Source organism: Plantibacter sp. VKM Ac-2876 (genome assembly GCF_015350715.1).
GTDB lineage: Bacteria > Actinomycetota > Actinomycetes > Actinomycetales > Microbacteriaceae > Plantibacter > Plantibacter auratus.
Window position 1 is genome coordinate 739,188 of sequence record NZ_JADKSI010000003.1, and the last position, 110,416, is coordinate 849,603.

Sequence of the window (110,416 nt, forward strand, 5' to 3'; positions counted from 1 at the left end):
ATCCGCCGGGCTTCTCTGTTTTCCCCGGGCTGGCGGTCCGCTGGGCTGGCGGGTTGCACATCCCGCTACCCCGACAGCAAAGCCCGGTCAGACGAGAAATCGTCTGACCGGGCTTCTCTGTTTCCCCGGGGAGGGTGTCCCGGTCCCTGAGCCTGTCGAAGGGCAGCCGGGCCCGGTCAGACCACCGTCCGACGGGGGAGGAGCGTCACGAGCGACGCTTCCGGCCGGCAGGCGAAGCGCACGGGCGCGTAGATGGACGTGCCGACGCCCGCGGACACGTTCAGGTACGCCGAGCGGAGCGCGTGGCGCCAGACGCTGAGCCCCTTCACCTGCTTACGAGGGATGTCGCAGTTCGTCACGAGCGCACCGTAGCCCGGCACGCAGACCTGACCACCGTGGGTGTGCCCTGCGAAGATGAACTGCGCCCCCTGCGTCACGAAGGCGTCGAGGACTCGCCGATACGGAGCGTGCATCACGCCCACCGTCACGGTGTGCGCCAGGGACGGGTCGTCGGTCTCCAACGTCTCGGCGTCCAGTCGCTCGTCGATGAGTGCGGTCAACGTGTCCAGACGGTCGAAGTGCTTGTGCGGGTCGTCGACGCCGAACAGGTCGAGGCGGGTCCCGCGGACCGAGATCTCACCGACCGCGTTGTTGAGGTCGATCCAGCCGAGTTCGTCCATGAAGAACCGCTCGAGCGCGCCCGTGTCGAGTGTCGTCGGGGAGACGTGCTTCGAGGAGGTCTGTGTGAAGTACTTGAAGGGGTTCTTCGCGGTCGGACCGTAGTAGTCGTTCGAGCCGTGCACGAACGCCCCCGGAACCCCGGCGAACACCGAGAGCGCAGCCCGGATCCCGTCGATGCCCTGCTCATGTCCCAGGTTGTCGCCCGTGTTGATCACGACGTCCGGCCGGAGATCGGCCAGCGACCGCAGCCAGGCCTGCTTCCGGCGCTGCCAGGGCGCCATGTGGAGGTCGGAGAGGTGCAGCATGGTGATCGGCTCGGCGTCGGGCGGCAGGACCGGAGCGGTCACCCTCCGGAGGGTGAACGCGTTGCGTTCGATGACCGCCGCGTACCCGAAGGTGAGGGCCCCGAGGCCTGCCACGACGGCCGCTGCCGTTCCGAGTCTGCCGCCGGTACTCATGGGTGCCGCCATCGATCGTCTCCTCCTCGGTCGTCGAGTGGTGCCGACCGTCCCACGAGCGTACCCGCTGACCCCTCCGAAGACGCCCGGAGCGCATCCGCGGCTACGACGAGGGGCCCGGTCGACATCCGACCGGGCCCCTCGTCATCGCGTCAGAGCGTCAACACTTGTTCTTCGTGATCGTCACGGTGATCTTCGCGTCCTTCTTCGCCTGGGAACCCGCTGGCGGATCCACGCCGGTCACCTTCGTGGCCGTAGCCGCGGGATCCGCGACGCACTTCTGACCCACGTTCGAGAATCCGGCACCCTGGATGGCCGCCTTCGCATCGTCGAAGCTGGCTGCAGCGCTCACATCAGGGATCACGCCGACCAGGCCGTTGCTCGTGTACACGGTGATGATCGAGCCCTTCGGGACGGTGCCGGCAGGGTTCGTGCTGGCAGCCTGACCCACGGGGAGGGCGGAGTCGGCGGCGCCACCGTTCTCGAAGCCGAAGCCGGCATCCTCGAGGATCTGCTGCGCCTCCTCGATGGACTTCCCGGCGACGTCCGGTACCTGGACGGATTGGCCGTTGATGAGGGATGGATCCGGGTCGCCGAAGGCTGTGCCGCCGTACTTGCCGTTGGCGACCTCCATGATGCGGGGCCAGATGGAGTGACGGAGGACCGCGACCTGCCCGGCGTCGAAGTAGGTACGTCGGAGGTTGACGTGACCGGTGGCATTGAAGACGCCGACGATGGTCGCCGCGGAGGTGCTCGCACCGCTCATCCAGGTGGCCTCGTTGTTGTCGGTCGTGCCGGTCTTACCGATGAGCGGGATACCGTCACCGATGCGGGATGCGCTCGTCGTACCACCGTTGAAGGTCGCCTGGAGGGCGACGTTCGCGGTCGCCGCGACGTTGGGCTCAAGACCCTGGCGGCAGTTCGCCGCCGGAACGGGGATCTCCGTGCCGTCGGGCTTGACGACGCGATCGATCGCGATCGGGTCGCAGGTCACGCCGCCGGATGCGAAGGTCGCGAAGGCCGTCGCCATGCTCAGCGGGGCGACCTCGTTCGTGCCGAGCACGGTGGCAGGGGACTGCAGGAGCGGCCCGCCGTCGGCCCGGTGCACGCCCATCGACTCGGCCGTCTTGCGGATACCACAGAGGTCGAGCTGCTTCGACATGGCGATGAAGCCGGTGTTGATCGAGGCCTTCGTGGACTGCAGCGCCGTGTAGTACCCGCCGTTGCCGCCCTCGTCGTTGCCGGGGTTCCAGTCGGAACCGGCGTAGACCGTGCCGCCGTCGGCGCAGGAGTCCTTGAACGTACCCCATGGCGATCGCTTGCGACCGTCGACGCCCTCGTTCAGGCCGTGGCCCTCCTTCAGCCACTCGGCGAGGGTGAAGGTCTTGTACGTCGAGCCGGGCTGGAAACCGCTGGACCCGCCGTAGTCGTAGTCGGTGTTGTAGTTGACGCCGCTGAAGTTCGCTCCGGTCGCAGCGATCTCCGGATCGTTCGTGTAGTCCTTGTTCTGCGCCATTGCGAGGATCCGGCCGGTCTTCGGCTGGACCGTGACGGCGACCGCTCCGATGTCGAGCTGGTCGCTCGCGTGCGGGATGTACGCGTCGAGCGCAGTCTGTGCGGCCCACTGCAGGTCGAGGTCGAGTGTGGTGAACACGCTGTAGCCGCCGCGGTTGAACGCCGCCCACCGCTCGTCCTCGGTCTCACCGAAGATCGGGTTGTTCTGGAACACCCGCGTGACGTAGTCGCAGAAGAACCCGGAGCCGGGGCTGATGTTCACGGCCGTCTGGCAACCGGTGCTCGCCGGCGTGATCGTGGGCGTGATCACGGTGGCGATGGCCACGTCGAACTGCTCCTGCGTGATCTTGCCCTCCTTGATCATCTGCTTGAGGACGTAATCGCGGCGGTCCTTCGTCAGCGCGTAGCCGTTGGCCGCGCCGTTGGTCTCGCTCTCGGGGCGGTCGAGACGCAGCGTCTCGGGGTTGTTCACGATCGCCATCAACGTCGCGGCCTGCTCCAGGTTGAGGTTCGCCGCGTTCGTCGCGAAGTAGTAGTTGGCAGCGGCTTCGATGCCGTAGGTGCGGCCGCCGAAGCCGGCGATGTTCAGGTAGCCCCGGAGGATGTCCTGTTTGCCGTAGCGCTTCTCGAGGCCGATGGCCATGCGCATCTCCTTGAGCTTGCGCTCCGGAGTGGTCTTGGTGGCCTCGTCGTAGGCGGCCTCCATCTTCTCCTTGTCGGTGATCGCCTCGGCCTTCTGCACGAGCACGTTCTTCACGTACTGCTGCGTGATCGACGAACCACCCTGGAGGTCGTTGCCGGACAGGCTGATCGCGGCAGCACGGATCGTGCCCGTGAGGTCGACACCGCCGTGCTCGTAGAAGCGCGGATCCTCGGCCGAGACCGCCGCATCCTTCACGAACTGGTTGATCTGGTCCCAGCCGACCTCGATGCGGTTCTGCGTGTAGAACGACGCGAGGAGTTGCGGCGTACCGGCACTGTCGGTCGCGTAGATGTTGGACTTCTGCGCCAGCTCGTCGAGGGCCAGGTAGTCGGGCAGACCATCGAACACGTTGATCGTGCTGTTGGTCGCGATCCCCGTGACGGCGAGCGCCGGGGTGACCGTGGCGGTGACGAGGACGCCCGCGGCGACACTCAGGCCGAGGAAGCCGAGGAAGCCGCCGAGCACACCGGTGGCCGTGCGATGTTGTTGAGGCATGGATCGATGCTAAGCGACAATCCTGAAAAAGGCCCGCTCAGGGCTGCGTTGAAACCCGATCGTTGCCGCCGGGCGCACCGATGCGGCTGCCGGTCGGCGTGCGACCGGCAGCCGCACCCGATCATCCGGGCGAGCCGTTCCCGTTCCCGTTCCCGGCCCCGCCGCCGTTACCTGGGACGTTCCCCGGGGCTGCGGGCCCGCCGTCCTCGCCGGTCCCATCGGTGTCCCCGCCGTCGTCCGGGGCCGGTGTCGGCGCTTCGCTCGGGGCCTGCGTCGGGTCGGCGGTGGGTGTCGGCGCGGGCGTCGAGTCCTCCTCGCTGCTGCCGGAACCGTCGCCCTGCAGCGTGGCGCGATCCGCCTCGGGGAAGTCGCCACCTGGATATTTGGCGAGCGCGGCGGACATGACCGCCGGCCAGATGTAGTGCCGCATGGACGCGACCTGGGTTCCGCCGATGTAGGTGTCGCGGAGGTTGACGTGTCCGCTGACGTTGAAGGTGCCGACGACCGTCGCGACCGTCGTGCTCGCACCGCTCATCCAGGTCGCTTCGGCGTTGTCGGTGGTGCCGGTCTTGCCGATCAACTCACCCACGCCGTCGGTGCGGGCGCCCGACGCGGACGCGGTGCCGCTCGACACGACGCCCTGGAGGACGTCGTCGGCCGCGGCCGCCACCTTCGCATCGACGGATTGACGACAGTTCGCCGAGGGGACCTCGGCGGTGGAACCGTCGGGCTTCGTGATCGAGTCGATCGCGATCGGGTCGCACGTCTTGCCGCCGGCGGCGAGCGTCGCGAAGGCGGTCGCCATGCTCAGCGGAGCGACCTCATTCGTGCCGAGCACGGTGGCGGGGGAATTGTTCAGTGGCGCGCCGTCGGCACGGTGCACACCCATCGACTCAGCGGTCTTGCTGATGTCGCAGAGGTCGAGCTCCTGCGCCATCGCGATGAACGCGGTGTTGATCGACTGCTGCGTGGCGCGTCTCACGGTGTAGGACCCCGATTCGCCCTCGTCGTTCCGCGGACTCCACCCGGCCTCGGCCTGCTCCGTCCCACCCGGGACGCAACTGTTGGTGAAGGTTCCCCAGTCGGATCTGCGGTTCGCGTTGATCGACTCGTTGACGCCCTTGCCTGACTTCAGCCAGTCCGTCAGGGTGAAGATCTTGTACGTCGACCCGGGCTGGAAGCCCGCCGAGCCGCCGTAGGCCTGGTCAGTGTTGTAGTTGATCGCGCTGTAGTTGGAGCCCGTCGCGAGGACATCGGGATCCTGCGAGTAGTCCTTGTTCTGGGCCATGGCGAGGATCCGCCCGCTCCCTGGCTGCACGCTCACCGAGACGGCGCCGAGGTCGAGTTCCGTGGTCGTCTTCGGGACGTACTCGTCGATGGCCGCCTGCGATGCGTTCTGCAGGTCCAGGTCGAGGGTCGTGAAGACGCTGTACCCGCCGCGCTTGAAGTTCGTCCACCGTTCGTCCTGTGTGGAACCGAAGATCTCGTTGTTCTGCAGCACGTTCGTCACGTAGTCACAGAAGTAGGCGGACGACCCGGCCGCGGAACAGCCGGTGACGGGCGGCACGATCGTCGGGGTGATCGGGATCGCCACGGCGGTGTCGTGCTGCTCCTTGGAGATCTTCTGCTCCTTGAGCATCTGGTCGAGGACGTAGTCCCGTCGCGTCTTCGTCAGGGCGTAGCCGTTCGCCGCGCCGTTGTCGGCGCTGTCGGGCTTGTCGATCCTGAGGTTCTCGGGGTTGTTGACGATCGCGAGCAGGGTCGCCGCCTGCTCCAGCGTGAGGTTCGCCGCCGTGGTGTTGAAGTAGTAGTTGGACGCAGCCTCGATCCCGTAGACGCGTCCGCCGAAACCGGAGATGTTGAGGTACCCGCGGAGGATGTCCTCCTTGCCGTACGTCTTCTCGAGGCCGATCGCGAGTCGCATCTCCTTGAGCTTGCGCTCCGGGGTCGTCGCGGTCGCCTCCTCGTAGGCCGCGTCGCTCTCCTTCTTGTCGGGGATGGCCTCGGCCTTCTGCACCAGGACGTTCTTCACGTACTGCTGCGTGATGGAGGAGCCACCCTGCGTCGAGCCGCCGGCGGCGTTGTTGACGACCGCTCGGACGGTGCCCGCGAGGTCGATGCCACCGTGTTCGAAGAAGCGGGGGTCCTCGGCCGAGACGGCGGCGTCCTTCGCGAACTGGGAGATCTGGTCCCAGCTGTCCTCGATCCGGTTCTGGTCGTAGAAGGAGGCGAGGAGCACCGGGTTGCCGGCGGAGTCCTTGGCGTAGATGCTCGACTTCTGGGCGAGCGAGTCGAGCTGGAGGTAGTCGGGGAGGCCGTCGAAGACGGAGATGCCCGTGGAGGTGGCGAGACCGGTCATCGCGATGGCAGGGGTGACCGCGGCGGTGGCGAGCACACCGGCGGCGACGCTCAAGCCGACGAAGCCGAGGACGCTCTGCGCGACCGTCTTCGCGGGGGTACGTGGTTCAGGCATAGGATCGAAGGTAAGCGGGGAAACTGTGAGCGAGCTTCACTTGGGGCTCGCCATGAGCATCCCCTGCGCCTCCGCCTCGTCGCGCGGAGCGCCCGATCGAGGAGAGACATGACCCGCTGGGAGTACCTCACCACGCCGTTGATGATCCACAACACGGCAGCCATCCTGAACAACTGGGGCGGGGAGGGTTGGGAGCTCGTCCAGGTCGTCACCGGTCCGGAGGGTGGGCTCGTCGCCTACCTCAAGCGCCCCATCGCCGACTGACCCGACGTCCCGGAGGAACCCCCATGTCCCAGATCGCCGACCGACTCGCCGAGCTCGGTATCACCCTGCCCACCGTCGTCCCGCCCGTCGCCGCCTACATCCCCGCGGTGGTCTCCGGCGAGCACGTCTTCACCTCGGGCCAGCTGCCCATGACCGACGGCAAGCTCCCCGCCACCGGCAAGGTCGGTGAGGGCGACGGACTCGTCTCGCCCGCCGACGCCAAGTCCTACGCCCGGACGTGCGCGCTCAACGCGCTCGCCGCGGTGGAGAGCCAGATCGGTTCGCTCGACCGCGTCACCCGCATCGTCAAGGTCGTCGGCTTCGTCGCCTCCGACCCGGCGTTCACCGGCCAGCCCGGCGTCATCAACGGTGCGTCAGAGGTCCTCGGCGAGATCTTCGGCGACCTCGGCGTGCACGCCCGCTCCGCCGTCGGCGTCGCCGTGCTCCCGCTCGACTCGCCCGTCGAGGTGGAGCTCATCGTCGAGTTCGCCTAGCGCGCGGCGTCACAACAGGAGATCCGCTCCGCAGCAGGAGAACGTAGTCATGTTCATCCTGTTGCGGAGCAGATCTCCTGCGTTCACCACTGATGCCTGCCTTGCGAGATCGCGTCTGAGATCTCGCGCTCGACGAGTGTCCACTCGTGCATGACCTGCTGGTAACTGAACCGCAGGACGGTGTGGCCGGACAGCGCGAGACGGCGATCCTGCGCGAGGTCGCGGCTCCGTTGTGACGCATCCTGATGCGGAGCGTGTCCATCGAACTGCAGGACGAGGCGTTCGCCGATGAGTCCGTCGACCCGGTGACCGTCGACCACGACCTGCTGGCGCATATGGACGCCGATCCGCGCGAGACGGATGCGCGGTATCGACTCGATGCCCGAGTCGGAGAGGTGGCTGACGCGGTCGATCACCCTTCTGAATCGGCGGGAACGGATCGGCAACAGTCTGAGACGGTCGAGGTCGACATGGCCGACGCGGACAGCCGATTCGAAGACCGCGAGCGCGCGTTCGAACGGTTGGCACTCGGCGATGTGGACGAGCGCATTCACCGGTGGCTGCACCAGCGTGCGGGTGGACACCGGCGCCGGAGTCGCGCTCCAATGGAGCCGCAGCCCTGATTCAGTCGTCGCGGCAGACGTCGAGGGGACGGAGAGATGGACGAACCCGTCAGCGAGGTTCCACCAGCCGCGACGACCGGCGATCGTCAGACACGTCAATCGTCCGCCGCGCGTCGCCGCGAAGAGGAGCTGAGGATCACACGCCTCGGTCACCAGCCAGTTACGCCTCACGACTCGGACCGAGCCTGCTTGCTTTGCTCGTTCGATGCCGTGCTTGGTCGCTCCTGCATCGAGCGCGTCGAGACGATGCACGATCCCATCGCGCCGGTCGATCCACGGGGTGAGGTCCATCACCTCAGCTTCGCTGGCCGGGCGCGGCCACATGCCCCACCCAGGCGCGCTGGGGATGGGGCGCCCGCGAGTCTGCCCTGTGGAGCACAGGAGATCCGCCCCGCAGCAGGACGAACGTGGCTACGTTCTCCTGCTGCGGAGCGGATCTCCTGCTGCGACGCTGTGAGGACCTACGTGCTCTTCACCATCTTGTCGGTGATGATCTGCATGACCGTGGTGTCGGCGAGCGTCGTGGTGTCGCCCACCTCGCGGCCCTCGGCCACGTCGCGCAGGAGACGACGCATGATCTTGCCCGAGCGCGTCTTCGGCAGCTCGTTCACGAGGTAGACCTCGCGTGGGCGGGCGATCGGACCGATCTGTTCGCCGACCCAGCTGCGGAGCGCCCCGGTGATGTCCGCGAGTCCGGACGCCTGCTCGAGGTGGGACTCCTTGATGATGACGAAGGCGACGACCGCCTGCCCGGTGGTCTCATCGGCCGCACCGACCACGGCGGACTCGGCCACCATCTCGTTGGCGACGAGCGCCGACTCGATCTCAGCGGTCGAGAGTCGGTGTCCGGAGACGTTCATGACGTCGTCGACGCGGCCGAGCAGCCAGACGTCGCGGTCCGAGTCGAGTCGGGCACCGTCGCCGGCGAAGTAGAACGGGCCGCCCTCGACGTCCCAGAACTTCTCCCAGTAGGTCTCCTTGAACCGCTCGGGGTCGCCCCAGATGCCGCGGAGCATCGACGGCCAGGGCTCGGTCACGACGAGGAGTCCGCCACCGCCGGCACCGACCGCGTCACCCGCGTCGTCGACGACGTCGATGGCGATGCCCGGGATCGGGACCTGCGCGCTGCCGGGCTTCGTCGACGTGACACCGGGGAGGGCCGACACCATGATCGCCCCGGTCTCCGTCTGCCACCAGGTGTCGACGATCGGCGCGACCTTGTTGCCGATGATCTTGCGGTACCACATCCACGCCTCGGGGTTGATGGGCTCGCCCACCGAGCCGAGCAGGCGGAGTGACGAGAGGTCGAACTGCTTCGGGATCTTGCGACCGAGCTTCATGAAGGAGCGGATCGCCGTCGGAGCCGTGTAGAAGATGCTCACGCCGTACTTCTCGATGATCTCCCACCAGCGTCCCGGGTGCGGGGCGTCCGGCGTGCCCTCGTAGAGCACCTGCGTCGCGCCGTTCGCGAGGGGGCCGTAGGTGACGTAGCTGTGACCGGTGATCCAGCCGATGTCGGCCGTGCACCAGTACACGTCGGTCTCGGGGTGCAGGTCGAAGACGTTCTTGTGGGTGAAGGCCGTCTGCGTCAGGTAGCCACCCGAGGTGTGCAGGATGCCCTTCGGCTTCCCGGTGGTGCCGGAGGTGTAGAGGATGAAGAGCGGCTGCTCGGCGGGGAACGGTTGCGCGTCGTGCTCGGGTTCGGCGTCGGCGATGGCCTCGTGCCACCAGAGGTCGCGTCCGGCCGTCCAGTCGACCTCGTTCTCGCCGCGACGGACGACGAGCACGTGGTCCACGGTCGCCTGCTCGGGCAGCTCGCCGCGGCTCGCGAGCGCCGCGTCGACGGCGGGCTTGAGTGCGGAGACCTTGCCCTTGCGGTAGCCGCCGTCGGCGGTGATGACGAGCTTGGCCTCCGCGTCGTCGATGCGGGAGCGCAGGCTGTCGGCGCTGAACCCGCCGAAGACGACCGAGTGCACCGCGCCGATGCGCGCGACGGCGAGCATGGAGACGATCGCCTCCGGGATCATCGGCAGGTAGATGGCGACCCGGTCGCCGGCTTCGACGCCGAGGCTGGTGAACAGGTTGGCCGCGCGCTTGACGTCTGCCGTGAGTTCGGCGTAGGTGATCGTGCGGGTGTCGCCGGGCTCGCCCTCCCAGTGGAGGGCGACGCGGTCGCCGTTGCCGGCCTCGACGTGCCGGTCGAGGCAGTTGTAGGCGACGTTCAGCTCGCCGTCGTCGAACCAGGTCGCGAAGGGAGGGTTCGACCAGTCGAGGGTCTTCGTGAACGGCTTGCTCCACGTGAGCAGCTCGCGGGACTGCTCGGCCCAGAAGCCGAGCCGGTCACTCGACGCCCGCTCGTAGAGCTCGGCGCTGGCGATCGCCTGCGCGGCGAACTCCTCCGACGGTGGGAATCGTCGGTCTTCGTGCAGCAGGCTGTCGATCTGAGTGCTCATCGTGTGTGTCTCGCTCCCTTGCGAATCCGCGTTCCTGACCCGACCTGCCGAGGCGGGTCGAGTCCGTGCCATGCACGAGCGTAGCGCGTTCTCGGTTGCGGATTTGTCACCCATCCGAACAAACTCGTGGGCCCAGTCTGTGAATGATCTGGGCATGGTAGGGAAACCACTCGATCTGGGGTCGTCTGAGTGCTTGTGTTCCCCGTTCACTGGCGTACACTTGGACCCGGCCGAATACACATTCGTGCATGCAGTGCCAGCGATTCCCCCCAATCCGGCACTGTAGAGGCGGCACCCATTCCCCCCAATGGGTGCCGCCTTCTTCTGTCTCCGGCGCCGGCTGCGGGTGGCCACCGGGGAGTATTCGAATATTGCTTATAGTTCTGCAAGTATCAGCTCTATGCTTCTGAGATGACCGATCTCCTCCTGGCCGTCGTCGTCGACATCGTGGGTTCCCGCCGTCTCGACGATCGCACCCGGGCTCAACGCGCGATCCAGGACGTCTTCCTCCAGGTGGAGGCCACCTGGCCCGCCGAGCAGCCGCTGCGTCCCACGGTCGGCGACGAGTTCCAGGTCGTGTACGCGGACGTCGCGACCGCACTGCGTGCCACCACCCTCGCACGGCTCCTGTTCCCCGCGGAGGTCGACTGCCGGTTCGGTCTCGGCTGGGGCGAGGTCACGGACATCGACGCCGGCCAGGATGCTCTCATCCAGGACGGCTCCGCCTGGTGGCGGGCCCGAGCCGCCATCGATGAGGCGCATCGACGGGAGGACAAACGTCAGCCGTACCTGCGATCGTGGTTCGAGGGCGAAGCACCCCAGGACGGAGACGCCATCGTGAACGCACTCCTCACCCTGCGCGATCACACGATCGATCAGATGCGGAACCCCCGACAGCGGCAGCTCGCCGCGGGTGCGCTCCTCGGCCGATCACAGGAGTCGATGGCGGCCGACGTCGGCATCTCGCAGTCCGCGGTGTCGCAGAACCTGCAACGATCGGGCGGCGCCGCGCTCGTCTCGGCCCTCGACCTGCTCGCCGGGGCGCCGATTCGATGATCACGGCCGTCCTGCTGCTCATGATCGGGGTCGCCGACATCTGTCGTGGACTGATCCGGGGCCCGCGCTGGTCGCCGGCCATCGGGCTGGTGGTGGTCTGGTTGTTCGCCGTGTTGAGCCTCGGGCTCGACTGGTGGTGGCCGACGCTGACCGGCCTCGTCGCCCTCGGGTGGATCGTGACCATGCCATCCTCGGACACCTCGAGACCGCGCGGACTCTGGCCCGTGCTGCTGCTCGGTCTCCTCGTCGTCGCCTCCACGCTCGTGTTCGGGGCGGGCGGGACGGCCGACAGTGCCGCAGCGCAGGTCTACGAGGACTTCGACCTCGGCGTGCTGCAGGAGGTTCCCCTGGCCCTCGCCGTCGCAGCCGGATCCACGCTCGTCTTCCTCACCCGGAGCAGCAACCTCATCGTGAGGGCCTCGCTGCGCCGCGCGCGTGAGGACGATGAGCCGCAACCGACCGCCACACCCGCCTCCACCTGGACGGTCAAGGTCCGCGGTCGCGAGTGGGGGAGCGTCGAGCAGGACGGCACACCGCTGCGTCCGACGACGCAGCTGCTCGGCGGCCGACTGATCGGGCCGCTCGAACGCGTCTTCATCGTCGTCCTCGCGCTGAGTGGCACCGGCATGGTGATCGCCGCCCTCGTCGCGGCGAAGGGCATCGTGCGCTTCCCGGAGATCTCCAAGGATCGCGGGGTCGGCGGCAAGGCGGAGGAGTTCCTCGTCGGCAGCTTCACGAGCTGGGCGATCGCCGCTGCTGCGGTGCTCTACCTCTGGGTGATCGCCGCCGGGTGAACCGACACGAGGTCCCGCGTCGGTCGACGCGGGACCTCGTGTCTCATCGCTGCTCGAGGAACGCTGCGAGCTGCTCCTGGTCGGGGTAGGACGCCTGGGCGCCGGCCCCGGTCGCCGCGTAGCTACCGACGGTCGAGGCGAATCGAGCCGCGTCGACGAGCTCGTCTCCGGCAGCGAGTCGCAGCGCGAGGGCACCCATGAACGCGTCGCCGCAGCCGGTGGTGTCGACGGCGTCCACCGTCGGCGACGGAACCGACGTCGGGTCGGCCTCGCCGTCGATCACGACACTGCCCGCGGCCCCGGTCGTGACGACGGCTCGTCGGATGCCGTGGCTGCGCAGCGCCGTGGCGACCGCCTCCCACCCGGCCTCCTCCGGGTCGACCCCGGCGAGGTCGGCCGCCTCGTGCTCGTTCACGAGGAGGACGCCGGTCGCCTGGAGCAGCTCCTCCGGCACCGGACCGTAGGGGGAGAGGTTGAGGAGCACGAGCGCGCCGGCCGCAGCGCCCCGCCGGGCCGTCTCGAGTACGGTGTCGATCGGCACCTCGAGGCACAGGCAGACGACGCCGGCGCCGTCGAGCGCCGACCACGCCTCGCCGATCCGATCCGGCGTGAGGGTGCTGTTCGCCCCGGGCGACACGATGATCGTGTTCTCCCCGGCGTCGTCGACGGTGATGACCGCGGTGCCTGTCGCGACGTCGTCACGTTGGGCGATCCGGGAGACGTCCACTCCGGAGCTCGAGAGCGACTCGAGCAGGAGGGATCCGTGCGCGTCGTCGCCGACCGCGCCGACCATGGTGACGTCGCCGCCGAGTCTGCCCGCGGCGACCGCCTGGTTGGCGCCCTTGCCGCCGGGGATGACGGCGAGTTCGGATCCCGTGAGCGTCTCCCCGGGCTGTGGGAAGCGTGCCGTGCGGACGACGAGGTCCGCGTTCAAGGACCCGACGACGACGATGCGTGGACTCTGCATGGTGACCCTCCTAGGCTGCCGAGGCGGTCTCGGCCGGACGGACCTCGGCGCTCGCGGGCTTCGGGATGAGGAACGACACCAGCAGGGCGACCGCGGTGATGCCCGCGCCGACCAGCATGGCACTCGTGTACCCGGCCGTCGACGTCCCTCCGGCGGGTGCGACGGCGATCTGCACGGCGGGGAGGACGACGAAGCTGAGGCCGGCACCCAGGTTGAAGGCGCCCGCGTTCAGCCCGGGCAGGAAGCCCGGGTTCTCCTTCGGCGACAGGACGATGCCGAGCCCGTTGAGCATGATGTTGCCGATGCCCGCGTATGTCGCACCGATGAGGACGGTCGTCGCGATGAGGACGGGAAGCGAGTGCACGCCGACGAGCGCCATGATGACGATCGAGACGATGCTGCCGATGAGGCCGATGCGGAGCACGTTCAGGTAGCCGAGCGTGGGCGCGAGACGACCGGCGAACGGGCCGACGAGCCAGCCGACGAGGGCGTACGGCGTCAGGAACGCGAGGGAGGCGAGGTCGGCCTCCATGCTGAACCCCGCGTCGGCGTTCTGGGCGATCGAGGTGACGAGGCCGTTGGCGACGGCGAAGACACCGGTCATGGTGAGCAGCGTCGTGAGCAGGAGCGCCCAGGTGCCGCGCTGGCGGAGGTACTTCGTGGCGACCAGTGGTTCGGCGACGCGGTTCTCCACGGTCCAAAAGATCGCGAACGCGACGAGGGCGACGACGATGAACCCGCCGACGAGCAACCAGTTCGCCGCCGCGAGCTTGCCGGCCTCGTTGAACGCGGTGAGCAATGCGGCGATCGACACGACGAGTGGGAGCACGCCCCACCAGTCCATCCTCGTGCCCTTCGAGGGCTGCGAGTTCGCGGCCCACAGGACGACGAAGACGATCGCGACGGCTGCGACGACGGCCATGGTCCAGAAGACGGACCGGAAGCCGTGGTTCGTGACGAGCCAGCCGCCGGCGAGGGCGTCGATCCCGGCGATGCCGCCGTTGACCGCGGTGATGAGGCCCATCATGGCGCCGTACCGCTTCGGGTCGGTGACCTCGGCGCGCAGCATGAGCAGGGTGATGGGCACGACCGGCCCGGACACGCCCTGGATGATGCGGCCGACGAACAGCATCTCGACGTTCACGGCGAGTGCCGCGACGACGGTGCCGACGAGCATGATGACGAGCATCGCGGTCAGGACGCGCTTCCGGCCGACGATGTCGCTGAGGCGGGGGAGGAAGACCGAGAACAGCGCCGCGGTGGTGAAGAACATGGTCTGCGAGAGGCCGATGGTAGCGTCGTCGGTCCGCAGTTCGCGGGCCATGCTGACGAGCGCGGGGCTCAGCATGCTGGCGTTCAACTGGAACGCGACGCACGCGGCGAGCAGCGCCGTCATGAGGGCGCCGATGCGGACGGCGGGCTTCGTCGAGTTCAGGAGGTCGCTCACAGTTCGATCTCCCCGATGTTCTCGAGGGCGTCGGTGACGAGGCCCCAGAAGCGTGCGTGGTCGAGTTCGGTCGCGGCCCAGGTGCTGCAGTCGTCCGGAGCCGGGCTGCGGAAGTCGGCGACCGTCATGCCGAGGGTGAGCGTGCCCGTGAGTTCGATGTCGATCGGCACCTTGACGGTCCGCACGATCGTCGGGTCGATCACGTAGGCGACCGCGCACGGGTCGTGCACGGGCGGGCTGTCGAAGCCCTGTGCGTCCTTGTAGGTGGTGCCGAAGAACTCGAGCAGCTCCTCGACGAAGCGCGCCGGTCCGGTGCCGATCGCGGCGATCCGCTCGACGACCTCCGGGGTGGCGAGGGCCTGGTGCGTGAGGTCGAGGCCGACCATGACGACGGGCCAGCTCTCGTTGAAGACGATGTGCGCGGCCTCGGGGTCGATCTTGATGTTGAACTCGGCCACCGCCGACCAGTTGCCGACGTGGTAGCCGCCGCCCATGAGGACGACCTCCTTGACGCGCTCCACGATGCGCGGCTCCTTGCGGGCCGCGAGGGCGATGTTCGTCAGACCGCCGGTCGGGACCAGGGTGATCTCGCCCGGTTCGTGCGACATGACGAGGTCGATGATGAGGTCGATGGCGTGCCGGTCGTCGAGGGCGATCGCCGGTTCGGGCAGGACGGGTCCGTCCATGCCCGATTCGCCGTGGATGTCCGGTGCGTTCTCGAGCGGGCGCACGAGCGGGCGGTCGGCACCGGCGGCGAACGGCACGTCGGTGATCCCGGCGATGCGGGCGACGGCGAGGGCGTTCCGGGTGACCTTCGGGAGCGTCTGGTTGCCGACGACGGTCGTGACGGCGAGCAACTCGATCTCGGGGTTGCCGTGTGCCAGGAGGATCGCGATCGCGTCGTCGTGGCCTGGGTCGCAGTCGAGGATGATCTTGCGGGGCATGGTTCTCCACATCGTTGGGGTGCTGGGGAAGCGGGCGACAGGGCACGTAAAGCGCTTCAGGTCCGCCGGGAGCAGCCTACGTCAAGCGCTTTAGGTTCGCCAAACCGGGTCGTTCGGCCCAGGGTTCCGCAGCCCCGATACGATCGACGGGTGCCCCTCGAACCGAACGATCCCCAGCCACGCGCAGCCCGTCGCGTGACGGCGGTGATGGTGGCGGAGCGGGCCGGGACGTCGGTCGCGACCGTGTCGCTCGTCGCCAACGGCAAGGATGCCGGTCACGTGTCGGCGCAGAACGCCGAACGGGTGCGCCAGGCGATCGCCGAGCTCGGCTACGTGGCCGACCACGCCGCACGGGCACTCGCGAGCGGGTCGAGCAACCTGGTCGTCTTCGTGACACCGGATGCGTCGAACCCCTACTTCGGTGCGGTGATCCGCGGGCTCAGGGCCGGCCTCGGTGATGCGTACCAGCTGCTCGTGTCGGTGACCGGGGAAGGCGACGTGCCCACGGCGGCGGCGCTCGGCCGACTGGCTGCCCTCCGACCGGCCGGGGTAGTGGTCGACGCGCCGAGCGAGGCCTTCCTGGAGGAGCTCCGGCTCGACACGGCGCTCGTGTTGCTCGACGCGCCCCGCCTCCCGACGACCACGGCGGAGGCGGCGTCCGGCGGCGTCGCCGTCGACCGACGCGCCGTCTCCGTCGACTTCGACCTCCTCGGCGGTGTCCGGGCGCTCCTCGACCACCTCCACGTCCTGGGTCACCGGCAGCTCGGGTACCTCGGTGGGCGGACGGCGACCGACACGTTCCTCCTGCGTCGACTGCTGCTCGAGCGTGAGGCCGCCGTGCGCGGGATGCGGGTGCACGCGGACGATCGCGCGGAGAGCATCATCGACCTCGAAGCGGCGGCCGCGGCGTTCGTCGACAGCTGGCCGCGGTGGCGCGACGCCGGGGTGACCGCGCTGGTCTGCGCGACCGACACGCATGCGTACGGGGTGCTGCAGTCGGCGCGGGCGATGGGCATGCCCGTGCCGGGGGAGCTCGCGGTGGTCGGGTTCGACGACCTGGCGTCGTCGGTCGTGAGCGACCCGCCGTTGACGAGTGTGCGGTTGCCCGGCGAGGCGCTCGGTCGCGCAGGCGCCGAACAACTCCTCGCCCGGATCGAGGGCCGGACGGTGGCACCTGCCCCGGTGATCGCTGCGGACCTCGTCATCCGCGCCTCGACGATCGGTCGCTGAGCCGCACTGAGGTTCGCCGACGACGCTCCACAAGCGAGGCCGGTCGCGTCAGCTTGCGAGGTCCGCGCCTCCGCGCCTCGGGGTTCGAGCCTGGGCTTCTACGCTCGCCGCATGTCCGATCGATTCGTCGTCTCCGTCCCGCCCGAGGCCACCCTTCCTGATCCGCCGGAAGCGTCGGCCGACGCCGAAGCCACGCGTGCGGGCGAGTCGCGCGGGGTCACGGCGCTCGCCGACTTCGGGGCTCTCGCTCCCTACCTCGCCGATCCGGGGGTCACCGATCTCTTCGTCAATGGTTCTTCGGGCCTCTGGCTCGACCACGGTGCCGGGCTCGTCCGCGAGGCGGGGTGGCGCTCCGATGAGGCGACCATCCGCGCGCTCGCGGTGCGCCTGGTGGCGAGAGGCGGGCGGCACGTCGACGAGGCGACGCCGTGCGTCGACGTGCGTCTGCAGGACGGGGTGCGGGTCCACGTGGTGCTCCCGCCGGTGTCGACGCGAGGGACGCTCCTGTCCATCCGGGTGCCGCGCGACGAGGCGCTGGGATTTGAGGCGTTGCAGGCCGCCGGGATGTTCCCTGCGGCGGTCGCCGAGCTGCTGCGTGAAGCCGTCGCGGCCCGGACGAACATCCTCATCACCGGTGCGGGTGGCTCCGGCAAGACCACGCTCCTCGGCGCGCTTCTCGGGCTCGCCTCGCCCGCCGAGCGGCTCGTCGTGATCGAGGACGTCGCGGAGCTGCGGATCCTCCATCCCCATGTCGTCGCGCTGCAGTCGCGCCAGGCCAACCTGGAGGGGGCCGGCGGTATCGACCTCGAACGCCTGCTGCGCGAGGCCCTCCGCATGCGTCCCGACCGGCTCGTCCTCGGCGAGTGCCGGGGGCCCGAAGTGCGCGAGCTGCTGTCGGCGCTCAACACCGGGCACGACGGCGGTGCAGGCACCCTCCACGCGAACTCCGTGACCGACGTGCCCGCCCGTTTGGAAGCGCTCGGTGCGCTCGCCGGCATGAGTCAGGAGGCCGTCGCCCGTCAGGCGACGAGCGCGATCGGACTCGTCGTGCACCTGGCACGGCTCCCGGTCGGTCGGCAGGTGGTGGCGGTCGGCCGCCTCCTGATCGACGAACACGACCGCCTCTCCGTCGAGGAGTTGCCGTGAGCGGGCTGAGGGTCCTGCAGCGGGTGCTCGCCGCGCTTCCCGGTGCGGCCCCGCCCGATGACGACGGCCCGGCACGCGTGGCGCGCACGACTCGTCGCCTGGCCGTGCTCCTGGGTGCCGGTGTCGCCCCCGGGAGCGCCTGGAGGCATCTGGCCCTGGAAGCGGACGCCGACGCACAGACCCGATCCGCCGCGGTGTCCGTCGGCCTCGCGACGGATGAACCGGACGACGAAGCCGGCCCGACGAGCGATCATCGAGCCGACGCGGCGGTGCTGTCAGCGGTGGCCGATGCTGCGGCCCACGGTGGCGACCTCCCGGCGGCGATCGCCGCCATCGCTGATCAGGAGACGGGTGCGGGCGCGCGCACGGCTTGGGCGGGCCTGGCCGCCGCCTGGCAGGTCGCTGCGATCAGCGGCGCGCCACTCGGTGTCTGTCTGCGCGACCTCGCCGGGTCGCTGCGCGAGCTGGACCGCATCGGTCGCGACGTCGGCACGGCGCTCGCCGGACCGTCCGCGACGGCGAGGCTGGTGCTCTGGTTGCCACTCGTCGCCGTCCTCCTCGGGATGGCCCTCGGCTTCGACACGCTGCGGACGCTCTTCGCGACGCCTCCTGGGCTCTGCTGTCTCGCGGCCGGCGTGGCGTTCCTCATCGTCGGTGCGCGCTGGAGTTCGGCGCTCAGTGCACGGGCGGCCAGGCGCGACCCCGCACCGGGGTTGTCGCTCGACCTCGTCGCCGTGGCGATGGCGGGTGGGGGAGCGGCGCCGGCTGCCCGGTCGATCGTCGAGGAGGCGTGCGAGCGGTTCGTCGTCCCCTACGACGGTGCCACGATCACGAGCGTCCTCGCGCTCTCGGCCAGGGCAGGCATCCCCGCCGGTGAGCTGCTGCGCAGCGAGGCGGAGCAGCAGCGTGATCAGGCGCGGTCCGACGGCGAGCGGGCTGCAGTGATCCTCGCGACCCGCCTCATGATCCCGCTCGGGGTCTGCATCCTGCCGGCCTTCCTCCTCGTCGGTGTGGCTCCGCTCCTCCTCAGCGTCGTCACCTCGACGACGCTCGGGTTCTGACGCAGACTCGCGGCGGAGCGGTCTGCTCAGTCGCGGGATCGAAGGAAAGCCCGCCAGACCCGTGCTCCGATGAGCACGGCGACGGTGATGATCACGATCGGCACGAGGATCCATGCGACGTCACCTGACCAGCCGACACCGATGCCGTCCTCGTTGGCGAAGGCGAGCACGTCGACGAAGAAGAACCGTGCGTGCGCCTCATCGAGCGTCGACTGCTCGACCACGGCGAGCATCCCGAGGGTGAAGAGGGCGAACGAGAACCAGTAGGCGAGGATCGCGATGCCGCCCCAGATGACCCCGATCGACCAGGTCGGTCGCAACCGGGCCGGGTCGTCGGCGTAGCGGGCGGCCAGAGCGCGTGGTGAGCCGAGGTCGGCCAGTGCGATCGTCATCGGTCGCCGATCGGTCGAGAGTTCGTCCCGGAGTGAACGGATGATCGAGCGGCGTTCCCGCCCCGTGACCACGGCCTCGAGGTGCCAGTCGAGGCGCTGCAGGTACGAGTCGCGTCGCCAGCGGTCCGCGAGGCTCAGTCCGCGTGCAGCGCGCTCGGCGAGCAGGTCGTCCGCTGTGGGGCGCTTCTGGTCGATCATGCTGATGCTCCTTCAGGGTCGATTCCTCGTTCGGCGATGTCGGTCATCGCCCTCCAGCGGGCGATGGCGTCGAGCCTCGCCGCGTCTCCTCGTTCGGTGATCGCGTAGTACTTCCGTGCTGGGCCGCCCGAGGAGGCGACCCGACGCGCGGTCACCAGTCCGTCGCGTTCGAACCGGCTGAGGACCGGATACACGACTCCGGTCGCCAGATCGGCGAGACCGAGGCCCCGGAGGCGTTCGACGAGCTCGTACCCGTAGGTCTCACCGCGGTGCACGGTGGACAGGATGAGCATCGGCAACACGCCCCGGAGGAGTTGCGAGTCGCGCGCCGCCAGCTGTTCATCCATGACTATTACTCAAGCATGAATAGCGGTCGGGTGCAAGGCGAGATCGCTCCACAACCGGCCGGTCGACGCGGCCCGTCACCGACGTCGGCTCCGCTCGCGCGTCGCTGGACGCGTTCGCCGAACATGGAGGTGTTCGTGCCACGAGCGCAGCACTCCGGTGCGGGGAAGGAACACCATGATCACGATCGGTCGTCGAGTCGAGCACAGCGTCAGGCGCGAGGTGCGGCGCGTCCTGCAGGACGAACGGGGGTCCGCCACGGCGGAGTACGCGGTGGCCACGATGGCGGCCGTGGGGTTCGCCGGGCTCCTCGTCGCCATCCTCCGCGGAGACGAGGTGCGGGGCATCCTCACCGACCTCATCCGACGAGCTCTGACGGCGAACGGCTGAGCCGTGCGGTTGCAGGTGCCGGCATGCCGTTCGGAGGACGGCGCGGTGACGGCGGAGTTCGCGGTCGTCGTCCCGGCCGTCGTCCTCGTGCTGGCGATGGGGCTCTCCGCGGTGCAGGTGGGGGTCACCCAGCTCCGTGCGACCGACGCGGCTGCGGACGCCGCCCGGAGTCTGGGGCGAGGCGACGACACCGGAATCGCGGCGGGTCGGGTCGCGCGCGTCCTGCCGGGAGCCACCATGACGAGTGGCATGGAGGGGGACCTCGTCTGCGTGCGGGTCGACGCCGTCGGCGGATCCGGCCTCGCCGGCGTCGTCCCGGTGTCGGCGTCCTCGTGCGCCATGGGTGGTGGCCGGTGAACGTGCAGCTGCGCCGTATCGCCCTCCGCGCGACGGAAGGCCTGCGCGACGAGACCGGAGCCGGGTCGGTCCTGGCGGCAGGCGTCCTCGGAGCCCTGATCGCCGTCCTCCTGGCGACACTGCCCGTGGTGACGCTCTTCGCCGCTCATCAGCGAGCGGCGAACGCGGCCGACGCAGCCGCGTTGGCGGCGGCCGACACCGCGTCCGGCAGGCTCCCAGGCTTCCCCTGCGAAACTGCTCGCATGGTCGCGGCGCGCAATGCGGCGTCGCTCGGCACCTGCAGCGTGGAGGGCGTCACCATCCTCGTCGACGCCACTGTCGACACGGCCTTCGGCGCCATCACGGTCGCCGCGAGAGCCGGACCTCCTCCAGATGCATCCGGCGCCGTCGTCGGGGTGCCCGTGACCGCCACCTATTAAGAGGTAGCGGTGAGAACGGTCAGCCCTGACCGGAGTCGGTCGTGAAGACCGCCTCCAGGAAGCGGTAGTCGACCGCGCTCGGGGCGCCGGAGTCGTCGTACTCCTCGCCGGTCGTCCGGGCGTACCGGTAGACCTTGCCGGCGGTGCCGCTCGGCACGTCGACGGTGGGCGTCGGTGATCCATGGTCGCTGAGTCGGGCGCTGATCGTCTTGCCCTCCAGTGGACCGTCGGTCAACTTCACGGTGTAACTCGTCTGGGTACTCATGGCAGACATTCTGCTCCGAACGCCGCAGAACGCAAGGGGTTGGACACGCGCGTGGCCGCCCCACGATTGGACAAGCCTGCTGTGCACGTGTGTATGGTGTGCCTGATGGAAGGAGCCTCGTGGCAGGCAAGAAACTCGTGATCGTAGAGTCACCGACCAAGATGAAGTCGATCGCCGGATATCTCGGTGACGACTACGAGGTGCTGTCCTCGGTCGGTCACATCCGCGACCTCATCGAGCCGAAGAACCTTCCCGCCGAGCTCAAGAAGGGCTCGCTCGGCAAGTTCTCGGTCGACGTCGACAACGGCTTCGAGCCGTACTACGTCGTCTCCGACGCGAAGAAGAAGACCGTCGCGGACCTCAAGCGCGCACTCAAGAACGCTGACGAACTCCTCCTCGCGACTGATGAGGACCGCGAAGGCGAAGCCATCGCGTGGCACCTCCTGCAGGTCCTGCAGCCCAAGGTCCCCGTCAGCCGCATGGTCTTCCACGAGATCACCAAGGACGCCATCCTCGCCGCGAAGGACAAGACGCGGCCCCTCGACACCGACCTCGTCGACGCCCAGGAGACCCGCCGGATCCTCGACCGTCTCTACGGGTACGAGATCTCGCCCGTGCTCTGGCGCAAGGTCGGCCCCGGACTGAGCGCCGGACGCGTGCAGTCCGCCGCCACCCGACTCGTCGTCGACCGGGAGCGCGAGCGCCTCGCCTTCCGCGCCGCCTCCTACTGGGACGTCATCGCCCGCTTCCTCCCCGAAGCCGACGCCACCGGAGCACCGTTCACCGCGCGCCTCGTCCGGCTCGACGGAGACCGCGTCGCCACCGGCCGCGACTTCGACGACCTCGGACAGCTCAAGGGCAGTGCCGTCCCGCTCGACGAACAGCGGGCCACGGCGCTCGCCGCAGCGCTCGAGCAGTCGAAGGCGACCGTCCTCTCCGTCGAGTCCAAGCCGTACTCCCGCCGGCCGGCGGCGCCCTTCACGACCTCCACGCTCCAGCAGGAGGCCGGTCGCAAGCTCCGCTTCTCCGCACGCCAGACGATGAGCGTCGCGCAGTCGCTGTACGAGAACGGCTACATCACCTACATGCGTACCGACTCGCCCTCGCTGAGCAAGCAGGCGATCGACGCGGCTCGGAAGCAGGCTGCTGCCCTCTACGGTGCCGAGACGGTGCCCGACAAGCCGCGCCTCTACAGCGGCAAGAGCAAGAACGCGCAGGAGGCGCACGAGGCGATCCGTCCCTCGGGCGACACCTTCCGCACGCCGTCCTCGCTCGCCTCGACGCTCCGCGGCAACGACTTCAAGCTGTACGACCTGATCTGGAAGCGCACCGTCGCAAGCCAGATGGCCGACGCTAAGGGCTCGACCGCGACGATCACGCTCGAGTCGAAGACCGACGTGGGCCGCGCAGAGTTCACCGCGTCCGGCACCGTCATCACCTTCCGCGGCTTCCTCGCCGCCTACGAAGAGGGCCAGGACGAGGACCGCAACTCCCAGGACGACGCGTCCGAGGCGAAGCTGCCGCCCCTCACCGAAGGCCAGCAGCTCGGCATCGAGGACCCGGAGGCGAAGGGGCACGAGACCTCGCCGCCGCCGCGCTACACCGAGGCCAGCCTCGTGAAGCGTCTCGAGGAGCTCGGCATCGGCCGACCGTCCACGTTCGCATCGATCATCTCCACGATCATCGACCGCGGCTACGTGACGCAGCGCGGCCAGGCGCTCATCCCCAGCTGGGTGGCGTTCAGCGTCGTCCGTCTCCTGGAGGAGTACTTCGAGGAACTCGTTGAGTACGACTTCACCGCTGAGATGGAGAACGACCTCGACCGGATCGCCGGCGGCTCGGTCGACCGCGTCGACTGGCTCAAGGGCTTCTACTTCGGCGACGACTCGGGTCGCGGCCTGCGTCAGGTCATCGACAACCTCGGCGACATCGACGCCCGCCGCATCAACTCGATCGTCATCGACGACGGGGTCACGCTCCGCATCGGCAAGTACGGCCCGTACCTCGAGGTCACGCCCGACGGTCCGCCGCCGGCCGAGGGTGAGGAAGCCCCGACGCCGCGTCGGGTCAACCTGCCCGAGGACCTCGCGCCCGACGAACTGACACCCGCGAAGGCGCACGAGCTCATCGACGCACCCGTCGTCGGCGATCGCGTCATCGGTGTGAACCCGACGACCGGCAAGGAGATCGTCGCGAAGGACGGACGCTTCGGCCCGTACATCACCGAGGTCGACCCGGAGCCCGAGGCGGAGCTCTCCGTCGACACGGCGACCGGCGAGGTGACCGAGCCGGCTGCGGGTGCCAAGAAGAAGGCTCCAGCCAAGAAGAAGGCGGCGGCCGAGAAGCCCCGCACCGCGTCGCTCTTCAAGTCGATGGACCTCGCGACCATCGACCTCGAGACCGCGCTCAAGCTCCTCGACCTGCCACGGGTCGTCGGCGCCGACCCCGAGTCCGGCGAAGAGATCCTCGCGCAGAATGGTCGCTATGGTCCGTACCTGAAGAAGGGCACCGACACCCGGTCGCTCACCTCCGAAGACGACATCTTCGCGGTCGACCTCGCCGGTGCCGTCGAGCTGTTCGCCCAGCCCAAGTACGGCGCCCGGAAGGCGTCGAGCGCCCTCAAGGAGTTCGAGGCCGACCCCGAGAGCGGGAAGCCGATCAAGATCAAGGACGGCCGCTTCGGTGCCTACGTGACCGATGGCGTGACCAACGCGACGATCCCGCGTGGCGAGCAGGTCGAGGACGTCGACTTCGAGCGAGCGGTCCAGCTCCTGGCGGACAAGCGCGCGAAGGGACCGGCGAAGCCGAAGGCCGGTCGCAAGGCTCCCGCGAAGAAGGCACCCGCGAAGAAGGCTCCGGCCAAGAAGACCGCCGCGGCGAAGACGGGGACCGCCAAGACGGCGGCCACGAAGTCCGCGACGGCCGCGTCGACCGCCCGTTCGGAAGCGGCGAAGAAGGCTGCCGCGACCCGCGCTGCGAACAAGGCGGCTGCGGCGAAGGCCGACGCCGTCACGTGAGCGAGGGAGGACGCCCCCGGGGCCTGTTCATCACCCTCGAGGGCGGCGACGGCGTCGGGAAGTCGACGCAGGCGCGACTCCTGAGCGACTGGTTCGAGCAGCAGGGGCGGACGGTCATCCGGACCCGTGAGCCGGGCGGCAGTGAGCTCGGCATCGAGATCCGCGAGATCGTGCTGCATCACCGAGGCGACATCAGCCCACGTGCCGAGGCCCTGCTCTACGCGGCGGACCGCGCACACCACATCGCCACCGTGGTGCGCCCGGCCCTCGCGAGGGGCGAGGTCGTCCTGCAGGACCGGTACCTCGACTCGTCGGTCGCCTACCAGGGCAGCGGGCGCGTGCTCGACGCCGAGCAGATCCGCGGCATCTCGCTCTGGGCCGCCGAGGACCTCCTGCCCGACGTGACCGTGCTCCTCGACCTGGACGTCGCGGTCGCCCGTGGTCGTCTCGACAACGCCAACAAGCGGTTCGACCGGCTCGAAGCCGAGGCGCAGGACTTCCACATCCGGGTGCGGGAGTCGTTCCTCGCCCTCGCGGCCGCAGAACCCGAGCGGTTCCTCGTCGTCGACGCCGCGCTGCCGCCCGAGCGACTGGCCGCCGACATCCAGGCCCGCATCGCGCCGCTCCTCTGAGCGCACGCCCTCCCGGTCCCTGAGCGCACACCGTTCCGGTCCCTGAGCGCATACCCTCCCGGTCCCTGAGCCCACACCTCTACGGTCCCTGAGCCTGTCGAAGGGCCCCGCAGGCTCACGTCGGTACCGCCCGGTATCGTAGACGCATGGCTTCCTGGACCGACTTGACGGGTCAACGCGACGCGATCGAGCTCCTCCAGTCGGCGTCGGACCCGGTCACGCCCAAGGGCCTCACCCACGCCTGGCTCATCACCGGGCCGCCCGGTTCCGGCCGGTCGACCCTCGCCTACGCGTTCGCCGCCGCGCTCCTCAGCCGCGAGCCCGGGGGCGACGACGTCACCCGTCGTCAGGTGGAGGCCCGCACCCACCCCGACCTCTCCGCGCTGAGCACCGATCGCGTCATCATCACGATCGACGAGGTCCGCGACCTCGTCCGGAACGCCTACCGCGCACCGTCCGTCGGCCGCTTCCGCGTCATGGTCGTCGAGGACGCCGACCGCATGACCGAGCGCACGTCCAACCTGCTGCTGAAGTCGCTCGAAGAGCCGCCGAGCAGCACGATCTGGGTGCTGTGCGCACCGAGCGAGGCCGACCTGTTGCCCACCATCCGGTCGCGCGTCCGCTCGGTCCGTCTCGGCGTCCCCACCATCGACGACGTCGCCGAGCTGCTGGAACGGCGTGACGGCGTGGCGCCCGAACTCGCCGAACGCGCCGCCCGTGAGGCGCAGAGCCACGTCGGCATGGCCCACCGCCTCGCGACCGACCCTGGCGCACGGCAGCGCCGCGAGTCCACGCTCCGTGCCGTGCTCGACATCCGGAGTGCGGGTCAGGCTGTCGTCACCGCTGGTCGCCTCCTGGAGCTGGCGGGCGACGACGCGAAGGCGTACACCTCGCTCCGCGACGAGGCTGAGCGGGAGAGCACCCTGCGCTCACTTGGCGTGGAACCCGGTCAGTCGGTCCCGCCGGCCCTCCGTTCGCAGGTCCGGGCGATGGAGGAGGACCAGAAGCGGCGCGCCACCCGCAGCCTGCGCGACGGCCTCGACCGGATCATGGTCGACCTGCTCTCGCTGTACCGCGACATCGTGCTCCTGCAGCTGGGGCACGACGCCACGATCATCAACCGTGAATTGCGTCCGGAACTCGAGGAAGCCGCTCGCCGGACGACGCCTGCGGTTACGATCGAAACCTTGGAGGCGATCTCCGTCGCCCGCACACGAATCGAAGGGAACGTCGCCCCGGCGCTGGCCTTGGAGGCCATGCTCGTGTCGGCGGTCCGGTAGGGAGCCTCTGTGACTTCGCCCAGGCAGCAGCCGTCGGACTCGACGGGATCGACCGGTACACCCCGTCGCAGGGGCCCCGGTGCGCGCCGTACGGCGCGGGTCGCCCTGGTGGCCGGTCTCGCGGTCGCGGCGCTCACCCTGAGTGGGTGCGTGACCGCCTTCCTGCCACCGAAGGCCGCTGAGCCGACGACGTCGTCCTCGTCGCCGGCGACGAGCGACGTCGACGCCGAGCTGAAGCCCTTCTACGAGCAGAAACTCGACTGGAAGACCAGTGGCTGTGCCGACGGCTTCGAGTGCGCCACGGCGAAGGCGCCCATCGACTGGGACAACCCCTCGGACGGCGAACTCTCCCTGGCGCTCGTGCGGCACCAGGCGACGAACGGCAAGGCGATCGGCTCGCTCTTCATGAACCCCGGCGGCCCGGGTGGTTCCGGCTACAGCCTCGTCGCCGACAGCCTCGATTTCGCGGTCGACAAGGACCTCCAGGAGAACTTCGACGTCGTCGGTTTCGACCCCCGCGGTGTCGGTAAGTCGACGCCCGTGACCTGCCTGACCGACTCCGAGATGGACGCGTACCTGTACGACGTGACGCCAGGGAAGCGCGGTTCCGACGAGTGGATCGCCGCGAACGAGAAGGCCGCGAAGGACTTCGGCGACGCGTGTGCGGAGGAGACGGGCAAGATGCTCGAGTTCGTCGACACGCAGAGCGCCGCGAAGGACCTCGACATGCTGCGCGCCGCCGTCGGCGACAAGCAGCTCTACTACCTCGGGTACTCGTACGGCACCTTCCTCGGCGCGACCTACGCGGAGCTCTTCCCGAAGAACGTCGGGCGCCTCGTGCTCGACGGTGCGATCGACCCGTCGACGTCGAACTTCGAGGTCGTCAAGGAGCAGGCCAAGGGCTTCGAGAGTGCTCTTCGCGCCTACCTCGAGGACTGCATGACGGGCAAGGACTGCCCGTTCAAGGGCTCCGTCGACAGCGCGATGACCGAGATCAAGACGCTCCTCGACGAGGTCGACGCGAACCCGATCCCCGGTGACGACGGACGCGAGCTGGGCGGCAACACGCTGCTCACGGCGATCATCTACCCGCTGTACCAGGCCGATGCGTGGCCGTACCTCAGCAAGATGTTCGCCGAGGTCATGCAGGGTGGGACCGACATCGCGTTCCAGTTCGCCGACGGCTACAACGGTCGCAACGAGTCCGGCAAGTATGCCGACAACCAGACCGAGGCCTTCAACGCGATCAACTGCCTCGACTACAGCTACGACGACGACAAGACGAAGATGGCCGACGAGGCCAAGCAGCTGGAGGAGGCGGCTCCCGTGATCGGCGAGTACATGGCCTACGGCGACACGTTCTGCGCCAACTGGCCGTACCAGACGCGGACCGAGCGTGGAGAGATCCACGCGAAGGGTGCTGCGCCGATCCTCGTCGTCGGGACGACGAACGACCCGGCCACGCCGTACGTCTGGGCGCAGAACCTCGCGGAGCAGCTCGACAAGGGTCAGCTGATCACCTACAAGGGTGAGGGGCACACGGGCTACAACAAGGGCAGCGACTGCGTGAACCAGGCAGTCGATCAGTACCTCATCGACGGCACGGTGCCGTCGAAGGACCCGATGTGCAGTTGACGGCGGGATCCTGATGACCATGATGGCGCCGGCTGAACTCGGGCTCCGCGAGCGGAAGCGGCTCGCGACGCGTCGGGCGATCCAGCATGCGGTGCTGACGCTCGCGAGTGAGCAGGGGCTCGAGAACGTGACGGTCGAGGAGGTGAGCCGTCGGGCGGAGGTCTCGCCGCGGACCTTCTTCAACTACTTCGGGACGAAGGAGGAGGCGCTGATCGGCGATATCCCGCTGATCCCGGACGGCGACGCCCTGCATGCCTTCCTCACCGCGGGGCCCGCGACCGACGTACTCACCGATCTGGGGGAGCTCCTGGCCCGCACCGTCGGTGACGCCGACGAGGACGTCGAGATCCACCATCTCCGCAAGGACGTCCTGCGCGACCACCCGCACCTGCTGGGAGCACGGATCGCGAGCATGCGTGGCTTCGAAGAGGGCCTCTACAAGGTCGTCGAGCGGCGGGTGCTGAACGACGACCCGACGCTCGCGGAGGACGCCGAGGCGCTGTTCGACCGCTGCTGGATGGTGACGATGGTGGGCTTCGCCGGCCTGCGTCATGCCTGGCGCTGCTGGGCCGATGCGCCGACACCCGGGTCCCTCGCCGAGCGGATCCGTCGTTCTTTCGCCGAGCTGTACACGACGGTCCAAAAGCTGCGCTAACATGGATACTCGTGCGCCGGGCGACCAGCGCACGCGCCGCCCTAGCTCAGTCGGCAGAGCATCTCACTCGTAATGAGAAGGTCAAGGGTTCGATTCCCTTGGGCGGCTCCACCAGCATCACGCGGCCGTTGCCCTGGAACACCCAGGTCAGCGGCTCTTTTCGTGTACACTCACAGGCCCGTTCGACCGGCCGAACTGGGCGACAGCTGCCGGATGGGCGCGAAAATGTAGCAATGCATGTAGCAACGACGCCGCGAACGGCAGCGAACAACGGCGAACGCGCATGGTCATTCCGGTCCTGCGGCGGGGGAGTCGAGCGCGGCATTCATCGCGTCTGAGGCGTTCCGAAGGGTCGTCGGTGCGACGTGGAAGTAGATGTCGGAAGTGATCGCCATGTTGGCGTGGCCAAGGATCTCCATGACCGAGCGCATCTGCACGCCTTGGGCCAGCAGGAGAGACGCGCAGGTGTGGCGCATGTCGTGGAACCGAACGCGGCGCACATTCGCCGGCCGAGCACACTCGTCGCGTCAGACTGCGGATCGAGGTCGATGACGAGGACACGTCTGCCGCATTGAACGAGTGCATCGGCTTGGCCGAGGACGACCGTGGTCTTGCCGACCCCGCTTTTGCGAGCGCCGATGGCTTGGATACGAGGCATAGGTTGACGTCCGTTCGAATGGAGAGTCGGATGGTGGGATTGAAGGTAGGCCGTCAACACGTCATGACGGATTGACCGAGCGAAACCCTCCGCCGGAAGCGTGGAGTGCAATCGACGGCGACCTCAGCCGGCACCGAGCTGCGTGCGACGGACGTGCACCAAGCCGTCGAGCGCAGCGTCCTCCGTCTCGTACGCGCCGGCCGGCGCGAGGAGTTCGCCACTGCACAACGTGAGGACGAGGAAGGCGATGTGGCGGCGCGAGCTCGGGTTTCGGATGTTGCCCGGGCGGGCTCGACGTGAACGTGTTCGTGGATGCGCTCGACGTGGTCGAGGTTGATCCACTGCCACTCTGCGGCTGCTTCGAAAGGCAGCCCTGCATCGGTGAACGCGCTGAGCATCATGCGGGAGAAGCGTGTCATTCGGTCTCCTGTTCGTCGTTGCTTCGAACGTAGGGAGACGACGTCGAGCGATCGGGTGGCACCTGTCGGACTGTGGATAAGTTCCGGCTTAAGGCGCCTGAGGATTGTTTCAGCCCAACGTCTAGGCGCAATCTGCGGCGCAGGAGGAACAGTGCTGCCTCTCAACCCGCCGCCTTCGTCCCGCCTTCAGCGCAATCTCGCCTGGCAACGCGACTGGGATTCTGGGCGATCTGCCGCCTGCGCAGTCGATGCAGGCTTTGGCTGGTTCAATGAGTGCCACGGTGTCGCTATCCGGCATCGTTGCGGCGTTCTCTGGCCACCTACCCGCGTGATCAACTAGCCTTCGCTCAGCGTCAGTCATAGTGGGGCTCAACATGTAGTAGGTGCTGCGGGCCGGGATAGAGCTGTCGCACCGATCAGCTACCGCGTTGCCGTAGCCGTGGGTCGGCTTCGGAGGAGGAGAAGTATGCAGAACCGTTTCACGGCACTCGGGAGTTCACTAGCAGGAGGGCGAGGCAGTGCTGCACCTGGCGAGGCCATCGTATGGCAGTCCCTAACCGCGAACGGGGATCCTCTTCCACGTCGCACTTTTGTCGTCGACGTCGGTCAGACAAAAGTGATGGGAGCAAGGGTATCGCAGCACCTGCCAAGAATAATCGTTCTGACTCACGACGACGGCGATCATATTGGGGGATTTGATCATGTCGACGAAACTGCGCTTTCAAAACTCGAGGAATTATGGGTGCCCTTTGAGTGGGGCGCGCTCCTGTTCACCTTGGCTCGCGGGCTGGACCAAGGCTCGCCGGGATTTTCAGATGATCCGTCGGTGGATAATGTCGAAAGGGTTGTCGAGAGGCTTAAGGCTGCGCGAGAACAAGCCGACGTCCGGACTGAGATCCTAGATTCGACGAGCGAGATATTGCGAAATCGTGCAGAGCTTGCACGCGAAGCGGTCGCGATCTTGCGTTCCACAAGCGGCCAGAGAGAGCTCTTCGGGAGTCTATACGTCAAGATGAACCGGACCCCGGCTGGACGTCCGCCCGGCGCTCCCAGGGATGTGGCTGAGCGGGCCCTTGAGCGGGCGGAAGCTCTCATTCGGATCCTCGGCCGTGCTTCGAAGTCGGGAGTCTCAATCAGGTTTTTCAGTGTCGATATCGACCGCAGCGAGCGGCGCAGTTCTTGGGCGGTGTCGGGCTATCCAGGTGAGATGACGATCATGAATGCGGTAGAGGTTGGGACTCCAAGAACCTGGGGGGAAAGTTCGATTCAGTTCGTCGCTGGTCTGTTGACCCTCACCGTGCAGAATCAGCGCGCTCTCTGCACTCTGCTGTGGTCGGCTGATGGCTCGCGAGGGCGAGCCGCCGTATGGAGTGACTCAGCCGGTGACTGGTTGCCGGCACGAAATTACGCGCCGCTGAATCAGATCCAGATATCATCAGCGCCTCACCATGGGTCCCCAACTAAGAAGCATGATCGCATTTGGCATTCACTTGCAGGTATTCGCCGTAGTTTATTCGTCGTCTGCGCCGGGGGAAATGGCAGCCAAAAGGGTGTGCACGCCTCCTTCCTTGCCATTGAGGCGCAGCGACGAGGATGCACCCGTTGCAGGCACGGCTCGCCTCGTCCCCGCGGTGCGCAAGATGTGGTGATAAATCTAGGCTCCGAAGGCGCGTGGGCTCTGGAACCGGCCTGCCCAATTTAGACGAATGCGACCACATGGCTCTGTGTGGGGCGTCTTTAGGTTAGCGCGGATCGGTTGCCTCAGCCGTAACTCTCGGAACGCTTCCGAAGCCAGACCGCTCAAGTTCTTCCAAGCCACAGGTTTCGCGCACCGTATAGAAGACGACGTCGACCTCGGGAACCCCGTGTACCGTCCAAAGCCTGAACTGCTTATCGGGCAATGTTTCAACAATCCACTCGGCATGGATGTGGCTGTCGGAATCTATCTCAGTCTCAAGGTACACGCTTAGGTCTCCGGCGTCTGTGAAGTACACAAGCGCTATTTTTTGCCTAGAGTCAGTCATAACTTGACTGTACTATCGTGCCGGTGAAGCGGGACTCTCTGAGGCCATGTCAATGGCTACAGAGCGGTGTCAAAGGGCTGAACGGCATCCGCTTGAGGCGTGATCTAGGTGGCCTCCAAGTCGCCCCAATCCATCGTGGGGCTGTGGCCTCCGCCGCGGTCTGCCCGGCGGGTAGGTTGCTCGGCCTCTCGGCGCCGTTCCGCATCGACAGCCAGCTGGAGCGCGCGTGCTCGGGTCATTCCGACCGGGGTGACCGTTCCGCGCTTGTAGGGTCCGGTCGTCGGCTTGGGTCGTATGGCGGGGTCGATCCGTGAACGGGACGCGAAGATCTTCCGGCGTTCGTCCGGCGTTGGGCGGCCCGGCTCCGGATGGAGGAGCCTCCGCAGTTGTTCGCCACCGTGCCGCTCCTGAGAGAGCGCGTCAAGCCGGGCGGGGCTTGCCCGCCTCAAGGCCGAGAAGAAGCTCTTGGCGCGCTGCTCAGCGAGTCGCTGTTCTGCCGTCGATGTCTCGTTAAGGCGGGTCGGTGGTTCGCAGAGAAAAGTCTGAGTCGAAGCCAGTAAGTGTCATGACTCAACGGTTGCTTGAGTTGCGAATGCTCAAGTATCCCAAGGCACTCGCGAAGCAGGCTCAACGGGGAGGATTTCCAACCCTCCAGGTGCGTGCTGTGCATATGGAAGTCCAGTCCGTTAATTGCACGCACGCTCGCACAAGATACGGAAAAGTTGAGAGCTCCATTGTTGTGGACGATGGCCTCTCCGAGCTTGAAAGGACTCGTCTGCCGAAGCTCTTGCTGGATGTGACGGAAAGGGCGCCCCTGTCCAAGAACGGACTCGAGGTGAAGTGTGTCGTGATATCCATTGCCGAGGCTGGCGTCAAGTTTGGTGATAATGAGGCGTCCATCTACGAGAGGCCGAGCTTGGTACGCCGAGAAGAGGCTTGCTGGAGTGACGCTAGAGGATTGGATTCGCGATGCAGGTACTTTCACCGTTGTTGCGATCATCTCTCCGCTTTATGTCTAGCAGTCACTCGAAGAGTCTCTCTGAAGACCATTTCAAGCATTGCCAGTCCGAAATTCGGCGTCCTACGGTTCGGGCGATAGTGATACGCGGACGATTAGCGAAGCTCTACTGATCCTCGAGAGCGAGGGATGCGCACGTCATCGTGGACCAATTCAAGGTTCGGCAGGTCGCACCTGGCTTCGGAGCAAATCTATGGCGAGTACCTAGGTGCCTCGCCCCGCCGCACAGTCTCGGAGGATGAATGGTAGAGACGCTATGTCCGCTTCGCGATGCTCTAGAACGTGAAGAGTGCTCCTGTTCATCGTCTAGATGCTTGCTCGTCCGCCGGTGTGATGGGGTAGCTTGTGTCGACGGCCTCGATGAGAGACCTCGAGAGCACACCCAAGGTACTTTGTTGGTTGCGAGGAGTGGCATGTCTGGGAGGCCGAAGAGGCACCACACGGTGCCGCGGTTCTATCTTGATGGCTTCGCGGACGGCGACATGCTGCACGCGGTGAATGTCCGGGATGGCACCGAGCACAAATCTAATGTTTTGAATGCAACCGTGGAGTCCCACTTCTACACGGCTTCGCACCATCCCACTGACCCTGATGCCTTCGAAGCCTCGCTCTCAGTGGCCGAGGGCACCGCGGCTGGCATCCTGCGTTCAATATCCGAGCGTAACTGGCCCCTCAGTGTCAGCGATCGCTCCGCGCTCGCGCAGTTCGCCACGCTCCAAGTCCTGCGTGTGCAGGGTCAACGTCGTCAAATGCACGACGCCCTTGGCTCTATTCTGCGAGAGCTGGCGGCCAAGGATCCTGCAGAGTTCGACCGGGTCGTCTCACTGCCAGGCGCCCCGGAAGGCGTCGATTTCGCCAGCGGTGAGGTGCCGGCGCTCGTCTCATCGGCCGTGCACATTCAGCAGATTACGATGCTGATTCCCGAACTGGTTGGTCACCTGCTTCACCGTCACTGGGCTCTGGTCAGATTCGACGAGCCATCGCTCATTACATCCGATGAGCCTCTCACCCCAATTCCGAATCCGCAAGAGAACCACAACGAGGCACTGGGACTCGAAAACTCCTGGGCGCTACTTTTCCCGCTGGCGCGTGATCTCGCACTTGTGATGTTTCGGTCTCCCCTCGACTTACCAGGGACTCCGGTGGGTCAGCGGATTGTCGAGGGTGGCTTCGACTACGTCCGCCACGGTGACCTAGCCTTGCGCGACGTCTTCAACGCCAACACAGTAATGCACGCGTTTAGATTCGTGTTTCTCCATCCTGACGACGTGCATTTAGTGCCGCCAAATACCATCGAGCTCTCCCAGATGGGAGGTCGTACTGATTTCTCCGACCTCTCTGGGGATGTCGGGCCGGCGCCCTAGGAAGCTCGGCTGCGGAAGTGCGCGGAGTACCAGGGCTTTGCGAGGGATGCTCGCGATGGTTGAATGGTGCCATGGAGCTACCGCGGTTCGAATCCGAGTTCGAAGATTCAGTGCTACCGAAATTCGAGGGTGCCCCAGCCACGCATGCTGAGGTGAGAGTAGGGGCGGATGCGGAAACTCCGTGGACGCAAATGTCGGTTCTCTTGGGAACAACAGTGATCCAAGCTGTCCAGAGCTTCTATCTGGCGAAACGATCCATGCACTACTTCAGTGACCTTCTGGAAGCTGACGATCGAGTCGGTATGGCGATCGGGAACATCAACAAGCGGTTGCTCCGGTTGGCGGTGCTGGACATAGCCGGGCTCAACGATGGCGGGCTGGCGACCAAGGACCCGGGAGACAGCCGGACAGCGTCGTTGCCCGCAGTTCATCGACGCATGATGGGGCGTCTGACCGACGCCAAGGCGTCTGCTGCCGAGGTGGCTTCCTTGCTTGCGCTGCAGGCTGACATCAACCCGGGTCGTCACGCGCCGTTACTGTACGTGCGTCACCTCCGGAATAAGTGGGCTGGGCACCCGTCTTTGGACCGTCGGTTCGACGCGTGGGCAAGTGCTGACAAAGAACTATCCCTTGCGGCGGTGGAGGCTGCCTTGGCGCGATTAGTCAACAACACTCATGACACTGCGGAATTCGCGTCCTCCGTTCCTGCGTTGCAGGATTTCCTCCAGCCTCGGGCGGTGCCAAATTCCGACGGATCCATTCCCATGGACTTCGACTTGAGTAGCGTCATATTGTTGGCAGGGTTGATGCGTGACTCTGCCGGATACGAGGCCCGTGCCCTCCGCGCTCAGATTACAGGCGCGAGCAGATTCGAGCGTTCGGCCCACACAGAGGCTTACGCGCCTGAGTAGGTACGAGAAGTGTGCCGAAACGGGTCCACGGCGCGGCTTGAATCACCGATCCTCGCTCGCACCAGGACAGCAACGTGCGTGGGGCTAGGTACACGACTGCGGAAGTGGCATCTTCAAATGCCTGGTCACACGGTACTGGTGCGGACTGCCGTGGACTCCATCGCCCTCACTCGTAATGAGAAGGTCAAGGGTTCGATTCCCTTGGGCGGCTCCACCAGCATCACCCGGCCGTTGCCCTGGAACATCCAGGTCAGCGGCTGTTCTGGTTTTCGGGGCGCTTCCTCGTCCGCCGCCGAATCCGGTGCGGAGACAGCCGTAGGATGACCTGATGGGTGCACTTGCCAGAGCCACGGACGCACAGATCGATGCCGTCTGCGAAGCCTTCACGTCGGTGTCGTGGCCGCTCGGTCGCGACGACTTCAAGGCGCTCGCGGAGCGTCTCGGGTGGCAGCTCAAACTGGAGACGTCGAGCGGTGTGCAGCACCGTTCCGGGTATCCCGTGAACCTACCCACTGTTCGTTCGCTCGTCGCAGATGAAGCGATCGCTCAAGTCGTGATCGCGGTCTCCGACAAGAGCGACGACCCCGGCGCGCTGCGGAGCGCCGCTCAGGAGTTGCAGTCGGCGCTGAGCGGGCACCTTGGACAGCCCTCCGGCTCCCAGGCCGGCGACCCGTACTGGGAACTGGCGAACGGCGGCAGGATCTGGCTGAAGACGGTTCCCAAGAAGGTGCTGCTCGTCGTCGAGGGGCAGCGGTTCGCGGACGTGGAGCGGGGTGAGGAGCGGCTGGGCATCGACCCCGGCCGCACGCCGGGCGCTGGCGACGACACTGACTGATCCCGTCTGGTCGACTGCGGCGTCATGACGACCCGTCCGTCGGCCTGATGAACACGCTCGCGATCGCGGTGAGGAGGATGAGCACCGCGGCGATGCTGAGGCTGAGTTGCAGCCCGGCGACGAAGCCCGTCGAGCCCGTGAGGAGCGCGCCGAAGACCGCGATGGCGACAGCACCGCCGAGTTGGCGGAAGGTGTTGAAGACCGCGCTCGCGGTGCCGGCGCGCGATGCCGGGACGCTCGCGAGGACCACGGAGGTCACCGGGGGCATCGCCACGGAACCTCCCGCGGCGGTGAAGCACGCGAACAGGCCCACCCAGATCGGCGACCCCAGGTTCGCGGTGGCGACGGTGCCGACGAGCCCGACCACCATGAGGAGCAACCCCGACACGATCGGGACGCGCACCCCGAACCGGTTGGCGACGGTGCCACTGACGATGTTGCCGACGACGGCGAAGACGGCCGACGGGAGGAACACGAGTCCCGCGAGCAGCGGCGGCAGTCGGAGCTGCTGCTGCAGGAACAGACTCAGGACGAACACCGTCCCGAAGTTGCTCACCATGAACGCGAATCCGACGGCGAGGGCGATGCGCATCCCGCTCGATCGGAACAGGTCCAACGGCATCATCGGGTGCGCGCTCCTGGCCTGGATGACGAGGAAACCGAAGATGCCGATCAGCGCGACGCCGAGGCTGGCGACCACGACGGGACTGCCGAACCCGTCCGCCCCGCCCTCGATGAGTCCGAACACCAGCGCCGTCGCCGCGATGAGCCAGACGAACTGTCCGGCCCAGTCGAACGGCTCCGGCCGTGAGGAGGATGACGCGACCGTCCGGAGCAGGAGGATCATCATGATGCAGACGGGCAGGTTGATCGCGAACACCAGTCGCCAGTCGACGGTCGTCAACGCGCCGCCGAGGACCGGCCCGAGTGCGGTGGCGACCGCACCGCCGACCGCCCAGACGCCCAGTGCGCGAGCGCGCTCGCGACCTCCTGGGAACGCCTCACGGATGAGCGCCATGGACGCCGGCAGCATCAACGCAGCACCGGCGCCCTGCAGGGCCCGAGCGGCGATGAGCACACCGATCGACGGGGCCACTGCACACGCGATCGACGTGACGAGGAAGACGGTGATGCCGACGCCGAACGCCCGTTTCGCGCCGAACCGCTCCGAGAGGTTGCCGGCGAGGAGCAGGAGGGCCGCGAACAGCACCGTGTAGGCGTCGATCACCCACTGCAGCGATGCCGTCGTTCCGCCGAGGTCTCGCGCGATGCTGGTGAGCGCGATGGTGACGATGAGGATGTCGAGGGTGATCAGGAAGAACCCGAGCGCAGCCAGCAGCAGCGTCAGGCGTTGTCGCGGCTTCCGGCCTGCACGGTCGGCGAGGCCATCGTCCGAGGTCGGTGACGACACGCGGTGTGCTGCCGCGTTCCCGTGGTCGATCTGCATCCCTCGATCACACACCACCGGCGACGAAGCAGGGATACTCCGCCAGGGCACGTCTCGGGGCGGCGCGAGCACGGGAGACGCTGCGCGCCTGCCCGGGCGGTCTCCACGAGGTCGATGATGGGTGCCTTGCGGGAACACCCCAGCGCCGAAGGCCGCGTCATATCGTTGTCGGCATGGACAATCGAGACGAGGTGCGCGAGTTCCTGACGACGCGCCGCAACCGACTCGCACCCGAGCAGGTGGAGCTGCCTGGCGGGACGAACCGACGCGTGCCTGGGCTGCGTCGCACCGAGGTCGCCATGCTCGCCGGAGTGAGCGTCGAGTACTACTCGCGTCTCGAGCGCGGGAACCTGTCTGGGGTGTCGGAGGCGGTCCTCGACGCGATCGGCACCGCACTGCGGTTGGACGACGCGGAGCGCTCCCACCTCACGGACCTCGCTCGGGCGGCGAACGAATCGCCGATCAGGGCCCGCCGACGGTCTGCCCCGGCCGGCGTGCGGCCCGGTATGCAACTCGCCCTCGACTCCATCACCGCGGGCCCGGCGTTCGTCCGGAACGGCCGGATGGACGTCCTCGCAGAGAACGCGCTCTTCCGCGCGCTGTACGCCGACCTCTACGCGCTCCCGGAGCGCCCGGTGAACCTGGCTCGGTTCGTGTTCCTGCACCGCGACCTCTCGGAGGCGTTCTATCCGAGCTGGTCGACCTCGGCCGACATCAACGTCGCGATCCTCCGCACCGAGGCGGGACGCAACCCGCACGACCGGGCCCTGCAGGACCTGGTGGGTGAGCTGTCCACGCGCAGCGAGGAGTTCCGCGTCCGTTGGGGCGCGCACAACGTCCGCCATCACACGTCCGGCGAGAAGGTGTTCCATCACCCGGTCGTCGGCGAGCTCCGCATGATCTACGAGGCGATGGAGCCGATGGATCAGCCCGGCCTGAACTTCCTGATCTACAGCGCCGAACCCGGCTCACCGAGCGAGGAGTCACTCAAACTCCTCGCCAGCTGGGCGGCCACCTCCGAACACCCCTCGCCCCACCACTGAAGCAAGGAGCACCAAGCATGGAGTACACCCGCCTCGGAGCGACCGGCCTCCGCGTCAGCCGCCTCGCACTCGGCTGCATGACCTACGGCGATCCGACCCGCGGACTCCACCGTTGGACCCTGGACGAAGCGGCGTCCGCGCCGTTCTTCCGACAGGCGGTCGAGCTGGGGATCACGTTCTGGGACACCGCGAACGTCTACCAACAGGGCAGCGGTGAGGAGTACGTCGGACGCGCGATCACGCGGTTCAGCCGCCGTGAGGACATCGTCCTCGCGACGAAGGTCTCGGGGAGGATGCATGACGGGCCCGGGGGATCGGGACTCTCCCGAACGGCCATCCTCGAACAGGTCGACGCATCGTTGCGACGACTCGGGACCGACCACATCGACGTGTATTACGTCCACCGTTTCGACGAGGAGACCCCGGTCGAGGAGACGATGCGAGCGCTCGACGACATCGTCCGCGCGGGGAAGGTGCGCTACCTCGGCGCCTCCTCCATGTACGCCTGGCAGTTCGCGAAGCTGCAGACGGCCGCAGCGGTCAACGGGCTGACGCCCTTCGTCGCGATGGAGAACCAGTACAACCTGCTGAAACGCGAAGAGGAACGGGAGATGATCCCGATGTGCGCGGACACCGGAGTCGGCCTCACGCCCTACTCGCCGAACGGCAAAGGACGACTCGCCCGGCCGCGCGGCGCAGCCACGGACCGCTCGAACATCGACGAGGTGGCGAAGGCGTTCGACACGGACGCCGACGGCCCGATCATCGACGCCGTCGAGGAGATCGCCGCCGAGCGGGGCATCCCCATGGCGCAGGTCGCACTGGCCTGGGTCCTGCGGAACCCGACGGTCGCAGCTCCCATCATCGGTGCCACCAAACCGGCACACCTCACGGATGCCGCCGCCGCGCTGGACGTGCAGCTGACGGACGACGAGGTCGCCAGGCTCGAATCCCCCTACGTGACGCAAGCGCCCTTCTGGTGGTGAGCACCGTTCGGCCCGGGTGCCTCGGCGACTGAGACGCCTCGTCGGCGGCGTCAGCCGACCGAGCGCTTCCGACGGGCCAGCGGCAAGCGGACGATGAAGGTCGTCCCGGGATCACCGGTGGCGAACGCCTCGATCGTGCCGCGGTGCGCCTGCGCGATCGATCGGGCGATGGTGAGTCCGAGGCCCGAGCCGCGGATGGTCTCTTCGCGCACGTTCCCGGCCCGGTGGAACCGTTCGAAGACCCGGGCGAGTTCGTCCGTCGGGATACCGATGCCCGTGTCGGTGACGCGGATGATCGCATCCGCTCCGTCGGAGCGCACGCTCAGGAAGATCTCGCCGGCGCGGGTGTACGTCACGGCGTTGTCGAGCATGATCGAGAGCAACTCACGGAGTCGTGCCCGATCGCCGACGAGCTCCAGCCTGGGCACGGCGGCCGTGCGCAGCTCCACGCCGTCGGGCAGGCCGAGTCGTCGTCGCTCGTCAGCCGCCTCCAGGACGATGGTGCTGAGGTCGACCGGTTCGTCGGTGATCTCCAGAGGGGGTGCGCTCGCTGCAAGGAACTGTTCAGCCAGACGCCCGAGATGATCGGCGCTCCGGCGGATGACGGCGAGCTGGGCCTGCACCCCGGGTGCGATGTCCGCGTCGTCCTCGAGCATGTCGAGGTACCCGAGGATGCTCGTGAGCGGTGTCCGGAGTTCATGGCTGAGGCTCGTGAGCGACTCGGTGCGCATCCGGACGGCTTCGGTGAGCTCGGTCACGTCCTGTCCGACGAGGAGCGCTCCGTTCGGTTCGCCGTCCGCGCCGCTGACCGGTCGGCCGTTCGCGACGAGGGCTCGTTGCTTGCCGGGAGGCCCCACCCAGTAGAAGAAGTCGCGGACGTCCTGTCCGTCGAGGACCCGCACGACCGGTTGGTCCTCCGTCGCCAGCGGGGTGACGCCGTCCGCCGCCCAGATGAAGCGGGCGCCCCCGGTCGACGCGTCGTAGCCGGCCAGCGCCGCGAGTTCCACAGCGAGCCGGTTGTTGAGGATCTGGTCTCCGTGCTCGTCGAAGAAGACCAGCCCGACGTTCACCTCGTCGGCGACGGTGCGGAGCATCACGGCCAGCCGGTTCTGCCGCTCCAAAGCTTCGACCTTCGCCTCGCCCTCGGCCCGCACACTTGCCTGGGCTCGTTCGAACCGCTGCGACTGCAGGCCGACGGCGAGGATGACCAGCACCAGCAGCAGGGTGAGCGCGACGAGCTCACTCTGGTCCTGCGCGCTCTCGGGAGCCTCGCCGTACAACAGGCTGGGCAGCCAGATGACGAGCACGCTCCCCACGAGAGCGAGGACGACACCGAGGCGTCCGAAGCTGTAGGACAGCCAGAGCACGGGGAAGGCGAGCAGCACGATCGACGCGCCGAGGACGGGGGACACCGCGTGGTTCACGAGTCCCACGACGGCGAGGTCGGCGCTGACGAGGGTGAGCGCCCACGGCCGCGCGATCCGTTCCCACGGAAGCACGAGTGTCGCGACGAGCGCGAGTCCCATCACGGCCCAAGCCAGCTGGAGCTCGGTGACCCGGAGGACGGCCGGACTGGTGGTGCCGACGATCGCCGTGACGATCCCCACGCCCAGCGCCAGCGGCCCCTGACTCCGGCTCAGCAGGCCGAACCGGGGGTGGCGCTCCGTGCCTTCGATCCAGCGTGGCATCGGGCCTCCCAGGTGTCCCGCCCGGTGTCGGACCAGTTCACTGTATCGCTGTCGCGACCGATGAGCGGCACCCGCGATCCGCCTCATCCGTGGGCGCGTCCGAGCGACCGATGCCTACACTCGTCGCATGCGCTTCTTCCGACGCAGGACCCAGCAGCCACCGACCCAGCCCGCCTCGACCGAGCCTGCGGGCGGCGGCCCTGAGGTTCCCGACGACCTCGACGACCTGGACGAGCGGGGGTGGGACGCCGTCACGCAGGCCGTGTCGCAGCACTATCCGGGTGCCCGCGAGTTCCATGTCGCCTACTCGCCCGGACTGCACTTCGGGTCCGCGCTGCAGGGGTGTTCGGCGCTACCGGGACCGGACCACTGGTTCTACGTCACCTACGGGCTCACCGAGCTGTGGGGCAAGGACTCCGACGATCCGACGACCAGCGGCTTCGGGTACGAGCTCACCATGCGCGTGCGCCGGTCACCATCGGACGAGACGCCGCCCCAGTGGCCGTACCGCGCTCTGATCGTCCTTGCGCAGTACGTGCGCAGTGGGCCGCAGGAGTTGTGGCTGGGGGATCGGATCAGGCTCGCCGACGGTGTGACCGACGATCCCGACGGCGCCCTCACGACCCTCGCCGTCACCGTCGACCCGGTGGTCGAACCCATCGAGACGCCGAACGGCCGGGTCGCCTTCTGGCAGGCCGTCGGGCTGACCGACACCGATGTCGAGGAAGCGAAGCGGTCGACGACGGACGAGGTGCTGCAGCGTTTGGCGGTCGACGACCCGCTCTTGATCATCGATCCGGAGCGCCGCTGAGTCGTCAGGACATCTGCCTCAGCTGCGGTCGCTCGCCAGCATGCCGAAGACGACCGTGTCGGTCCACTCGCCCTTGTTCCACCAGTCCTGCCGGAGGTGGGCCTCGCGCCGCATGCCGACCCGCTCGGCGAGCCGCGCCGATGTGGTGTTCCGGCCGTCCATCTGTGCGGCGACCCGGTGCATCCCCGGGGTGCTGAATGCGAGGTCGAGGACCGCACCGACGGCCTCGCTCGCGAACCCCTTGCCGCCGTGTTCCGGGTCGAGGACCCAGCCGATCTCGGCGACGCCCCGCTCATGGTCGGTGTACCAGAGCAGGACCTCGCCCACCGGCGCACCTTCGTGCTCGACGATGAGGGTGAGCGCACGCGCGGGGCTGTCCAAACCGATGCGCGTGAGTCGCTCGGCGCTCTTCCGCTGCGCGACCTCCTCCGTCCACGGGTCGTCGAGGAGGTAGGTGGCGACGTCCGGTCGTGAGTAGACCGAGAGCAACCAATCTGCGTCCGACGGTTCGTGCGGGCGGAGGACAAGTCGGTCGGTGGACAGCGGGAAGGTCGTGGGAAGGGAGGTGCTCACGTCGATCAACGATACGAGATCACGCTCCGGACCGCGCCGCGGACCTTCCGGACCGCGCGCGGGTGCGGCAACATGGATGGCGCCGACTCGCAGACCGCCTGAGGGGACCTCGTTCATGACCGCACCGCACCGCAGCCGACTCGCCCTCGTCTGGGGTTCCGCCCTGCTCGTGGCGGGACTCCTCGCGGGATGCTCCGCACCGTCCAGCGGGGACCGCGACTCCACGGCGCCGTCGTCGACCCCCACCGCCACGGCGACCGCCGACGTCGCGGACGGGCCCGCCGACTACACGGCGTTCTGCGCGGCCAACCGTGCGGCGGCGACCGCGAAGTCGGGCACCGTTGGCGAGGACCTCGAGGCCGTGCAGGCGCAGATCGCGACCATCCGCGACCTCCTGCCCCTGGACGGTGTGAGCGCCGAGGTCGCAGCCGGTGCTGAAGTCTTCGCGACCTCCGCTGAGGAGACCGCCGCGATCCTCGCCGAGTTCCCGGTCGACAGCCTCGTCTCCGACGTCGGGCTCGACCCGAGGTTCACCGAGTCGCAGGCCGTGCAGAGCGCCGCGACCGACCCGGACTACCAGGCGTTCATCGCCTGGACCATCCAGACCTGCGGATTCGACACCGCCGGCGAGTGAGCCGGTTCCTGGCCTGACGGGCGACACCGCCTGCCGACGCTGCCGCCGTCACCACGTCCGCGCGATGATCGCCTCGGCGACCACCCTCACACCGAGCTCCGATCCGACTCGGACAACCCGGCGATCGCGGCCCGCACGGTCTCGCGCCCGCGCGCGAGTTCCTGCATCCGCTCCTCGATGACCTCGAGCTGCTCACGCAACAGGTCCACGCGCTGCGAAACGTGCATGGTGTCCCAGTCGCGCATGCGGTTCCGCATCTCGTCGAGCGAGAAGCCGGCCGCCCGACCGGCCTGGATCAGTTCCAGACGCCGGACAGCGCTCGGCCCGTAGTCGCGGTACCCGTTCGCGCGCCGTTCGACCTGCCCTGGGCTGAACATGTCGCGCTGCTCGTAGAAACGGATCGCGGACGTCGCCAGACCGGTCCGTCTCGCCAGCTCACCGATCCTCACCGGAACCCTCCTTGACCTTCAAGTGACTTGAATCTCTAGCCTCATGGACGGAAGCCCGTTCCACAACGTCCTGAAGGGTCATCATGTCTCAACCGATCTTCGTCCTCGCCTCCGTCCTGTTCGGATGTCGACTGCTGCTGCTGATCGCCCTCCATGCCGTGCCCGGCGGGGTGCACCCCGTCCGCGACACCGTGAGCGACTACGCGGTCGCGGACTCGCGCACCACGCGGACCCTCGCGACCGTGTCCTCCTGGAGTGCGGCTGCCGCCTGGGCGGCACTGGGCGCAGGCGTGTTGACCGACGTGTCCCTCGGCGACAGTCGGCTCGGCGTCGGCGGCTGGCTCCTCGTGCTCGGGGGCCTGCTGGCGGCGATGCCGTTCGTGCCGACCGATCGGACGGGTTCATCGACGACAGCGGGCGGAAGGGTGCACCTCCTGTTCGCCGTCGCCTGGTTCACCCTCGGGTACTCGACCATCGGCCCGCTCGGACGCCTGCTCGGTGGAGCGCCGGGCGCCGTGCTGGGCGTCCTCGATCCGATCGCCGCCGTCGCTCTCGCCGCCCTCGTGGCCTCACTCCTGGTCCGGCCGCTTCGTCCGCACACCTTCGGCTTGGCTGAACGCGCGTTCATCCTCGTGGTGACGGTTGCGCCGCTCATCGCGAGCGTCGGTCTCGCCGCTACCGGGTCTGGGCGATGATCGCCTCAGCGACCGTCTGCGCGCCGTCGCCGGAGCTGACGGCGTAGAACGTCTCACCGACGGTGAGGTAGAGCGGCGACCGCGGACCGTCCATGCGGCGCGCGACGAGTGCCGACTCGCCGTCGACCGCGCCCTCGAGGGTGACCGGCTCGAGCGCCGCCGCCATGTCGGGCTGGGCTGCCAGCTCGTCGATGATCGTCGCGCCGTCGCGCACGACCAGGATGTCGGTGTACCCGAAGCCCTCAGCGAAGAGTTCGCAGCTGAACGCACCGACGCGGGCGCTCGCCGCATCCTCCAGATCGCCGATCGGCTGGGCCCGCGGATCGATGACGGTGTAGGTGGTGGTGGCCTCGCCGTACTGCAGCGCTGAGACGATCCCGGCCTCGTCCAGCCCGCCGTTGCAGGTCGCGTCGCCCTCGCGTGGCGCGAGCGCGGGCCAGGCGAGCTGAGCCTCGGCGGCCGGTTCCACCGTCGAGAAGGTGGTCTCCGCCGCCGTGGCGAGGTTGTCGAGGACCTCGCCCGCCGGCGTGCCGTCGAACCGGCTGCCGGCGGAGGTCAGCCCGGAGGCGGTGATCGACAGCTCGACCCAGGCCGAGCCGACGGGCGCCGACACGCGCCATCCGGTCTCGCCCGACGAGGTGGTCGCCTCGACACCGGCGATCGTCCTCGTGTCCTCGGACGGTGTGTCGCCGGCGTAGGGCGGTGCCCAGTCGTCGGCAGCGCCCGGCAGGATCTCGATCGAGAGGTAGGCCCAGTCGCCCGCTCCGTCGCCGATCATCTGCTGTCCGGCGCCCACCCGCCAGGAGCAGGCGAGCCCGCCGGCCGCCGTCAGGACGGCCAGATCCACGGCGTCGGACGGCTGCACGGCCTCGACGACGTCAGCCGGTTCAGCAGCGAGGACGCCGGCGACGGTGTCGAGCGACGCGAGGTCGCCGCACGTCAGGAGGTCGGCCGACGCCGAGGTGCTCGGCCCGTCGGCGGTCGGCGACGCGTTCGGCGTCGTGGACGACGCGCACGCCGACACTGACAGCACCACCATCACGGCGAGTCCTGCACTAATTCCGGCCGACCGCATCCCCGCACCCCTGATCCCCATGCGCCGAGACTATCGGTGGCGCGCGTCGATCGCTTCCGAGGGAGGATGGAACCGGCGTCGTGCCGATGCCATCACCGAACCGAGGAGTTCCCCTGTGACCACGACCCGTCGCGCCCTGATCCTGATCGACGTCCAGCAGGAGTACTTCGCCGGTCCGCTCGCGATCCAGTACCCGCCGCGCGAGGAGTCGATCCTGCGGATCGCGGCCGCCATCGACGCGGCGACGGCCGCAGGAATCCCGGTCGCCGTCGTCCAGCACTCATCCGGCAGCGGGGCCGCGGTCTTCGACCCGGAAACGAGCGCCTTCGAGCTGCACCCCGAGGTCGCCCGCCGGGTGCAGCCGTCCTGGAAGGGCGTCGTGAAGCAGTACGGTTCGGTCTTCGCCGGGACCGAGCTTGAGGCGTGGCTGCGCGAGCAGGGCGTGGACACCGTCACGCTCGTCGGGTACATGACGAACAACTGCGTCATCGCGTCCGCGGCGGGTGCCGAGGAGATCGGGATCGACGTCGAGGTGCTCTCCGACGCGACCGGGGCCATCAACCTCGAAAACGCGGCCGGGTCCGTCGACGCGAAGACGGTGCACACGACCCTCATGGCGCTGCTCGACTCGAACTTCGCCGCGGTCGCGACGACGGAGGCGTGGACGCAGGCCCTCACGGACGGCACGGCGCTGCCGAAGGACGACCTGGTGTCCTCCGCCACGCGAGGTGCGGGTCGCGGTTAGCCTCCCGCCGCCGATCAGTCGGTGACGGCGACGTCCCGGAGGTCGAGGTGCTCGCTCACGAAGTCGGTGGGGAAACCGGTCACGCCGTCGCGCACGACGGTGAGGGTGATCCCGGTGTAGAGCCAATCGGCCGCGTGGTCCTTCGAGACCAGCGCTGCGGCTTCGCGGAGTCGTTCGTCGGCGACCTCGGGGTCGGTCGCAGCGCTGGCCTCGGCGACCAGGGACTGCACCTGCGAGTTGTCGTAGCCGAAGTAGTAGTCCGGGTCCGCCCAGTGCTGGATGTCGCGTGCCTCGACGTGGTTCACGAGACTGAGGTCGTAGTCGTGGTTCGTGTAGACGTCGTTCAACCAGGTGGGGAACTCGACGCTGTCGACCGTGAGGGTGACGCCGATGGCCTTGAACTGCGACACCAGGACGTTGGTCGCGGCGGTGCCGTAGTGGTTCGGGACGGTGAGCGTGAGCGCGAGGTCCTCCTGGCCGGCCTGGGCGAGGAGCGTCTTCGCCGCCTCCGGGTCGTAGTTCACGACGTCACTGAGGTCCTCGTAGCCGGGGTCGAGCTCCGGGATCGGTCCGTACTGCAGGGCCGCGGCGCCGCCGACCGCCTCGACGATCGCCGCGTGGTCGATGGCCGTGCGGAGCGCCTGCCGGACGAGGGGGTCGTCGAGCGGTGCGCGCTGGTTGTTGAAGGCGAGGGTGTACTTGTCGGTCGTCTTCCCCTCGACGATCGTCAGGCCGTCGGCACGCTCGACCTGGTCCCGCAGGTTCGCGTCGAGACCGATCTGCACGTCGACCTCGCCGGCGAGGGTCGCGTTGACGGCCGAGGACGCATCGGGGATGTAACTGAAGACGACCTCCTTCACCTTCGGAGCGTCGCCCCAGTAGTCGTCGTTCCGCTCGACGGTGATGCTGTCGCCCTGCTTCCAGGACGTGAGCGTGAACGGGCCGGTGCCGTTCGCCGTCGTCGACAGGTCGTTGTCCGCCCCGGACCGGAGGACGAGCCCCGCACGACCCGTCAGCGCCCACAGCAGGTCGGAGTCGGGGGAGCTGAGCTGCAGCCGGACGGTGCGGTCGTCGACCGCCGTGACGGTCTGGAGCTGCTCCAGGTCGAGGTGGTCGACGAACGCCGCGTTCTGCTGCACCTGTGTGAGCGAGTCGACCACGTCGGCGGTGGTGAGCGGAGCACCGTCGTGGAAGGTTACGCCGTCACGGAGGACGAAGGTGTAGGTGAGCCCGTCGGCACTGACTTCGTGGCGCTCGGCGAGGGTGTCGACGATCTCGTTGTCCGTCGTGCGCGAGACCAGCCCCTGGTAGACGTTGTCGATGAGGACCTGCTCGAGTGCGACGCCGGAGGTCGTCCGGATGTTCAGGTCCGACGGCTCGAGGACGAGGCCCACGCGGAGCGTCGCGTCGGTGTCCGCGGCCGGTGTCGTGGCGGGGCCCGCGCAGCCGCAGAGGACGAGGAGGGAACCGGTGGCCGCGATCACGGCGGTGAGCAGGTGACGACGCAGTCGGTGACGGGGCATGGAGAACATTCTCGCGGATCCCGGCACCGGCCCGAGCCGGTCGGCCCGGGCCGGGTCAGTCCGAGGCGTCGTCCGACAGCGAGCCGCTGATGACCGCGAGCGTCGCAGACTGGGCGCGCTGCGCACGATCACCCCGTCGGCCCACGAGCAGCCCGACCACGGATTCCGTCACGAGCATGATGGCCGCCCGCGAGGTGTGCACGAGTTCGTCCCGGAAGGTGGCGTCGATGGGAGCGACCACGAGGGCGACATCGGCGAGTTCGGCGACGGCCGAGCGCGGGAAGGAGGTGATCGCGAGGACGGTCGCGCCACTCGCCCGAGCTGCCGCGGCCACGTCGACGGACGCCCGGTTCGCGCCCGAGCCCGACAGGACCAGACACGCCGCGCCCGGGCCGAGGTGGGTGGCGGCGATCTGCTGCCCGAGCGTGTCGGGCAGGTATTCGGCCGGCCGGCCGGCCGAGATGAGCCGCATCGCCAGGTCGGAACCGAGCGGTGAGGAGAGGCCGTTCGCCGCGATGAGCAGTCTCGGTGCCTCATCGAGCACGCGGACGAACCGTTCGAGCGTATCCTCCGTCATCGCCGACGTCGTCTGGCCGAGGCGACCGGCGAAATGGTCGATGGCCCCGCGGAGGGTGCCGAGCATCGTGTCGTCGCCGTCGTCGCGGGCGGCCGGCGCCCCGAGCGCGACCTCACGGGTGAGGGCGACCCGCAGCTGCGGGTAGCCCTCGTACCCGAGCGACTGCGCGGTGCGGATGACGGTGGCGCGGCCGACGCCGGCGAGGTCGGCGACCTCCTGGGCGGTGCGCTCGATGCTCGCCTCGATGTCCTCGGCCACCGTCTCGGCCACCCGGCGTTCGCTCGGCTGGAGCGACGGCGCGAGCATCGCGATCCTGGCCGTCGGCGGGGCGTCAGCGGACCCTGTCCACATTGCGGCTCCTCGTCGTGCGGGCGGGAAGGGCGGTACGGGTGGTGCGGGCGATGCCGGGGCCCCGGGTGATCCGGCGTCGGATGGCACCCGAGATCGCGTCCATCGTCATGGTCACGACGACCACCACGATCAGCAGCATCCCGACTGTATCCCACTGGCGATAGTTGGTGTAGTTCGCCAGCATGCTGCCGATCCCGCCCGCGCCGACGAGCCCGAGGACCGCCGAGGTGCGGATGTTGATCTCGAACCGGTAGAGCGCGAGCGACAGCAGTGCCGGGGCGGCGGCGGGCCAGAGCGCCCAGCGCGTCACCTCGGCGGTACCGCCACCGGCAGCGCGGACGGCCTCCGAGGCGCCCTCCTGCACCGACTCGATCGTCTCGTAGACCCACTTCCCCTGGGTGCCGATGCCGGCGATCCCGAGGGCCAACGCGCCCGTGAACGGGGTGAGCCCGGTGATCGTGAGCAGGATGAGGGCGATGATCACCTCCGGGACCGCGCGGATGACGGCGAACACCCCACGCAGCGGCAGCCGCAGCCAGACCGGACCGACCGACCCTGCCGCGAGCATGCCGAGCGGGATCGAGACGAGGACGCAGAGGATCGCGCCGATCCAGGCCATCGAGATCGACCGCCACATCTCGGTGAGGGCCCGCGGCAGCTTCTCCCAGTTCGGGCTCTCGAACATGAGCCCGCCGAAGTGCACGAGCTGCGCCGGGACGGTGCCGAGGTCGCGCCAGTCGATCGGCAGGCCGGCGGTCGCGGCGATGACGACGATCCCGACGGCGACGGCCGCGAGGGTCGGGACGAGTCGCGAGGGACGGCGGGGGAGCACGGTGTTCGGATCGTTCGCGGTCATACGAGTTGCCTCCGCAGCAGGTTGGACGCGACCTCGATGAGCACGACGACGACGAGGATCTCGAGGACGATCACCGAGACGTCGTCGTAGGCGTAGAACGCCCGCCGTTCGTCGAGCAGCCGACCGATGCCGCCGGCGCCGACGATGCCGAGGATGGCGGAGATGCGGACGTTGAGCTCGAGGGTGTACAGCCACTGGTTCGCGAACAGCGGCCAGACCTGCGGGAGGACGGTGACGCGGTTGATCTGCGTCTGCGTCCCACCGGCGGCCTTGCCCGCCTCGATGTACGGGTGGTCGGCGGAGTCGATCGCCTCCGAGACGAGTTTGACGATGATGCCGAGGTCGAAGAGGAAGAGCGTCAGGAGGCCGGGCAGCGCACCGACGCCGACCATGGCGACGAGGATGGTCGCGTAGACGAGGTCGGGCACCGCTCGGACGACGTTGACGATCGCACGCAGGATGCGACGCGACAGGCCGTTCGGGTTCGTCGGGGCAGCCGCCCACAGCGTCAGCGGGACGGACAGCAACGCAGCGGCCACCGCACCCACGAGCGCCATCTGCAGCGTCTCGAGCATCGGTTGCACCGTCCGTGGCAGGAAGGCGAAGTCGGGTTGGAAGAGCTGGAGGAGCAGACCGGATCCGTTGTCCCAGTGGGAGATGAGCGCGCCGAAGTCGAGCTGCACGCCACCGATCGCCGGGAGGCAGGTGGCGATCGTGAAGGCGGCCACGGCCCCGATGATGAGCGCGGTCCGCAGCCGGGTGCTCGGCCTGGGCGGCAGCTGCCAGTCGGTCCCAGGTGGCAGCTTCCGGTCGGTGCTGGTCGCCGTCATCGGTCGAGCCGATCGTCGGGCTGGATGGGGCGACCGTAGATCCGTTCGAAGTCCGCCTCGGTCGCGTCGGCTGCGGAGCCGTCGTAGACGAGTTCGCCGTCGCGGAGCCCGATCATGCGGGTCGTGTAGGTGCGAGCGAGGTCCATGAGGTGGATGTTCACGAGCACCGTGAGACCCGTCTCGGTGTTCACCCGGCGCAGGTCGTTCATGACCGTGTGCGCGGTCGGCGGGTCGAGGCTCGCGACGGGCTCGTCGGCGAGCATGACGCTCGGCTGCTGCGTCAGGGCGCGGGCGATCGCGACCCGCTGCTTCTGCCCACCGGAGAGCTGCGCCGCGCGGGTCCAGACCTTGTCGAGCATGCCGACCGACTGGAGCGAGCGCAGAGCGAGCTCCCGGTCGGCGGCGGTGGTCAGGCCGAGGAGGTTCCGGTACGTCGGGGTGCTGGCGAACCTGCCGACGAGCACGTTGCGGTACACGCTCGTCCGGTCGGCCAGGTTGAAGCCCTGGAAGATCATGCCGACGTGCCCGCGCAGACGACGGAGCTGCCGGCCGCGCAGACCGGTGACGGTGTGCGGCCCGACGGCGACGGTCCCGCTCGTCGCCGGCACGAGGCCGTTGATCGTGCGGATGAGCGTCGACTTGCCGGAGCCGGAGAGCCCCACGACGGAGACCATCTCCCCAGCGGCGATGTCGAGTGAGACGTTGCGGAGCGCCTTCGTGCCGTTCGGGTAGGTGACCGAGACGTCGTCGAGACGGATGGACCACGACGCGGAGGCCGCGAGCTGGGCTCGGGCCTCCGCGCGATGCTGATCAGTGTTCATGCACCGGATTCCTGGAGAGGGTCGATCGGTTGGAGCGGGTCAGTTCGAGAACTGGTCGAGGATCTCGCCGTAGCGGGTGATCTCGTCCGGTGCGGTCTTGTCGGTCCAGCCGGACAGGCCGACGAGGTCGAACATGACCTTCTTCGCCTCGTCGGAGGAATCGGCGTAGCCCGCCATGAGCTTGGTGAGCTGCTTGGTGAGGTCGGCCGGGAGCGACTTCGAGACGGCGACGCCGCCGTTGGGGATCATCTCGGTGTAGGCGAAGGCGACGACCTTGTCGGCGACGTCGGGCGCCTCCTTGAGGACGGTCGTGCGCGCGTCCCAGTAGCCGAACGAGACTTCGGCGTCGCCGTTGTAGACGGAGAGGACCGCGTTGTTGTTGCCCTCGACCGGGACCTGGGTGATGTCGGCGTCCGTGTCGATGCCGGCGTCACGCATGGCGACCACGGGGTACTGGTATCCGGCGGGCGAGGTCGCGGCCTGCAGGGCGACCTTGGTGCCCTTCGAGATCTTGTCGAGGGCCTTCAGCGCGGCCGGCCCGGAGCCGGTCGCAGCGTCTGCGCCGGGCTCGATGCCGTTGCAGTAGGAGAGCGGGGTGTCGCTCGCCGCGTAGGTGACCATGACGGGAGCCTCGGCGCAGTACTTGTCGGGGTTGTTCGTGTAGGCGACCGACGCGTACGAGGTCGCGCCGAAGCGGACGTCGCGCAGGACGAGGTTCGCGTCGTAGCGCTCGGTCGCGTTGTAGAGCGAGCCGGCGTCGGTGATGATGACCTGCGCCTGGTCGCTGCCGAGGGCCTCGACGGTCGCGGCGTAGTCGGTCGCGACGACGCCGTTGACCTCGATGCCGAGGTTCTCCGACAGGTAGCTGGTGAGCGGGTCGAGTGCTTCGGCGAGGTCCTCGCCCTCCACCGACGGCACGAGCGAGATGGTGATGGAGTCGGGCCACGACGCCGTGCCCGTGGCCGACGGCGACGAGGCGGCGGGGCTGCAGCCGGCGAGGGCGAGGGCGGCGACGGCCGCGACGCCGGTGAGGAGCAGGGTCTTGCGCATGTTCGGGATGCCTTTCGAGGGTGGAGGGTGATCAGGAGGCGGACGGAGCGGGAGTGGAGGTCTGGGAGGCGTCGGGGAGGCGCGATGCTGCTACGGCCCAGGCGATGATCTGCTCGTACAGATCGGCGAGCGATCGCCCACGCATCGTGGCGGTGGCCGTCGAGCGCTCGAAGGTCGCGCCGACGAGGGCGGTGTCGGCGCCCAGTTCGGCGGCGGGAGCGAGGTCGTTCTCGACGATGTCGCCGACGGCGAGGACGGGGCCGGCGGCGAGCGCGTCGCGGATGAGCGGGACGAGGCCTGCCGGCTTCCCGACGGTGAAGTGCACGGCGTCGAACGCCTCGGCGACGCCCCAGGACTGGAGGAGCGCCGTGATGCCGTCACCGGGGGCGTTCGTGGCCAGGACGAGTCGGGCGTGGGTGCCCAGTGTCTCGAGGAATGCGGGCAGGCCCTCGGGGGAGTCGACCGCCGCTTCGCTCGAGCCGAGCAGGGCGCGGGAGTCATCGTAGGACGCGCCGATGACGTCGGCACCGACGCCGGCTTCGCGGGCGATCCGGGTCACGGCGTCGTACCCGTCGCGGGCGTCGGTCTCGCCGGTCGCGAACGCGGCGAGGGCGGCCTCGGCGCGCATCGCGAACTCGGAATCGCCGGTGCGCTCGGCGATGGCGCGGGCGAAGGCCGTGATCGGCCCGTCGCCGAGGGCGAGGGTGCCGTCGAAATCGAAGAGGATGGTGGGGGCCACAGGCGCTCCTTCTGAGCGTTTCATTCACGCGGCCGCTCCTGCGGACGCTGCGTCCATCATGGACGGCGAGTGTGGACGCAATCACCATGGCGGGTGAACGGCGGGTGAATTCACCGACGCACGAGCCGCCTATGCTGTGGTGCTGTGATGATGACGGAGCTCGCGCGACGAGCAGAGACCGAACCCTCGACCGTGCTCGAGGAGCACTCCTGGTTGGGTGCGGCGATCGACGACGACACAGCGGCCGGCCGGTTCGCCTCGTGGGGTTCGTCGACCGTCATCGACGAGCACACGGGCGGGCCCGTGATCCCTCGTGTGCTCTTCGAGGCACTCCATGCGCGCGCCGGCCTCACCGCGGCTTGGCCGGTCGGGAACGCCGGGCTCCTCCACGTCTACGGCTACCTGCTCTCGTCGGTCCCGACGCCGTACGGGTTGAAGCGCGACCGCTGGCTGGACGGAACGCTCGCGCGCGCGTTCGGGCTCCCCGACGACGAGTTCGTCCCCTGGGCTCGTGGGTCGTCCTTGCTGTCGCGGGTGACGGCGGCCGCGCGGGACCTGCTCGCACGACCGGTACGGACGGCCGACGGCCCGTCCGGTCGGATGCGTCTGGCGCTCGGCGACCCGACGGACACCGACGCAGTCGCGCTCGTGTACGGCATCGATGAGCGCCTGATCACGACCTTCCCGGTCGCCTCCGGAGCAGCGGTGCTGGAGGAGTGGGACGCCGACCCCGACCGTCCCCGGTGGAACGCGGCTGTCGAACGCTGACGCGGATCAGGCGTCGGAGGATCCTCGGCGGGCGTCGCCGCGACGCACGGATCGCACGCCGGATCGGCGGAGGCGCCCGGCGACGAGACCGGCCAGCTCCATGGCGAGGACGTAGCTCACGACACGGACCGCGAGCAGCACGATGACGAGCACCGGCGAGACGAGGTCGGGCGAGATCACCGCGAAGGACAGCGCCCAGATCGCGACGCCGCCGGCCCCGGCCGCAAGCCAGGTCGTCACGCGGGCGGGGTGACGGCGGCGGGCGAGCACCAGGTCGATCGCGACTGCCGGGACGACGAGCGCGACGATGATCGCCGGGCCGAGGGCCGTGACGGGCAGTGCGAGGAGCCCGGTGACGGCTGCGGTGAGCACCGTGGCACCGGGGACGCCCGTCCAGCGCCTGGCGAGCATCGGCATCACCATCGTGACGGCGGCGATCGCGGCGTAGAGCACCGGGTTGAGCACCGCGGCGGTCGAGGTCAGCGGGCTGACGAGGACGAGGATGACGGCACCGACGGCGCCGAAGGCCGCACAGCGCAGCAGGGTCGTGGTGGTCGCGGATCTCATGGCCTCAACAGGGTAGTGGTGGTGGAAGTACGACGGGCGGGCCGAGCCCGAAGGCTCGACCCGCCCGATCGGTCAGGTCCGGGTCAGCGCCCGGTGACGAGGCGGCGTCGGATGACGAGCCCGGTACCGAGCAGCAGCAGGATCGCCGCTCCGACCACCAGTGGTGCGACGGTCGTTCCGGTCGAGGCGAGCACCGGACCAGGCGTGCTCACGGTGGCCGTGGACGGGTCGGAGGTGAACGATTCGCCGCCCGGCGTCACGCCGGTCCCGAACGCGGTGTTGCGGATCGAGCCCGCGTTCAGGTCAGCCTGGGTGACCGTGTACGTCGCGGTGCAGACGACCTGGAGCCCGGGGGCGAGGAGCGCCGTGCCGGTCGGGCAGGTGATCGCGGAGAGCGTGCCCGTGCCGGTGAAGTCACCTTCCTGGACCGCGGCGTCACGCAGCGTGACGTTGCCGGTGTTCGTCACCTGGAACGAGTAGGTGATGACCTGTCCCGCGGTCGTGGCCCGCTCGACGTCTGCCGTCTTGACCACCGAGAGACCGGGGACGGGCGGCGACGGGATCGTGACCTCGGACGGCGGCGAGACCGGCGGCACGCCGTTCACGCTGTTCGGCGGTGTCGCCGTCGCGGTCGCCGAGTTCGTGATCAGGCCCGCGTCGACGTCGGCCTGCACGACCGTGTAGGTGGCCTCGCAGGTGACCGTCGCGCCCGGTGCCAACGAAGCGGCTTCGGCCGGGCAGACGACGTCGGACAGCTCGCCGGCGCCGGAGAACTCCCCTTCCACCACCGTCGGGTTCGTCAGGGTGACGTTCCCGGTGTTGGTGAGGAGGAAGGAGTAGGTGACGACCTGGCCGACCGCGAGGCCGTCCTGGGCCACCGCATCGGCCGACTTCACGACCGTGATGGCGGGTGTCGCCGGGAACGCGACGGTGGTCTCCGACGGCCGCGAGACCGGGGGAGTGCCACCGTTCGGCGGGGTGCCGGTCGCGGTCGCGCTGTTCGTGACCGATCCCGCGTCGACGTCGGCCTGGGTCACCGTGTAGGTGGCCTCGCAGGTGACGGTCGCAGCTGGAGCGAGCGAGCCTGCCGCGGGCGGGCAGACGACCTGGGACAGCTCACCGGTTCCGGTGAAATCGCCCTCGACGATCTGGACGTCGGCGAGGGTGACGTTGCCGGTGTTGGTGACCAGGAACGAGTAGGTGACGTCCTCGCCGGCGTTCGCGACCGTGGTCGGCGTCGCGGACTTCGCCACCGTGATGGCGGGCGCTGCCGGGAACTCGACCGTGGTCTCCGACGGCGGTGAGACCGGGGGAGTGCCGCCTGCCGGCGGGGTGCCGGTCGCGGTCGCCGAGTTGGTCACGGAGCCGGCGTCGACGTCGGCCTGCGTGACCGTGTAGCTCGCTTCGCAGGTGACGGTCGCCGCCGGAGCGAGCGAGCCGGCTGCGGCCGGGCAGACCACGTCGGACAGCTCGCCGGTGCCGGTGAACTCCCCCTCGATGATCGAGACGTCGGTCAGGGTGACGTTGCCGGTGTTGGTGACGAGGAACGAGTAGGTGACGTCCTCGCCGGCGTTCGCGACCGTGGTCGGCGTCGCCGACTTCGCGACGGTGAGCGCCGGGGCCTGGGCCACGCCCGGGATGGTGACCTCGGACGGCGGTGAGACCGGCGGCTGGCCCTGCGGCGGTGTCCCGGTCGCGGTGGCCGAGTTCGAGACGGTGCCGGCATCGATGTCGGCCTGCGTCATCGTGTAGGTGGCCTCGCAGGTGACGGCCGCCGCGGGTGCGAGCGTCGCCGCGCCCGGTGGGCAGACGACGTCGGAGAGGTCACCGGTCCCGGTGAACGCGCCCTCGTCGACCTGGACGTCGGTGAGCGGGACGTTGCCGGTGTTGGTGACGAGGAAGGAGTAGGTGATCTCGTCGCCGACGGCGTACTCCGCCGCTGCGGGGGACGCGGACTTCACGACGGTGATCGCGGGGGCCTGCGGCACGAACTCGACCGTGACGTCGGCCGGCGGGTTGAGGCCCACGCTCGTGATGTTGTCGGGACCGTTCGTGAACGTCCCGGCGACGGGCGACGTGACCTCGACGGTCACGGCGCAGGAGGCCATGCCCTGGCTGAGGTTCCCGGTCACGTCGATCGACGAGCCGCCCTCGGGTGCGGTGACGACACCCGACGGGCAGGTGGTCGACGCGTCGCCGTCGGCGATCGTCAGGCCGGCGGGCAGCGCGTCCGTGAAGGACCAGCCGTTCTTCGCCGCGAGCTCGTCGGTGTTGGTGATCGTGAGGGTCAGCGTGGACGTCTCACCGGCGACGACGCTCGCCGGGCTGAACGACTTGTCCAACTGCGGGGAGACGTCGAGCACCTGGATGTTGTCGAAGGCGTGGTCGTTGCCGGCCGTGCCACCGCCGGTCAGGTTGCGGGCGACGATGCCGACGGTCGCCCCGGGGAGCAGCACCGCTCCCGGCGACACGTAGGTGCCGACGCGGACGTTCTCCGCCCCGGCCGCACCGGTGGCCGGTGCGGTGACGGACCGGGAGCCCGCTGCGGTGCAGCCGTTGATGGCCCCGACGGAGTGCGCGCCGCCCTGGTCGTCGGTGAGGAAGAATTCGAGGACGGGCTGCTGCGCCGCGTTGCAGGACACCGCGGCGAGATCCACCGAGGTCGTGAGGTACCGGCCGGCGCTCGTGAGCGCGATCGGGTCGACGGTCGCGAACTCCACCGCGTTCGGCGGGTTCATCGTGAGGTTCTGCTGCGAGGTCCAGGCACTCACGGAGTGGTTGGCCGTGTCGCCGGCGCCGAGGGCCCAGGCGAGCTGCCGCGTGCGCCCTTCACCGGACGCCGATGCCGCGAGGCACTGCGGCTCCGCGGACGAGGCGAAGCTCGTGATGTTGCCGTTGCACTGGGTGTGGTCGCGCCAGGAGGCGTCCGCGGTGTACCGCGTGCCGTCGGCTCCGACGTAGTCCTCGATGTACGTCGGCGACGTCACGCCGTTCTCGAAGTCCTCGGTGTAGACGACCGAGCCCGTCTGCGGCGTTCCCGGCGTCCCCGGCAGCGCCTGCGCGCTCGACCCGACCCCGACGAGCGACAGCGCCGACAGGACGGTCACCCCGATGATCCCCATGGTCGCGCGACCGGCGGACGGTGCCCCCCACCGGTTCCGCCACCGCGCGCGGTGACTCCTTCGACCCGTGTGCTGCTGCATGTGTGTTGCCTCCCCGTGAAGCGGCGGTGCGCCCGCCGAAAACCTGGCCCCAGCTGTGGGGCCGAGGATCAGTAGAGCGGCAACCCGCGCGCGGTCCGGGCGGATCGGCCAAAGACCACCCCGCATCCTGCCCCGGGTGTTCCCCGACAGGTGACGGTCACTTAGGGTTGACCCGTGCACATCGGTCGGAATAGGTACTTTCCCTCCCTCGGGGCGGGGTTCCTCCACCCCACGGACGTCGCCCCGGTCACCCGTCTCCTCACCACGGCCATCGAGGAGGAGGACTGGGACACGGTCGTCTCGGTGATCGAGTACGAGTGGGGGATCCTCATGGCGCTCGACCTCGCGACGCTCGACCGCGCGCTGCAGGCACTCCCGGCGCGCGTGCTCTCGAACCACCCCATCGCCTTCGCCGTCCGCGAGATCCGACTCAACATCCGCGGGGAGACCGACGCACTCGACCAGTCGGTGGGGCAGTTCCAGCTCCCGACCCATCCCGACGACCTCCGTGACCGCGCCCGCTCCGAGCTCGCGCGCATCAGCCTGAGCGCATCGACGGCGTTCATGATCGCCTACCGCGTGCACGGCCGGCACCAGCGTGCGTTGCACTACGCGCGGATCACCGAGGAGCTCGCTCGCCGAGCCCGCGTGCACCGCCCGACCGAGTTCGCGCCCCGCGTCCCCACCGCCCTCCTGCAGGTGGGGATCACGAAACTGCTCGCGGGCGACCTCCACGAGGCGAGCCTCGTCCTCCGCGAGGCGTACGAGCTCCGGCACGAGTCGTGGGACGGCCGGAACGGCGGTGACGCCTCCGGCAAGCTCGCCCTGCTCTATGCGGTGCGCGGCGAGATCGTGGAGGCGGACCGCTGGCTCGAACGCCACGCCGACGGGGGCGGCGCCCATGGGTGGATGGTGCCCCTGGTCCAGCTGTCCGGGTCGATCGCCCGTGCCTTGATCGCCATCGCCCGCGTCGACCGTGCGGCGGCTGAGGCGGCGCTCGCGATGCTGGAGCTCCAGGTCAACCGTGAACGGTCCTGGGCCCCGTTCATCACCTACGCGCAAGCGCAGCACGCACTCCTCTGGGGCGATCGACGGGCGGCGCTGCAGCTCATCGAACGCACCCGCGTGTTCGCCGGTCGCAGCCTGCGTCACGCCGGGTCGGAGCGACTCCTCGACGCCGTGGAGGCGTCACTCCTCCTCGCCCTCGACCGGCCGACGGAGGCCAGCGTCCTCCTCGACGGCCGTGACCGCAACGCCCACACCGCGGCGGTCGCTTCGCGGCTCGCGCTCCTGACCGACCGCAAACCCCTTGCCCGGGAACTCGCCACCGCAGGGCTCGCAGAAGAGCACATCGACGCCGGTGCGCAGACGGAGCTGCTCATCACCTCGGCGCTCGCCGACGACTCAGACGAGGACGGTCGGCGGCATCTCCTGCAGGCGATCGCGACGACGGCGCGGACCGGGATGCTGACGCCCTTCGTGGTGGCGCCGCGCAGGCCGCTCCGATACCTCCTTGGCACGATGTCGCCCAGCGAGACCCATGCGCGGATCGAGCGGACGCTCGCCTCGAGTCCCGAGCCGACGCCGGAGACCGTGCAGCTCGTGGAGCTCACCGCCACCGAGCGCCGGATCCTCCAGCTCTCGGCGGAGGGTCGGACCCGGCAGGACATCGCGCAGGCGCTGTACGTGTCCGCGAACACGGTGAAGTTCCACTTCCGGAACGTCTACCGGAAGCTCGGTGTCGACTCCCGCGAGGACGCGCTGGCCACCGCACGGCGGTTGGGGCTGCTCCCGACCGAGCGGTGAACGTGCCGGGTCGCCACGTCGCCGGAGTCTTCATCGGATAGGACATCGCCTCGCGGTTCGCAAGCCCCCATCCGCTCGCGGCACTCCCTCCGAAGCTGGTCTGAGTGGCCGCGACCTGCGGCCCGGGAGAGGAACGCCATGTCGGAGATCACCGCACACCACGGCCTGCTGAAGGAGACGAAGCTGCACGTCGACGACACCGGCGGCACCGGACGCCCGGTCGTCCTCATCCACGGGTGGCCGCTGTCGGGCGAGTCGTGGAAGGAACAGGTCCCGGCCTTCGAGGCCGCCGGCTACCGTGTCATCACCTACGATCGCCGCGGCTTCGGTCGCAGCGACAAGCCGCTGACCGGTTACGGCTACGACCGGCTCACCGACGACCTGCAGGCCGTCATCGAAGCCCTCGACCTGCGCGACGTGACGCTCGTCGGGTTCTCGATGGGTGGCGGCGAGGTCGCCCGGTACTTCACCCGCCACGGTTCGGAGCGCATCCACAGTGCGGTGTTCGCCTCCGCAGTGCCGCCCTACCTGCTGCAGACCCCCGGCAACCCGGACGGTCCGCTCCCCGTCTCCGAGGCCGCGAAGATGACCGCAGGTCTCACGGCGGACCAGGACGCGTTCTACGACCAGTTCACGACCGACTTCTTCTCGGTCGACGGCGAGCTGAAGGTCACGGAGGAGCAGCGTCAGGAAGCCCTCGCGCTCGCGCACCAGGCGTTCAAGCCCGCCGCGCTCGAGGCGATGGCGTCGTTCGCGAACACCGACTTCCGCGACGACTTGCCGAACGTCACGGTCCCGACGCTCGTCATCCACGGCGACAGCGATGCGACCGTCCCCTTCGAGGGCTCCGGTGCACGGACGCACGCGGCGATCCCGACGTCGACGCTGTATGTCGTCAAGGGTGCGCCGCACGGCGTCAACGTCAGCCACGCGGAGGAATGGAACGAGGCCGTCCTGGAGTTCCTCGCGAAGTAGGTCCGGCGACTGCACGCGGTGACGCGCGGCGCATTCCGTGCCGCGCGTCACCGCGTTTCCGGGTCAGTGGGATGCCGACACGCCGCCTGCCGTGGGGAGGGCCAGCGACCACGTTTCGCTCCGCACGGCCGCGTCGTGCCGCACGGCGTACCGCTCGCCGTCGGCCGGATACGCCCGGAACGTCCGGGCGGGGTGCCCGGTGTGGTGGATCTCGACGATGGACGCGTCGATGAGGATCCGGACCTCGTCACCCTCGGCCAGCTCGCCCCGCCAGATCAGCTGCGTGTTCGAGCCCTCCAGCTCGAGGGAGGCCGCGCCTGCACCCGTGAGTCGCACCTCCGCCTGATCAGGGAGTTCCGCAGCGTCGACGACCTCGGCCCGGAGTCCCGTCAGTTCCCGCGCGGGGACCAGCTCGACCTCGTCGCCGCGGACCACGAGCTCGCGCGGGAACGTCAGCATGCCCGACCAACCCTGCTCGTCGGTGTCCGTCTGCGTCCGGCCGCGCACGCCATCGGGTGCGATCTCCTGGGCCCAGCCCCAGAGCAGTACCCGCTCCGACTGTCCGTCCGAGCCGTCGGACTGCACGGCCTGCGGCGCGTAGAAGCTCGACCCCTCGTCGATGATGCCGGTCCGGCGGGCGCTGAACGCGGGTCGCCCGGTGGCCTCGTCGAGCTCCATCGAGCCGAGGACCCAGGCCACCCCGCGGTGCGGCTGGCCGTCGAGCCACAGCGACACCAGCAGCACCCAGTCGTCGCCGGCCCGCACAAGCTGCGGGCATTCCCAGCCTTCGCACGGAGCGAGCTCCGAGACGACCGGTGCCTCGGCCGTCAGCAGGTACCCCTCCTCGGTCCAGGCGTCGAGGTCGTCGACACCGTAGAGGAGCAGTGCGCCACCGACGTCGGAGCGGCCGGCACCCTGGATCGCCCAGCGGCGCCCACCCAGCTCGAAGACGAACGGGTCGCGCACCATCGTCACGCGCTCGTCCGTGGGGAGCCCGGCAGCGACGATGCGTTCGCCGCTCCAGTCCTGCGCATCCGCCGAACCGTGGACGACGACGACCTCCGAGAACCCGTGTCGATCACGCGCGCCCGAGTAGACGACGGCCGGCCGGCCCTGGTCGACGACCCCGACGCCACTCCAACAGCCGAAGCCGTCGGTGGTGCCAGGGCGTGGTGCCAGGGCCACCGGGTGCTCCTCCCAGGCGAGCAGGTCCGGCGAGCTCACGTGACCCCAGTGGATGTTCTCGTGCCGGGCCGACCCCGGGTTGTACTGGAAGAACACGTGCCAGCGACCGTCGACGAACATGATGCCGTTGGGGTCGTTCAACCACCCGGCCGCGGGTCGTGGATGCAGCAGCGGGAAGCCGCGGTCGAGGACGTGCGTTGCGTGGAGGCCGGTCATGGCTTCCTTTCGGTTCGAGATCAGTCGGATCGAGGGGAGGGCGGTGGTGCTGGTCACTTGCTGACGCCGGCGGTGAGCCCTTCGCGCAGCGGCTTCTGGCCGAAGACGAAGACCAGCGCAGCCGGGATCATGGACAGGACGACACCGGCGAGGACGGTCGCGACCGACCCGGTGCCGAGGTTGCCCTGCAGGGTCACGAGCCCGAGCGGGAGGGTGAAGTTCTGCTCGCTGATCGTGAGGATCAACGGTCGGAAGAACTCGTTCCAGTGGTAGTTGAAGGCGAGGATGCCGACGATCGCGAGGCCCGGGGCGGCGAGCGGCAGGTAGATGCGGAAGAAGATCTTCCACGGTCCCGCCCCGTCGATCTGCGCCGCCTCGGCGAGCTCCGGCGGCAACCCCATGAAGTACTGCCGCATGAGGAACGTGCCGAACGCCGTCGGGATCATCGGGATGATGAGCGCGAGGAGCGTGTCCGAGAGTCCCATGCCGCGGATGAGCATGAACACGGGGACGATCGTCACCTGCATCGGCACCATCATCGTGGCGAGGATGAGGCCGAACAGGATCCGCTTGCCGCCGAAGTCGAAGCGCGCGAACACGTAGCCGGCCATGGCCGCACTGAGCATCTGCCCGGCCGCGATGAGGAGCGTCACGAGCGCGCTGTTCCACGTGTAGAGCAGGATCGGGATCTTCTGGAAGACGTCGATGAACGCGCCCGGGCCGAACTCGGTCTGCCCGGTGGCGACGTTCGCCGGGGTGAGGGCCGTGATGAGCGTCCACACCACCGGAGCGAGGGTGAGGAACGCGGCGATGACGAGGACGAGGAACTTCCCGGCCGTGGCGAGTCGGCGGCGTGATGAGTCGGGGGTGACTGCTGCGATGGACATCTGGGACCTCATCCGTAGAAGACGAAACGCTTGCTCAGTCGGAACTGTGCGGCGGTGACGAGCATGATCAGGAGCGTCAGCACGATGCCGATCGCTGCGGCGAGACCGAAGTCGAGCTGCTGGAACGCGGACTCGTAGATCACCATCACCGCGGTACGGGTGTCGTCTCCCGGCCCACCTCGCGTGAGGACGTACGGCTGGTCGAAGATCTGCAGGGCGCTGATGATGGCCATGACGGACGCGACGAGCATGGTGGGGCTCACGAGGGGCAGGGTGACGTTCCGGAACTGGCTCCAGCCGTACGCGCCGTCGAGCGACGAAGCCTCGTAGACCTCGCGTGGGATCGCGGCGAGTCCGCCGATGAAGAGCAGGAAGGTGAAGCCGAAGTTCTGCCACACGTAGACGAGGAGGACGACGATCTTCGCCCCGAACCCGGTCGTCAGCCAGCCGATGTTCCCGACGCCGAAGAGCCCGAGGAACTCGTTGACGAGGCCGAACTCCTGGTTGAACAGGTACGACATCACGAGCGACACGGACGCGGCCGACAGCACCAACGGGAAGAACAGTGCGGAGCGGAAGAAGGTGCGCAGCCACTCCGGCATCCGCGACTGCACGAGGATCGCGAGCAGGAGGGCGACGGCGAGCTGCAGCGTGACCGCAACCACGACGAAGCCGACCGTGTTCAGGAAGGACACGCGCACCGTGGGGTTGGCGGCGAGGTCGACGAAGTTGCCGACGCCGACGAACTCGGGTGCCGAGATGATGTCCCACCGGAAGAAGGCGAGGACGAACGACCCGATGATCGGGACGAAGCTGAAGAGTCCGAGGCCGATGAGCGTCGGGGCGAGGAACACCCAGACGAGCAGTCGGCTGCCGCGAGGAGCACGCTTGCGCCGTCCGGTCTCGGCCTCGGGCGGGACGACCAGTGCCCGGGTCGCCGTCGGTGACTGCAGTGCCATCATCGTCCCTTCAGCGCGAGCTCGAGGTCCCGCTGCATCGTCTCGAGGCCGCGGCGGACGCCGTTCGGGCCGTTCGTGATCGTGCCGACCACGTTCTTGATGAGGGCCGACTCCACGGCCGCCTGCTGGGGTGGCGCGGGCATCGGGCCGGTCGTCGGGAACCGGTCGAGGGTGTCGTAGAAGACCTCCCAGTGCTTCGGGCCGATGTCACCGCCGTACAGCTCGGCGTTGAGTGAGCGCCGGGGCAGCGACGAGTCGGGTTGGCTGTGCGCGATCGACATGCCCTCGACGGAGATGCAGTACTTCATCCACTCCCACGCCTCGTCCTTGCGTTCGGAGGTCTGCATCATCGCGTAGCCGCCGGCTCCGAACTGGTGGCGCTGTCCGCGCATCTTCGGGAAGTAGGTGACGTCGTACTCGTCGTCGCCGAGGCCGGCGTCGTTGAGGCCCTTGACCCAGAACCCGCCGGCCGGCGTCATGCCGACCGAGCCGCGGGAGAAGAGCGAGACGAGCTCGTTGCCGCCGCCCTGGGCGGGGTTCGCGGCGATGCCCTCGGAGACCATGCGCTGCAGGACCTCGAAGCTCTCGACGGTGCGGTCGCTCAGCGCGTCGGCGTTCTCCCACAGGTACCCACCACCACGAGGGGTCTCGTTCGGGTAGAACTTCGACCACATCCAGTCGCCGCCGGGTGCCTTCTCCTCGGTGAGGAAGCTCGTGTCATTGATGTACAACCAGGGCACGACACCGCCCCAGAGCCGGTTGTTCCAGAAGTACGGCAGGAACGATCCGGGGGCGCTGGCCTGCATGGTGCGGCCGACGGTGAAGAAGTCCTCGACCGACCAGTCGTCGCGCGGACGCTCGAGGCCGGCCCGCTCGAACGCGGAGGTGTTGTAGTACATGTTCGCCGCGTTGAAGTTGTCGGGCAGCTGGAACAGGTTGCCCTTGTACATGAACGACTCGATGAGTGAGGGGTTCACGTCGTCGAAGTACTCCTGCAGCTCGGCGGCGTCGCGCTGCACGTACTCGTCGATCGGGTGGGCGAGTCGCTCGGCGAACAGCTGCGTGCCCTCCGTGGCGACCGACACGATGTCCGGCGGGGTGCCCGCCGCGACCATCGTGAGGATCTTCGCGAAGAAGTTGCCCCAGTCCTGGCCCTGGATCGCGATGATCCGGACGGGGATGTCGGGGTGCAGCTTCTGGAAGCCGTCCACGAGCGACTGCCGGGCGGCGGCGTCCTGGGCGGTGCCGAAGAGGGCGACGGTGAGGGCGTCGTCACCTCGGCCGGGGATGTCTCCGCCGGTGAGGCGCGGCCAGGAGATGGCCGTGCCCGCCAGACCGAGACCGAGCAGGGCGAGTGCCGCCCTGCGACTCAGATCAACCACGTTGTTGCTCCTGCGAAATCGGGGCCGACCGTTCGCAGGGCGCGGACGATGAGCCGTGAATGAAGGTGCTGAACGGATTCAGCAAACGAAACATAACACAGCTCCGCGCGATATGCTGAACTGATTCAGCAAGCCGCACGAGGGAGTGTCATGTCCACGCAACGCCGCCGCACGACCCTCGCGGACGTCGCGGAGCGCGCGGGCATGTCCAAGGCAGCGGTGAGCATGATCATGAACGACCGCCCCGGGTCCCGGCTGTCCGCGGACGCCGTCGAGCGGGTCCGCGCCGCCGCGGCGGAGCTCGACTACCGCCCGAACCCCGCGGCCCAGGTGCTGCGCCGCGGGAAGACCAGGACGATCGGGTTCATCTCCGACGAGGTCACGCTCACCCGGCACGCCTCGGGGCTCATCGGCGGCGCGCTCGAGGTGTCGAAGGCCCACGACCACACGATGCTCATCGCGGAGACCGAGGGGATCGAGGGCGGCCTCGCCCGCGCCTTCGAGACGATGATCGACCACCGGGTCGACGGCATCCTCATCGGCCTCCTCGGCGCCCGCCTCATCGACCTCCCCGCCACCTCGACCGGTGTCCCCGTCGTCGTGCTCAACGGAGCGTCCTCCTCAGGACACGCGAATGTCCTGCCCGATGAGCGCGCGGCCGGGTACGCGGTCGCGAAACGGCTCGTCGACGCGGGTCACCGACGGATCGGCGTGGTCGGCGACCTGCCGCAGGACGTCATCAGCGACCCACGACAGAGTGCGACGGTGGCACTCCGCTTCGCGGGCATCGCCGCAGCGTTCGCGGAGGCCGGGATCGAGCCGGCGCGCGTCGACATCGTCGAGTGGCAGCCGGAACCGGGCTACGAGGCGACGGCCACGCTCCTCGAGCGCCACCCGGACGTCACGGCGATCCTCGCCGCGAACGACGGCGTCGCCTTCGGCGCCTACCAGGTGCTACTCGAACAGGGGCGTCGGATCCCGCAGGACGTCTCCGTCGTCTCCTTCGACGACGAGATCCTCGCCGGCTACCTGCGCCCGGGCCTCACCACCGCACGGCTGCCCTATCAGGAGATCGGCGCGCTCGGAGCGTCGATGCTCCTCGGCCAGCACGCCCTCGGGCATGAACTGGTCACGATGCCGATCATCGAGCGCGACTCGCTCATCGCCGCGGTGTCGACCGACGCCGGTTGACGCCACCCGACCCTCGGATCCAGCAGAGAGAGATGCCATGCACGCAGCCCCCACGACCGACGTCCTCATCGCCGGCGAGACCCTCATCGACATCGTCCGGCGGCTCGACCGGACGCAGGCGGAGAGCCCCGGCGGCAGCCCGGCGAACGTCGGGATCACCCTCGGTCGGCTGGGCCGCGCCCCGGCCCTGGTGACCCATGTGGGCGACGACGAGCGAGGCGCGGCGATCCGCTCTTGGCTCGACGCGTCCGCGGTGACCCTCGTGTCGGCTCCGACCGGTCGGACGTCCACGGCGCAGGCGACCCTCGACGCCGAGGGCGCGGCCACCTACGAGTTCGACCTCTCGCTCGATCTGGAGGCGTCGGGTGCGCCGGACGCCGCCGTCGTCCACACCGGCTCGATCGCCTCGGTCCTCGAGCCGAGTGCCGACCGCCTCCGCGAGCTGGTCGAGGCGCGTCGTCCCTCGGCACTCATCACCTACGACCCGAACATCCGGCCGTCGCTCATCGACGACGCGGCCCGCGTCCGTCAGGCGGCGCTCGACTGCATCGCGCGCGCCCACGTCGTGAAGGCGAGTGACGAGGACGTCGCGTTCCTGCTGCCCGGTGTGGCGCCGGTCGACGCCGCTCGGGAGTGGGTCGCGGCCGGGCCGGGACTCGTGGTCGTGACGATGGGTGGTGACGGGGCTGTCGCGGTCAGAGACGGTTCCGTGCTCGAGATCGAGACGCCGCGGGTGCAGGTGGCCGACACCGTCGGTGCCGGCGACACGTTCATGGGTGCGCTGATTGACGGACTGCTGACCGCCGGTATCGCGGGGCCCGGGGCCGAGGAACGGCTTCGTGGGGTGTCCGACGAGGTGCTGCAGCAGCTGCTCGACCGTGCCGCACGAGCCGCGAGCATCACGGTGTCGCGGCCGGGAGCGAACCCGCCCACCTCGGCGGAACTCGGCGCCTGAGGCGCTGGAGCCTGAGCGTCAGGACGGCTGGGATGCCGGGGCTTCCGTCCCGGCGAAGCGCTCCGACGACACCACCTGCTGGGCCGCCCGACGGAGGGCGAGGATCAACGGTTCGGTGAGCACGGTGCCGAGCACGATGTACTGCACCGCGAGCTCGGGGGAGTCCGCCGGGATGCCGTCGATCTCGGCCTCGGCGATGCTGCGCGCTGCGTCGACATAGCGGTCGAGCACCGCGGGTGGCACGGTGAAGCCGGCTCGCTCGAGGGTGTCCAGCGCCCCGGCCAGGCCGGCGAGGAGTCCGGGATCGCACTGCGCCTCGATCCCGCCGAGTCGTTCGTAGAGCTCCAGTGCGCGGGTCGTGTCGACCGGACCGCTCGGGCGCGGGGTGACGGCGGTGTGGGCGACGCCGAGGAGGTCGTACGGACCCGCCGGCGGCGAGTCGAGCGCGGCGACGACGTTGCGGGTCTCCGCGATGCTCACGCCGGCGGTGAGTAGTGCGCGGATCACGCGGAGCCGGGACACGTGTGCGTCGCCGTAGCTCGCCTGGGTTGCCGAGGTGCGCTCGCCCTCCCGGAGGAGTTGCTCGCGCAGGTAGTACTTGATGGTCGCCACCGGCACCTCGGACACCGCCGCGAGTTCCGAGATCCTCATCCTGTCCCCCTCGTCTGGATAGTGCTACTATCCAACTTGGATAGCGTCACTATCGAACAGGAGCAGTCTATGTCACGCGTCGTCGTCGGCCGAATCACCCATCGTCACGAGGGTGAGCTCGTCGTGTTCCACATCGGGATGACCATCAACCAGTGGTGGCGGGTGGACAAGTGGCTCCCGATCTTCGGTGACATGCCGCGCATGCTGGAGGAGCTCATGTCCGACCCGGAGTCCGGGCTCCTCGGTTCGCACATCCTGATCGGTTCCAGCGGCCCGTACCTCGTCCAGTACTGGTCGTCGATCGACAAGCTCTACGCCTACGCGTCGGCACCGGCCTCCGCCCATCGGCCTGCCTGGTCCCGGTTCAACAAGCGCGCCAGGTCCGCGCCGAAGGCCGTCGGCGTCTGGCACGAGACGTTCCTCGTCGATCGCGCCGAGAGCATCTACGTGTCGACCCCGTCCATGGGGCTGCCCGCGGCGACCGAGGCGGTGCCCGTCGGGTCGCGGCAGCAGCACGCGCGACAGCGGTTCGCCGACGGCCGGACCGCCGGTCAGCGGTAGCGGTCAGCGGTAGCGCGGCGGAACGGCGAACGGCGCAGAGACGAGGGCGGCACCCTGCGGCACCTCGCCCTCGCCGCGCCGGATCGGACCGCGCAGGGCGAGGGTGATCCGCAGGCCGTCGGCGGGATCGTGTGCGGTCTCCGGCTGCTCGAAGTTCAGCGTCGGAGGGTCCTCCGAGGTGCTGTAGCTCAACAGGATCATCGAGCTCGACCCCGAGGCCCGCAGCCGCGGTCTCGAGAGACGCACCGAGGATTCGCGGACGGTCAGGACCTCGTCGCGGTGCAGGATGCGTCCGGGGCCGTTCAGCTCGTTCCCGCCCGCGCGGACCGCGACCTGTGGGCCGGCGAAGCCGACGATCGCGTGGTTCATGTCCTCGGGAGCGGCGATGAGTCCGGCGGCGTCACGGAGCTCGACGACCTGCAGGCGCCAGCGGATGCGGCGGTCGACGTCGGTGCTCGTCCAGACGTCTCGCACGCTGCCTCGGCCGCGGTCGAGTGGTTGCCGCACGAGGTCGGCGAACCGGACGAGCCGGGGCGCGCCCGGGTCGGCCGGTGGTCGTGACGCGACGTCGACGAGGACGAGATGAGCGGGGGTGGCAGCCGGTTCGGGTCCAGCTGCTCCGCGCATCTCGTCCTCGTCGGGTCGGGTCGGGCAGGTCGTTCAGGCCGGTGGATCAGGCCTTGGTGTCGACCAGGACGTACCCCTCTTCACCGTGGACCACGGTGTCGATGCCGGCGATCTCGTCCTCGTTCTTCACGCGGAAGCCGATCGTCTTCTCGATCGCGAAGCCGATGATGAAGGCGAGCACGAAGGAGTAGATGAGGACGGCGAACGCGGCGATCGCCTGGACGAGCAGCTGCGAAGCGTCACCACCCATGAAGAGGCCGGTGCCGTTGGCGAAGAAGCCGAGGTACAGGGTGCCGATGAGGCCACCGACGAGGTGGATGCCCACGACGTCGAGCGAGTCGTCGAAGCCGAGCTTGAACTTCAGCTCGATGGCGAGGGCGCACACGACACCGGCGACGAGGCCGAGGACGATGGCCCAGATCGGGTGCAGCGAACCGCACGCCGGGGTGATCGCGACGAGACCGGCGACGGCGCCCGATGCGGCACCGACGGAGGTCGGCTTGCCGTCCTTGATCTTCTCGACGACGAGCCAGGCGAGCAGGGCTGCTGCCGGGGCGGCGATGGTGTTGACGAACACGAGTGCCGCGGTGCCGTCGGCAGCCAGTTCCGAACCGGCGTTGAAGCCGAACCAGCCGAACCAGAGCAGACCGGCGCCGAGGAGGACGAACGGCGGGTTGTGGGGGACGTGCACGCCCTTCTTGAACCCGACGCGGCGGCCGAGGACAAGTGCGAGGGCGAGGGCTGCAGCACCGGCGTTGATGTGGACCGCGGTGCCACCGGCGAAGTCGATGACGCCGACGCCGAAGACGTCCTGCAGGCCGTGCGTGATCCAACCGCCGTACGCGAAGCTGCCGTCGTCGGCGAGGCCGAAGTTGAACACCCAGCTCGCGACCGGGAAGTAGACGACGGTCGCCCAGATGCCGGCGAAGATCATCCAGGATCCGAACTTCGCGCGGTCGGCGATGGCGCCGGAGACGAGGGCGACGGTGATGATCGCGAAGGTCGCCTGGAACGCGACGAAGGCGAGTGGCGGGTAGGCCGCTCCCTCAGGCGTCTCGAGGGCGGCGGTCAGGCCGATGTTCCCGGTGTCGATCGCCCAGGGGGCGACGGTGCCTTCGGAGCCGGGGAACGCGATCGCGTACCCGTAGAGCACCCAGAGGACGCCGATGAGGCCGAGTGCGCCGAAGCTCATCATCATCATGCTGATGACGCTCTTCGCCTTGACCAGGCCGCCGTAGAAGAACGCGAGCCCTGGTGTCATGAGCAGCACGAGTGCCGCTGATATCAGGATGAACGCTGTGTTTCCTTGATCCATTCGAGGTGCCTCTCCGCAGGGACGCGGCTGGAGCGCGTCGGGTGCGCCCAGCGTGACACCGGCGTGTTTCCGATGGCCTGTGCGCGTGTTTCCGGCACGTTGCGGAATCGGCCGCTGCGTAAACAGCACATGACGGATCGCTCGACGTACAGTGGGGGACGAATGGAAGGGAGCCCCCGATGTCGACATCGAGCACACCCGAGGACGGCGCGCAGGTCGTCCGCAACGACGAGCGTCACGAGTACGAGATCCGGGTGGGGGAGCGCGTCGCCGGGATCGCCGGGTACCGGGAGGAACCGGGGCGCATCCTGTTCACCCACACCGAGATCGATCCGGACTTCGGTGGGCAGGGGCTCGGCAGCGTCCTCGCCGCCGCGGCGCTCGACGATGCGGTCGAGCGAGGACTGATGATCGTGCCGTACTGCCCCTTCATCCAGGCCTACCTCCGCAAGCACCCGGACTTCAGTGGCGAGGTGTCCTGGCCCGAGTGACCGGTCGTCAGTCGGTGCGTGGCAGCCTGAGCAGGACGGCCTCACACCGGTAGTCCTGCGAGCTCGCCATGCTTCCGCGGAACCAGAGGAGCGAGACGGTCGAGGGGTCACCGGGTGCGACGATCGGTCGCAGGTTGTCGACGTCCGAGCCCTCGGTGACCGGTGTCCAGGTCCAGGTCGCCCCGTCGTCATCGGTGCGACCGTGGAAGATCTCGTGGTGGGCGAGCGGCCGGTCGTCTCGGGGATCGATCGGCGTCGAGACGTAGAGCGAGTCGAGGTCGCCTGGGTCGATCGCGGCGAGTCCGGTGTAGTCCTGCTCGTGCGGGAGGAGGCCGGGGCCTGCGAGGGCGAGTGGGTGCACCTGCCAGGAGCCGCCGGGCGTGAGGCGGGCGAAGAGGAACCGATGGTCCAGGACGGGCCGGAGGCGTTCGGTCGCCTCGTCTGGATGTGCCGGTCCGTCGTCGGCGCGGGCGGAGACCACGGCGGCCACGGTGCCGTCGGGGGCTCGCCGCACGTCGACGGTCCAGCAGTGGGAGAGTCGGTCGCCGGCCCAGCTGCCGCCGTCGGGCATTCGTGAGCCGGCGGCGACGAGGGTGGTGAGTTCGACCTGCGATGGTGCATCGCCACGCAACGGATGCGGGTCGACGACGGCGCCGTCGGTTCGGTGGAGCCCGTCGGCGTCGAGGAAGCCGTGGTAGATGCTGTTGTCGTAGTCGCGCGGGTGGTGGTCGGTGGTGATGAGGTCGATGCGACCGGGGGAGGAGACGTAGCGCGTGTAGCCGTTGACGTAGCCGACCTTCGGCCGTGTGAACAGCTTGCCGGCGTAGCTCCAGGTGTCGCCGTCGTCGTCCGACACGAGCGCGCATTGGTCGTCGTTGACGGCGCGCGCGAAGCAGTACAGGCGGCCGTCGAGTTCGTGGAGGTTCGAGTAGGTCACGCCGAGTCCGCCGGTGTGGGCACTCCAGTCGAACGTGTGCTCGGGCCCCCACTGGCGCGGGTTGTGCGGTTCACTGATGCGCCAGCGGGTGAGGTCGTCGGTCTTGTGGCGGGTGTACATCGCGAGCCAGCGCCCGTCGCGCCGCCGCCAGAGGGCCGGCACATCGTGGTCGTCGGACTCGAGGCGTTCGTGCAGGACGACGATGTCGGCGGCGCCGGTGCTGAGGTCGGTGACGGCGACCTCGACGTTGCCGCCGCGCTGCTCGCCGTCGACGCCGCCCGTTGACGCGATCGACCCAATGACGAGGAGGTTCGAGACCGGATCGACGAGTGCGCGTTCGTCCTGGAACCAGCACCAGGCGGCGTTGTCGTTGACGACGATCGGCGTGGTGGGGTGCTCGTGTCGGCGCAGCATCGCGGCCTTCCGGGTGGGGTTCCGGACGAGGCTACCGGTGCGAGCGGCGCTCGGCAAGCGCTTTCCCCGACGTAATGGGGCTTGGAGCGCCCTCGGACCGGCAGAGGGGCCGGGCGCACCCCGGGTGGGTCTCCTCCGGTCACCGAGGTGTCACGACTCAGCTGCCCTTCGACAGGCTCAGGGACCGGCGGAGGTCAGAAGGGCGCGGGATCGGGTTCGGTCCGGTGGTGTTTTCCGTCGGGCGTCGTCCACTTGAGCACCCCGCCGGGCCCGTGGTCGAGGTTCCACCCGGGCAGGTGCTTCATCCGGTGGTGATGTCGACAGAGGCAGGCGAGGTTGCCCACATCCGTCGTCCCGCCGTCCTCCCACGCCACCGAATGATCGAGGTCGCAGGCCCGGGCTCGTCTCCCGCAGCCAGGTGCGCGACAGGTGCCGTCCCGAAGGCGCACCGCCCGTTGGAGGTCGGCGGGAACGCGGTACTGATTCCGCCCCACCGAGAGGACGGCGCCGGTCTCGGGTTGGACGAGGATCCGGGTGAAGCTGGGTGCGTTCACCGCGATGCGGGCGGCGGTCTCCGGGTCGATCGGACCGTAGCCATCGAGCATGCCGGGTGCGTCGGAGACGCCGGCCATGGTGAGTGCCGGGACGGTGATCTGCACGGTCGGTTTGATGTGTTCCTGGACTTCAATCGGGTGCGGGAGGACCGGTCTCGTCATGACGTCGTCAGGCGTGACGCCGGTGAGCGCGAGCGCCGCGAGCGCGTCCGCCTGCAGCTGTGCGCACGTGCGGGTATCGCCGGCCTGGCGTGACTCCGCGGCCGCTGCTTCGACCCGCTCGATGATGCCCTGCGCGATGGGTGCGGTGGTGAACAGGTGCACCCACGCCATCCCGTCGGCGGCAGGCTCGAACTCGACGCGACGGTCCGCTTCGGAACGCTTCGAGCGGGTCGTGATGGATTCCGGGTGGAGGCGTTCGCGCAGGACGCGGGCGCGCCTGCGGAGCTCCGCGTCGGTGGTCTGCTCGGCCACGGGCAGCACCTTCGCGAGGAACACCGCCCGTCCCTCGGTGGGGACGTCGCTGAGTTGATCGGTGATGGTCTTGGCATGCCGAGCCGAGATGCGACCTGCCTCCAACGACTCGAGAACGGACGGGGCCTCGTTCACGAGCGCCTCAGCGTCGTTCGTGGCCCGCTGCACGGTCTGCTCAGGTGTGCGGGTCGCCATCGCGAGGGCCGCGCAGGTTGACCGGCGAGACAGGGCACGGCGTTCAGCGGGCGGGAACGCGGCCGGGACCACCGAGTCGGCGAAGGCATCCGCGTACGCGGCGGAGCGGGCCAGCAGGCGCGCCCTGCGTGCGTCCAAGACGGCCTGCTGCCGGTGGATGTCCGCATACTCGTCCGAGAATTGCGCGAGCTGCGCGGCGTACTCGTCGCCGTCGCGGATCGCGGTGGTGGTCTCGGTCATGGGACAAGTCCACCATGGACCACTGACATTCCAGATGCCGAGTTGTGCCGGTTGGGGAAGTCCTCCGTGCGCCCTTCGACAAGCTCAGGGACCGGGGACGGGCCGGCCGGATCGGCGAGTTCCCCGTGGCCCTTCGGCAGGCTCAGGGACCAGCGGTGGCACGACCGGCGCGGAGCATGCCCGACGGCGGGCACCCACGCAAGTCGTTCGGCGGTGGACGGGTGTTCTGCCAGGATCGCAGTGACCCTGCACCACGATCGAAAGACACCATGAGTTCACACGCCACCCCCGAGTACCCTGCGACGCCGACGTACGGGCAGCCGTACGCCCCCGCGCCGATCCGCGGCGCCGCCTCACCGGACGACCTGTCGCTCCCGCTCTACGGCGCGACGTTCCCGCAGGCGGTCAAGCGCTACCTCCGGAAGTTCACGACCTTCTCCGGCCGTGCCTCGCGGAGCGAGTACTGGTGGGTCGCGCTCTTCATCTTCCTCGTCACGCTCATCCCGAACATCCTCTTCGTCACGGGCATCGTGATGGGGGCGGCCTCGGCTGCTGCGCAGCGCGAGCCGGTCGTGTTCGACAGCAGCACAGGCTCCCAGACGTACTACACTCAGCCCGGCATCCTCGAGATCCCCGGAGCTCGCACCCTCATCCTGATCGGGCTGGTGCTCCTCGCGCTCATCTGGCTGGCGACCATCGTCCCGAGCCTGGCCCTCATCTGGCGCCGTCTCCATGACGCCAACTTCCCGGGGCCGTTCTACTTCCTCTCGCTCATCCCGTCGATCGGCGGGATCATCCTCTTCGTGCTCGTCCTCCTGCCCTCGAAGCCTGAGGGGCAGCGGTTCGACAGGGTGCGCTGAACCGCTACCTGACGACCGGAACAGGCCGGTGTGGACTGATGTCCGCACCGGCCCGTTCTCCGTCCGCTCCAGGACGTGCGCGAACGCCTCAGCCGGCCGCCGCGACGTCGAGCACCCACGTGACGCCGAACCGGTCCGTCACCATGCCGAAGCCGGGGCTCCATGCAGAGGCCGCGAGCTGCTCGACGACCGAACCTCCGACGACGAGTCGGTTCCAGAACACTTCGACCTCCGCGAGTGTCTCGCCGCGCACCGCGACGAAGCAGGACTGTTCGGTGACCGTGGTCCCATGCTCGCGGCGGGTCGTTCCGGAGCCGATCAGGGACGCCGACGGAGCTCCGGGGCTGTCGTACGCCATCACTCGGAAGCCGTCCTCGGATTCGACCTGACCGAACACGACCAGCTCGGCACCCGGGGCCTCCTTCGGCATTCCGAAGTCACTGTAGCTCGCGATCGTCGTCCGCCCGCCGAAGACGGACTGGTAGAACTCCAGCGCAGCGCGGGCGTCGCCCTGGAAGTTGAGGTGGGTCGTGGTCGTGATGCTCATGCGTGCTCCTCGAGTCGTGCCGGGCTCTTCCCGGTCGAGCACCACTGTCCCAGGCGTCTAGGACAGATCATGTCCTGCACTCGGACTACGCTCGCACCATGGCCTCACCGACCTCCCGACTCCTGCAGTTGCTCTCGCTCCTGCAGGCACGACGCGATTGGCCGGGCGCCCTGCTCGCCGACCGGTTGGACGTCAGCCATCGCACGATCCGCCGCGACGTCGACCGACTCCGGGAGATGGGATATCGCATCGAGGCCACCATGGGGCCGGACGGCGGGTACCACCTCGACGCCGGCAGCGAACTCCCGCCGCTGCTCTTCGATGACGAGCAGATCGTCGCGCTCACCATCGCCCTCCAGACCGCCGCCGTCGCGGGATCCGGATTCGAGGAGCCCGCGCTCCGAGCGTTGACGACCGTGCGGCAGGTCCTGCCGTCGCGGCTGCGGCATCGACTCGACGCGCTCGACGTCACCTCGGTGCCCCGCTCAGGCGACGGACCGACCCCGCAAGTGGCCGTGCCGGTCCTCCTCGCGTTGTCCGCAGCCATCCGCGCGCGGGAAGTGCTCCGCTTCGGGCGATCCGACGATGATCCGGAACCCCCTCGACGCGTCGAGCCGCACCACCTGGTCACCTCCCAGGGGCGCTGGTACCTCGTGGCCTGGGATCTCGATCGCGACGACTGGCGGATCTTCCGCGCCGACCGCATCGTGCCGAGGACGCCGACCGGACCGCGGTTCCGTCCGCGTGAGGTGCCGGGTGGAGACGTGCAGGCGTTCGTGGCTGCACGGTTCAAGGGTTCAGAGCAGACCGACGCCTGGCCCTGTGTCGGCACCGTCGTGCTCCACCTGCCGTTCGAGGCGGTCCGACCGTTCGTCGGCGACGGCACCGCCGAGCCCCTCGGCCCGGACCGCACGCGCTACACCGCCGGCGCATGGTCGTGGGTGGCGCTCGCCGCCTCCGTGAACCGCTTCGACACCGATGTCGACGTCGTCGAGCCGCCCGAGCTCGTCACCGCGTTCGCGCAGCTCGCGGAGCGCAATGCCGCGACCGCGCAGACGGTCAGCCGTGGAGCGCGTCGTCCGGCGGACCGAGACGCACGGCGGTGAACCGCACGGTGAGGCCGGCGCGAGTCGGGGCCGCGCAGAAGAGCCCCGCCTCGACGTCGGTCTCCGGGTCGAGATGGGCGACGCGGACCAGTCGCCAGGCTTCGCCATCCACCCGGGCACGCACGGTCACGGCGTCGCCGTCTCGGCTCGCGCGCACGGTGACCGTTCGTCCGAGCCAGTCCGGGACCGGTGCCATCGACCAGTCGGAGGTGCCGTGTGTGACGACCGCACCGAGCTGGGCGACCCCGTCGGACACCTCGACCCCGGCCTTGATCCACGTCGTTTCGGACGCGCGGAGGAACACACCGGCCTGATCGAACTGCTCGGAGCCGTCGAGGACGAACGACACTTCGATCGCCGCCCGTCGCTGCATCGGCGCGATCAGCGCGTGCTCCGTGTCGTGGACGAAACCGTAGGAGGTGTGCCGCCAGGCGTCACTGCCCTCGACGGCGGTGACGAGCAGGGAACCGTCCGGCTCCGTCGTCACCGCCGCAGGGGCCGTCGTCCAACGCCCGTGTTCGACCAGGTTCTGCAGATCCATCCGTCCATCCTGACGTATGAATGCGAGTGCTCGCCTCAGATCACCGTGCCGAACTCGCGGATCGTGATCCCCGAGGCGGTCAGCGGGCCGCCGTCGGTGTAGAGCGAGATCCCCGTGTCGCCCTCGGCGAAGTGCACCTGCTGCGAGACGACGGTGTGACCGGCGTTGACGAAGACCTCGACGCTCTGCGTGTCGACGAAGACCCGCAGATGGACCGAGTGTGCAGCCGCGTCGATCGGCGCTGCGGCTCGAGTGTACGGCTGCAGCGAGAAGCCGGCCAGGTCGGACGGTGCGCGGTCGACGTAGAGCTCGGCCCCGGCCTTCCCGATGTTGGTGTGGCGAGAGCCGTCCGCCGAACGCCCGACGGAGAGACCGACGTTGGTCGCGGTGTCCCAGGTGAGGTCGAGCTCGATCTCGTACGCCCGGCCGCTCCAGGGCAGGACGGTGCTCCCGGTGACCGTCTGGTCCGGGAGGGAGACGGTGGAGGTCGCATACCCGGCGAGGGCGTCCACGGGTGAGCTGAGCAGGCTGTACCGACCACCGGACTGCGCCTCGAGTCGCAGCTCCCGGACGACCGAGTTCTGGCCGTTGTAGCCGTCCGAGGCGTCGGTGGGGACGTCGCGGGCCGCGTACTTCCAGTTGTTCATCCAGGCGATCGCGAGCCGGCGGTCGTCGGGCGACTCCGCCTTCGGCCAGGTGACGGCGGCGTACCAGTCCCAGCCCCAGTCCAACCACTGCGGGGTGAGGTCGTCGGCCGTGAACCGCGTCCCGTCCCAGGTGCCCGTCCAGTAGGCGTAGGTCATCGGCAGGCCGATCGAGTAGGCGTCCATGCTGGCGCCCAAGACCCAGTGCCAGCTGCCGTCACCCGCTCGCATCCGGAACAGGTCCGGGCATTCGATGCCGCCGAGGTCGTGGTTCGGGAAGTCGAAGTTGTGCTGCAACTGCCACGTCGTGAGGTCGGGCGAGGTGTAGAAGGCCGCGTAGCGCGCCCGGCCGATGACGCACACCCATTCGTTCCTGGCCGCGTCCCAGTGGACCTTCGGGTCCCGGAACCACTCGGCGTTCTCGATCTCCGCCGTGGTCTGGGCCGCACGTCCGTCGGTGTTCACGATCACGGGGTCGGGGAGCATCGTGAACGTGAAGCCGCCGTCCGTCGACCAGTAGAGGTACTGCTCCTGGTACTTCCGGACGCCGTCCGTGGGCTGCGTCGCGAGGGCGATGACCGCACCCGCCCCGAAACCGGCGGTGTTCGCCGTGTCGACGACGGCGGATCCGGACCACACCGGGAAGTCCGGCTGCAGCGGCATGACGGTCCCGTGGTGGGTGAAGGCGACGCCGTCGGTCGTCGTCGCGTGATCCCAACCGCCCGGACCGTTGTTCTGGCCGGAGTGCAGGTAGTACAGCTGGTACGCGCCGTTCGTGAACACCGGTCGTTGCGGGTCGCAGAGCCACCCCGACGGCGGCGTCATGTGGAACACCGATCTGAGGGAGGCCTGCGCCTGGGCGGTGGTCTGCGCCTGGGCGGCGAGGGGCGTGCCGGCACTCGCGAACAAGGCGAGCGCTCCGAGGCCGGCGCCCTGGAGGACGGTCCGGCGGGAGAGGTCGTGCGTCATTGCTGTTCCTTTCGTCGGTGCCGCGGGCGCGCCGAAGGCACCCGTGGCGGGGATGGTGCGGTGGAGGAATGCTCAGGCGAGCGCGTGCACCTGGTCGGTGGCGGGCGCCCGGTCGAGGACGGCGACGGCGACGGCGACCGAGACAGGACTGGCGCGTTCGCTCGCGAGGGTCAGCGTCGGTCGTCCGCTCCCGAGGAGGACGAGGTCGGAGACGGTGGCGAGACCGCCGTCGACGAACAGCTCGAGCAGCGGGCCGTCGAGGCTCAGGAGGAGCCGCGCCGGACGATCGCCGGTGAGCGGGACGATGCTCGTCGAGGCGAAGTCGGGGTGCACCGTGTCCATGGCGCCGCCCGACCGGGTGACCGCGAGTGACGCCGCCGCCGGGTCGTGGACGATGAGGACCGCCCCGTCGGTGTCGGCCGTCAGTCGGAGCCGCAACTCACCCGTGACCGACGGATCCCAGCGCAACTCGACCACGCCGTCTCCGTCGAGCGCCAGGTCGACGGCGTCCGAGGACAGGACGACGGTCGTCGGTTCGATCGCGGCGAGTCGTTCCCTGACGAAGGCCGGCGGCTCCTGCACGAGTCGCGGCTCGCCGTCGACCGTGGTGAGAGAGAGGCGTCTGGGGAGCGACATTGCTCCCCGCCACGGCGAGGCGGGGAGGTCGGCCGCGTAGCGCCAATTGCCCATCCAGCCGAGGATCACCGCTTCGCCGTCCGGAGCGCGGTCGAACCCGACCGCGGCGTAGAAGTCCCGACCGTGGTCGAGCCGCTGCAGCTCGGCCCGCTCAGGCGTGAACACCGAGCCGTCGAAGTCGCCGACGAGATAGCTCATCGACGACCCGTCCGGGTCCTGCGCGTCGCCGACCGGGTTGGTGCTGAGGAGCAGGACCCACCGGATCTCGTCCGGGCGGCCGTCCACCGCGAGCGGGATAAGGTCGGGGCACTCCCACACGACGCCGGTGGGACCGAACGGACCGACGGTGCTGACGTGCTCCCAGGTGCGGAGGTCGGTGGAGGAGTACACGAGGACCTGACGCTCCACGGCCTCCACCGTGAGCATGATCCAGCGGAAGCCCGCGGCGTCCTCGTACCGGATGATCTTCGGGTCGCGGAACGCGTGCGAGCCGCGGTCGAGGATCGGGTTCTCCGGGTCGCGCTGCCAGGTGAGCCCGTCGTCGTCACTGGTCGCCCGCGACTGCGCCTGCCGACCGTCGGTGGACACGCTCGTGTAGTACGCCGTGAGGCGTCCGTCGGGACCTGCGGCGACCACGGATCCCGAGTACACCTGCTCCTCGGCGGTGTACCGCAGGGCGACCGGATGCTCGTCCCAGTGCTGCAGGTCGACGCTCGAGGCATGACCCCAGCTCATGTTGCCCCAGTCGCCACCCTCCGGGTTGTACTGGAAGAAGGCGTGCCACCGCCCGCGATGGAAGACCAGGCCGTTCGGGTCGTTCATCCAGTTCCGCTGCGGCGTCAGGTGGAAGCCGGGCCGGGGAAGGGCGTGCTGCTCGTCGTGCACGATCGCGCCCTCAGACGGAGTGCCGCGGGACGGCCGGGCAGGCGATGAGCTGCGGCCCGTCGGGCAGCGCGGCGTCGAGACCGAGCAGCCGACGGACACCGGCCGCGCCGAGCTCGTAGTGGGGGAGGGCGACCGTCGACAGCGGAGGCCGGAGGTGGGCGGCGATGACGTCCTGGTTGTCGAAGCCCATGACGGCCATGTCGTCGGGGATCCGCAGTCCGCGCTCGCGCAGGCCGTCGTAGAGTCCCATCGCCACGCGGTCGTTGTGGCAGAACACCGCTGTGGCGCCCGAGTCGACGACCTCGGCGGTCGCCGCGTACCCGCCCTCCTGCTCCGGCGAGGCCGGGAACACGAGGGCGTCGTCGAACGCCACCCCCGCCGCCTGCAGCGCCGATCGGTATCCGGCGAGCCGGCCGGTCTGTGCCGGTGAGGGGGTCGTCGTGTTGACGAACGCGATCCGTCGGTGGCCGGCCGCGAGCAGCGCCTCGGTCGCGGTCCGCCCGCCCTGCTCCTCGTCGGGGACGACGGCCGGGAGCCCGCTGCCCGCGGCGTAGCAGTCCACGAGCACCGTGTCGGTCTGGAGGAGTGCCTCTGGCACGGTGATCTCGTGGTGGAACCAGGTGGAGTAGAGGATCCCGCGGACCTGGTGCTCGAGCATCATCGCGATCGCCTCCTCCTCGGCGGCCGTGTTGCCGTCGGTGTTGGCGACGAGCAGGACGTAGCCGTGGCGCCACGCCTCGTCCTGGGCGCCGTGGATGATCTGGCCGGCGAACGGGGTCGTCGCGATCGCGTCGGCGACGAGGCCGATGAACCGGGAGTGCCCTTGGGACAGCGTCTTCGCGAGCGCGTTCGGCCGGTAGCCGAGCTCCGCCACCGCCTCGTGCACCCGACGTTTGGCGTCCTCGCCGATCCGCGACCCCGGCTTGTCGTTGACGACGTGCGAGACGGTCGCCACGGAGACGCCGGCGGCCTTCGCGACGTCGCGCATCGTGATGCCCGAGGTGTTCTTCGGGTGGTCCGCGCCGGGCTTCGGCTGGTCGGTGCTGCTCATCCCTTGGTCGCTCCGCTCTCGAGGCCGCTGATCATCGCTTTGTTCAACACGAGGAACACCAGCAGCAGCGGTGTGACCGTGACGCAGACGGCGGCGAACGTCGCCGTCCAATCAGTGTTCCCCATCGCCCCGATGTAGTTCTGCAGGCCGAGCGGGATGGTCTTCAATCCGTCCGAGAGCACGAAGGTGTTCGCGAAGATGAAGTCGTTCCAGATGAAGATGCTGTTGACGAGCACGACGGTGATGATCGTGTTGACCGAGAGCGGGAACGTGATCTGGCCGAAGATCCGGTACGGGCCCGCCCCGTCGAGCGACGCGGCCTCGTACATCTCCCTCGGGATGTACTCGTAGAACGAGGAGAACAGGTACACCGCCATCGGCAGGGCGAACGCCGCCAGCGGGATGATCATCGACAGGTGGGTGTCGAGCAGACCGACCTGCGAGTAGTCGATGAACAGGGGAACGAGCGCGATCTGCACGGGCACGATGATGCCGAGGAGGAACAGGCCGCGGACGAGCCCGCTGAACCGGAACCCGAGGACCTGGAGCGCGTAGGCCGCCATCATGCCGGCGATGACGATCAGGGCACTCGACCCGAGGGTGACGATCAGGCTGTTGACGATGTTGAGCCCGAGGTTGCCGGTCGAGAACGCTCTGGCGTAGTTGTCGAGCGTCCACTCGGACGGTAGCGCGAAGGGGTTGCCACCGGCGAAGTCCGCCGCCGTCCGGAAGCTCGTGAGGAGCAACCAGACGAGCGGGTAGACCTGGACGAGCACGATCGCGACGACGGTCACGGTGAGGATCGTCCGCTGCACCCGCACGCGCGGGGTGTGCCGGGGCTTCCGCTTCGGTGTCGGTGCCGCCGGGAGCGCGACGTGTTCGGTCGGCCGGGCGGGGAGGGTGGCGGTCATGACTTGTCCTTCCGTCGGAGCAGCAGGAAGATGAGGCCGACGGCGACGAGACACTCGACGACGATGAACATGGAGATCGCGCTGGCGTAGCCGTAGTCCGTGTGGACGAACGCCGTCTTGTACATGTAGGTGGTCAGCAGCTCGGACGACTGACCGGGACCGCCGTTCGTCAGCAGGTACGGGATGTCGAAGCCGCGGAGGGCGAAGGTCGTCGCCATGACCGTCGTCGTGATCCACACCGGCCGGATGTACGGGAAGCGGATCCGCCAGAAGATCTGCCACCAGGAGGCGCCGTCCAGCCGGGCGGCCTCCTCGAGGTCGCGGGGCACGGCCATGAGGGCGGCGTAGATGATGAGCATGTACAGGCCGGTGAACCGCCAGCCCTCCGGGATCGACACGGCTGCGAGGACGGTCTGCACGTTCGACAGCCAGGCCGTCTGGAGGTCGCCGAGTCCGACCCACGCGAGCAGCTGGTTGATCAGCCCGACCGGTTCGAGCGCGTACAGCCGCTGGAACAGGATGGCGATCGCGACCGTCGAGATGACGGCGGGCAGGAGGTACAGCGTCTTGACGAGCTCGCGGGCCCGGGGGAGGGCGGTGAGCAGTCCGGCGACGAGGAGCGCGCCGCCGAGCTGGAGCACCAGACAGATCGCGAGGTAGCCGAGGGCGTTGCCGAAGGAGGTCCAGAACACGTCGTCCCGGGTGAGCATCTTGACGTAGTTGTCGAGTCCGACGAACGCCATGTCCGTGATGCCGTCCCACGAGAAGAGGCTGAGGAACAGCGACTGCACGATCGGCAGCAGTACGGCGACACCGTAGAGGACGAGGGGCGGCACGAGGAACACGAGCACCGACAGGGTCGACCGGCGGGGCAGCATCGACGTGGACATCGGCTTCCGCCGCCGCGGTGGGCGGGCCGGTGCCGCGCCCACCGCGGTCCGGGTGAGCTCAGTCATCAACGTTCTCCGTGAGGGCCGCGTCCATCGTCTTGATGAACTCGTCCGGCGTGATGTCGCCCTGCACGAGGAGGGTCAGCTCCTGCTGGAGTCGGGTGTTCGTGGCCGGGTCGAGCTGGGTGTCCCAGGGCATCGCGATCGCCGGTCCGACGCCGTCGGCCTGCGCCACAGAACTCGCGTACAGCTCGGTCGCGTTCGCGGGGACGGTGGTCTGCGCGGAGGTCGTCGGCGACAGCGCGCCCGTCGCCGCGTAGAGGTCCGGGTAGCGCTCGAGGGCGAACGCGAGGAAGTCGCGGACGAGCGGGTCGTACGTCTTCGCGTTCACGGCCATGCCGATGCCGGACGGGGTGACGTACTCGTTGTCGGCGGTGACGGCACCGTCGATGGTCGGCAGGGTGAAGGTGCCGACCGCGTCACGGACGCCGGGGTCGAGCGCATCCGTCGCGAGGTTCGAGAGCTCCCAGGTGCCGATGTTGTAGACCGCGGCCTTCCCCGAGGTGAAGAGCGCCTGCGCGTCCGCGTAGCCGGTCGAGGAGAAGCCCTCCTGGAAGCAGCCGGCCTGCCCGAGATCGTACAGCCACTCGGCTGCGGCCTTTCCGGCCGGGTCGGAGAAGGAGGCTTTCCCGGCCTTCAGGTCCTGGATGTACTCAGGACCCGCCATCCGGAACGGGTAGTAGGCCATGTATCGTTCGAGCGGCCACTGGTCCTGCCCGTCGAGCGCGATCGGGGTGACGCCCTTGGCGCGGAGCGCCTTGCACATGGCGGGGAAGTCGTCGAGCGTGGCCGGGACGGTGACACCGGCGTCCTCGAGCAGGGAGCGGTTGTACCAGAAGAACTCCAACTGGAACTCGAACGGCACCATGTACAGCGAGCCGTCGTCGAACCGCTGGTAGTTGAGCGCCGCCTCGCGGTAGGAGTCGGCGAGACCGAGGTCCTCGAGGAGCAGGTCGACGTCGACCATCCGGCCCTGCTTCGCGAGCTTCTGCGCGAACGGGGTCGCGTCGGTGTCGAAGAGCTCGGGGAGCTTGTTCGCGGCCGCGAGGGTCTCGTACTTCTGGATGTAGGACGGGCGGTCGGGCGTCGTGATGAGGTTCAGTGAGAAGCCGGGGTGGTCCTTCGCGTACTCGTCGGCGATCTGCTCCATCGCGGTGATCACCCCGCCGTCGGCCGGGCGGGAGAGCAGCCACGAGATCTCGCGGGGGACGATGTCGCCCTTCGGGTCGACGTCGGTCGGGTCCGTGGCGCTCGATCCGCCGGCGCAGCCGGAGAGGGCGAGTGCTGCAGCGGCGACGAGCGCCACGAAGGCGGTGCTGCGGGTGGGGCGCATGGTGCGGGGGCGTGCGGTGGTTGGCATGGTCGGAATCTCCGTTGATCGATCACAGGTGGGTGCGGGTGTGCGGGTGGTGGTGCAGCAGGGCGGAGCGTGGTGTCGGGATCAGGACGTGGTGCTGGTGAGGAGTCGGTGTGAGGTGGGGTCGTCGTCGGAGTCGCCGCCGTCGCGCGGCAGGAGCGTGCACGCCTCGACGGTGACGGTCCCTTCACCGACGAAGACGCCGACGCGACCGGTCGGTCGGTCGTAGAGGCGCGTGCTGAGGACGACCGCGTCGTCGACGGTCGCGACGCAGAGGTCGCCATCGACGATCACCTCGAGCTCGTGCAAGCCGGGGGCGAGATGGCAGGGGCGTTCGAGTTCGACGACGAACGGGACGTCGCCCGAGATCTGCCACTGCTCCGTGCCGGTGCTGGAGCGGGGCCAGCGGTCGAACACGAGGCGGTCGCGCTTCGGCTCCAGGCGCAGGACGTAACCCTCGTCGCCGTCGTCGCTCGCCCGGAGGAGGACGCCGCACTCACTCGTGCCGGGGGCGATGTCGAACCGGGCGACCAGCCGGAAGGAACTCGGCGCGTCCACGGCCGACAGGGCGTCGGCGTACCCGTCGGGGGCGCTCAGGACCGTGCCCGAGGTGATGGCGGCGTCCGTCCGCTCCTCGGCGGGTCCGAACGTCTCGCGGAGTTCGACCGGCGGATGGAAGGCGAGGGTGCCGTCGGCACGCTGCTCCGCTTCGAGGACCGACATGGTGCCGGCCCACTGCCAGGCGCCCGCGTCGTGGGCTCCCTCACGCGAGGCGATCCAGCCGAAGAAGAACCGGCGTCCGTCGCGGGCGGCGGACTTCGCCGCATAGTAGGCGCGTCCGTCGAGCGTGTCGTGCTCGGGGACGAGCCAGGGGCCGTGCAGGGTGCGCGACATCCGGTAGCGCGTCGTGAACGACTCGCTGAACTCGGAGTACACGAGGTACCACCAGTCGCCCCATTGGAAGACCTCGGGGCACTCGTGGGCGATGTAGCGGCGCGGGTCCCAGAACGGCTCGACGGGTTCCCAGGTCGAGAGGTCCGTGGAGGTGCACTGGGCGATGACGCCGCGACGCCGTTCCGGGCCGTGTGCGTGTCGGGCGGTGATGAGCATCCGCCAGACGGCCGCGTCCTCGTCCCAGAAGACGAAGGGATCCCGCCAGTCGGCGGTCTCATATCCTGCGGTGGCGCCGAAGGTGTCGGCCTCCCGGCGCTCCCAGGTGCGCATGCCGTCGGTGCTGACGGCGTGCATGACGAGTTGCAGCGCCAGACCGTCGGCACCGCGGCGCTCCGGGTGCTGTCCCGTGTAGAAGACGTGGTGGACCCCGTCGGGGCCCCGGACGATGCTCCCCGTGTAGACGTTGAAGTCCGGCGCGGACGGTCCGCCCGACGCCAGTGCCTCGCCGAGGTCGTCGAAGTCGACGAGGTTCCGGGTGGTCACGCGATGCCACGGCATGCCGATCTTGGGCACGCGACGCGACTCGTGCAGGTAGAGGAGGTGGAAGACACCGTCCTCCTGCCAGGGGATGACGTCTCCGACCCATGCGCCGTTCGGCTGGTGGAACCCTCGTTGGTTCATGACGTCCTCTGCAGTGAGTGGTTAATCGGTTACGCAGTTACCGTAGCGGGACGCCGAGAGGGTGGTCAAGCGGTTAAGCAAAGTTAAGCAGCTCGGTCGTCGACTTGCCTCACGCGACATTCGAACGTATGTTCGACACATGACCCGCCCACGTCCGATCCGCCTCGACCACGACACGTGGCTCGTGATGCGGAACGACCCGGTGATCCCGAAGGCGGTCATCGAACGGCGCCGCGATCGGGGTGGTGCCGACGCGTACTTCGTCATCGCCTGGGACATCGATCCACTCAAGCGGGTGTTGATGAGCGTGCAGCCGAGCCTGGAACGCGCCGACGCGCTCGTCCGGTACGACGTCCCGCGCACCGCCTCCGACCGCGACGGACCGCCCAACGGGCTCAAGGCCACCCCGCGCTGATCCACGGACTCGGCAACCGCCCAGCAGACCCATCGACGACGTATGGACGGCTCATAGGAAGCCCATAGCCGGCACGCCGATGCTCGTCTCACCACCGATCGAGACCACCGATCGCAGACGAAGGCGAGGCGCACCATGAGCAGGATCCCGACACCCGAGACCACCCCGGACGGCCCGGCCTACGAGGGCCGCTTGCTCGACCGGGCCGACGAGGAGGTCGTCGACCAGGGCGTGGCGTTCGACCTCGGAACCCTCGTCAGCCGGCGCACGGTGCTGAGCCTCGTCGGCGCCGGGGTCGGGGCCGTCGCGCTCGCCGCCTGCTCCACCGGGGCGTCCGGCAGCAGCAGCACGAGCACCGGCGCTGCGAGTTCCGGCACGAGCACCGCGACCGCGACCGGCGACCTGCCTGCCGGCGAGATCCCCGACGAGACCGCGGGCCCCTATCCGGGCGACGGCTCGAACGGAGCCGACGTGCTCGAGGAGTCCGGCATCGTCCGCAGCGACATCCGGTCGAGCATCGGGTCGGGCACCACCGCGAACGGGGTCCCCATGGCCCTCTCGCTCACCATCCTCGACATGGCGAACGGTGACGCCCCGTTCGCCGACGTCGCCGTGTACGTCTGGCACTGCGACGCGTCGGGCGGCTACTCGATGTACTCCGACGGGATCGAGGACGAGACCTACCTCCGCGGAGTCCAGGTCGCCGACAGTTCGGGGACCGTCTCGTACACCTCGATCTTCCCGGCCTGCTACTCGGGCCGGTGGCCGCACATCCACTTCGAGGTGTACCCGACGGTCGCGGACATCTCCGACTCCGCGAACGCCATCGCGACCTCGCAGGTCGCCCTCCCGCAGGCGGCGTGCGACACCGTCTACGCGCTGTCGGGCTACGACGGCTCGAGCGCGAACCTGGCCCAGGTGAGTCTCGACGACGACAACGTCTTCGGCGACGACGGCGGCGCCCTGCAGCTCGCGACGGTGACGGGCGACGCGACCTCCGGATACCAGGTGGCGCTCACCGTCCGGGTCGACACCACGACGACGCCGACCGCCGGTGCCGCTCCGTCCGGCGGTGGCGGGGCCGGCGGCGGCGGAGGAACGCCGCCGAGCGGGCGCTGACCGCGCCACCTCCACGCACTCCTGTCCCGACCTACATCGATCCGAAAGGACCCGTCATGGGATTCCTCCAGAACCTCACCGGCTGGCACGCCCTCATCGTCCTCGCCGTCATCCTGCTGTTCTTCGGCGCGGCGAAGCTCCCCAGCCTCGCCCGCAGCGTCGGGCAGTCGGCGCGCATCCTGAAGGACGAGGTGTCGGGCGACGCCGACACGCGCGCAGACACCCCTGCCGTCTGATCGTCGGAGCGCATCGTGTTCGGACTCACCATGGACAAGCTGATCGTCATCGGCATCCTCGCGGCCGTGCTCATCGGCCCGAAACAGTTGCCGGTGTACGCCGAGCGCCTCGGGGTGCTCGTCCGCACCGTCCGCGACCTCGTCGCCACGACCAAGGCGCGAGCCGCCGAGGAACTCGGCCCCGAGTTCGACCCGACCGAGTGGAAACGTCTCGACCCTCGACAGTTCGATCCCCGACGGATCATCCAGGAGGCACTCGTCGAGGAGCGTGGGTCGGTCGCGCAGCTCGAGCAGTCGACGACGTCGGAGGTGCAGGCGGAGCCGTCCGTGCCGGCTGCCCTGGCGAAGCCGGTCGCGAGCGGCGGCTGGCAGGCCGCGCTCCTCGAACGGGTCGGACGCGACGGGGCGGATGCGCACCGCGCACCCGCCCCGATCGTGATCACCGAACGCGTCGTCACCGACGAACGCGTCGACGAACCCGCTAGCCGGCGGGCGTCGTGACGCGTCCGTCCTGGCCGTCCGCCGCGGCACCGGTGGTCGACGCGGGCGGCAGGATGTCGAGCGGCATCGTGTGGGTGTCGATGAGCGGGTTGTCGTCCTGCCCCTTGACGAGTTCCACCGCCTCGGCCTTCGTCTCGACCGTCGGCACCGAGCCGATGAGCGGACGACGAGCCGTCTCCCGCATCGTGAGCACGCCGACGCCCGCCACCGCCGCGAAGAACATGATGTAGAACGCGGGCATGAAGGTGTTGCCGGTGAGCTGGATGAGGAACTCGCTGAACAGCGGCGTCGTGCCGCCGAAGAGCGAGACCGACAGGTTGTAGGCGATCGCCATCGCGCCGAAGCGGGACGCCGTCGGGAAGAACGCCGGCAGCGAGGCCGCGGACGGTCCCGCCCACAGCGCGACCGGGGCGGCCACCATGAAGAGGGCGATGAAGATGGCCCAGATCTCACCGATCTGCATGACCGCGAACGCCGGCACCATGAGGGCGAGGGTCGCACCGACGGCCATGAGGTAGACGGGCTTGCGACCGAGCTTGTCGGACATCCGGCCGACGAGCGGCAGGCAGGCGGACATGATCAGCAGGACCGGGATGGTCGCGACCGCGGCCGTCAGGTTGGAGACCCCGACGTCCTTCTCGAGGTAGGTCGGCATGTAGCTCGTGAGCGCGTAGCCTGCGGTGTTCGTCGCGGCGACGATCGCCATCGCGATGAGGATCTGGCGCCAGAAGTGACGGAAGATCCCGAAGACGCCCTGGCGGGCCATGGGGTCCTCGTGCTCGGACTCGATCCCACCGGCGGTCTCGGCGACCTCGTAGGCCGGGGTCTCGGGGATCTTGAGGCGGAACCACACCGCCACCGCACCGAGCGGCAGGGCGATGAGGAACGGGATGCGCCAACCGAACTCGGTCATCGCGTCGGGGCCGGCGAGGCCCTCCGCGATCAGCGTGGTGAGGGCGACGGTCCCGGCACCGGCCGCAAAGCCGACGTAGGACCCGACGTCGAGCCAGGAGGCCCAGAACCCGCGGCGACGGTCGGGTGAGAACTCGGCGACGTAGGTGGAAGCGCCGGCGTACTCACCGCCGGTCGAGAAGCCCTGGATCATCTTGAGGAGGTACAGCGGGGCGATGGCCCACAGCCCGATCTGGGCGGCGGTCGGCAGCACGCCGATGAGGGCGGTCGCCGCGGCCATCATCGACATCGTGAGGAAGAGGATCTTCTTCCGGCCGATCTTGTCGCCGAGCGGTCCGAGCACGAGCCCGCCGAGCGGACGCACGAGGAACGACACGGCGAACCCGAACAGGGTGACGAGGATGCCGGCCTCAGGAGGGAGTCCCTCGGTGAAGACGACGGTCATCGTGACCGCGAGGTAGCCGTAGATGCCGAAGTCGAACCACTCCATGAAGTTGCCGACGACGGTGCCTGAGATGGCGGTGCGGATGCGCGACCGCTTCACGACGAGGACGTCGTCGACGCGGAGGCGCCTGGTCTTGCGGGCCGGCTTCCGGCCGGCTTTGGGGGAGGGGGATGCGGGGGACGATGATGCCGCGTTGTCGCTGGAGTTCACAAGCAGTACTCGTTTCCTGACAGTCGTGTTGAATCATTCGGCACTCGCGTAGTCGCTCAGTGCCCGAGAAATGCCGGAGGATCGCCATGCTGCACTGGCACGGAGCTCGGGGGAGCTGCACGTCGGGTGGCGGGTCGTTCTCGGGGAGAACGCGTCCTCTCGGCTCTGGACGGGTATAGACAATACCAGGTGTCCAGTGGCGCCCCTCCCCGCGGTGGTGCGGGCACAATGGACGGCATGGATCTTCGGCGCGGTGTCTGGACCCTCGACGGCGGTCTCGGAACGCTGCTCGAGGCACGAGGGCACGACCTCTCCGACGCGCTGTGGAGCGCTCGTCTGCTGCTTGAGGAGCCACAGGCGATTCTGGACGCTCATCGGGACTTCTTCGCCGCCGGTGCGCAGATCGCGATCACCTCGTCGTACCAGGTCGGCTTCGACGCGTTCGAGCGCATCGGCAGCGCGCCTCCCGAGACCGAACGGCTCCTGCGATCGAGCGTCGAACTGGCGCGGACGGCGCGCGACACGCGGTCGGAATCGGACCCCGACGGCCCGCTCCTCGTCGCCGCGTCGGTCGGTCCATACGGTGCGACGCTCGGCGACGGCTCGGAGTACCAGGGTGCCTCCGGTCTCAGCCGGACCGAGCTGCGGCAGTGGCACGAGCGGCGTCTGGCAGTGCTGGTCGACGCGGACCCCGACCTCCTCGCCCTCGAGACCATCCCGACGCTCGACGAGGCGACGGCGCTCGCCGATCTGGTGCGGGGTTCGGGCGTGCCGGCATGGTTGTCGTTCACGGTGGAGGGCGGTCGTCTGCGCTCGGGCGAGCCGATGGCGGAGGGCTTCCGACTGGTCGAGGGGATCGACGAGTTCCAGGCCGTCGGTGTCAACTGCTCGCACCCGGACGAGGTCTTCCCGGCCATCGCCGCTGCGCGGTCCGTGACGGACAAGGCGGTGGTGGTCTACCCGAACTCCGGCGAGCAGTGGGATGCCGGCGCCCGCTGCTGGCGCGGAGCCGCCGGGGTCGGCGAGGTGGAGGCCTGGCTGGAGGCCGGGGCGACGATCGTCGGCGGCTGCTGTCGGATCATGCCGGACGACATCGCCGACATCCGTGCGCGGATCGGCCGGGACGCACGTCCCTAGCCGACGTTGAAGCCGCCGTTGCTCGAGAGCACCTGGCCGTTGATCCAGGAGCCCGCCGGCGAGAAGAGGAAGCGGACGAGGTCGGCGGTGTCGGACGGTGTGCCGAGCCGGCCGGCGGGCGTCGCCTCGGTGCCCCAGCGGCGGATGTCGTCGGTCATCCAGCCCGTGTCGATCGGACCCGGGTTGATGACGTTCGCCCGCACCCCGCGGTCGCCCAGCTCCACCGCCGCGGCGGTCACGATGCGGTCGAGCGCACCCTTGCTCGCCCCGTAGGGGAGGTTGTGCACGGTGTGATCGCTCGTGAGGGCGACGATGCGACCGGCCACCCGGGGCGGCGCCTCCTGCACGGGGAGCTGTTCGGCGAAGGCCTTGATGAGCAGCCACGTCGCCCGCGCGTTCACTGCGAAGTGGCGGTCCCAACTGTCGAGGTCCGTCGTGAGGATCGAGCTGTCCACCGACTCGCAGTGCGACATGACGAGCCCCGACACGGGACCCAGCTGCGCCGCGCGCTCGACGAGTTCGGCCGGGAACGCCGGGTCGGCGAGGTCGCCGAGCACGACTTCGACGGTCACGCCGAGCGCGCGGCACTCGTCGGCGATCGCCTCGGGGTCGTCGGGGGTCCGCTCGTAGCCGACGCGGTCGTCGTAGGGCCGCCAGGCGTTGAGGACGAGGTTCCAGTCGTCCGCGGCGAGACCGGTGGCGAGTCCCGCGCCGATCGAGCGGCGGCGCCCGACCCCGGTGACGATGGCGACGCGGTCGGTGCTGTTCTCGCGGTCGGCGGCGGTGGCGTCGTCGGTGAAGTCCATCCCGAGACCCTACGCGATGTCGGGTTGTCGGCGACAGGCCGGCGCCGGCTCCAGTCAGGCGGCCAGGAGTCGACGCGCGATCGCACGCGCGGTCTCGAACGGTTCGCGGAAGGTGCGCATCCCGACCGTCACGATCGCGCCCTCGTAGAGCAACATGAGTTCGCGGGCGCGCGCTCCGGCGTCCGACAGGCCGGCTTCGGTGATGAGCTCGGTGAAGCGCTCGAGCAGCCACTGCTTCTGTCGGGTGACCTCGGGGAGGACGAGGCCGCTGGTCGCGTGGTCGGGGATCTCCGCGCGTGCGTTGACCGCACTGCAGCCCTTGGGGCTGTTGTCGTCCGACCAGCCGATCGCCGCGTCGAAGATCGCGAGGACCCGGTCGACCCCGGGCTCCGGATGCCGGGCGAGGAACTCGTCGACCCAGACGCGCCAGCGGGCGTCGCGATGCTGCAGGTAGGAGAGCACGAGGGCCTCCTTGCTGCCGAAGCGGTCGTAGAGCGTCTTCTTCGTGACCCCGGCCGCTTCCGCGATGGTGTCGACGCCGACCGCGTGGATGCCGTTCTCGTAGAAGAGCACGGAGGCGGCGTCGAGCACGCGTCGGGCGCCCGGCGTGAGGGGTGCGAGCTCTGGAGTGTCGACCGTCATGCGCAAACTATACCAGTCTGTATACTGCGGGGATGAGTAAACAGATCGGTATACCCGTGGTTCGCGCGATCCGCGCGGTCATCGTCCCCCTCGCGGCGATCGGGTTCGTCCTCGCGTGGAGCTCCGGGTTCATCGTCGCGAAGATCGGAACCGAGGACGTACCGGTGCTCACCGTGCTCCTCTGGCGGTTCGTCCCGCTCGCCGTGGGGCTCGCGATCGTGCTGGTGCTGAGCGGGCAGTGGCGGAACGCCACCCGGGCTCAGCTGCGCTCGCAGCTCGTCATCGGACTGTTCGCGCAGTTCGGCTACGTCGTGTTCGTCTACGCCTCGGTCGCCGTAGGCATCTCGACCGGGACGACCGCGCTCATCGACGCCGTCCAGCCGCTCGTCATCGCGGCGCTCGCCGGACCGCTGCTGCACGTGCGGGTTCCGGGTGCCCAATGGCTGGGACTCGGGATCGGCGCGGTCGGAGTGTTCCTCATCGTGCAGTCCCAGTTCGGCGCCTCGGACGCACCGCCGATCGCCTACGCCCTGCCCGCACTGGCCATGGTCAGCCTCATCACCGCGACGATCCTGGAACGGCGCTCGCCGCACCGATCCCCGGTCCTCCTCACACTGACCGTCCACGCGACGGCGACCATGGTGCTCCTCGCCGTGCTCGCCCTCGCGACCGGTCAGGCGGTGCCGCCGGGCGATGCGAGCTTCTGGCTGACGACGCTCTTCCTCGCGCTCGTCCCGACGCTGTCGGCCTACGGGCTCTACTGGTGGCTGCTGCGTCGCATCGGGGTCACGGTCCTCAACGCGCTCCTGTTCCTCGTCGCGCCGACGACCGCCGTCGCGGGTGCGCTCCTGTTCCGGGAGCCGTTCACGCTCCTGACGGCCGGCGGGTTCCTGCTCAGTGCGGCGGGCGTCGCCCTCGTGCTCGTGAGCGACGCCCGCGGTCGCGTCGGTGCCCGTCGGGTCAGTGCCCCTCCGGCCGCCGATCCTGCTGACGCCGCATCTCCTCGGCCAGTGCCGGATTCCGCTCCGCAAGGTGCGCGGTGATGTCGTCGACCACCTCGGGCGTCTTGTTCTGACTGAGCTTCGCGCGGGCGTCGAAGTGGGTCACGCGCATCCGGAGGCCGACCGTCCCCTTCGCTGCGCGCCGGGTGCCGGCCTCGTCCTGGGGCAGGTGGCGGCCGTCCGGTCGGTGGTCCTCGAAGTGGTCGGTGAGTCGCGAGAGCATCTCGTAGTTCTCGTCCTCGCTGAGGACCTCCGGCGTGCCGTACAGGTGCGCGGTGACGTGGTTCCACGTCGGGATCACCTGGCCCTCGGGGTACCAGCTCGGCGAGACGTAGTCGTGCGGTCCCTGGATGATGACGAGGATCTCGTGCTCGCCGAGCTCGTGCGAGCGCTCGTCCGGCCGGCCGAAGTGGCTGACGATCGACAGCTCGTCCCGGTCCTCCTCGAGGATCGCCGGGTAGTGGGAGGCGACGAGTCCGGTGCTCGCGGGCGAGACGAACGTCGCCCACGGGTGGTTGCGGATGAGGCGCTTGACCTCGTCGACGTCGGTCATCAGGTACGTGGGGGTGTGGCGCATGGTGGGGTCACTTCCGGTCGAGACGGGTGCGGACGGCGAGGCCGGCGCACAGGATGACCGCGAGCCCGCCGAGCACGGTGGCCCAGTCGAGTCGCTCGCGGAGGATGAGGGCCGCCCAGACGATGCTCAGCACCGGCTGGACGAGTTGGATCTGGCTGACCCGGGCGATCGGGCCGATCGCGAGTCCGCGATACCAGGCGAAGAAGCCGAGGAACATGCTCACGACGCCGAGGTAGCCGAAGGCCAGCCAGCTGCCGATGGTTGCGGTCGGCGGCTGCTGGACGACCGCCAGTGCCGTGAGGGCGACCATGAGCGGTGATGCCACGACGAGCGCCCAGGAGATCGTCTGCCAGGAGCCCAGCTCCCGGGCGAGCAGTCCGCCCTCCGCGTAGCCGACGGCGGCCGCGACGACGGCACCGAGCAGGAGGAGGTCCGACCAGGCCATCGGTGCGAGGCCGCCGTGCTGCACGGAGGCGAAGGCCATCGCCGCGACCGCGCCAGAGCCGGCGAAGATCCAGAAGCGTCGGGTCGGGCGCTCGCCGCCCCGGAGGACGGCGGCGACCGCCGTCGCCGCCGGGAGGAGGCCGATCACCACGGCGCTGTGACCGGCGGGAGCGGTGGTCAGCGCGAAGGAGGTCAGGAGTGGGAATCCGACGACGACGCCGCCGGCGACGATCGTGACGCGAGCCCACTGCACGCCGGTCGGTCGCCGCGCTCGCAGGGTGGCGAGGGTGATCGCGGCGAGCAGGGCTGCGACGACCGCGCGCCCGGAACCGATGAAGAGCGGCGAGAGCCCGACGAGTGCGACCTTCGTGACGGGGACCGTGAAGGAGAACGCCAGGACGCCGAGGAAGCCCCAGCCGAGCCCGCTGCGGGATAACACTCGCGCCGGCGTCGCGATAACGCTACTCTGTGGACTCATGGACAACGATAGCACCGGGCGGATCGTCGCCGCCATGACCGCCTGGATCGCAGCGGCACCTCCGGGTGCACGCGTGCCCTCCAACCGGGCCTTGACGGCCGAGTTCGGCGCGAGTCCGGTGACCGTCCAGAACGCGATGCGCCAGCTCGCCGGTCGAGGGCTCATCGAGAGTCGGCCTGGCGTCGGCACCTTCGTGCGGGCGGCTCGTCCGGTGCGGTCCGTCGACTACGGCTGGCAGACCGCCGCGCTCGGTGCCTTGCCGTGGCGCTCTGGTGCGCTCTCCTCGGCGCAACGGTCGGTCGCACCCGCCGCGATCGCGATGCACTCCGGATACCCCGCCCGAGAACTGTTGCCTGAACGGCTGGTCCGCGCCGCGCTCGCGCGTGCCGCCCGCACCGACGTGGCGATGACCCGATCGCCGGCGGCCGGCTCGCCGGAGCTCCAGGCGTGGTTCGCGGCCGACCTCGCGGAAGCCGCACCGCCCGGGGTCACGCCGCCGACCGCGCGGGACGTCATCGTGATCTCCGGCAGTCAGAGCGGACTCAGCTCGATCTTCCGGGCGCTCGTCGGCCCGGGGCAACCGATGCTCATCGAGTCGCCGAGCTACTGGGGTGCGATCCTCGCGGCCGAGCAGGCGGGCGTGACGCTGGTCCCCGTGCCGACCGGCCCTGACGGACCGGACCCGGACGTCGTGGAGCGTGCGTTCCAAGACACCGGTGCGCGGGCGTTCTACGCACAGCCGACCTTCGCGAATCCGACCGGCGGCCGCTGGTCGCCGGAGACGGGGGCCGCGATCCTCGAGGCCGTCCGGCGGCACGGCGCGTTCCTCGTCGAGGACGACTGGGCGCACGACCTCGCGATCGACGTCGACTCCCGGCCGCTCGCGGCGCTCGACGACGACGGACACGTCATCTACCTGCGGTCGCTGACGAAGAGCGTCTCGCCGGCGCTGCGGGTCGCCGCCGTCATCGCGCGGGGGCCCGCCCACGACCGGATCCTGGCCGACCTCGCAGCCGAGTCGATGTACATCAGCGGGGTCCTGCAGGCCGCAGCCCTCGACGTCGTCACCCAACCCGGGTGGCGGTCGCACCTCCGCGGTCTGCGACCGCTCCTCCGTGCCCGGCGGGACCTGCTCGTCGCGAGCCTGCGCGAGCACGCCCCGACCGCGCACCTCGAGCGGCTGCCGCTCGGTGGCTTGAACCTGTGGCTGCGGCTCCCGGAGGGCACCGATGTGCCGCGCGTGGTCCGCACCTGCGAGAGCCGCGGGCTGATCGTCTCCGACGGCACCGAGTGGTTCCCGGCCGAACCCGCGGGGCCGTACCTCCGGGTCAACTACTCCGGCGAGGACGCGGGCCGCTTCGATGAGGCGGCCCGCATCCTGGGCGGAGTCCTGACGGACGAGCGGGACTGACGCCCGCCGGTCGGCCGCTCGTTACAGGTCGAGCTTCGCGTTGTCGCCGCCGTCGTAGGTCTCGCCGGTGACCTTGGACTTCACGAACGCGACGGCGGTCGCGATCTTGCCGCCGGGGCTGTCCCAGTACTCGGCGCTGTCGGCCGAGAACTTCAACAGACCGACGCGCGGGTCGGAGGGGCCGTCCGGGAACCATGCCTCGACGACGCTGTTCCACAGCTCTTCCAGCTTGGCGTGGTCCTCGACGAGTTCGGCGGTGCCGGCGAGCGACACCCACGAGCTGTCCGAGCTCAGCGTGACGCCGGCGTTCGGGTTGACGTCGAGCTGCTGAACGGCGGAGGCGTCCTTGCCGACGATGAACCACAGGTCGCCGTCGAACTCGCGCTCCTGGACGGTGAGCGGGTGGGCGACGAGCTTGCCGTCGAGGTCCACCGTCGTGAGCATCGCGAACCGGAAGTCCGCGAGCAGCTTGTTGAGGGTCGTGTAGGGGTCGGTGTCTCCGGCCATGGGGTCTCCTTCGTCTCGTCGACCGGCCCGTCGGTGTCGGGGTGCCGGTCTGCGTGGCTCGCAGCCTACGACTCGCGGCTCCGACCGCACCTGGATGGTGCCGACCGTTGACGCGGGGCCGATCTTCTGCTCCTGCGGCGACTCCGGCTGTCGTGTCCGGTCGCCGTCTCCAGTCGCCCTATCGCACATCTCGTGCGCGAGCGCCATGCTCCCGCCGTTCCCGGGTCCGCTCACTACCCTGGACTCTTCATCACCGTAGGGAGAGACACATGAACACCTCATCGCTCACGAACCAGATCAACGAGGCGCTCGCGGCACTCGGCGGCGGTCCGTTCCTCACGACGAAGACCACCGAGAAGGACGCCACGACCACGGTCACCGGCACCCTCGGCGACAGCGAGATCCACATCGACTTCATCGAGGAGGGCAACGGCACCGAGGCCGAGAAGGACCACACGGTCGTCGTCCGCGACGCCTCGGGTAAGCAGATCGGCGAGGGGCGCGGCGATTCGACCTTCGCCGACGCCATCTCCGCCTTCGGGTGGGCGGGCGTGCTCGACGCCGTCAAGAACGGCTGATCGCGCCATCATGACCTCCAGGGTCCGGTCTCGTCCGCATGCGCGGTGGGCCGGGCCCTGCGTCGTCTCCAGGAGGCACCCGTGACGCCGCGATCGGACGACGGGCCGGTGGAGGACGACCGTTGGTTCGTCGTGAACGGCAGGCGCTGGCGCCGGACGGATCCGAGCCTGCCGGCCGAACTCGTCGCGTCCCTGCAGTCCCATCTCGGTCGTGGGCGTTCCGGTGTCGGCGTCGCGAAGCGGGCGGGTGACGACGACGCGGTCGCTGCTGCCCGCCGTCGCGTCGGCCTCGCCAAGCACGGGCTCGGTGAACGCGGCCCGAAGTGGTGGGAGGAGCCGGAGGCTGATCGACTCCAGCGTGCCGAGGCGGCGCTGCGAGAGCTCGACGCGCTCGACGGGTCACCGCCCGGGTGATCCGGCTGGGCGGACGTGCTTGCCGCCCGCTCTTGCGTTCTGATCAATCTCGGCATATCGTTTATCGATACCAACGACAATCGATATGGATGTGATGATCATGACCGAGTCCACCGATCGCCCGACGCCGTCCGGCTTCGACCATGCGGCCTGGCAGGCCGCGAAGACCGAGCGCTCCAACCGCAACGACCTCGTATCCGTGCTCGGTGCCGCCGTCGTCGCGGCAGGGGCTGTCGTCGTCACGCTCGTCCTCCGGCTGCTCGATATCTTCGGCACCGACGGGACCCGGGTGCCCGTCTTCTTCGACGCCGTCGATGCAGTCCTGCCGGGTGCGGCAGGAGCCGGCTCCTTCACGATCGACCAGGGCTCGGTCGTCGTGGCCGACCTCCCGGTGGTGACCTTCGTGTGCGTGCTGCTCGCCGCGATCCTGCCGGCGATCGCGAACCTCGTGGTCATCGTCTGCGCGTTCCGCTTCTTCCGCCGCCTGCTCCGTGGCGACGCCTTCGCCCCCAGGAACGCACGGCTGCTCTCGATCGCCTCCATCGCCATCCTCTGCGGGTGGATCGCGGACACCTGGTTCGGCACGATGGCGTCCAACGGCGCGCTCGCGGCGGCGACCGACGGCGCCGTCGAAGGAACCCCCTATCCGCTCACCTGGATCCCGTTCTTCGTCGCCATGGCGGTCGGCGGCCTCGCGATCGCCTTCCGCGCCGGCGAGCGCCTGCGCGCCGACACCGAGGGGCTCGTCTGATGGTGCCGACGCCCGAGGAGGATGTCGCGACCGGCGTGCACTGCAACCTCGACCGGTTGCTCGCCGACCGCGGTCTCACCCTCGCCCGACTCAGCGAGCTCGTCGGGGTGAGCGTGGTGAACCTGTCCGTGCTGAAGAACGACCGCGCGAAGGCGATCCGGTTCTCGACCCTGACGGCGATCTGCCGGGTGCTCGACTGCACCGTCGGCGAACTGCTGGAACTCGACGACGCACGCTGAGTGGTTCGGAACCGACCCTCAGCGTCGGCGTTCCCGGAGCAGCAACTGCGTGAGGTACAGCCCGCCGACGACCACCGTGACGACGCCCACCGGCACCGTCAGCGGGATCAGATGCTGGGCCACGAGGTCGGACGCGAGGAGCAGGACGCCGCCGACGAGCCCCGTCGCGACCAGCGGGATACCCGGCGAGCGGGTCAGCCGGCGGGCGATCTGCGGAGCGGCCAGGGCGATGAACGCGATCGGGCCGGCGACCGCGGTCACCGCGCTCACGAGCGCGACCGCGAGGCCGATGAGGATGGCGCGTTCACGGGTGAGGCGCACCCCGGTCGCGGCGGCCACGTCGTCACCGAGTTCGAGCTGGCGGAGCGGACGGGCGGCGAACGGCAGGACCGCGAAGAGCACCACGAGGCACGCGAGTGCCGGCCAGACGACGGTCGCAGTCGCGGTGTTGAGCGTCCCCGCGCCCCAGGCCGCCGCGAAGAGCGCGACGTCGAGGTCGGCCCGGAGCAACAGCCAGCTGTTGAACGCCGCGAGCATGGCCGAGACGCCGATGCCCACGACGATGAAGCGGAAGCCCGACAAGCCCTGGCGGAGGGCCAGCAGGAAGATCGCGACCGCGGCCGCCAGACCGCCGATCAGCGACCCGGCCATCAACGCCGGCCAGCTGCCACCGAGGAGGAGGAGCGCGACGAGCATCCCGGTGAACGAGCCGTTCGCGAGGCCGATGATGTCGGGGCTCGCGAGCGGATTCCGGGTGAGCGTCTGGAAGACCGCTCCCGAGACACCGAGCGCTGCGCCGAAGCCGATCGCCGCGAGGACCCGGGGCAGTCGCCAGTCCAGGACGACCGTGCGGGCCAGGCCGTCGACGCGTCCGCTGAGGACGCCGAGCACCTCGTCGGTGGTCAGCGGGTAGTCGCCGAGCGCGAGACCGGCGATCGCCGCGACGACGATCGCCAGCACGACGGCGGCGCAGACGAGGAGGGCTCGTCGTGCCGGTCGGCGCCCGGCGGTCACCTGTTCCCGTGTCGTACTCACAGGCCCGAGGCCGTTCTGCGTCGGGCGAGCGCGATGAGGACGGGCGCCCCGACGAACGCGGTCACGAGCCCGACGGGCATCTCGCCCGGGAGCACCGCGATCCGTCCGACGACGTCGGAGCACAGCACGAGGATGCAGCCGACGAGGACCGAACCCCCGAGGATGCGGCGCTGATCACTGCCGACCGACCAGCGCACGAGGTGGGGCACGACGAGGCCGACGAAGGCGATCGGCCCGGCGATCGCGGTGGCGCCGCCGGCGAGCAGCGTCACCGCGGCGAGCACCAGGATCCGACTGCGCGTGACGCTGACGCCCTGTGCTCTGGCGACGTCCGGACCGAGGGCAATCGCGTTGAGGCTCCGCGCGCTCGCCGCGGCCAGGACGAGCCCCACGGCGAGGAAGGGGAGGACCGGCACGACGACGCCGAGGTCGCGTTCGAGCAGGCTGCCGGCGTTCCAGCCGCGCATCCGGTCGAACGCGTCGGGGTGCGTGATCGCGATCCCCGTCGTCAGTCCGGCGAGTACGGCACCGAACGCGACGCCCGTGACGGTGAGGCGGGCGGCGGAGGACTGCTCACGCCCGCCGGAACCGATCGCGTACACGACGAGGGTGACGACGAGCGCCCCACCGCAGGCGAGCCAGGCGATGTCGCCCGGCGCCCGGACGCCGAGGAACGCCAGGCCGACGGCGACCGCGAAGCCGGCCCCGGCGTTGACCCCGAGGATGCCGGGGTCGGCGAGCGGATTCCGGGTGAACGCCTGCATGAGCGCACCCGCGACGCCCAGGGCCGCGCCGACGGCCAGCGCCGCGACCGTGCGTGGCACCCGCTGATCCCACACGACGAAGTTCGCCTCGTCCGAGCCTGTGCCGAGGAGCGCCGCACGGACGTCATCCGGTGCGATCGGGTTCGCGCCGACGAACAGCGACAGGAGGACGGCGACCGCGAGCGCCGCGACGCCCGCGAGCAGTCCGACGAGCAAGCGGTGTCGTCGCGGCGCCCGCCCGCTCACCGAGGTGTCGCGGGCGGTCAGGATCGCGGTCGGGTTCGTCACGACCCGTCGGAGAGCAGCCGGTCGAGGTCGTCGAGGACGGCCATGCCGCCGAGGGGGCCGACGCCGGTGATCCAGAAGGACTGGTCGACGAGGTGCAGCTCGGGGAAGGCGTCCGTGTTCGCGGTGAGCGAGGCGGGCAGGGTCGAGGAGTCGTCGGGGTCGACGCTCGTCACGAAGACCTGGTCGGCCTTCGCCTCGAGCACGCGCTCGGGGGAGAGGTCGAGGGAGATGTCCTCCCAGGCGTGTTCGGGCGTCGTGAACCCGGCGCACTCGAGGGTGCTACCGGCGAAGGAGGTGGGGCCGTACAGCGTCAGGACGCCGTCGCGCGGGCGGATCAGCTGTGCCGTCTTGCCGGCGGTGTCGTGCTCCTTCGCGATCTCCGCGCAGCGTGCGTCGTAGGCGTCGAGGAGTTCGTCCGCGCCGTCCGGGTCACCGAGTGCCTCGGCGACGAACTGCACGTTGTCGCGCCAGGGGTCGGTCTGCGTCGTCATGAACACCGTCGGTGCGATCTCGGACAGCTGGTCGTACAGGGCGGAGTGCCGCGACTCGGTGCCGATGATGAGGTCGGGCTTCGCGGCGGCGATCAGCTGCACGTTCGGCTCCGCCACGGTCCCGACGGTGGGGATGTCGGCGGCCTTCTCGCCGAGGTAGGCGGGGACGCCGGCGGTCTCGTTCAGCACCGCTGCGCCCACCGGGGTGATGCCGAGCGCGACGGTCGTGTCGAGCTGCACCGGTTCGAGGACGACGACCCGCTTGGGTGCGTCGGGGATGCTGGTCTCGCCGTGGGCGTGCTCCATGACGTGGGTCGCGCTCGTCGCGGTGTCCGAGGGGGTCGAGGCGCTCGAGCTGCTGCAGGCGGAGAGGCCGAGGGCGGCGATGGAGAGTGCGGCGACGGCGACGAGACGTCGACGATGGGCGAGGGGGAGGGGCACGGATCACCTTTCGAACGGGTCGCGAGGCATGCGACCGAGTAAGGCAAGCATAACCTTCATTCGGGTGTGGCTCTGGGGCGAGCGTTCCAGTACCCCTGCCCGTGGATGCGCTCCGGATCGATCCCGTGGTCGGTCGTCGCAGCGCGCAGGAGGGGGATCCGGGTGCTCTCGGTCACCAGCCAGGCGGCGAAGTCCGTGCCCAGTGTCGCCGCCGACGACCCGTGCAGATGGAGCCACCGGTCGACGCCGGCGACGAGCGCGTCACCGCCAGGCCGCCCGGCCCGTTCATGGACCTCGACCGTGTGACGCTCGAGCAGTGGCCCGAGCAGGGCGGTGTCGGCGGGGTCGCCGAGCTCGAGGAGGACGTGGGCGCGGACGTCCTCGTCGAGGGAGCGCAGGATCCCGTGGACGGCGGGGAAGGCCGTCTCGTCGGCGGCGATGAGCACGGTCGTCGCGGTACCGGGTGCCCACTGGACACCGTGCGTCGGCTCGCCGCGACGGACGTCCGGACCCGAGACGAGCAACCGGTCGCCCTTCCGCGCCCCGAGCGCCCACCGACTCGCCGGGCCGGCCGGCTCGTGGATGAACACGTCGAGGTCGACCTCCTGCTGCGCCGGCCTGACACGGTGGGCCGTGTAGCTGCGCATCACCGGGCGGTCCGCCGGTGGGAGTGCGCGCCAGGCCCGCCGCCACGCGTGCTCCGGCAGGCCGCCGTGGAGTCCGTCCGGGTACGCGCCGTCCTCTCCGGTCAGGAGGATCTTGATCCGCTGGTCCCGCTCGTACGGGGCGAAGTCGGCGAGCGAGGCACCGGCGAGGGTGAGGCGGACGAAGCCGGGCGACAGTCGCTCCGTGCGGTCCACGACGGTGTCGAACAGGATGTTCGGCGAGTGCAGGAACGGGACGGGCATCGCATCGAGTCTAGGAGGACCCGGCTCCGGCGTGCCGGGTCCTCCATCGTTCACCCGCGGCGGACGGCGCGTGCGATCACGGCGCAGAGGGGGATGGCGACGACGGTCAGCGCGGCCGCTGCCGGGAGGAGCAGGGCCGGGCCCCAGGTGCCGAGGATGATCCCGCCGACCGCCCCGCCGGTGGCGATCGAGCAGTTCCACACCGTGACGAGCGCCGACTGGGCCGCGTCAGCAGCGTTCCCGGCGACCCGCGCGATCGCCACCTGGAAGAGCACGGAGTAGGCGCCGAAGGCGAGCCCCCAGCCTGCCGCTGCGATGAGGAGGACGGCGACCGGGGGATCCCAGGCCACGACGGCGAGGCCGACGGTCCCGAGGAGGGCGGCCGTGAGGATGGTCGTCCCGAGGCGCAGGTTCGCCAGCCGTCCGGCGCCGAGCGTGCCGACGACCGACGCCACACCGAAGGTGGCGAGGAGCAACCCGAGCGGCACGGGCGCCCCGCGGGAGGACAGGACCGGTGCGAGGTAGGTGTACGCGATGTTCTGGCCGATGATGCAGACGGCGAGGGCCACGAGGATCGTGACGACCGCGGGGATGCGGAGCGCCGCACCCATGCGTGTCGAACGTCCGGGCGCGCTGCCTGCCACGCGAGGAGCGACGACGACCGCGATGACGCCGAGGAGCGCGGTGGCGGCGGCGACGATCCCGAACACCGCGCGCCAACCGAACCCCTCACCGAGGACCGCGCCGGCCGGGACGCCGAGCGCGAAGCCGAGCGTGGCACCGGACAGCACGATGCCGAGCGTGGAGCCGAACCGCTCCGGGGTGGTGAACCCGCGCGTGTACCCCGGGAGCATCGCCCAGACGACGCCGGCCACGAGCCCCGCGACGAACCGGGTCGCGAGATGCGTGAGCAGGTCGGGTGCGACGGCCGTGCCGGCGTTCGCGAGCGCCGAGACGATCAGGGCGAGCAGCACGACCGTCCGGCGGTCGAGCTTCGCGAGCGCACGGCTGAGCGGGATCGCGGCGACGATGCAACCGAGTGCGAAGACGGCGACGCTCTGGCCCGCGATCGACTCCGAGACGCCCAGGTCGGCGGCCATCGCGGGGAGGACCCCGGCCGGGAGCACCTCGGTGAGGAGCGTCACGAATCCGACGGCGGCGAGGAGTAGCGCGGTCGGGAGGGGAGAGCGGGTTCGGGCGGCCGGAGGGGTCGTGGATCGTGCCGTGCGCACGCTGTCGGTGGTCATGTCGGTGAGTCTCCCGGCCTACCACTGGTGGCAGGGTCAAGTCGACGAGGATGCTCCGGGAATATCCGCCCGGCACCGACGGCTGCTCCAAGAGGACACAACTCGGTCGAAGGGGTCTTGCATGCGCATCGGCGAACTGGCGGCGGCCACCGGGAGCACGCCGCGGCTGCTCCGGTACTACGAGGAACAGAGGTTGCTGCGCCCGACCCGCTGCCCGAACGGGTACCGCGAGTACGGGGACCACCTCGTCGCGAAGGTGCAGCGCATCCGTGAGCTGATCGCCGTCGGCATGCCGACCGCGCTCATCCTCCAGGTCCTGCCCTGCTTCGAGGACGACGACAAGATCTACCAGGTGACGCCCTCGGCGGAGGTGCTGGAGCGGTTGCTCGAGCATCGCGAGCGACTGGATGCGAAGCTCGGGTGCATCCAGGAGAGCCGGGACGCCATCGACGTCTACCTCCACCGCGTCGGCGGCATCGTGGTCTGAGTCGGCTGAGTCGACCGAGTCGACCGAGTCGGCTGGGTAGGCTCGGCGCATGTCACTCGATCCGTACTACCGCGACCGCCTGAGCCTCTTCGACGGGTTCTCGAACGCCGATCGCGCCGCCGCCGGCGGGACGCTCGACGAGGCGTTCCAGGAACGACTCGCAGCCTACGGCGACGACGGGCCGTGGAACCCGCCGAGCGACGTGGTGATCACCGACGAGGTCGTCGACGGTCCGCACGGTGCGGTCCCGATCCGGCACTACGTCCCGGCCGACCCCAGTGGTGTCGCCCTCCTCTGGGTGCACGGCGGCGGCTTCGCTGCGGGGACGCTCGACTGGCCTGAGGCGCACGTCGTGAGCGCCGAACTGGCGGCGCGAGCGGGTGCCGAGGTCGTCTCCGTCGACTACCGACTGGCGGACGGAACGACGCGGTACCCGGTGCCGCTCGACGACGTGCTCGCGGTCTGGGAGCAGCTCGACGACGAGCGGTCGGCCGTTCCCGGTGCGCGGACGGCCGTCGGTGGAGCAAGCGCCGGAGCGGCCCTCGCGCTCGCCGCCTCACTCCGCAGCGATCGTCGCGCGGACGCCGTGCTGCTGGCCTACCCGTTCCTGCACGCCGCCGTGCCCGCCCTGCCCGCGGACGTCCTGGCCGAGATGGCGGTCCTGCCGGACTTCATGCGGTTCCCGACCGAGTCGATCGACTGGATGGTCGAGAACTACGTCGGTCGACTGGAGGACGTGCCCGAGCTCGCCCTGCCGGGAATCGTCCCCGTGACCCCGGACCGCCCGCCGCTGTCGGTCCTGCTCTCGGAGTTCGACGACCTCCGGCCGTCGGGGGAGCTGCTCATCGCGGCGTCGGAGGCCGCCGGTGCCCCCGTCCGTAGCCGGCTGGAGCCGGGCGTCCTCCATGGCCACCTCAATCGCCATCCGGTCGCGCCAGGCGTCTCCCCGTCGCTGGACTGGCTGGCCGACGGGCTGCGCGCCATGGGGAACCACGCCGGCTGAGTCTTGCGTGATCCCCGTCAGCGGGCATACTGGAGTCACACTCCGTTCCCGAACGGAGTTCGGTTTTCGCTTCCGGCTCGCCTGAGCCCGGGTGATCCCGACGCCGCCCCACTCACTGACGAGAAACGGACCACCCATGAGCGAGCATGAACCGGCGCTGCCCTACCGCGATGCGAGCCTGCCGGTGGAGGACCGGGTGGAGGACCTCCTCGGACGGATGACCGTCGCCGAGAAGGCCGGCATGCTCTTCCAGACGATGATCGCCCCTGGCCCCATCGACGAGGCGAACCCGCACATGGGACTCGCGAGCGGCGAGCACATGATCGGCGAGCAGCTCATGTCCCACTTCAACGTCCTCGGCACCGCGCCCGACACGACGTCCCTCGCCGAGTGGACCAACGCCCTGCAGGAGCGCGCGTCGCGCACGCGACTCGGCATCCCGGTCACGCTGTCGACCGACCCGCGCAGCCACTTCACCGACAACGTGGGGACGGCTGCCCGCGCCGGCGCGTTCTCGCAGTGGCCCGAGACGCTCGGCCTCGCGGCGATCGGATCGGCCGACCTCGTCGAGGCCTTCGCCGACACCGCGAGGCAGGAGTACCTCGCCGTCGGGATCCGGCTGGCGCTCCACCCGCAGGTCGACCTCGCGACCGAGCCGCGCTGGTCGCGCATCGGCGGCACCTTCGGCGAGGACGCCGAGCTCAGTGCCGAACTCGTCGCCGGCTACATCCGAGGGTTCCAGGGCGCCGAACTCGGGCCGCAGTCGGTCTCCACGATGACGAAGCACTTCCCGGGTGGTGGGCCCCAGCTCGACGGGGAGGACCCGCACTTCGCCTACGGACGCGAACAGGTGTACCCGGGCGACAACTTCGACTACCACCTCATCCCGTTCCGCGCCGCGATCGCCGCCGGAGCCGCGCAGATGATGCCCTACTACGGCATGCCCGTCGGGACCGAGCACGAGGAGGTCGCGTTCGCCTTCAACCACGAGATCATCACGGGGCTCCTCCGCGAGGAGCTCGGGTTCGCAGGCATCGTCTGCACCGACTGGGGGCTCGTCACCGACACGTCGATCATGGGGCAGGACATGCCTGCACGGGCATGGGGCCTGGAGCACCTCGACGAGCTGTCCCGGGTCGAGCGCATCCTGCAGGCCGGCTGCGACCAGTTCGGCGGCGAGGCCCGGCCCGAACTCGTGGTCGAACTCGTCGAGCAGGGACGTGTCACCGAGGACCGCGTCGACGCCTCGGTGCGCCGACTGCTGCGCGAGAAGTTCGTGCTGGGGCTCTTCGAGCAGCCGTACGTCGACGCGGGCGCCGCGAGTGGGATCGTCGGCCGCGCGGACTTCGTCGCGGCCGGCGACGCTGCACAGCGCCGTGCGTTCACCGTCCTGACGAACGTGGAGGAGACGCTGCCGGTGCGCTCGCCGCGTCCCCGGTTGTATCTCGAAGGCGTCGATCCCGAGGTCGCGGGCGTGTACGGCGAGGTCGTCGCGGATCCGGCTTCGGCGGACATCGCCCTCGTGCGCATGCAGACGCCGTACGAACCGCGGCCCGGCGGCTTCGAGGCCATGTTCCACGCCGGATCGCTCGACATCCCGGCCGACGAGGTCGAGCGGTTGCGGGCGCTCGCGCTGACGGTGCAGACCGTACTCGACATGCATCTCGACCGACCGGCGATCCTCACCGGGGTGGTGGACGCGGTCGCGGCACTCGTCGCGAGCTTCGGCGGCAGTGACGCGGCGTTCCTCGACGTCGTCTTCGGTCGGGCGCTGCCGGAGGGCCGGCTGCCGTTCGACCTGCCGCGCTCGATGGCGGCCGTCGAGGCGAGTCGGTCCGACGTCCCCTACGACACCGAGGACCCGCTCTTCCGTTTCGGCCACGGCCTCACGTACCCCGCCGGTCCTTGAACGCCCCTTTCCGGTCCCTGAGGCGCCCCGTTCCGGTCCCTGAGCCTGTCGAAGGGCGTCAGCGCTCGGAACCGCGCAGCTCCAGACGCACGTCGAGGGTGTGGGTCACGGGTGGGCCCGCCTCGCCGGCGATGAGTGCCAGGAGGGTCTCCGCCGAGACCCGGCCCATGAGCGCCACGTCCTGCGCCACCACCGACACCGCCGGCGTCACGAGCGGTGCAGCCTCGAAGTCGTCGAACCCCACGAGCGGAAGCCGTCGCCCGGCCGTCGCGAACGCCTGCACCGCCCCGATCGCGGCCCGGTTGTTCGCGGCGAACACGGCGTCCACCTCGCCCGACGCCAGGAACCCCGCCACGACCGCCGCAGCGTCCTCGACGGAGTGGGCGCCGTCGGAGACGATCGGCTCGATCGGACCCGTCCCCGTCGCGCCGCCGAGGTCGGCCTCGGCCAGCGCCCGGTGGTAGCCGGCCAGTCGCTCGCGCATCGTGTACAGCTCGAGTGAGTCACCGAGGAACGCGACCCGTCGTGCGCCCGCGGCGAGCATGGCCGCCGTCGCCCGGGACGCTCCGCCCGCGTTGTCGGCGAGCACCGTGTGCGCCTCGACCGACTCGAGCGGCCCCGTCGGTCGGTCGACGAGCACCATCGGGACGTGCACGATCGTGCTCGTGGCCCAGGCCGTCGTCGCCTGCCGTGGCGGCACGACCACGAGGCCGTCCACGCGCTGCGCGACCAGTCTGTCGACGAGGAGGCGGTGCCGGTCGGCGTCCTCCTCGGAGCTCGCCGACATCAGCAGGTAGCCGTGTTCGGTGCAGACGCGCTCCACCGAGCGTGCCAGCACCGAGTAATAGGGGTTCGCCAGGTCGCTGATGATGAGCCCGATGACCTTGCTCGACCGCCCGGGGCGGATGCTCGCGGCCGCCAGGTTGTGCCGGTAGCCGAGGGCCTCGATCGCCGCGCCGATCCGTTCCGACAGCTCCTGGTTGATGTTCGTCGCGCCGTTCACATACCGCGACACCGTCTTCAGCCCCACCCCGGCCGCCGCGGCGACGTCGTTCATGGTCGGGGGTCGGGAGCTGCGCATGCTCACCATCCTGGCGTATGGGGGATCACGCGACCGGCTCGTCCGCCCCCGTGGCCCTGAAGAGCCCGCTGAGTCCGGGTCGCAGTCGGGTGATCTCGGCCGCCGTCGGACGGCGTCCCGCGATCGTCGCAGCGGCACTCGCGCCCGCGAGCTCCGCCGCTTCAGCCGGTGAGGCACCGCGCGACATCGCGAACAGCAGACCGGCGGTCGACGCGTCCCCGGCGCCGTTGGTCGACACGAACGCGGGTGCGGGGACGGGCGGCGCGACGAGGTCGACGTCGGCCCAGGCCTCGGCGAGCGGTGCGAGCATCCGTCCGCCCAGGCGCAGGCGGTCGACACCGGCGGCCCGGAGGAGTAGACCGTCCTCGCCGGCCGAGATCGCCACGACGCCGGCACCCCAGGCGAGCAGGAGGTCCGCGAACGCCGCGGCTTGGGCCAGCGGTGATGCGCTGGTCCCGGCCGGGAGACGGAGCGTGCCGAGCGCCGAACGCAGGTCGTCGACGCTCGGACTCACGATGTCGGTCATCGGCAGGGTGCGCCGGAGGATCGCCTCCCAGTCGAGTCCGCCGACGGCGCTCGTGGGGTCGACGACGGCGAGGTCCATCGAGGTGGTCGCACCGTGTCGGTGGATCCGTTCGAGCAGCCTCGCGAGGGGAGCCGCCTCGTCGGCGACGATCCCGGGGAGCAGCGGTGGATAGCCGAGGTGGACGAGGTCCGCGTCGCCGACGGCCAGGTGCTCGCCGGTGAACACCTCGTTCGCGCCCGTGTGGTGCCAGAAGGTGCGGTCGAGGCCGGCGGGCTCGACGACGACGCTGTAGGAGGTCGCGGCCCGGTCGGTGACCTCGAGCGCCGGGTGCAGCCGGTCGTGCGCGGCGATGCGCGACGCGACGATCGCACCGAGTTCGTCGTCGCCGACGGTCGCGTGCAGGCGCACCGTGCTCCCGAGATCGGCGAGGGCCAGGCCGGTGTTCGCGACGCATCCGCCGAGGGAGATGCGGAGCGGGCCGGTGTCGATGAGGGCGCCCGGATCGATGCGTGCGCTCGCGCTGAGCCCTGGCGACAGGTCGACGCAGATGTGACCGGCGACGACGATCTCGCCCATGGACCCTCCGTTCTTCGCCCCGGGGCTGACCCGGCGCAAGCTAGACAACGTTGTCTCAGGCCACTACTGTGACACACCGAGGGACGATTCGGAAACCCTCCCCGTCACGATCAGGAGCCGCCGCAATGTCGCTGTACCGCCTCAATCGTCTCTTCAACGCCCGATCCGGTCGCGCGCTCGACGTCGCCGTCGACCACGGGTTCTTCGGCGAGCGTTCGTTCATCACCGGCATCGAGGACATGGGCGAGGTCGTCCGCACGCTCGTCGCCGCGGGCCCGGACGCCGTCCAGCTGACCCTCGGGCAGGCCCGTCTCCTGCAGCAGATCCCCGGCAAGGACAAGCCGGCGCTCGTCCTGCGGACGGACGTCGCGAACGTCTACGGCAACCCCCTCGACTCGATCCTCTACAGCCACCACGTGCCGCACGCGATCGAGGAGGCAGTCCGGCTGGACGCCGTCGCCGTGTGCGTCAACCTCATGCAGATCCCCGACCACCCCGAGGTCCGTGAGGCGAACATCCGCTCGATCATGGCCCTGCGCCGCGAAGCGACCAGGTACGGGATGCCGCTCATGATCGAACCGCTCGTCATGCAGGACAACACGACGGCCGGCGGGTACCAGGTGGACGGCGACATCGAGAAGATCGTCACCCTCGTGCGCCAGGCGGTCGAACTCGGCGCCGACCTCATCAAAGCCGACCCGAGTAGCGACATCACCGAGTACGCGCGGGTCGTGCAAGTCGCCGGAGACATCCCCGTCCTCGTCCGCGGCGGCGGTCGCGTCGACGACCGGACACTGCTGGAGCGCACGGTCGCCGTCCTCGACGCCGGGGTCAGCGGCATCGTCTACGGCCGCAACATCATCCAGCACGAGCATCCGGCCGCCATCACCGCGGCACTCATGGCGGTGCTGCACGACGGCGCCGACGCCGACGCCGGCCTCGCGATCCTCGAGGCGGCTCGCGCATGAGCGCCGACCAGGTGACGGCCGACCGGGCGACGGCGGAGCGCGTCAACGTCGCGATCATCGGCGGCGGACTCATGGGGCGCGAGATCGCAGCCGCCATCCAGCGCTGGCCGGCGCTCATCGACCACCCGGTGCGACCGCGACTGACGGTCGTCTGCGACATCAACCCGGCGGCGCTCGACTGGTTCGACGAGATCGACACGGTCGTCACGAAGACCACGGACTACCACGAGCTGCTGGCCGACCCGTCAGTCGACGTCGTCTACGTGGCCGTGCGTCACGACCTCCACGAGCAGATCTACACTGACGTCATCCGGGCCGGGAAGAGCCTGCTGGCGGAGAAGCCCTTCGGGATCGACGCGGCGGCCGCGCAGTCCGTCCTCGCGGCGATGGCCGAGCACCCGGAGAGCTTCGTCCGGTGTTCGAGTGAGATGCCGTTCTTCCCGGGAGCGCAGCTGGCGATCGACTACGTGCGGTCCGGGGCGCTCGGCACGATCGTCGAGGCGCGCAACAGTTTCCTGCACTCGAGTGACATCGATCGGGGCAAGCAGATCAACTGGAAGCGCCAGACGCAGTTCTGCGGTGAGGCCGGCGTGATGAACGACCTCGGCATGCACACCTGGCACGTGCCGCTGCGGCTCGGCTGGGCACCCGAGAGCGTGTACGGGGTGCTGCAGAACATCGTCACCGAGCGTCCCGGCCCCGACGGTTCGCTCGTGCCGTGCGACACCTGGGACAACGCCGTGCTGCACAGCTGGGCGACCCACGACGGTGTC

General features: G+C 69.3%; 108 protein-coding genes, 2 tRNA genes and 1 pseudogene (1 of these 111 running past the window's edge). 52 read left to right on the forward strand and 59 right to left on the reverse strand.

All coding sequences use genetic code 11. The features are described from left to right. Positions 1-176: 176 nt before the first annotated feature. From ITJ62_RS15930 to ITJ62_RS15940, 3 genes are all read right to left on the reverse strand, one after another. Complete coding sequence (locus ITJ62_RS15930; protein WP_228498537.1) at positions 177-1,151, reverse strand: metallophosphoesterase; 975 nt, start codon at positions 1,149-1,151, stop codon at positions 177-179. Positions 1,152-1,299: 148 nt separating this feature from the next. Then, a complete protein-coding gene (locus ITJ62_RS15935) occupies positions 1,300-3,852 on the reverse strand; it encodes a transglycosylase domain-containing protein (protein ID WP_194604148.1) in 2,553 nt (850 codons plus the stop codon). A 121-nt stretch (positions 3,853-3,973) separates the two neighbouring features. After that, the gene (locus ITJ62_RS15940) at positions 3,974-6,325 is read right to left on the reverse strand and encodes a transglycosylase domain-containing protein (RefSeq protein WP_194604151.1); all 2,352 of its coding nucleotides are present in this window, start codon (positions 6,323-6,325) and stop codon (positions 3,974-3,976) included. A 108-nt stretch (positions 6,326-6,433) separates the two neighbouring features. Here ITJ62_RS15940 and ITJ62_RS15945 point away from each other — a divergent pair, with 108 nt between their 5' ends. Then, a complete protein-coding gene (locus ITJ62_RS15945; RefSeq protein ID WP_162852301.1) occupies positions 6,434-6,589 on the forward strand; it encodes a hypothetical protein in 156 nt (51 codons plus the stop codon). A gap of 23 nt (positions 6,590-6,612) precedes the next feature. Then, positions 6,613-7,083 carry a RidA family protein gene (locus ITJ62_RS15950; RefSeq protein WP_175117467.1) on the forward strand — a complete coding sequence of 157 codons (471 nt, stop codon included), beginning with the start codon at positions 6,613-6,615 and terminating at the stop codon, positions 7,081-7,083. Between the two features lie 83 nt (positions 7,084-7,166). On the opposite strand, the gene ITJ62_RS19375 is transcribed toward ITJ62_RS15950, so the two are convergent. Next, positions 7,167-7,418, reverse strand: a complete 252-nt coding sequence (locus ITJ62_RS19375) for an endonuclease domain-containing protein (protein ID WP_370581972.1) — start codon at positions 7,416-7,418, stop codon at positions 7,167-7,169. Between ITJ62_RS19375 and ITJ62_RS19095 the strand changes: the two genes are divergently transcribed. Next, on the forward strand, positions 7,338-7,706 hold the full coding sequence (locus ITJ62_RS19095; protein WP_228498539.1) for a hypothetical protein: 369 nt from the start codon (positions 7,338-7,340) through the stop codon (positions 7,704-7,706). The two genes, ITJ62_RS19375 and ITJ62_RS19095, sit on opposite strands and share 81 nt — an antisense overlap. Positions 7,707-8,167: 461 nt before the next feature. Here the strand turns inward: ITJ62_RS19095 and acs are convergent, their stop codons facing one another. Beyond that, positions 8,168-10,159: an acetate--CoA ligase gene (gene acs / locus ITJ62_RS15960; protein ID WP_194604157.1), complete on the reverse strand. Its 1,992-nt coding sequence runs from the start codon at positions 10,157-10,159 to the stop codon at positions 8,168-8,170. 411 nt (positions 10,160-10,570) lie between these two features. Between acs and ITJ62_RS15965 the strand changes: the two genes are divergently transcribed. Together ITJ62_RS15965 and ITJ62_RS15970 are read left to right on the forward strand one after the other, a co-directional pair. Continuing rightward, positions 10,571-11,215, forward strand: coding sequence for a SatD family protein (locus ITJ62_RS15965; protein ID WP_194604161.1), 645 nt, complete (start codon positions 10,571-10,573; stop codon positions 11,213-11,215). Continuing rightward, positions 11,212-12,009 carry a hypothetical protein gene (locus tag ITJ62_RS15970; RefSeq protein WP_194604164.1) on the forward strand — a complete coding sequence of 266 codons (798 nt, stop codon included), beginning with the start codon at positions 11,212-11,214 and terminating at the stop codon, positions 12,007-12,009. The genes ITJ62_RS15965 and ITJ62_RS15970 overlap by 4 nt, the downstream gene beginning before the upstream one ends. Positions 12,010-12,052: 43 nt before the next feature. Here the strand turns inward: ITJ62_RS15970 and ITJ62_RS15975 are convergent, their stop codons facing one another. Genes ITJ62_RS15975 through ITJ62_RS15985 form a run of 3 tightly spaced genes read right to left on the reverse strand, consistent with a single transcriptional unit; the run spans position 12,053 to position 15,367 of the window. After that, positions 12,053-12,976 carry a ribokinase gene (locus tag ITJ62_RS15975; RefSeq protein ID WP_194604167.1) on the reverse strand — a complete coding sequence of 308 codons (924 nt, stop codon included), beginning with the start codon at positions 12,974-12,976 and terminating at the stop codon, positions 12,053-12,055. Between the two features lie 10 nt (positions 12,977-12,986). After that, positions 12,987-14,423 (reverse strand): MFS transporter, encoded by a 1,437-nt coding sequence (locus tag ITJ62_RS15980; RefSeq protein ID WP_370581959.1) that lies wholly within the window; start codon positions 14,421-14,423, stop codon positions 12,987-12,989. After that, positions 14,420-15,367: a nucleoside hydrolase gene (locus tag ITJ62_RS15985; RefSeq protein ID WP_079003118.1), complete on the reverse strand. Its 948-nt coding sequence runs from the start codon at positions 15,365-15,367 to the stop codon at positions 14,420-14,422. The genes ITJ62_RS15980 and ITJ62_RS15985 overlap by 4 nt, the downstream gene beginning before the upstream one ends. Before the next feature lie 150 nt (positions 15,368-15,517). Here ITJ62_RS15985 and ITJ62_RS15990 point away from each other — a divergent pair, with 150 nt between their 5' ends. The 3 genes from ITJ62_RS15990 to ITJ62_RS16000 all read left to right on the forward strand — a co-directional run bounded on the left by ITJ62_RS15990 (position 15,518) and on the right by ITJ62_RS16000 (position 18,804). Further along, positions 15,518-16,597, forward strand: coding sequence for a LacI family DNA-binding transcriptional regulator (locus ITJ62_RS15990; protein WP_370581962.1), 1,080 nt, complete (start codon positions 15,518-15,520; stop codon positions 16,595-16,597). A gap of 111 nt (positions 16,598-16,708) precedes the next feature. Further along, positions 16,709-17,743: a TadA family conjugal transfer-associated ATPase gene (locus ITJ62_RS15995; protein WP_194604170.1), complete on the forward strand. Its 1,035-nt coding sequence runs from the start codon at positions 16,709-16,711 to the stop codon at positions 17,741-17,743. After that, positions 17,740-18,804 carry a type II secretion system F family protein gene (locus ITJ62_RS16000; RefSeq protein ID WP_194604173.1) on the forward strand — a complete coding sequence of 355 codons (1,065 nt, stop codon included), beginning with the start codon at positions 17,740-17,742 and terminating at the stop codon, positions 18,802-18,804. Before ITJ62_RS15995 ends, ITJ62_RS16000 begins: the two co-directional genes overlap by 4 nt. 26 nt (positions 18,805-18,830) lie before the next feature. On the opposite strand, the gene ITJ62_RS16005 is transcribed toward ITJ62_RS16000, so the two are convergent. Together ITJ62_RS16005 and ITJ62_RS16010 are read right to left on the reverse strand one after the other, a co-directional pair. Next, entirely contained in the window at positions 18,831-19,394 is a 564-nt protein-coding gene (locus ITJ62_RS16005) for a hypothetical protein (RefSeq protein WP_228498541.1), read from the reverse strand. Then, a complete protein-coding gene (locus tag ITJ62_RS16010; RefSeq protein ID WP_194604176.1) occupies positions 19,391-19,741 on the reverse strand; it encodes a PadR family transcriptional regulator in 351 nt (116 codons plus the stop codon). Before ITJ62_RS16010 ends, ITJ62_RS16005 begins: the two co-directional genes overlap by 4 nt. Positions 19,742-19,916: 175 nt before the next feature. Between ITJ62_RS16010 and ITJ62_RS16015 the strand changes: the two genes are divergently transcribed. Genes ITJ62_RS16015 through ITJ62_RS16025 form a run of 3 tightly spaced genes read left to right on the forward strand, consistent with a single transcriptional unit; the run spans position 19,917 to position 20,905 of the window. Beyond that, a complete protein-coding gene (locus ITJ62_RS16015) occupies positions 19,917-20,129 on the forward strand; it encodes a DUF4244 domain-containing protein (RefSeq protein ID WP_191941614.1) in 213 nt (70 codons plus the stop codon). Positions 20,130-20,174: 45 nt separating this feature from the next. Next, positions 20,175-20,486: a TadE family type IV pilus minor pilin gene (locus tag ITJ62_RS16020; protein ID WP_194604179.1), complete on the forward strand. Its 312-nt coding sequence runs from the start codon at positions 20,175-20,177 to the stop codon at positions 20,484-20,486. Then, positions 20,483-20,905, forward strand: a complete 423-nt coding sequence (locus ITJ62_RS16025) for an Rv3654c family TadE-like protein (protein WP_194604183.1) — start codon at positions 20,483-20,485, stop codon at positions 20,903-20,905. Before ITJ62_RS16020 ends, ITJ62_RS16025 begins: the two co-directional genes overlap by 4 nt. Positions 20,906-20,924: 19 nt before the next feature. On the opposite strand, the gene ITJ62_RS16030 is transcribed toward ITJ62_RS16025, so the two are convergent. Next, on the reverse strand, positions 20,925-21,170 hold the full coding sequence (locus tag ITJ62_RS16030) for a hypothetical protein (protein ID WP_064294660.1): 246 nt from the start codon (positions 21,168-21,170) through the stop codon (positions 20,925-20,927). Positions 21,171-21,331: 161 nt separating this feature from the next. Here ITJ62_RS16030 and topA point away from each other — a divergent pair, with 161 nt between their 5' ends. From topA to ITJ62_RS16060, 6 genes are all read left to right on the forward strand, one after another. Continuing rightward, positions 21,332-24,187, forward strand: coding sequence for a type I DNA topoisomerase (gene topA, locus ITJ62_RS16035; protein ID WP_194604528.1), 2,856 nt, complete (start codon positions 21,332-21,334; stop codon positions 24,185-24,187). Continuing rightward, positions 24,184-24,819, forward strand: coding sequence for a dTMP kinase (tmk, locus tag ITJ62_RS16040; protein ID WP_194604187.1), 636 nt, complete (start codon positions 24,184-24,186; stop codon positions 24,817-24,819). Before topA ends, tmk begins: the two co-directional genes overlap by 4 nt. Before the next feature lie 146 nt (positions 24,820-24,965). Then, positions 24,966-26,099, forward strand: coding sequence for a DNA polymerase III subunit delta' (locus tag ITJ62_RS16045; RefSeq protein ID WP_137243700.1), 1,134 nt, complete (start codon positions 24,966-24,968; stop codon positions 26,097-26,099). A gap of 9 nt (positions 26,100-26,108) precedes the next feature. Continuing rightward, positions 26,109-27,734 carry an alpha/beta hydrolase gene (locus ITJ62_RS16050; RefSeq protein ID WP_194604191.1) on the forward strand — a complete coding sequence of 542 codons (1,626 nt, stop codon included), beginning with the start codon at positions 26,109-26,111 and terminating at the stop codon, positions 27,732-27,734. 13 nt (positions 27,735-27,747) lie between these two features. Further along, the gene (locus tag ITJ62_RS16055; protein WP_228498543.1) at positions 27,748-28,389 is read left to right on the forward strand and encodes a TetR/AcrR family transcriptional regulator; all 642 of its coding nucleotides are present in this window, start codon (positions 27,748-27,750) and stop codon (positions 28,387-28,389) included. A gap of 35 nt (positions 28,390-28,424) precedes the next feature. Further along, positions 28,425-28,500 (forward strand) — tRNA-Thr (locus ITJ62_RS16060). A gap of 176 nt (positions 28,501-28,676) precedes the next feature. Here ITJ62_RS16060 and ITJ62_RS19100 read toward each other — a convergent pair. The 3 genes and pseudogenes from ITJ62_RS19100 to ITJ62_RS16070 form a co-directional block, all read right to left on the reverse strand. Continuing rightward, complete coding sequence (locus tag ITJ62_RS19100) at positions 28,677-28,889, reverse strand: tyrosine-type recombinase/integrase (RefSeq protein ID WP_370581964.1); 213 nt, start codon at positions 28,887-28,889, stop codon at positions 28,677-28,679. 17 nt (positions 28,890-28,906) lie between these two features. Then, positions 28,907-29,047: pseudogene (locus ITJ62_RS19105) on the reverse strand (ParA family protein); the annotation flags it as partial. A gap of 2,161 nt (positions 29,048-31,208) precedes the next feature. Beyond that, positions 31,209-31,490, reverse strand: a complete 282-nt coding sequence (locus ITJ62_RS16070; protein WP_194604195.1) for a hypothetical protein — start codon at positions 31,488-31,490, stop codon at positions 31,209-31,211. Between the two features lie 1,461 nt (positions 31,491-32,951). Between ITJ62_RS16070 and ITJ62_RS16075 the strand changes: the two genes are divergently transcribed. From ITJ62_RS16075 to ITJ62_RS16090, 4 genes are all read left to right on the forward strand, one after another. After that, positions 32,952-33,872, forward strand: coding sequence for a DUF4238 domain-containing protein (locus ITJ62_RS16075; RefSeq protein WP_194604197.1), 921 nt, complete (start codon positions 32,952-32,954; stop codon positions 33,870-33,872). 215 nt (positions 33,873-34,087) lie between these two features. After that, positions 34,088-34,783 carry a hypothetical protein gene (locus ITJ62_RS16080; protein WP_194604199.1) on the forward strand — a complete coding sequence of 232 codons (696 nt, stop codon included), beginning with the start codon at positions 34,088-34,090 and terminating at the stop codon, positions 34,781-34,783. A gap of 119 nt (positions 34,784-34,902) precedes the next feature. Further along, positions 34,903-34,997 (forward strand) — tRNA-Thr (locus ITJ62_RS16085). 114 nt (positions 34,998-35,111) lie between these two features. Further along, positions 35,112-35,618 (forward strand): DUF6301 family protein, encoded by a 507-nt coding sequence (locus tag ITJ62_RS16090; protein WP_194604201.1) that lies wholly within the window; start codon positions 35,112-35,114, stop codon positions 35,616-35,618. Between the two features lie 22 nt (positions 35,619-35,640). On the opposite strand, the gene ITJ62_RS16095 is transcribed toward ITJ62_RS16090, so the two are convergent. Beyond that, positions 35,641-37,065, reverse strand: a complete 1,425-nt coding sequence (locus ITJ62_RS16095; protein ID WP_194604203.1) for an MFS transporter — start codon at positions 37,063-37,065, stop codon at positions 35,641-35,643. Between the two features lie 173 nt (positions 37,066-37,238). Here ITJ62_RS16095 and ITJ62_RS16100 point away from each other — a divergent pair, with 173 nt between their 5' ends. Both ITJ62_RS16100 and ITJ62_RS16105 read left to right on the forward strand, forming a co-directional pair. Then, entirely contained in the window at positions 37,239-38,108 is an 870-nt protein-coding gene (locus ITJ62_RS16100) for a helix-turn-helix transcriptional regulator (protein ID WP_194604205.1), read from the forward strand. A gap of 17 nt (positions 38,109-38,125) precedes the next feature. Further along, positions 38,126-39,094, forward strand: coding sequence for an aldo/keto reductase (locus ITJ62_RS16105; protein WP_194604208.1), 969 nt, complete (start codon positions 38,126-38,128; stop codon positions 39,092-39,094). 50 nt (positions 39,095-39,144) lie between these two features. On the opposite strand, the gene ITJ62_RS16110 is transcribed toward ITJ62_RS16105, so the two are convergent. Beyond that, positions 39,145-40,782: an ATP-binding protein gene (locus ITJ62_RS16110; RefSeq protein ID WP_194604212.1), complete on the reverse strand. Its 1,638-nt coding sequence runs from the start codon at positions 40,780-40,782 to the stop codon at positions 39,145-39,147. A gap of 127 nt (positions 40,783-40,909) precedes the next feature. Here ITJ62_RS16110 and ITJ62_RS16115 point away from each other — a divergent pair, with 127 nt between their 5' ends. Then, complete coding sequence (locus ITJ62_RS16115) at positions 40,910-41,593, forward strand: suppressor of fused domain protein (protein ID WP_194604215.1); 684 nt, start codon at positions 40,910-40,912, stop codon at positions 41,591-41,593. A gap of 18 nt (positions 41,594-41,611) precedes the next feature. On the opposite strand, the gene ITJ62_RS16120 is transcribed toward ITJ62_RS16115, so the two are convergent. After that, complete coding sequence (locus ITJ62_RS16120) at positions 41,612-42,166, reverse strand: GNAT family N-acetyltransferase (RefSeq protein ID WP_370581965.1); 555 nt, start codon at positions 42,164-42,166, stop codon at positions 41,612-41,614. Between the two features lie 115 nt (positions 42,167-42,281). Here ITJ62_RS16120 and ITJ62_RS16125 point away from each other — a divergent pair, with 115 nt between their 5' ends. Further along, complete coding sequence (locus tag ITJ62_RS16125) at positions 42,282-42,800, forward strand: hypothetical protein (RefSeq protein ID WP_194604221.1); 519 nt, start codon at positions 42,282-42,284, stop codon at positions 42,798-42,800. Positions 42,801-42,886: 86 nt separating this feature from the next. Here ITJ62_RS16125 and ITJ62_RS16130 read toward each other — a convergent pair whose 3' ends face one another. Then, the gene (locus ITJ62_RS16130) at positions 42,887-43,249 is read right to left on the reverse strand and encodes a MerR family transcriptional regulator (protein WP_194604224.1); all 363 of its coding nucleotides are present in this window, start codon (positions 43,247-43,249) and stop codon (positions 42,887-42,889) included. A gap of 83 nt (positions 43,250-43,332) precedes the next feature. On the opposite strand from ITJ62_RS16130, the gene ITJ62_RS16135 reads away from it, so the two are divergent. After that, entirely contained in the window at positions 43,333-43,944 is a 612-nt protein-coding gene (locus ITJ62_RS16135; protein WP_194604227.1) for a DUF998 domain-containing protein, read from the forward strand. Here ITJ62_RS16135 and ITJ62_RS16140 read toward each other — a convergent pair. After that, complete coding sequence (locus ITJ62_RS16140; protein WP_194604230.1) at positions 43,925-44,983, reverse strand: hypothetical protein; 1,059 nt, start codon at positions 44,981-44,983, stop codon at positions 43,925-43,927. The two genes, ITJ62_RS16135 and ITJ62_RS16140, sit on opposite strands and share 20 nt — an antisense overlap. 151 nt (positions 44,984-45,134) lie before the next feature. Here ITJ62_RS16140 and ITJ62_RS16145 point away from each other — a divergent pair, with 151 nt between their 5' ends. After that, on the forward strand, positions 45,135-45,764 hold the full coding sequence (locus ITJ62_RS16145) for an isochorismatase family protein (protein WP_194604232.1): 630 nt from the start codon (positions 45,135-45,137) through the stop codon (positions 45,762-45,764). 14 nt (positions 45,765-45,778) lie between these two features. Here ITJ62_RS16145 and ITJ62_RS16150 read toward each other — a convergent pair whose 3' ends face one another. The 7 genes from ITJ62_RS16150 to ITJ62_RS16180 are packed head-to-tail and all read right to left on the reverse strand — an operon-like array spanning position 45,779 to position 52,511. Further along, on the reverse strand, positions 45,779-47,287 hold the full coding sequence (locus ITJ62_RS16150; protein WP_194604235.1) for an ABC transporter substrate-binding protein: 1,509 nt from the start codon (positions 47,285-47,287) through the stop codon (positions 45,779-45,781). 55 nt (positions 47,288-47,342) lie between these two features. Further along, complete coding sequence (locus ITJ62_RS16155; RefSeq protein WP_194604237.1) at positions 47,343-48,215, reverse strand: MurR/RpiR family transcriptional regulator; 873 nt, start codon at positions 48,213-48,215, stop codon at positions 47,343-47,345. Then, positions 48,196-49,071: a phosphonate ABC transporter, permease protein PhnE gene (phnE, locus tag ITJ62_RS16160; RefSeq protein ID WP_079706922.1), complete on the reverse strand. Its 876-nt coding sequence runs from the start codon at positions 49,069-49,071 to the stop codon at positions 48,196-48,198. The genes ITJ62_RS16155 and phnE (ITJ62_RS16160) overlap by 20 nt, the downstream gene beginning before the upstream one ends. Next, a complete protein-coding gene (gene phnE, locus ITJ62_RS16165; RefSeq protein WP_194604239.1) occupies positions 49,068-49,901 on the reverse strand; it encodes a phosphonate ABC transporter, permease protein PhnE in 834 nt (277 codons plus the stop codon). The genes phnE (ITJ62_RS16160) and phnE (ITJ62_RS16165) overlap by 4 nt, the downstream gene beginning before the upstream one ends. Then, entirely contained in the window at positions 49,898-50,722 is an 825-nt protein-coding gene (phnC, locus tag ITJ62_RS16170) for a phosphonate ABC transporter ATP-binding protein (RefSeq protein WP_124769805.1), read from the reverse strand. Before phnC ends, phnE (ITJ62_RS16165) begins: the two co-directional genes overlap by 4 nt. Before the next feature lie 39 nt (positions 50,723-50,761). Beyond that, a complete protein-coding gene (phnD, locus tag ITJ62_RS16175; protein ID WP_194604240.1) occupies positions 50,762-51,772 on the reverse strand; it encodes a phosphate/phosphite/phosphonate ABC transporter substrate-binding protein in 1,011 nt (336 codons plus the stop codon). 31 nt (positions 51,773-51,803) lie between these two features. After that, positions 51,804-52,511 carry an HAD family hydrolase gene (locus ITJ62_RS16180; RefSeq protein WP_228498549.1) on the reverse strand — a complete coding sequence of 236 codons (708 nt, stop codon included), beginning with the start codon at positions 52,509-52,511 and terminating at the stop codon, positions 51,804-51,806. Between the two features lie 147 nt (positions 52,512-52,658). On the opposite strand from ITJ62_RS16180, the gene ITJ62_RS16185 reads away from it, so the two are divergent. Further along, positions 52,659-53,279 carry an amino acid deaminase gene (locus ITJ62_RS16185; protein WP_194604247.1) on the forward strand — a complete coding sequence of 207 codons (621 nt, stop codon included), beginning with the start codon at positions 52,659-52,661 and terminating at the stop codon, positions 53,277-53,279. 6 nt (positions 53,280-53,285) lie between these two features. On the opposite strand, the gene ITJ62_RS16190 is transcribed toward ITJ62_RS16185, so the two are convergent. Beyond that, positions 53,286-53,846: a hypothetical protein gene (locus tag ITJ62_RS16190; RefSeq protein WP_194604250.1), complete on the reverse strand. Its 561-nt coding sequence runs from the start codon at positions 53,844-53,846 to the stop codon at positions 53,286-53,288. Between the two features lie 83 nt (positions 53,847-53,929). Beyond that, positions 53,930-57,049: a DUF11 domain-containing protein gene (locus ITJ62_RS16195; protein WP_194604253.1), complete on the reverse strand. Its 3,120-nt coding sequence runs from the start codon at positions 57,047-57,049 to the stop codon at positions 53,930-53,932. A gap of 174 nt (positions 57,050-57,223) precedes the next feature. Here ITJ62_RS16195 and ITJ62_RS19380 point away from each other — a divergent pair, with 174 nt between their 5' ends. Next, on the forward strand, positions 57,224-58,855 hold the full coding sequence (locus ITJ62_RS19380; protein ID WP_194604256.1) for a LuxR C-terminal-related transcriptional regulator: 1,632 nt from the start codon (positions 57,224-57,226) through the stop codon (positions 58,853-58,855). A 138-nt stretch (positions 58,856-58,993) separates the two neighbouring features. Further along, complete coding sequence (locus ITJ62_RS16205; RefSeq protein WP_191941568.1) at positions 58,994-59,830, forward strand: alpha/beta fold hydrolase; 837 nt, start codon at positions 58,994-58,996, stop codon at positions 59,828-59,830. Positions 59,831-59,893: 63 nt separating this feature from the next. Here ITJ62_RS16205 and ITJ62_RS16210 read toward each other — a convergent pair whose 3' ends face one another. The 4 genes from ITJ62_RS16210 to ITJ62_RS16225 are packed head-to-tail and all read right to left on the reverse strand — an operon-like array spanning position 59,894 to position 64,459. Next, positions 59,894-61,231, reverse strand: a complete 1,338-nt coding sequence (locus tag ITJ62_RS16210) for a glycoside hydrolase family 32 protein (protein ID WP_194604259.1) — start codon at positions 61,229-61,231, stop codon at positions 59,894-59,896. Between the two features lie 53 nt (positions 61,232-61,284). After that, positions 61,285-62,118 carry a carbohydrate ABC transporter permease gene (locus ITJ62_RS16215; RefSeq protein ID WP_064294695.1) on the reverse strand — a complete coding sequence of 278 codons (834 nt, stop codon included), beginning with the start codon at positions 62,116-62,118 and terminating at the stop codon, positions 61,285-61,287. Positions 62,119-62,126: 8 nt separating this feature from the next. Continuing rightward, on the reverse strand, positions 62,127-63,077 hold the full coding sequence (locus ITJ62_RS16220; protein ID WP_079002957.1) for a carbohydrate ABC transporter permease: 951 nt from the start codon (positions 63,075-63,077) through the stop codon (positions 62,127-62,129). Further along, positions 63,077-64,459 (reverse strand): extracellular solute-binding protein, encoded by a 1,383-nt coding sequence (locus tag ITJ62_RS16225; RefSeq protein WP_194604262.1) that lies wholly within the window; start codon positions 64,457-64,459, stop codon positions 63,077-63,079. The genes ITJ62_RS16220 and ITJ62_RS16225 overlap by 1 nt, the downstream gene beginning before the upstream one ends. Before the next feature lie 150 nt (positions 64,460-64,609). On the opposite strand from ITJ62_RS16225, the gene ITJ62_RS16230 reads away from it, so the two are divergent. Together ITJ62_RS16230 and ITJ62_RS16235 are read left to right on the forward strand one after the other, a co-directional pair. Beyond that, on the forward strand, positions 64,610-65,650 hold the full coding sequence (locus ITJ62_RS16230; protein ID WP_137243506.1) for a LacI family DNA-binding transcriptional regulator: 1,041 nt from the start codon (positions 64,610-64,612) through the stop codon (positions 65,648-65,650). 37 nt (positions 65,651-65,687) lie between these two features. Then, the gene (locus tag ITJ62_RS16235; RefSeq protein WP_194604265.1) at positions 65,688-66,605 is read left to right on the forward strand and encodes a carbohydrate kinase; all 918 of its coding nucleotides are present in this window, start codon (positions 65,688-65,690) and stop codon (positions 66,603-66,605) included. A gap of 18 nt (positions 66,606-66,623) precedes the next feature. Here the strand turns inward: ITJ62_RS16235 and ITJ62_RS16240 are convergent, their stop codons facing one another. Further along, positions 66,624-67,256, reverse strand: coding sequence for a MerR family transcriptional regulator (locus ITJ62_RS16240; RefSeq protein ID WP_194604268.1), 633 nt, complete (start codon positions 67,254-67,256; stop codon positions 66,624-66,626). A 69-nt stretch (positions 67,257-67,325) separates the two neighbouring features. Between ITJ62_RS16240 and ITJ62_RS16245 the strand changes: the two genes are divergently transcribed. Next, positions 67,326-67,817: a DUF4188 domain-containing protein gene (locus ITJ62_RS16245; protein ID WP_194604270.1), complete on the forward strand. Its 492-nt coding sequence runs from the start codon at positions 67,326-67,328 to the stop codon at positions 67,815-67,817. A 3-nt stretch (positions 67,818-67,820) separates the two neighbouring features. Here ITJ62_RS16245 and ITJ62_RS16250 read toward each other — a convergent pair whose 3' ends face one another. After that, positions 67,821-68,444, reverse strand: a complete 624-nt coding sequence (locus ITJ62_RS16250) for a hypothetical protein (RefSeq protein ID WP_194604273.1) — start codon at positions 68,442-68,444, stop codon at positions 67,821-67,823. 46 nt (positions 68,445-68,490) lie between these two features. Continuing rightward, entirely contained in the window at positions 68,491-69,759 is a 1,269-nt protein-coding gene (locus ITJ62_RS16255) for an ammonium transporter (protein ID WP_079706939.1), read from the reverse strand. Positions 69,760-69,938: 179 nt separating this feature from the next. Between ITJ62_RS16255 and ITJ62_RS16260 the strand changes: the two genes are divergently transcribed. After that, on the forward strand, positions 69,939-70,250 hold the full coding sequence (locus ITJ62_RS16260) for a GNAT family N-acetyltransferase (RefSeq protein WP_194604276.1): 312 nt from the start codon (positions 69,939-69,941) through the stop codon (positions 70,248-70,250). A 7-nt stretch (positions 70,251-70,257) separates the two neighbouring features. Here ITJ62_RS16260 and ITJ62_RS16265 read toward each other — a convergent pair whose 3' ends face one another. Beyond that, positions 70,258-71,658 (reverse strand): BNR-4 repeat-containing protein, encoded by a 1,401-nt coding sequence (locus tag ITJ62_RS16265; protein ID WP_228498551.1) that lies wholly within the window; start codon positions 71,656-71,658, stop codon positions 70,258-70,260. A 137-nt stretch (positions 71,659-71,795) separates the two neighbouring features. Beyond that, a complete protein-coding gene (locus tag ITJ62_RS16270) occupies positions 71,796-73,064 on the reverse strand; it encodes an HNH endonuclease signature motif containing protein (RefSeq protein ID WP_194604279.1) in 1,269 nt (422 codons plus the stop codon). A gap of 269 nt (positions 73,065-73,333) precedes the next feature. Here ITJ62_RS16270 and ITJ62_RS16275 point away from each other — a divergent pair, with 269 nt between their 5' ends. Then, positions 73,334-73,924, forward strand: a complete 591-nt coding sequence (locus ITJ62_RS16275; RefSeq protein WP_194604282.1) for a DUF805 domain-containing protein — start codon at positions 73,334-73,336, stop codon at positions 73,922-73,924. Between the two features lie 88 nt (positions 73,925-74,012). On the opposite strand, the gene ITJ62_RS16280 is transcribed toward ITJ62_RS16275, so the two are convergent. Further along, the gene (locus ITJ62_RS16280; protein ID WP_194604285.1) at positions 74,013-74,471 is read right to left on the reverse strand and encodes a VOC family protein; all 459 of its coding nucleotides are present in this window, start codon (positions 74,469-74,471) and stop codon (positions 74,013-74,015) included. 98 nt (positions 74,472-74,569) lie between these two features. Between ITJ62_RS16280 and ITJ62_RS16285 the strand changes: the two genes are divergently transcribed. After that, positions 74,570-75,577: a YafY family protein gene (locus ITJ62_RS16285; protein ID WP_194604288.1), complete on the forward strand. Its 1,008-nt coding sequence runs from the start codon at positions 74,570-74,572 to the stop codon at positions 75,575-75,577. On the opposite strand, the gene ITJ62_RS16290 is transcribed toward ITJ62_RS16285, so the two are convergent. The 8 genes from ITJ62_RS16290 to ITJ62_RS16325 form a co-directional block, all read right to left on the reverse strand. Further along, positions 75,531-76,118, reverse strand: a complete 588-nt coding sequence (locus tag ITJ62_RS16290; RefSeq protein WP_194604290.1) for a DUF1349 domain-containing protein — start codon at positions 76,116-76,118, stop codon at positions 75,531-75,533. The two genes, ITJ62_RS16285 and ITJ62_RS16290, sit on opposite strands and share 47 nt — an antisense overlap. A gap of 35 nt (positions 76,119-76,153) precedes the next feature. Further along, positions 76,154-77,731, reverse strand: coding sequence for a glycoside hydrolase family 32 protein (locus ITJ62_RS16295; RefSeq protein ID WP_194604293.1), 1,578 nt, complete (start codon positions 77,729-77,731; stop codon positions 76,154-76,156). A gap of 72 nt (positions 77,732-77,803) precedes the next feature. Further along, positions 77,804-79,252 (reverse strand): glycoside hydrolase family 32 protein, encoded by a 1,449-nt coding sequence (locus tag ITJ62_RS16300; protein WP_194604296.1) that lies wholly within the window; start codon positions 79,250-79,252, stop codon positions 77,804-77,806. A gap of 10 nt (positions 79,253-79,262) precedes the next feature. Beyond that, the gene (locus ITJ62_RS16305; RefSeq protein WP_194604299.1) at positions 79,263-80,303 is read right to left on the reverse strand and encodes a LacI family DNA-binding transcriptional regulator; all 1,041 of its coding nucleotides are present in this window, start codon (positions 80,301-80,303) and stop codon (positions 79,263-79,265) included. Next, on the reverse strand, positions 80,300-81,214 hold the full coding sequence (locus ITJ62_RS16310; protein WP_194604303.1) for a carbohydrate ABC transporter permease: 915 nt from the start codon (positions 81,212-81,214) through the stop codon (positions 80,300-80,302). Before ITJ62_RS16310 ends, ITJ62_RS16305 begins: the two co-directional genes overlap by 4 nt. Further along, on the reverse strand, positions 81,211-82,092 hold the full coding sequence (locus ITJ62_RS16315; protein WP_056013507.1) for a carbohydrate ABC transporter permease: 882 nt from the start codon (positions 82,090-82,092) through the stop codon (positions 81,211-81,213). The genes ITJ62_RS16310 and ITJ62_RS16315 overlap by 4 nt, the downstream gene beginning before the upstream one ends. A gap of 70 nt (positions 82,093-82,162) precedes the next feature. Further along, positions 82,163-83,524 (reverse strand): ABC transporter substrate-binding protein, encoded by a 1,362-nt coding sequence (locus ITJ62_RS16320; RefSeq protein ID WP_228498553.1) that lies wholly within the window; start codon positions 83,522-83,524, stop codon positions 82,163-82,165. A gap of 81 nt (positions 83,525-83,605) precedes the next feature. Beyond that, positions 83,606-85,096, reverse strand: coding sequence for a glycoside hydrolase family 32 protein (locus tag ITJ62_RS16325; RefSeq protein ID WP_194604306.1), 1,491 nt, complete (start codon positions 85,094-85,096; stop codon positions 83,606-83,608). Positions 85,097-85,235: 139 nt separating this feature from the next. Between ITJ62_RS16325 and ITJ62_RS16330 the strand changes: the two genes are divergently transcribed. From ITJ62_RS16330 to ITJ62_RS16345, 4 genes are all read left to right on the forward strand, one after another. Continuing rightward, positions 85,236-85,511: a hypothetical protein gene (locus ITJ62_RS16330; protein WP_064294714.1), complete on the forward strand. Its 276-nt coding sequence runs from the start codon at positions 85,236-85,238 to the stop codon at positions 85,509-85,511. A gap of 135 nt (positions 85,512-85,646) precedes the next feature. Then, complete coding sequence (locus ITJ62_RS16335; RefSeq protein WP_194604309.1) at positions 85,647-86,630, forward strand: intradiol ring-cleavage dioxygenase; 984 nt, start codon at positions 85,647-85,649, stop codon at positions 86,628-86,630. Between the two features lie 56 nt (positions 86,631-86,686). Next, on the forward strand, positions 86,687-86,866 hold the full coding sequence (locus tag ITJ62_RS16340; RefSeq protein ID WP_194604312.1) for a twin-arginine translocase TatA/TatE family subunit: 180 nt from the start codon (positions 86,687-86,689) through the stop codon (positions 86,864-86,866). 15 nt (positions 86,867-86,881) lie between these two features. Beyond that, entirely contained in the window at positions 86,882-87,367 is a 486-nt protein-coding gene (locus ITJ62_RS16345) for a hypothetical protein (protein ID WP_194604315.1), read from the forward strand. Here ITJ62_RS16345 and ITJ62_RS16350 read toward each other — a convergent pair. Next, positions 87,348-88,934 (reverse strand): MFS transporter, encoded by a 1,587-nt coding sequence (locus ITJ62_RS16350; RefSeq protein WP_194604318.1) that lies wholly within the window; start codon positions 88,932-88,934, stop codon positions 87,348-87,350. The genes ITJ62_RS16345 and ITJ62_RS16350 overlap by 20 nt on opposite strands. Positions 88,935-89,171: 237 nt before the next feature. Between ITJ62_RS16350 and mmuM the strand changes: the two genes are divergently transcribed. After that, positions 89,172-90,071: a homocysteine S-methyltransferase gene (gene mmuM / locus ITJ62_RS16355; RefSeq protein ID WP_228498555.1), complete on the forward strand. Its 900-nt coding sequence runs from the start codon at positions 89,172-89,174 to the stop codon at positions 90,069-90,071. On the opposite strand, the gene ITJ62_RS16360 is transcribed toward mmuM, so the two are convergent. Together ITJ62_RS16360 and ITJ62_RS16365 are read right to left on the reverse strand one after the other, a co-directional pair. Further along, positions 90,068-90,877, reverse strand: coding sequence for an SDR family oxidoreductase (locus ITJ62_RS16360; RefSeq protein ID WP_194604321.1), 810 nt, complete (start codon positions 90,875-90,877; stop codon positions 90,068-90,070). The genes mmuM and ITJ62_RS16360 overlap by 4 nt on opposite strands. Before the next feature lie 54 nt (positions 90,878-90,931). Continuing rightward, on the reverse strand, positions 90,932-91,519 hold the full coding sequence (locus tag ITJ62_RS16365) for a TetR/AcrR family transcriptional regulator (protein WP_194604324.1): 588 nt from the start codon (positions 91,517-91,519) through the stop codon (positions 90,932-90,934). Positions 91,520-91,551: 32 nt separating this feature from the next. Between ITJ62_RS16365 and ITJ62_RS16370 the strand changes: the two genes are divergently transcribed. Continuing rightward, complete coding sequence (locus tag ITJ62_RS16370) at positions 91,552-92,562, forward strand: DMT family transporter (protein WP_194604327.1); 1,011 nt, start codon at positions 91,552-91,554, stop codon at positions 92,560-92,562. On the opposite strand, the gene ITJ62_RS16375 is transcribed toward ITJ62_RS16370, so the two are convergent. Continuing rightward, positions 92,480-93,097: an FMN-binding negative transcriptional regulator gene (locus ITJ62_RS16375; protein WP_194604330.1), complete on the reverse strand. Its 618-nt coding sequence runs from the start codon at positions 93,095-93,097 to the stop codon at positions 92,480-92,482. The genes ITJ62_RS16370 and ITJ62_RS16375 overlap by 83 nt on opposite strands. 7 nt (positions 93,098-93,104) lie before the next feature. After that, positions 93,105-94,019 (reverse strand): DMT family transporter, encoded by a 915-nt coding sequence (locus ITJ62_RS16380; protein WP_194604332.1) that lies wholly within the window; start codon positions 94,017-94,019, stop codon positions 93,105-93,107. Between ITJ62_RS16380 and ITJ62_RS16385 the strand changes: the two genes are divergently transcribed. Continuing rightward, entirely contained in the window at positions 94,018-95,430 is a 1,413-nt protein-coding gene (locus ITJ62_RS16385) for a PLP-dependent aminotransferase family protein (protein WP_194604336.1), read from the forward strand. The genes ITJ62_RS16380 and ITJ62_RS16385 overlap by 2 nt on opposite strands. A 21-nt stretch (positions 95,431-95,451) precedes the next feature. On the opposite strand, the gene ITJ62_RS16390 is transcribed toward ITJ62_RS16385, so the two are convergent. Beyond that, positions 95,452-95,937 carry a pyridoxamine 5'-phosphate oxidase family protein gene (locus ITJ62_RS16390; protein WP_064294726.1) on the reverse strand — a complete coding sequence of 162 codons (486 nt, stop codon included), beginning with the start codon at positions 95,935-95,937 and terminating at the stop codon, positions 95,452-95,454. Positions 95,938-96,206: 269 nt separating this feature from the next. On the opposite strand from ITJ62_RS16390, the gene ITJ62_RS16395 reads away from it, so the two are divergent. The 4 genes from ITJ62_RS16395 to ITJ62_RS16410 all read left to right on the forward strand — a co-directional run bounded on the left by ITJ62_RS16395 (position 96,207) and on the right by ITJ62_RS16410 (position 97,919). Beyond that, positions 96,207-96,515 (forward strand): hypothetical protein, encoded by a 309-nt coding sequence (locus ITJ62_RS16395; protein ID WP_079706962.1) that lies wholly within the window; start codon positions 96,207-96,209, stop codon positions 96,513-96,515. Between the two features lie 81 nt (positions 96,516-96,596). Next, the gene (locus ITJ62_RS16400; protein ID WP_194604338.1) at positions 96,597-96,929 is read left to right on the forward strand and encodes a biopolymer transporter Tol; all 333 of its coding nucleotides are present in this window, start codon (positions 96,597-96,599) and stop codon (positions 96,927-96,929) included. Between the two features lie 100 nt (positions 96,930-97,029). After that, entirely contained in the window at positions 97,030-97,680 is a 651-nt protein-coding gene (locus ITJ62_RS16405) for a DUF2975 domain-containing protein (protein ID WP_194604341.1), read from the forward strand. Next, positions 97,680-97,919 (forward strand): helix-turn-helix transcriptional regulator, encoded by a 240-nt coding sequence (locus ITJ62_RS16410; protein ID WP_079002926.1) that lies wholly within the window; start codon positions 97,680-97,682, stop codon positions 97,917-97,919. Before ITJ62_RS16405 ends, ITJ62_RS16410 begins: the two co-directional genes overlap by 1 nt. Positions 97,920-97,937: 18 nt before the next feature. Here the strand turns inward: ITJ62_RS16410 and ITJ62_RS16415 are convergent, their stop codons facing one another. The 5 genes from ITJ62_RS16415 to ITJ62_RS16435 are packed head-to-tail and all read right to left on the reverse strand — an operon-like array spanning position 97,938 to position 103,093. Further along, positions 97,938-98,954 carry an iron chelate uptake ABC transporter family permease subunit gene (locus ITJ62_RS16415; RefSeq protein WP_194604344.1) on the reverse strand — a complete coding sequence of 339 codons (1,017 nt, stop codon included), beginning with the start codon at positions 98,952-98,954 and terminating at the stop codon, positions 97,938-97,940. Further along, the gene (locus ITJ62_RS16420; RefSeq protein WP_370581969.1) at positions 98,951-100,006 is read right to left on the reverse strand and encodes a FecCD family ABC transporter permease; all 1,056 of its coding nucleotides are present in this window, start codon (positions 100,004-100,006) and stop codon (positions 98,951-98,953) included. Before ITJ62_RS16420 ends, ITJ62_RS16415 begins: the two co-directional genes overlap by 4 nt. Further along, complete coding sequence (locus ITJ62_RS16425; protein WP_194604346.1) at positions 100,003-100,938, reverse strand: iron-siderophore ABC transporter substrate-binding protein; 936 nt, start codon at positions 100,936-100,938, stop codon at positions 100,003-100,005. The genes ITJ62_RS16420 and ITJ62_RS16425 overlap by 4 nt, the downstream gene beginning before the upstream one ends. Before the next feature lie 56 nt (positions 100,939-100,994). Beyond that, entirely contained in the window at positions 100,995-101,846 is an 852-nt protein-coding gene (locus ITJ62_RS16430; RefSeq protein ID WP_194604349.1) for a siderophore-interacting protein, read from the reverse strand. Between the two features lie 50 nt (positions 101,847-101,896). Next, on the reverse strand, positions 101,897-103,093 hold the full coding sequence (locus ITJ62_RS16435) for an MFS transporter (RefSeq protein ID WP_194604352.1): 1,197 nt from the start codon (positions 103,091-103,093) through the stop codon (positions 101,897-101,899). Positions 103,094-103,214: 121 nt separating this feature from the next. Here ITJ62_RS16435 and ITJ62_RS16440 point away from each other — a divergent pair, with 121 nt between their 5' ends. From ITJ62_RS16440 to ITJ62_RS16450, 3 genes are all read left to right on the forward strand, one after another. Continuing rightward, a complete protein-coding gene (locus ITJ62_RS16440) occupies positions 103,215-103,580 on the forward strand; it encodes a MerR family transcriptional regulator (protein WP_194604355.1) in 366 nt (121 codons plus the stop codon). A 49-nt stretch (positions 103,581-103,629) separates the two neighbouring features. Further along, positions 103,630-104,583, forward strand: a complete 954-nt coding sequence (locus ITJ62_RS16445) for an alpha/beta hydrolase fold domain-containing protein (protein WP_194604357.1) — start codon at positions 103,630-103,632, stop codon at positions 104,581-104,583. A gap of 136 nt (positions 104,584-104,719) precedes the next feature. Continuing rightward, entirely contained in the window at positions 104,720-106,492 is a 1,773-nt protein-coding gene (locus ITJ62_RS16450) for a glycoside hydrolase family 3 protein (RefSeq protein ID WP_194604360.1), read from the forward strand. A 58-nt stretch (positions 106,493-106,550) separates the two neighbouring features. On the opposite strand, the gene ITJ62_RS16455 is transcribed toward ITJ62_RS16450, so the two are convergent. Then, positions 106,551-107,573: a LacI family DNA-binding transcriptional regulator gene (locus tag ITJ62_RS16455; protein ID WP_194604363.1), complete on the reverse strand. Its 1,023-nt coding sequence runs from the start codon at positions 107,571-107,573 to the stop codon at positions 106,551-106,553. A gap of 25 nt (positions 107,574-107,598) precedes the next feature. Further along, positions 107,599-108,675, reverse strand: a complete 1,077-nt coding sequence (locus ITJ62_RS16460; protein ID WP_194604366.1) for a carbohydrate kinase family protein — start codon at positions 108,673-108,675, stop codon at positions 107,599-107,601. A gap of 125 nt (positions 108,676-108,800) precedes the next feature. Between ITJ62_RS16460 and ITJ62_RS16465 the strand changes: the two genes are divergently transcribed. Both ITJ62_RS16465 and ITJ62_RS16470 read left to right on the forward strand, forming a co-directional pair. Then, positions 108,801-109,643: a class I fructose-bisphosphate aldolase gene (locus ITJ62_RS16465; RefSeq protein WP_194604368.1), complete on the forward strand. Its 843-nt coding sequence runs from the start codon at positions 108,801-108,803 to the stop codon at positions 109,641-109,643. Further along, positions 109,640-110,416, forward strand: the 5' portion of a protein-coding gene (locus ITJ62_RS16470) for a Gfo/Idh/MocA family protein (protein ID WP_194604371.1). It continues 402 nt past the right edge of the window; 777 of the gene's 1,179 nt are visible here — the first part of the coding sequence; its start codon is at positions 109,640-109,642; its stop codon lies off the right edge, out of view. Before ITJ62_RS16465 ends, ITJ62_RS16470 begins: the two co-directional genes overlap by 4 nt.

What these genes read in the sequence shown, in the direction of transcription:
- ITJ62_RS16435 (WP_194604352.1), bottom strand. Translation starts at nt 103,093, where the DNA reads ATGACCACCGACAGCGTGCGCACGGCACGATCCACGACCCCTCCGGCC.
- ITJ62_RS16375 (WP_194604330.1), bottom strand. Translation starts at nt 93,097, where the DNA reads ATGCGCCACACCCCCACGTACCTGATGACCGACGTCGACGAGGTCAAG.
- ITJ62_RS16380 (WP_194604332.1), bottom strand. Translation starts at nt 94,019, where the DNA reads ATGAGTCCACAGAGTAGCGTTATCGCGACGCCGGCGCGAGTGTTATCC.
- ITJ62_RS19375 (WP_370581972.1), bottom strand. Translation starts at nt 7,418, where the DNA reads ATGCGCCAGCAGGTCGTGGTCGACGGTCACCGGGTCGACGGACTCATC.
- ITJ62_RS16320 (WP_228498553.1), bottom strand. Translation starts at nt 83,524, where the DNA reads ATGCCAACCACCGCACGCCCCCGCACCATGCGCCCCACCCGCAGCACC.
- ITJ62_RS16365 (WP_194604324.1), bottom strand. Translation starts at nt 91,519, where the DNA reads ATGACGGTCGACACTCCAGAGCTCGCACCCCTCACGCCGGGCGCCCGA.
- ITJ62_RS16215 (WP_064294695.1), bottom strand. Translation starts at nt 62,118, where the DNA reads ATGTCCATCGCAGCAGTCACCCCCGACTCATCACGCCGCCGACTCGCC.
- ITJ62_RS16450 (WP_194604360.1), top strand. Translation starts at nt 104,720, where the DNA reads ATGAGCGAGCATGAACCGGCGCTGCCCTACCGCGATGCGAGCCTGCCG.
- ITJ62_RS16285 (WP_194604288.1), top strand. Translation starts at nt 74,570, where the DNA reads ATGGCCTCACCGACCTCCCGACTCCTGCAGTTGCTCTCGCTCCTGCAG.
- ITJ62_RS16055 (WP_228498543.1), top strand. Translation starts at nt 27,748, where the DNA reads ATGACCATGATGGCGCCGGCTGAACTCGGGCTCCGCGAGCGGAAGCGG.
- ITJ62_RS16110 (WP_194604212.1), bottom strand. Translation starts at nt 40,782, where the DNA reads ATGCCACGCTGGATCGAAGGCACGGAGCGCCACCCCCGGTTCGGCCTG.
- ITJ62_RS16205 (WP_191941568.1), top strand. Translation starts at nt 58,994, where the DNA reads ATGTCGGAGATCACCGCACACCACGGCCTGCTGAAGGAGACGAAGCTG.
- ITJ62_RS16005 (WP_228498541.1), bottom strand. Translation starts at nt 19,394, where the DNA reads ATGATCGACCAGAAGCGCCCCACAGCGGACGACCTGCTCGCCGAGCGC.
- ITJ62_RS16250 (WP_194604273.1), bottom strand. Translation starts at nt 68,444, where the DNA reads ATGCGCGGAGCAGCTGGACCCGAACCGGCTGCCACCCCCGCTCATCTC.
- mmuM (WP_228498555.1), top strand. Translation starts at nt 89,172, where the DNA reads ATGGATCTTCGGCGCGGTGTCTGGACCCTCGACGGCGGTCTCGGAACG.
- acs (WP_194604157.1), bottom strand. Translation starts at nt 10,159, where the DNA reads ATGAGCACTCAGATCGACAGCCTGCTGCACGAAGACCGACGATTCCCA.
- ITJ62_RS16235 (WP_194604265.1), top strand. Translation starts at nt 65,688, where the DNA reads ATGCACGCAGCCCCCACGACCGACGTCCTCATCGCCGGCGAGACCCTC.
- ITJ62_RS16070 (WP_194604195.1), bottom strand. Translation starts at nt 31,490, where the DNA reads ATGACTGACTCTAGGCAAAAAATAGCGCTTGTGTACTTCACAGACGCC.
- ITJ62_RS16330 (WP_064294714.1), top strand. Translation starts at nt 85,236, where the DNA reads ATGACCCGCCCACGTCCGATCCGCCTCGACCACGACACGTGGCTCGTG.
- phnE (WP_079706922.1), bottom strand. Translation starts at nt 49,071, where the DNA reads ATGACCGCGAACGATCCGAACACCGTGCTCCCCCGCCGTCCCTCGCGA.
- ITJ62_RS15985 (WP_079003118.1), bottom strand. Translation starts at nt 15,367, where the DNA reads ATGCCCCGCAAGATCATCCTCGACTGCGACCCAGGCCACGACGACGCG.
- ITJ62_RS16190 (WP_194604250.1), bottom strand. Translation starts at nt 53,846, where the DNA reads ATGAGATCCGCGACCACCACGACCCTGCTGCGCTGTGCGGCCTTCGGC.
- ITJ62_RS15935 (WP_194604148.1), bottom strand. Translation starts at nt 3,852, where the DNA reads ATGCCTCAACAACATCGCACGGCCACCGGTGTGCTCGGCGGCTTCCTC.
- ITJ62_RS15950 (WP_175117467.1), top strand. Translation starts at nt 6,613, where the DNA reads ATGTCCCAGATCGCCGACCGACTCGCCGAGCTCGGTATCACCCTGCCC.
- ITJ62_RS16370 (WP_194604327.1), top strand. Translation starts at nt 91,552, where the DNA reads ATGAGTAAACAGATCGGTATACCCGTGGTTCGCGCGATCCGCGCGGTC.
- ITJ62_RS16140 (WP_194604230.1), bottom strand. Translation starts at nt 44,983, where the DNA reads ATGGTGGTGCTGTCAGTGTCGGCGTGCGCGTCGTCCACGACGCCGAAC.
- ITJ62_RS16100 (WP_194604205.1), top strand. Translation starts at nt 37,239, where the DNA reads ATGGACAATCGAGACGAGGTGCGCGAGTTCCTGACGACGCGCCGCAAC.
- ITJ62_RS16410 (WP_079002926.1), top strand. Translation starts at nt 97,680, where the DNA reads ATGGTGCCGACGCCCGAGGAGGATGTCGCGACCGGCGTGCACTGCAAC.
- ITJ62_RS16405 (WP_194604341.1), top strand. Translation starts at nt 97,030, where the DNA reads ATGACCGAGTCCACCGATCGCCCGACGCCGTCCGGCTTCGACCATGCG.
- ITJ62_RS16260 (WP_194604276.1), top strand. Translation starts at nt 69,939, where the DNA reads ATGTCGACATCGAGCACACCCGAGGACGGCGCGCAGGTCGTCCGCAAC.
- ITJ62_RS16440 (WP_194604355.1), top strand. Translation starts at nt 103,215, where the DNA reads ATGCGCATCGGCGAACTGGCGGCGGCCACCGGGAGCACGCCGCGGCTG.
- ITJ62_RS16105 (WP_194604208.1), top strand. Translation starts at nt 38,126, where the DNA reads ATGGAGTACACCCGCCTCGGAGCGACCGGCCTCCGCGTCAGCCGCCTC.
- ITJ62_RS16125 (WP_194604221.1), top strand. Translation starts at nt 42,282, where the DNA reads ATGACCGCACCGCACCGCAGCCGACTCGCCCTCGTCTGGGGTTCCGCC.
- ITJ62_RS15945 (WP_162852301.1), top strand. Translation starts at nt 6,434, where the DNA reads ATGACCCGCTGGGAGTACCTCACCACGCCGTTGATGATCCACAACACG.
- ITJ62_RS16155 (WP_194604237.1), bottom strand. Translation starts at nt 48,215, where the DNA reads ATGTGGACAGGGTCCGCTGACGCCCCGCCGACGGCCAGGATCGCGATG.
- ITJ62_RS16395 (WP_079706962.1), top strand. Translation starts at nt 96,207, where the DNA reads ATGAACACCTCATCGCTCACGAACCAGATCAACGAGGCGCTCGCGGCA.
- ITJ62_RS16010 (WP_194604176.1), bottom strand. Translation starts at nt 19,741, where the DNA reads ATGGATGAACAGCTGGCGGCGCGCGACTCGCAACTCCTCCGGGGCGTG.
- ITJ62_RS15995 (WP_194604170.1), top strand. Translation starts at nt 16,709, where the DNA reads ATGTCCGATCGATTCGTCGTCTCCGTCCCGCCCGAGGCCACCCTTCCT.
- ITJ62_RS16030 (WP_064294660.1), bottom strand. Translation starts at nt 21,170, where the DNA reads ATGAGTACCCAGACGAGTTACACCGTGAAGTTGACCGACGGTCCACTG.
- ITJ62_RS16090 (WP_194604201.1), top strand. Translation starts at nt 35,112, where the DNA reads ATGGGTGCACTTGCCAGAGCCACGGACGCACAGATCGATGCCGTCTGC.
- ITJ62_RS16185 (WP_194604247.1), top strand. Translation starts at nt 52,659, where the DNA reads ATGATGACGGAGCTCGCGCGACGAGCAGAGACCGAACCCTCGACCGTG.
- ITJ62_RS16295 (WP_194604293.1), bottom strand. Translation starts at nt 77,731, where the DNA reads ATGACGCACGACCTCTCCCGCCGGACCGTCCTCCAGGGCGCCGGCCTC.
- ITJ62_RS15940 (WP_194604151.1), bottom strand. Translation starts at nt 6,325, where the DNA reads ATGCCTGAACCACGTACCCCCGCGAAGACGGTCGCGCAGAGCGTCCTC.
- ITJ62_RS16230 (WP_137243506.1), top strand. Translation starts at nt 64,610, where the DNA reads ATGTCCACGCAACGCCGCCGCACGACCCTCGCGGACGTCGCGGAGCGC.
- ITJ62_RS15975 (WP_194604167.1), bottom strand. Translation starts at nt 12,976, where the DNA reads ATGCAGAGTCCACGCATCGTCGTCGTCGGGTCCTTGAACGCGGACCTC.
- ITJ62_RS16195 (WP_194604253.1), bottom strand. Translation starts at nt 57,049, where the DNA reads ATGCAGCAGCACACGGGTCGAAGGAGTCACCGCGCGCGGTGGCGGAAC.
- ITJ62_RS16240 (WP_194604268.1), bottom strand. Translation starts at nt 67,256, where the DNA reads ATGAGGATCTCGGAACTCGCGGCGGTGTCCGAGGTGCCGGTGGCGACC.
- ITJ62_RS15930 (WP_228498537.1), bottom strand. Translation starts at nt 1,151, where the DNA reads ATGGCGGCACCCATGAGTACCGGCGGCAGACTCGGAACGGCAGCGGCC.
- ITJ62_RS16315 (WP_056013507.1), bottom strand. Translation starts at nt 82,092, where the DNA reads ATGCTGCCCCGCCGGTCGACCCTGTCGGTGCTCGTGTTCCTCGTGCCG.
- ITJ62_RS16325 (WP_194604306.1), bottom strand. Translation starts at nt 85,096, where the DNA reads ATGAACCAACGAGGGTTCCACCAGCCGAACGGCGCATGGGTCGGAGAC.
- ITJ62_RS15970 (WP_194604164.1), top strand. Translation starts at nt 11,212, where the DNA reads ATGATCACGGCCGTCCTGCTGCTCATGATCGGGGTCGCCGACATCTGT.
- ITJ62_RS16385 (WP_194604336.1), top strand. Translation starts at nt 94,018, where the DNA reads ATGGACAACGATAGCACCGGGCGGATCGTCGCCGCCATGACCGCCTGG.
- ITJ62_RS16270 (WP_194604279.1), bottom strand. Translation starts at nt 73,064, where the DNA reads ATGACCGAGACCACCACCGCGATCCGCGACGGCGACGAGTACGCCGCG.
- ITJ62_RS16045 (WP_137243700.1), top strand. Translation starts at nt 24,966, where the DNA reads ATGGCTTCCTGGACCGACTTGACGGGTCAACGCGACGCGATCGAGCTC.
- ITJ62_RS16390 (WP_064294726.1), bottom strand. Translation starts at nt 95,937, where the DNA reads ATGGCCGGAGACACCGACCCCTACACGACCCTCAACAAGCTGCTCGCG.
- ITJ62_RS16460 (WP_194604366.1), bottom strand. Translation starts at nt 108,675, where the DNA reads ATGGGCGAGATCGTCGTCGCCGGTCACATCTGCGTCGACCTGTCGCCA.
- ITJ62_RS16095 (WP_194604203.1), bottom strand. Translation starts at nt 37,065, where the DNA reads ATGCAGATCGACCACGGGAACGCGGCAGCACACCGCGTGTCGTCACCG.
- ITJ62_RS16115 (WP_194604215.1), top strand. Translation starts at nt 40,910, where the DNA reads ATGCGCTTCTTCCGACGCAGGACCCAGCAGCCACCGACCCAGCCCGCC.
- ITJ62_RS16015 (WP_191941614.1), top strand. Translation starts at nt 19,917, where the DNA reads ATGATCACGATCGGTCGTCGAGTCGAGCACAGCGTCAGGCGCGAGGTG.
- ITJ62_RS16340 (WP_194604312.1), top strand. Translation starts at nt 86,687, where the DNA reads ATGGGATTCCTCCAGAACCTCACCGGCTGGCACGCCCTCATCGTCCTC.
- ITJ62_RS16245 (WP_194604270.1), top strand. Translation starts at nt 67,326, where the DNA reads ATGTCACGCGTCGTCGTCGGCCGAATCACCCATCGTCACGAGGGTGAG.
- ITJ62_RS16210 (WP_194604259.1), bottom strand. Translation starts at nt 61,231, where the DNA reads ATGACCGGCCTCCACGCAACGCACGTCCTCGACCGCGGCTTCCCGCTG.
- ITJ62_RS16455 (WP_194604363.1), bottom strand. Translation starts at nt 107,573, where the DNA reads ATGCGCAGCTCCCGACCCCCGACCATGAACGACGTCGCCGCGGCGGCC.
- phnD (WP_194604240.1), bottom strand. Translation starts at nt 51,772, where the DNA reads ATGCGCAAGACCCTGCTCCTCACCGGCGTCGCGGCCGTCGCCGCCCTC.
- ITJ62_RS16445 (WP_194604357.1), top strand. Translation starts at nt 103,630, where the DNA reads ATGTCACTCGATCCGTACTACCGCGACCGCCTGAGCCTCTTCGACGGG.
- ITJ62_RS16275 (WP_194604282.1), top strand. Translation starts at nt 73,334, where the DNA reads ATGAGTTCACACGCCACCCCCGAGTACCCTGCGACGCCGACGTACGGG.
- ITJ62_RS16465 (WP_194604368.1), top strand. Translation starts at nt 108,801, where the DNA reads ATGTCGCTGTACCGCCTCAATCGTCTCTTCAACGCCCGATCCGGTCGC.
- ITJ62_RS16305 (WP_194604299.1), bottom strand. Translation starts at nt 80,303, where the DNA reads ATGAGCAGCACCGACCAGCCGAAGCCCGGCGCGGACCACCCGAAGAAC.
- ITJ62_RS16360 (WP_194604321.1), bottom strand. Translation starts at nt 90,877, where the DNA reads ATGGACTTCACCGACGACGCCACCGCCGCCGACCGCGAGAACAGCACC.
- ITJ62_RS16150 (WP_194604235.1), bottom strand. Translation starts at nt 47,287, where the DNA reads ATGCCCCGTCACCGACTGCGTCGTCACCTGCTCACCGCCGTGATCGCG.
- ITJ62_RS16290 (WP_194604290.1), bottom strand. Translation starts at nt 76,118, where the DNA reads ATGGATCTGCAGAACCTGGTCGAACACGGGCGTTGGACGACGGCCCCT.
- ITJ62_RS16220 (WP_079002957.1), bottom strand. Translation starts at nt 63,077, where the DNA reads ATGGCACTGCAGTCACCGACGGCGACCCGGGCACTGGTCGTCCCGCCC.
- ITJ62_RS16255 (WP_079706939.1), bottom strand. Translation starts at nt 69,759, where the DNA reads ATGGATCAAGGAAACACAGCGTTCATCCTGATATCAGCGGCACTCGTG.
- ITJ62_RS16310 (WP_194604303.1), bottom strand. Translation starts at nt 81,214, where the DNA reads ATGACCGCCACCCTCCCCGCCCGGCCGACCGAACACGTCGCGCTCCCG.
- ITJ62_RS16335 (WP_194604309.1), top strand. Translation starts at nt 85,647, where the DNA reads ATGAGCAGGATCCCGACACCCGAGACCACCCCGGACGGCCCGGCCTAC.
- ITJ62_RS16135 (WP_194604227.1), top strand. Translation starts at nt 43,333, where the DNA reads ATGTCTCAACCGATCTTCGTCCTCGCCTCCGTCCTGTTCGGATGTCGA.
- phnC (WP_124769805.1), bottom strand. Translation starts at nt 50,722, where the DNA reads ATGAACACTGATCAGCATCGCGCGGAGGCCCGAGCCCAGCTCGCGGCC.
- ITJ62_RS16280 (WP_194604285.1), bottom strand. Translation starts at nt 74,471, where the DNA reads ATGAGCATCACGACCACGACCCACCTCAACTTCCAGGGCGACGCCCGC.
- phnE (WP_194604239.1), bottom strand. Translation starts at nt 49,901, where the DNA reads ATGACGGCGACCAGCACCGACCGGAAGCTGCCACCTGGGACCGACTGG.
- ITJ62_RS15965 (WP_194604161.1), top strand. Translation starts at nt 10,571, where the DNA reads ATGACCGATCTCCTCCTGGCCGTCGTCGTCGACATCGTGGGTTCCCGC.
- topA (WP_194604528.1), top strand. Translation starts at nt 21,332, where the DNA reads ATGAAGTCGATCGCCGGATATCTCGGTGACGACTACGAGGTGCTGTCC.
- ITJ62_RS16430 (WP_194604349.1), bottom strand. Translation starts at nt 101,846, where the DNA reads ATGCCCGTCCCGTTCCTGCACTCGCCGAACATCCTGTTCGACACCGTC.